Origin of the sequence: Tardiphaga sp. 768_D3_N2_1 (assembly GCF_052076105.1) — a bacterium.
Taxonomy (GTDB): Bacteria; Pseudomonadota; Alphaproteobacteria; order Rhizobiales; family Xanthobacteraceae; genus Tardiphaga.
The window spans coordinates 734,372-848,424 of sequence record NZ_CP197245.1 but is presented as its reverse complement, the minus strand read 5'-3'; the positions used below and the strand labels follow the sequence as shown (position 1 = coordinate 848,424).

At 61.3% G+C, this 114,053-nt stretch carries 108 protein-coding genes, 2 tRNA genes and 3 pseudogenes (2 of these 113 running past the window's edge); 38 read left to right on the top strand and 75 right to left on the bottom strand.

What is annotated here, in order from left to right; genetic code table 11:
• The 10 genes and pseudogenes from AB8A27_RS04045 to fdnG form a co-directional block, all read right to left on the bottom strand.
• Window positions 1-311, bottom strand: partial view of a hypothetical protein gene (locus AB8A27_RS04045; protein ID WP_441240794.1) — the 5' portion only. It extends 82 nt beyond the left edge of the window; 311 of the gene's 393 nt are visible here — the first part of the coding sequence; its start codon is at window positions 309-311; the stop codon falls past the left edge of the window.
• Window positions 298-759 carry a hypothetical protein gene (locus AB8A27_RS04040; RefSeq protein WP_441240793.1) on the bottom strand — a complete coding sequence of 154 codons (462 nt, stop codon included), beginning with the start codon at window positions 757-759 and terminating at the stop codon, window positions 298-300. The genes AB8A27_RS04045 and AB8A27_RS04040 overlap by 14 nt, the downstream gene beginning before the upstream one ends.
• A gap of 18 nt (window positions 760-777) precedes the next feature.
• Window positions 778-873: transfer RNA gene (locus AB8A27_RS04035), tRNA-Sec, on the bottom strand.
• Window positions 874-999: 126 nt separating this feature from the next.
• Window positions 1,000-2,832 (bottom strand): annotated as a pseudogene (gene selB, locus AB8A27_RS04030) (selenocysteine-specific translation elongation factor); the annotation flags it as partial.
• Entirely contained in the window at window positions 2,829-3,617 is a 789-nt protein-coding gene (locus AB8A27_RS04025) for a tetratricopeptide repeat protein (protein ID WP_441240792.1), read from the bottom strand. The pseudogene selB and the gene AB8A27_RS04025, both read right to left, overlap by 4 nt.
• Window positions 3,604-5,022, bottom strand: coding sequence for an L-seryl-tRNA(Sec) selenium transferase (selA, locus tag AB8A27_RS04020; RefSeq protein WP_441240791.1), 1,419 nt, complete (start codon window positions 5,020-5,022; stop codon window positions 3,604-3,606). Before selA ends, AB8A27_RS04025 begins: the two co-directional genes overlap by 14 nt.
• Before the next feature lie 8 nt (window positions 5,023-5,030).
• Window positions 5,031-5,948, bottom strand: a complete 918-nt coding sequence (fdhE, locus tag AB8A27_RS04015) for a formate dehydrogenase accessory protein FdhE (RefSeq protein WP_441240790.1) — start codon at window positions 5,946-5,948, stop codon at window positions 5,031-5,033.
• A gap of 72 nt (window positions 5,949-6,020) precedes the next feature.
• Window positions 6,021-6,698, bottom strand: a complete 678-nt coding sequence (locus AB8A27_RS04010) for a formate dehydrogenase subunit gamma (RefSeq protein WP_441240789.1) — start codon at window positions 6,696-6,698, stop codon at window positions 6,021-6,023.
• The gene (gene fdxH / locus AB8A27_RS04005; protein WP_441240788.1) at window positions 6,695-7,636 is read right to left on the bottom strand and encodes a formate dehydrogenase subunit beta; all 942 of its coding nucleotides are present in this window, start codon (window positions 7,634-7,636) and stop codon (window positions 6,695-6,697) included. Before fdxH ends, AB8A27_RS04010 begins: the two co-directional genes overlap by 4 nt.
• Before the next feature lie 12 nt (window positions 7,637-7,648).
• A complete protein-coding gene (fdnG, locus tag AB8A27_RS04000; protein WP_441240787.1) occupies window positions 7,649-10,729 on the bottom strand; it encodes a formate dehydrogenase-N subunit alpha in 3,081 nt (1,026 codons plus the stop codon).
• A 321-nt stretch (window positions 10,730-11,050) separates the two neighbouring features.
• On the opposite strand from fdnG, the gene AB8A27_RS03995 reads away from it, so the two are divergent.
• The 5 genes from AB8A27_RS03995 to AB8A27_RS03975 all read left to right on the top strand — a co-directional run bounded on the left by AB8A27_RS03995 (window position 11,051) and on the right by AB8A27_RS03975 (window position 15,332).
• Window positions 11,051-11,677: a TlpA family protein disulfide reductase gene (locus tag AB8A27_RS03995; protein ID WP_441240786.1), complete on the top strand. Its 627-nt coding sequence runs from the start codon at window positions 11,051-11,053 to the stop codon at window positions 11,675-11,677.
• Window positions 11,667-12,770: a transglutaminase-like domain-containing protein gene (locus tag AB8A27_RS03990; protein ID WP_441240785.1), complete on the top strand. Its 1,104-nt coding sequence runs from the start codon at window positions 11,667-11,669 to the stop codon at window positions 12,768-12,770. The genes AB8A27_RS03995 and AB8A27_RS03990 overlap by 11 nt, the downstream gene beginning before the upstream one ends.
• Before the next feature lie 129 nt (window positions 12,771-12,899).
• Window positions 12,900-13,223, top strand: a complete 324-nt coding sequence (locus AB8A27_RS03985; protein WP_441240784.1) for a hypothetical protein — start codon at window positions 12,900-12,902, stop codon at window positions 13,221-13,223.
• Window positions 13,224-13,511: 288 nt separating this feature from the next.
• Window positions 13,512-14,561 (top strand): selenide, water dikinase SelD, encoded by a 1,050-nt coding sequence (gene selD / locus AB8A27_RS03980; RefSeq protein WP_441240783.1) that lies wholly within the window; start codon window positions 13,512-13,514, stop codon window positions 14,559-14,561.
• Window positions 14,562-14,954: 393 nt separating this feature from the next.
• Window positions 14,955-15,332 carry a hypothetical protein gene (locus AB8A27_RS03975; protein WP_441240782.1) on the top strand — a complete coding sequence of 126 codons (378 nt, stop codon included), beginning with the start codon at window positions 14,955-14,957 and terminating at the stop codon, window positions 15,330-15,332.
• A 232-nt stretch (window positions 15,333-15,564) separates the two neighbouring features.
• Here AB8A27_RS03975 and AB8A27_RS03970 read toward each other — a convergent pair whose 3' ends face one another.
• Complete coding sequence (locus AB8A27_RS03970; RefSeq protein ID WP_441240781.1) at window positions 15,565-15,735, bottom strand: hypothetical protein; 171 nt, start codon at window positions 15,733-15,735, stop codon at window positions 15,565-15,567.
• Window positions 15,736-15,863: 128 nt separating this feature from the next.
• Here AB8A27_RS03970 and AB8A27_RS03965 point away from each other — a divergent pair, with 128 nt between their 5' ends.
• Window positions 15,864-17,297 (top strand): PAS domain S-box protein, encoded by a 1,434-nt coding sequence (locus tag AB8A27_RS03965; protein ID WP_441240780.1) that lies wholly within the window; start codon window positions 15,864-15,866, stop codon window positions 17,295-17,297.
• Window positions 17,294-17,899 (top strand): response regulator FixJ, encoded by a 606-nt coding sequence (gene fixJ, locus AB8A27_RS03960; RefSeq protein WP_441240779.1) that lies wholly within the window; start codon window positions 17,294-17,296, stop codon window positions 17,897-17,899. Before AB8A27_RS03965 ends, fixJ begins: the two co-directional genes overlap by 4 nt.
• Window positions 17,900-17,923: 24 nt before the next feature.
• Here the strand turns inward: fixJ and AB8A27_RS03955 are convergent, their stop codons facing one another.
• From AB8A27_RS03955 to AB8A27_RS03945, 3 genes are read right to left on the bottom strand one after another with little or no spacing between them, the layout of a single operon-like run.
• Window positions 17,924-19,030, bottom strand: coding sequence for an ABC-type transport auxiliary lipoprotein family protein (locus AB8A27_RS03955; protein WP_441240778.1), 1,107 nt, complete (start codon window positions 19,028-19,030; stop codon window positions 17,924-17,926).
• A 9-nt stretch (window positions 19,031-19,039) separates the two neighbouring features.
• Window positions 19,040-19,789 carry an ABC transporter ATP-binding protein gene (locus tag AB8A27_RS03950; RefSeq protein ID WP_441240777.1) on the bottom strand — a complete coding sequence of 250 codons (750 nt, stop codon included), beginning with the start codon at window positions 19,787-19,789 and terminating at the stop codon, window positions 19,040-19,042.
• A gap of 3 nt (window positions 19,790-19,792) precedes the next feature.
• Complete coding sequence (locus AB8A27_RS03945; RefSeq protein WP_441240776.1) at window positions 19,793-20,932, bottom strand: MlaE family ABC transporter permease; 1,140 nt, start codon at window positions 20,930-20,932, stop codon at window positions 19,793-19,795.
• A gap of 429 nt (window positions 20,933-21,361) precedes the next feature.
• Here AB8A27_RS03945 and AB8A27_RS03940 point away from each other — a divergent pair, with 429 nt between their 5' ends.
• Window positions 21,362-21,772, top strand: coding sequence for a hypothetical protein (locus AB8A27_RS03940; RefSeq protein WP_441240775.1), 411 nt, complete (start codon window positions 21,362-21,364; stop codon window positions 21,770-21,772).
• Between the two features lie 175 nt (window positions 21,773-21,947).
• On the opposite strand, the gene AB8A27_RS03935 is transcribed toward AB8A27_RS03940, so the two are convergent.
• The 4 genes from AB8A27_RS03935 to AB8A27_RS03920 form a co-directional block, all read right to left on the bottom strand.
• The gene (locus tag AB8A27_RS03935; RefSeq protein ID WP_441240774.1) at window positions 21,948-24,641 is read right to left on the bottom strand and encodes a bifunctional acetate--CoA ligase family protein/GNAT family N-acetyltransferase; all 2,694 of its coding nucleotides are present in this window, start codon (window positions 24,639-24,641) and stop codon (window positions 21,948-21,950) included.
• Window positions 24,623-25,099, bottom strand: a complete 477-nt coding sequence (locus AB8A27_RS03930) for a CBS domain-containing protein (protein ID WP_441240773.1) — start codon at window positions 25,097-25,099, stop codon at window positions 24,623-24,625. Before AB8A27_RS03930 ends, AB8A27_RS03935 begins: the two co-directional genes overlap by 19 nt.
• 62 nt (window positions 25,100-25,161) lie before the next feature.
• Window positions 25,162-25,638 carry an Hsp20/alpha crystallin family protein gene (locus AB8A27_RS03925; protein WP_441240772.1) on the bottom strand — a complete coding sequence of 159 codons (477 nt, stop codon included), beginning with the start codon at window positions 25,636-25,638 and terminating at the stop codon, window positions 25,162-25,164.
• 238 nt (window positions 25,639-25,876) lie between these two features.
• Window positions 25,877-26,077, bottom strand: a complete 201-nt coding sequence (locus AB8A27_RS03920) for a hypothetical protein (protein WP_441240771.1) — start codon at window positions 26,075-26,077, stop codon at window positions 25,877-25,879.
• Between the two features lie 217 nt (window positions 26,078-26,294).
• On the opposite strand from AB8A27_RS03920, the gene AB8A27_RS03915 reads away from it, so the two are divergent.
• From AB8A27_RS03915 to AB8A27_RS03870, 10 genes are all read left to right on the top strand, one after another.
• Complete coding sequence (locus AB8A27_RS03915) at window positions 26,295-26,981, top strand: CBS domain-containing protein (protein WP_441240770.1); 687 nt, start codon at window positions 26,295-26,297, stop codon at window positions 26,979-26,981.
• 38 nt (window positions 26,982-27,019) lie between these two features.
• On the top strand, window positions 27,020-28,003 hold the full coding sequence (locus AB8A27_RS03910; protein ID WP_441240769.1) for a zinc-dependent alcohol dehydrogenase family protein: 984 nt from the start codon (window positions 27,020-27,022) through the stop codon (window positions 28,001-28,003).
• The gene (locus AB8A27_RS03905) at window positions 28,000-29,556 is read left to right on the top strand and encodes an AAA family ATPase (protein ID WP_441240768.1); all 1,557 of its coding nucleotides are present in this window, start codon (window positions 28,000-28,002) and stop codon (window positions 29,554-29,556) included. The genes AB8A27_RS03910 and AB8A27_RS03905 overlap by 4 nt, the downstream gene beginning before the upstream one ends.
• Window positions 29,557-29,816: 260 nt before the next feature.
• Complete coding sequence (locus tag AB8A27_RS03900; protein ID WP_441240767.1) at window positions 29,817-30,092, top strand: hypothetical protein; 276 nt, start codon at window positions 29,817-29,819, stop codon at window positions 30,090-30,092.
• A gap of 250 nt (window positions 30,093-30,342) precedes the next feature.
• Entirely contained in the window at window positions 30,343-31,170 is an 828-nt protein-coding gene (locus AB8A27_RS03895) for a universal stress protein (RefSeq protein WP_441240766.1), read from the top strand.
• 56 nt (window positions 31,171-31,226) lie between these two features.
• Window positions 31,227-31,553: a c-type cytochrome gene (locus AB8A27_RS03890; protein ID WP_441240765.1), complete on the top strand. Its 327-nt coding sequence runs from the start codon at window positions 31,227-31,229 to the stop codon at window positions 31,551-31,553.
• A 79-nt stretch (window positions 31,554-31,632) separates the two neighbouring features.
• Complete coding sequence (locus AB8A27_RS03885) at window positions 31,633-32,355, top strand: CBS domain-containing protein (RefSeq protein ID WP_441240764.1); 723 nt, start codon at window positions 31,633-31,635, stop codon at window positions 32,353-32,355.
• An 18-nt stretch (window positions 32,356-32,373) separates the two neighbouring features.
• A complete protein-coding gene (locus tag AB8A27_RS03880) occupies window positions 32,374-32,541 on the top strand; it encodes a hypothetical protein (RefSeq protein ID WP_441240763.1) in 168 nt (55 codons plus the stop codon).
• A 96-nt stretch (window positions 32,542-32,637) separates the two neighbouring features.
• Window positions 32,638-32,955 (top strand): hypothetical protein, encoded by a 318-nt coding sequence (locus AB8A27_RS03875; RefSeq protein WP_441240762.1) that lies wholly within the window; start codon window positions 32,638-32,640, stop codon window positions 32,953-32,955.
• 107 nt (window positions 32,956-33,062) lie between these two features.
• Window positions 33,063-33,731 (top strand): helix-turn-helix domain-containing protein, encoded by a 669-nt coding sequence (locus tag AB8A27_RS03870; protein WP_441240761.1) that lies wholly within the window; start codon window positions 33,063-33,065, stop codon window positions 33,729-33,731.
• On the opposite strand, the gene AB8A27_RS03865 is transcribed toward AB8A27_RS03870, so the two are convergent.
• A complete protein-coding gene (locus tag AB8A27_RS03865) occupies window positions 33,721-35,451 on the bottom strand; it encodes a heavy metal translocating P-type ATPase (RefSeq protein WP_441240760.1) in 1,731 nt (576 codons plus the stop codon). The genes AB8A27_RS03870 and AB8A27_RS03865 overlap by 11 nt on opposite strands.
• 345 nt (window positions 35,452-35,796) lie before the next feature.
• Between AB8A27_RS03865 and AB8A27_RS03860 the strand changes: the two genes are divergently transcribed.
• The 3 genes from AB8A27_RS03860 to AB8A27_RS03850 are packed head-to-tail and all read left to right on the top strand — an operon-like array spanning window position 35,797 to window position 38,409.
• A complete protein-coding gene (locus tag AB8A27_RS03860) occupies window positions 35,797-35,916 on the top strand; it encodes a hypothetical protein (RefSeq protein WP_441240759.1) in 120 nt (39 codons plus the stop codon).
• A 26-nt stretch (window positions 35,917-35,942) separates the two neighbouring features.
• Entirely contained in the window at window positions 35,943-38,303 is a 2,361-nt protein-coding gene (locus tag AB8A27_RS03855; RefSeq protein WP_441240758.1) for a phosphoketolase family protein, read from the top strand.
• A complete protein-coding gene (locus AB8A27_RS03850; protein ID WP_441240757.1) occupies window positions 38,251-38,409 on the top strand; it encodes an SDR family oxidoreductase in 159 nt (52 codons plus the stop codon). The genes AB8A27_RS03855 and AB8A27_RS03850 overlap by 53 nt, the downstream gene beginning before the upstream one ends.
• A gap of 96 nt (window positions 38,410-38,505) precedes the next feature.
• Here the strand turns inward: AB8A27_RS03850 and AB8A27_RS03845 are convergent, their stop codons facing one another.
• The 7 genes from AB8A27_RS03845 to AB8A27_RS03815 are packed head-to-tail and all read right to left on the bottom strand — an operon-like array spanning window position 38,506 to window position 46,536.
• Window positions 38,506-39,435 carry a DMT family transporter gene (locus AB8A27_RS03845; RefSeq protein ID WP_441240756.1) on the bottom strand — a complete coding sequence of 310 codons (930 nt, stop codon included), beginning with the start codon at window positions 39,433-39,435 and terminating at the stop codon, window positions 38,506-38,508.
• A complete protein-coding gene (locus tag AB8A27_RS03840; RefSeq protein WP_441240755.1) occupies window positions 39,432-40,241 on the bottom strand; it encodes an ABC transporter permease in 810 nt (269 codons plus the stop codon). The genes AB8A27_RS03845 and AB8A27_RS03840 overlap by 4 nt, the downstream gene beginning before the upstream one ends.
• Window positions 40,238-41,035 carry an ABC transporter ATP-binding protein gene (locus AB8A27_RS03835; protein ID WP_441240754.1) on the bottom strand — a complete coding sequence of 266 codons (798 nt, stop codon included), beginning with the start codon at window positions 41,033-41,035 and terminating at the stop codon, window positions 40,238-40,240. Before AB8A27_RS03835 ends, AB8A27_RS03840 begins: the two co-directional genes overlap by 4 nt.
• 1 nt (window position 41,036) lies before the next feature.
• On the bottom strand, window positions 41,037-42,017 hold the full coding sequence (locus AB8A27_RS03830) for an ABC transporter substrate-binding protein (protein ID WP_441240753.1): 981 nt from the start codon (window positions 42,015-42,017) through the stop codon (window positions 41,037-41,039).
• 19 nt (window positions 42,018-42,036) lie between these two features.
• Window positions 42,037-42,717: a TetR/AcrR family transcriptional regulator gene (locus tag AB8A27_RS03825; RefSeq protein WP_441240752.1), complete on the bottom strand. Its 681-nt coding sequence runs from the start codon at window positions 42,715-42,717 to the stop codon at window positions 42,037-42,039.
• Complete coding sequence (locus tag AB8A27_RS03820; RefSeq protein ID WP_441240751.1) at window positions 42,707-44,455, bottom strand: hydantoinase B/oxoprolinase family protein; 1,749 nt, start codon at window positions 44,453-44,455, stop codon at window positions 42,707-42,709. Before AB8A27_RS03820 ends, AB8A27_RS03825 begins: the two co-directional genes overlap by 11 nt.
• Window positions 44,452-46,536 (bottom strand): hydantoinase/oxoprolinase family protein, encoded by a 2,085-nt coding sequence (locus tag AB8A27_RS03815; RefSeq protein ID WP_441244820.1) that lies wholly within the window; start codon window positions 46,534-46,536, stop codon window positions 44,452-44,454. Before AB8A27_RS03815 ends, AB8A27_RS03820 begins: the two co-directional genes overlap by 4 nt.
• A 373-nt stretch (window positions 46,537-46,909) precedes the next feature.
• Here AB8A27_RS03815 and AB8A27_RS03810 point away from each other — a divergent pair, with 373 nt between their 5' ends.
• Window positions 46,910-47,905 carry an isopenicillin N synthase family dioxygenase gene (locus AB8A27_RS03810; RefSeq protein WP_441240750.1) on the top strand — a complete coding sequence of 332 codons (996 nt, stop codon included), beginning with the start codon at window positions 46,910-46,912 and terminating at the stop codon, window positions 47,903-47,905.
• 70 nt (window positions 47,906-47,975) lie between these two features.
• Here AB8A27_RS03810 and AB8A27_RS03805 read toward each other — a convergent pair whose 3' ends face one another.
• The 7 genes from AB8A27_RS03805 to AB8A27_RS03775 form a co-directional block, all read right to left on the bottom strand.
• Entirely contained in the window at window positions 47,976-49,385 is a 1,410-nt protein-coding gene (locus tag AB8A27_RS03805; protein ID WP_441240749.1) for an amidase, read from the bottom strand.
• Window positions 49,386-49,445: 60 nt separating this feature from the next.
• A complete protein-coding gene (locus AB8A27_RS03800; RefSeq protein WP_441240748.1) occupies window positions 49,446-50,204 on the bottom strand; it encodes an ABC transporter permease in 759 nt (252 codons plus the stop codon).
• 4 nt (window positions 50,205-50,208) lie between these two features.
• On the bottom strand, window positions 50,209-51,024 hold the full coding sequence (locus AB8A27_RS03795) for an ABC transporter ATP-binding protein (RefSeq protein ID WP_441240747.1): 816 nt from the start codon (window positions 51,022-51,024) through the stop codon (window positions 50,209-50,211).
• 15 nt (window positions 51,025-51,039) lie between these two features.
• Complete coding sequence (locus AB8A27_RS03790; RefSeq protein WP_441240746.1) at window positions 51,040-52,017, bottom strand: ABC transporter substrate-binding protein; 978 nt, start codon at window positions 52,015-52,017, stop codon at window positions 51,040-51,042.
• Between the two features lie 128 nt (window positions 52,018-52,145).
• Window positions 52,146-54,029 (bottom strand): hydantoinase B/oxoprolinase family protein, encoded by a 1,884-nt coding sequence (locus AB8A27_RS03785; RefSeq protein WP_441240745.1) that lies wholly within the window; start codon window positions 54,027-54,029, stop codon window positions 52,146-52,148.
• Window positions 54,029-56,113 carry a hydantoinase/oxoprolinase family protein gene (locus AB8A27_RS03780; RefSeq protein ID WP_441240744.1) on the bottom strand — a complete coding sequence of 695 codons (2,085 nt, stop codon included), beginning with the start codon at window positions 56,111-56,113 and terminating at the stop codon, window positions 54,029-54,031. The genes AB8A27_RS03785 and AB8A27_RS03780 overlap by 1 nt, the downstream gene beginning before the upstream one ends.
• 107 nt (window positions 56,114-56,220) lie before the next feature.
• Window positions 56,221-57,189, bottom strand: a complete 969-nt coding sequence (locus AB8A27_RS03775) for a LysR family transcriptional regulator (RefSeq protein ID WP_441240743.1) — start codon at window positions 57,187-57,189, stop codon at window positions 56,221-56,223.
• 318 nt (window positions 57,190-57,507) lie between these two features.
• Here AB8A27_RS03775 and AB8A27_RS03770 point away from each other — a divergent pair, with 318 nt between their 5' ends.
• From AB8A27_RS03770 to AB8A27_RS03730, 9 genes are all read left to right on the top strand, one after another.
• Window positions 57,508-58,128 (top strand): GntR family transcriptional regulator, encoded by a 621-nt coding sequence (locus tag AB8A27_RS03770; protein WP_441240742.1) that lies wholly within the window; start codon window positions 57,508-57,510, stop codon window positions 58,126-58,128.
• Window positions 58,129-58,327: 199 nt separating this feature from the next.
• Window positions 58,328-58,837: an ureidoglycolate lyase gene (locus tag AB8A27_RS03765; protein WP_441240741.1), complete on the top strand. Its 510-nt coding sequence runs from the start codon at window positions 58,328-58,330 to the stop codon at window positions 58,835-58,837.
• Between the two features lie 11 nt (window positions 58,838-58,848).
• Entirely contained in the window at window positions 58,849-59,760 is a 912-nt protein-coding gene (locus AB8A27_RS03760) for an allantoinase PuuE (protein ID WP_441240740.1), read from the top strand.
• A gap of 34 nt (window positions 59,761-59,794) precedes the next feature.
• Window positions 59,795-60,658 carry a substrate-binding periplasmic protein gene (locus AB8A27_RS03755; RefSeq protein WP_441240739.1) on the top strand — a complete coding sequence of 288 codons (864 nt, stop codon included), beginning with the start codon at window positions 59,795-59,797 and terminating at the stop codon, window positions 60,656-60,658.
• Window positions 60,659-60,733: 75 nt separating this feature from the next.
• On the top strand, window positions 60,734-61,405 hold the full coding sequence (locus AB8A27_RS03750) for an amino acid ABC transporter permease (RefSeq protein WP_441240738.1): 672 nt from the start codon (window positions 60,734-60,736) through the stop codon (window positions 61,403-61,405).
• A gap of 9 nt (window positions 61,406-61,414) precedes the next feature.
• The gene (locus tag AB8A27_RS03745) at window positions 61,415-62,086 is read left to right on the top strand and encodes an amino acid ABC transporter permease (protein WP_441240737.1); all 672 of its coding nucleotides are present in this window, start codon (window positions 61,415-61,417) and stop codon (window positions 62,084-62,086) included.
• Between the two features lies 1 nt (window position 62,087).
• Window positions 62,088-63,071 (top strand): NAD-dependent epimerase/dehydratase family protein, encoded by a 984-nt coding sequence (locus AB8A27_RS03740; RefSeq protein ID WP_441240736.1) that lies wholly within the window; start codon window positions 62,088-62,090, stop codon window positions 63,069-63,071.
• Window positions 63,068-63,844: an SDR family NAD(P)-dependent oxidoreductase gene (locus tag AB8A27_RS03735; RefSeq protein WP_441240735.1), complete on the top strand. Its 777-nt coding sequence runs from the start codon at window positions 63,068-63,070 to the stop codon at window positions 63,842-63,844. The genes AB8A27_RS03740 and AB8A27_RS03735 overlap by 4 nt, the downstream gene beginning before the upstream one ends.
• Window positions 63,841-64,626, top strand: a complete 786-nt coding sequence (locus tag AB8A27_RS03730; RefSeq protein WP_441240734.1) for an amino acid ABC transporter ATP-binding protein — start codon at window positions 63,841-63,843, stop codon at window positions 64,624-64,626. The genes AB8A27_RS03735 and AB8A27_RS03730 overlap by 4 nt, the downstream gene beginning before the upstream one ends.
• An 89-nt stretch (window positions 64,627-64,715) precedes the next feature.
• Here AB8A27_RS03730 and AB8A27_RS03725 read toward each other — a convergent pair.
• A pseudogene (locus AB8A27_RS03725) lies at window positions 64,716-64,892 on the bottom strand (ABC transporter ATP-binding protein); the annotation flags it as partial.
• Between AB8A27_RS03725 and AB8A27_RS03720 the strand changes: the two are divergent.
• Window positions 64,893-65,030 (top strand): annotated as a pseudogene (locus AB8A27_RS03720) (MarR family winged helix-turn-helix transcriptional regulator); the annotation flags it as partial.
• Window positions 65,031-65,055: 25 nt separating this feature from the next.
• Here the strand turns inward: AB8A27_RS03720 and AB8A27_RS03715 are convergent.
• From AB8A27_RS03715 to AB8A27_RS03670, 10 genes are all read right to left on the bottom strand, one after another.
• Window positions 65,056-65,442: a RidA family protein gene (locus tag AB8A27_RS03715; RefSeq protein WP_441240733.1), complete on the bottom strand. Its 387-nt coding sequence runs from the start codon at window positions 65,440-65,442 to the stop codon at window positions 65,056-65,058.
• A gap of 18 nt (window positions 65,443-65,460) precedes the next feature.
• Window positions 65,461-67,821, bottom strand: coding sequence for an acetamidase/formamidase family protein (locus AB8A27_RS03710; protein ID WP_441240732.1), 2,361 nt, complete (start codon window positions 67,819-67,821; stop codon window positions 65,461-65,463).
• 128 nt (window positions 67,822-67,949) lie between these two features.
• Window positions 67,950-69,191 (bottom strand): acetamidase/formamidase family protein, encoded by a 1,242-nt coding sequence (locus AB8A27_RS03705; protein ID WP_441240731.1) that lies wholly within the window; start codon window positions 69,189-69,191, stop codon window positions 67,950-67,952.
• 45 nt (window positions 69,192-69,236) lie between these two features.
• Window positions 69,237-70,847: an amino acid ABC transporter permease/ATP-binding protein gene (locus tag AB8A27_RS03700; RefSeq protein ID WP_441240730.1), complete on the bottom strand. Its 1,611-nt coding sequence runs from the start codon at window positions 70,845-70,847 to the stop codon at window positions 69,237-69,239.
• 33 nt (window positions 70,848-70,880) lie between these two features.
• Complete coding sequence (locus AB8A27_RS03695) at window positions 70,881-71,801, bottom strand: ABC transporter substrate-binding protein (RefSeq protein ID WP_441240729.1); 921 nt, start codon at window positions 71,799-71,801, stop codon at window positions 70,881-70,883.
• 290 nt (window positions 71,802-72,091) lie between these two features.
• On the bottom strand, window positions 72,092-72,991 hold the full coding sequence (locus AB8A27_RS03690; protein WP_441244819.1) for an alpha/beta hydrolase: 900 nt from the start codon (window positions 72,989-72,991) through the stop codon (window positions 72,092-72,094).
• Between the two features lie 249 nt (window positions 72,992-73,240).
• A complete protein-coding gene (locus AB8A27_RS03685; RefSeq protein WP_441240728.1) occupies window positions 73,241-74,227 on the bottom strand; it encodes a Bug family tripartite tricarboxylate transporter substrate binding protein in 987 nt (328 codons plus the stop codon).
• Window positions 74,228-74,257: 30 nt separating this feature from the next.
• The gene (locus AB8A27_RS03680; protein ID WP_441240727.1) at window positions 74,258-75,856 is read right to left on the bottom strand and encodes a hydantoinase B/oxoprolinase family protein; all 1,599 of its coding nucleotides are present in this window, start codon (window positions 75,854-75,856) and stop codon (window positions 74,258-74,260) included.
• On the bottom strand, window positions 75,856-77,484 hold the full coding sequence (locus tag AB8A27_RS03675; RefSeq protein WP_441240726.1) for a hydantoinase/oxoprolinase family protein: 1,629 nt from the start codon (window positions 77,482-77,484) through the stop codon (window positions 75,856-75,858). The genes AB8A27_RS03680 and AB8A27_RS03675 overlap by 1 nt, the downstream gene beginning before the upstream one ends.
• The gene (locus tag AB8A27_RS03670) at window positions 77,481-78,719 is read right to left on the bottom strand and encodes an NAD(P)/FAD-dependent oxidoreductase (RefSeq protein ID WP_441240725.1); all 1,239 of its coding nucleotides are present in this window, start codon (window positions 78,717-78,719) and stop codon (window positions 77,481-77,483) included. The genes AB8A27_RS03675 and AB8A27_RS03670 overlap by 4 nt, the downstream gene beginning before the upstream one ends.
• Window positions 78,720-78,820: 101 nt before the next feature.
• On the opposite strand from AB8A27_RS03670, the gene AB8A27_RS03665 reads away from it, so the two are divergent.
• Window positions 78,821-79,735, top strand: a complete 915-nt coding sequence (locus AB8A27_RS03665) for a LysR family transcriptional regulator (RefSeq protein ID WP_441240724.1) — start codon at window positions 78,821-78,823, stop codon at window positions 79,733-79,735.
• Between the two features lie 791 nt (window positions 79,736-80,526).
• Here the strand turns inward: AB8A27_RS03665 and AB8A27_RS03660 are convergent.
• The 11 genes from AB8A27_RS03660 to AB8A27_RS03610 all read right to left on the bottom strand — a co-directional run bounded on the left by AB8A27_RS03660 (window position 80,527) and on the right by AB8A27_RS03610 (window position 90,522).
• On the bottom strand, window positions 80,527-81,438 hold the full coding sequence (locus AB8A27_RS03660) for a flagellin (RefSeq protein WP_441240723.1): 912 nt from the start codon (window positions 81,436-81,438) through the stop codon (window positions 80,527-80,529).
• A gap of 14 nt (window positions 81,439-81,452) precedes the next feature.
• Window positions 81,453-83,222 (bottom strand): flagellar hook-associated protein FlgK, encoded by a 1,770-nt coding sequence (flgK, locus tag AB8A27_RS03655; RefSeq protein WP_441240722.1) that lies wholly within the window; start codon window positions 83,220-83,222, stop codon window positions 81,453-81,455.
• A gap of 27 nt (window positions 83,223-83,249) precedes the next feature.
• On the bottom strand, window positions 83,250-83,708 hold the full coding sequence (locus AB8A27_RS03650; RefSeq protein ID WP_441240721.1) for a flagellar protein FlgN: 459 nt from the start codon (window positions 83,706-83,708) through the stop codon (window positions 83,250-83,252).
• 4 nt (window positions 83,709-83,712) lie between these two features.
• Complete coding sequence (locus AB8A27_RS03645; protein WP_441240720.1) at window positions 83,713-83,997, bottom strand: hypothetical protein; 285 nt, start codon at window positions 83,995-83,997, stop codon at window positions 83,713-83,715.
• Window positions 83,994-85,262: a flagellar hook protein FlgE gene (flgE, locus tag AB8A27_RS03640; protein WP_441240719.1), complete on the bottom strand. Its 1,269-nt coding sequence runs from the start codon at window positions 85,260-85,262 to the stop codon at window positions 83,994-83,996. The genes AB8A27_RS03645 and flgE overlap by 4 nt, the downstream gene beginning before the upstream one ends.
• A 21-nt stretch (window positions 85,263-85,283) precedes the next feature.
• Window positions 85,284-85,946: a flagellar hook assembly protein FlgD gene (locus tag AB8A27_RS03635; protein ID WP_441240718.1), complete on the bottom strand. Its 663-nt coding sequence runs from the start codon at window positions 85,944-85,946 to the stop codon at window positions 85,284-85,286.
• 344 nt (window positions 85,947-86,290) lie between these two features.
• Window positions 86,291-86,557: a hypothetical protein gene (locus tag AB8A27_RS03630; protein ID WP_441240717.1), complete on the bottom strand. Its 267-nt coding sequence runs from the start codon at window positions 86,555-86,557 to the stop codon at window positions 86,291-86,293.
• A 193-nt stretch (window positions 86,558-86,750) separates the two neighbouring features.
• Window positions 86,751-87,146: a flagellar export chaperone FliS gene (locus tag AB8A27_RS03625; protein ID WP_441240716.1), complete on the bottom strand. Its 396-nt coding sequence runs from the start codon at window positions 87,144-87,146 to the stop codon at window positions 86,751-86,753.
• Window positions 87,147-87,148: 2 nt separating this feature from the next.
• Window positions 87,149-88,834, bottom strand: coding sequence for a flagellar filament capping protein FliD (fliD, locus tag AB8A27_RS03620; protein WP_441240715.1), 1,686 nt, complete (start codon window positions 88,832-88,834; stop codon window positions 87,149-87,151).
• 63 nt (window positions 88,835-88,897) lie between these two features.
• A complete protein-coding gene (locus AB8A27_RS03615) occupies window positions 88,898-89,722 on the bottom strand; it encodes a flagellin (RefSeq protein ID WP_441240714.1) in 825 nt (274 codons plus the stop codon).
• A gap of 137 nt (window positions 89,723-89,859) precedes the next feature.
• Window positions 89,860-90,522, bottom strand: a complete 663-nt coding sequence (locus AB8A27_RS03610) for an RNA polymerase sigma factor (RefSeq protein WP_441244818.1) — start codon at window positions 90,520-90,522, stop codon at window positions 89,860-89,862.
• Window positions 90,523-91,171: 649 nt separating this feature from the next.
• On the opposite strand from AB8A27_RS03610, the gene AB8A27_RS03605 reads away from it, so the two are divergent.
• Window positions 91,172-92,575: a hypothetical protein gene (locus AB8A27_RS03605; protein ID WP_441240713.1), complete on the top strand. Its 1,404-nt coding sequence runs from the start codon at window positions 91,172-91,174 to the stop codon at window positions 92,573-92,575.
• Window positions 92,576-92,724: 149 nt separating this feature from the next.
• Here the strand turns inward: AB8A27_RS03605 and AB8A27_RS03600 are convergent, their stop codons facing one another.
• The 6 genes from AB8A27_RS03600 to AB8A27_RS03575 all read right to left on the bottom strand — a co-directional run bounded on the left by AB8A27_RS03600 (window position 92,725) and on the right by AB8A27_RS03575 (window position 99,948).
• Window positions 92,725-94,164: an NAD-dependent succinate-semialdehyde dehydrogenase gene (locus AB8A27_RS03600; RefSeq protein WP_441240712.1), complete on the bottom strand. Its 1,440-nt coding sequence runs from the start codon at window positions 94,162-94,164 to the stop codon at window positions 92,725-92,727.
• Window positions 94,165-94,244: 80 nt separating this feature from the next.
• Window positions 94,245-95,426, bottom strand: a complete 1,182-nt coding sequence (locus AB8A27_RS03595; RefSeq protein WP_441244817.1) for an ABC transporter substrate-binding protein — start codon at window positions 95,424-95,426, stop codon at window positions 94,245-94,247.
• A 68-nt stretch (window positions 95,427-95,494) separates the two neighbouring features.
• Window positions 95,495-96,337, bottom strand: a complete 843-nt coding sequence (locus AB8A27_RS03590; RefSeq protein WP_441240711.1) for an alpha/beta fold hydrolase — start codon at window positions 96,335-96,337, stop codon at window positions 95,495-95,497.
• A complete protein-coding gene (locus tag AB8A27_RS03585; protein WP_441240710.1) occupies window positions 96,334-96,699 on the bottom strand; it encodes a hypothetical protein in 366 nt (121 codons plus the stop codon). Before AB8A27_RS03585 ends, AB8A27_RS03590 begins: the two co-directional genes overlap by 4 nt.
• Window positions 96,700-96,710: 11 nt before the next feature.
• Window positions 96,711-98,798, bottom strand: a complete 2,088-nt coding sequence (locus tag AB8A27_RS03580; protein ID WP_441240709.1) for an acetate--CoA ligase family protein — start codon at window positions 98,796-98,798, stop codon at window positions 96,711-96,713.
• Window positions 98,788-99,948: an acyl-CoA dehydrogenase family protein gene (locus tag AB8A27_RS03575; protein ID WP_441240708.1), complete on the bottom strand. Its 1,161-nt coding sequence runs from the start codon at window positions 99,946-99,948 to the stop codon at window positions 98,788-98,790. The genes AB8A27_RS03580 and AB8A27_RS03575 overlap by 11 nt, the downstream gene beginning before the upstream one ends.
• 120 nt (window positions 99,949-100,068) lie before the next feature.
• Here AB8A27_RS03575 and gcvA point away from each other — a divergent pair, with 120 nt between their 5' ends.
• Complete coding sequence (gene gcvA, locus AB8A27_RS03570; RefSeq protein WP_441240707.1) at window positions 100,069-100,962, top strand: transcriptional regulator GcvA; 894 nt, start codon at window positions 100,069-100,071, stop codon at window positions 100,960-100,962.
• Window positions 100,963-101,278: 316 nt separating this feature from the next.
• Here the strand turns inward: gcvA and AB8A27_RS03565 are convergent.
• Window positions 101,279-101,353, bottom strand: a tRNA-Glu gene (locus AB8A27_RS03565).
• 91 nt (window positions 101,354-101,444) lie between these two features.
• Window positions 101,445-101,786: a hypothetical protein gene (locus AB8A27_RS03560; protein ID WP_089261503.1), complete on the bottom strand. Its 342-nt coding sequence runs from the start codon at window positions 101,784-101,786 to the stop codon at window positions 101,445-101,447.
• Between the two features lie 67 nt (window positions 101,787-101,853).
• On the opposite strand from AB8A27_RS03560, the gene AB8A27_RS03555 reads away from it, so the two are divergent.
• On the top strand, window positions 101,854-102,864 hold the full coding sequence (locus AB8A27_RS03555; protein ID WP_441240706.1) for an RluA family pseudouridine synthase: 1,011 nt from the start codon (window positions 101,854-101,856) through the stop codon (window positions 102,862-102,864).
• A gap of 213 nt (window positions 102,865-103,077) precedes the next feature.
• Window positions 103,078-103,977: an RNA polymerase sigma factor RpoH gene (gene rpoH, locus AB8A27_RS03550; protein ID WP_441240705.1), complete on the top strand. Its 900-nt coding sequence runs from the start codon at window positions 103,078-103,080 to the stop codon at window positions 103,975-103,977.
• A 115-nt stretch (window positions 103,978-104,092) separates the two neighbouring features.
• Here rpoH and AB8A27_RS03545 read toward each other — a convergent pair whose 3' ends face one another.
• From AB8A27_RS03545 to AB8A27_RS03515, 7 genes are all read right to left on the bottom strand, one after another.
• Window positions 104,093-105,742, bottom strand: coding sequence for a CHASE domain-containing protein (locus AB8A27_RS03545; protein ID WP_441240704.1), 1,650 nt, complete (start codon window positions 105,740-105,742; stop codon window positions 104,093-104,095).
• 257 nt (window positions 105,743-105,999) lie between these two features.
• Window positions 106,000-106,629: an urease accessory protein UreG gene (gene ureG, locus AB8A27_RS03540; protein ID WP_439094331.1), complete on the bottom strand. Its 630-nt coding sequence runs from the start codon at window positions 106,627-106,629 to the stop codon at window positions 106,000-106,002.
• 36 nt (window positions 106,630-106,665) lie between these two features.
• On the bottom strand, window positions 106,666-107,412 hold the full coding sequence (locus AB8A27_RS03535; protein ID WP_441244816.1) for an urease accessory protein UreF: 747 nt from the start codon (window positions 107,410-107,412) through the stop codon (window positions 106,666-106,668).
• On the bottom strand, window positions 107,393-108,082 hold the full coding sequence (locus tag AB8A27_RS03530; protein ID WP_441240703.1) for an urease accessory protein UreE: 690 nt from the start codon (window positions 108,080-108,082) through the stop codon (window positions 107,393-107,395). The genes AB8A27_RS03535 and AB8A27_RS03530 overlap by 20 nt, the downstream gene beginning before the upstream one ends.
• Window positions 108,083-108,164: 82 nt before the next feature.
• The gene (locus AB8A27_RS03525) at window positions 108,165-108,464 is read right to left on the bottom strand and encodes a putative quinol monooxygenase (protein ID WP_068733944.1); all 300 of its coding nucleotides are present in this window, start codon (window positions 108,462-108,464) and stop codon (window positions 108,165-108,167) included.
• A 90-nt stretch (window positions 108,465-108,554) separates the two neighbouring features.
• Window positions 108,555-110,267 carry an urease subunit alpha gene (ureC, locus tag AB8A27_RS03520; protein ID WP_441240702.1) on the bottom strand — a complete coding sequence of 571 codons (1,713 nt, stop codon included), beginning with the start codon at window positions 110,265-110,267 and terminating at the stop codon, window positions 108,555-108,557.
• On the bottom strand, window positions 110,258-110,692 hold the full coding sequence (locus AB8A27_RS03515) for an endonuclease domain-containing protein (protein ID WP_441240701.1): 435 nt from the start codon (window positions 110,690-110,692) through the stop codon (window positions 110,258-110,260). Before AB8A27_RS03515 ends, ureC begins: the two co-directional genes overlap by 10 nt.
• 214 nt (window positions 110,693-110,906) lie before the next feature.
• On the opposite strand from AB8A27_RS03515, the gene AB8A27_RS03510 reads away from it, so the two are divergent.
• Window positions 110,907-111,236, top strand: coding sequence for a hypothetical protein (locus AB8A27_RS03510; protein ID WP_441240700.1), 330 nt, complete (start codon window positions 110,907-110,909; stop codon window positions 111,234-111,236).
• Window positions 111,237-111,240: 4 nt separating this feature from the next.
• Here the strand turns inward: AB8A27_RS03510 and AB8A27_RS03505 are convergent, their stop codons facing one another.
• The 5 genes in view from AB8A27_RS03505 to urtD are tightly spaced (at most 24 nt apart) and all read right to left on the bottom strand, a layout consistent with a single transcriptional unit that may run on beyond the window.
• Window positions 111,241-111,546: an urease subunit beta gene (locus tag AB8A27_RS03505; RefSeq protein WP_441240699.1), complete on the bottom strand. Its 306-nt coding sequence runs from the start codon at window positions 111,544-111,546 to the stop codon at window positions 111,241-111,243.
• A gap of 8 nt (window positions 111,547-111,554) precedes the next feature.
• Entirely contained in the window at window positions 111,555-111,857 is a 303-nt protein-coding gene (locus AB8A27_RS03500; protein WP_068733936.1) for an urease subunit gamma, read from the bottom strand.
• A gap of 20 nt (window positions 111,858-111,877) precedes the next feature.
• A complete protein-coding gene (locus tag AB8A27_RS03495; RefSeq protein ID WP_441240698.1) occupies window positions 111,878-112,714 on the bottom strand; it encodes an urease accessory protein UreD in 837 nt (278 codons plus the stop codon).
• 24 nt (window positions 112,715-112,738) lie between these two features.
• Complete coding sequence (gene urtE, locus AB8A27_RS03490) at window positions 112,739-113,434, bottom strand: urea ABC transporter ATP-binding subunit UrtE (protein WP_092149854.1); 696 nt, start codon at window positions 113,432-113,434, stop codon at window positions 112,739-112,741.
• Window positions 113,435-113,437: 3 nt separating this feature from the next.
• Window positions 113,438-114,053, bottom strand: partial view of an urea ABC transporter ATP-binding protein UrtD gene (urtD, locus tag AB8A27_RS03485; protein WP_441240697.1) — the 3' portion only. The gene runs 233 nt beyond the window's last position; 616 of the gene's 849 nt are visible here — the last part of the coding sequence; the start codon falls outside the window, past its right edge — the gene reads right to left on this strand; it ends in the stop codon at window positions 113,438-113,440.

The window sequence follows — 114,053 nt, the reverse complement described above, 5'->3', positions numbered from 1 at the left end:
TCATCAAGCCGCTCCTCAAGTCCACGTAACTGCAGGCGCGCGGCAGAATTGTCCAACGGCCCACCAAAAGGAGCCACGTTCGGAAAGAATGCAGCTCCATCCCATTCCCGCCCCGCACCAGCGAACAGAACCGTGATTCCACTCCAGTCGACGTCATCGCCGATCACGTTAAAATAAGTTGAGCACAGCGGAGTGACTTTATCGTCGGCGATCTCAATCAGAACCACGAGCGCAGTGAAGGCCCCCGTCTTCGAAAATTCCGTAACGATCCAGCGATCGAAATCGGTGAGAATTGCGTCAGAAATCGACAACTGGCGTCTCCGGCATGTAATTCTCAAACAGTACCCAGAACGGATTGGGATGCGTTGCCGCGTACCAGGCTTCGAATTCGCCCAGAGCCTCGATCACATCGGGCTTCTCTTCGTTCTCATCTGCGCTGGGCACGAGACTCGCAAACATGGCCTGAGCGACCGGCGCAAAGCGTGACAGAACCTCGCTCCGGGCTTCACTATCATTCACCCATCCCAGTTTTGCGCGCAGAACGACCGTCGCGCCCGCGACCGCAATTTCTTCGCTTTCAGCCTGGGTAATGACGCCGGCGACCTCCTTCATAAGATGAAGCCTACGAAATGCGAAGGAACGCTGTTTCTCCAGCTCTTTCATCCGCTCAGCGATACCGCGGCGAAACTCGTCCTCCGCCACAGAGCTTTGGTCCGCTGATCGTTTCAGCACGTCAATGAAGGATGCTGCGGGATCCATCGCATTTTCTTTCTAACGTGGCGGAAGAGAGAGGGAGTCGAACCCACCAAGGACCGGCTCGCGGCCCCTCCCGGATTTGAAGTCCGGACGCCCCACCGGGGACGATTCCCTTCCAGGATTCGAAGCGTTGTCAGGAACGGCTTCTATCGTTCTGCTGAACAAATCGAGCCGATACCTGTTAACGCGGCGAAGATCGCCCCGGCGAAGCGTTACGCCGTGGCGATCGAAGAATTCGAGGATCTGGATTGCGACTTTGCGGCCATTGTCCACCCGGTCGCGAAACTGCGAGGCTGTGAACTGTCCAAGCGGCTGGCTCTGGCTCAGGCCGACGACGATCCGGACCATTTCGGCAACCGTCTCTCGCAAAAAGAAATGATCGTGTGCGACCTCATCGACTCTGCCCATACGACCAAGCAGCTTCAACAAGCGCCGTATGTCGGTTTCATGCGCCCCCAGAACGCCTGCAATGTCACGCACCCTTGGTGGACGAAAACGCTCCGAACCAGAAAGCAACATCGCGATCCTCGGCCAGAGCTTTTCATCCTCGACGGTCAGGCGCACTTCATGCCCAGCCAGGCGCACCCACGCCCCATCCAGAGCGATCTCCTTGCTGCGGACAAGCCCGCCGAGAATCGAAAGCAGCACCGGTGCCGGCAGACGCGGCTCAAGCTGCATCCTCAAGCGCTCGAGACCCATACCCTGTAAATCGGGGTTATCCGCGTGAAATACCTGCAGCGTCGCGAGCAAACTTCGCTTGAACTCGAGCCATACCGGCGCGGACATGGCGAATACGCCGCCGGCTGTGCGCGAAGTGACAGCGGACAAATGATCGACGATCTTCTGAACGTGGCTCTCCGGAAAAACGTGGTCTCGCGCAAACGCCGACAGTTCGACAAACCACGGCGGAATCTCAAGCAAGGCCGCCAGCGCCACCTCGGGATCATCGATGCGGTAAGCACGCAATTGAGCCATCCGCTCCGGCGATCGCCGTTTGCGGGCCGGTGCGCGCAGATCCAGAAATTTCCCGCCGCCGATTGTTCGCTGGCTGGTAGTGTCGCGCACAACGAATCTATCCCCGACCGCTGCAGCTATGGGCCGATTCAGCACGAACTGCACCACGCCGGTTTGACCGGGCATTAACGGCGTATCTTCCAGCAAAACCAGACGCGCCCCGGCGTCCGCCGACGCATGAAAGAGATGGACGGGCATCCATTGCGTGACTGGTTTAGACTCTGAAGCGAGCAGCTGTAACTCCACATCAATTCGGCTTGTCGGCGCGTGCAGCCTCTGGTCAAGAACCATGTCACCGCGGGAAATCGCATCCTTGCTGATACCCTCCCCCGCCAAATTGAGAGCACACCGCTGACCGGCGACACCGCGCGCGCATGGACGGTTCTGCGCATGAACGGAGCGCACGCGAGCTGCCACACCGGGGGGAGAAATCATGACGTGATCGCCGTTCGATACGGCTCCGGACAGAACCGTGCCGGTGACGACGGTTCCTGTGCCGGGAAGCGTGAAGGATCGATCGACAGCAAGGCGAAAAAGGTCCGAAGACGCTCGCGTGCCAATTGTCTTGGCGAGACCGAACAAATAATCCCGCAACTCGGCTATGCCTTCGCCGCGAACGGTCGAAACCCGAAAGATGTCAGAGCCGGCCAGCTTCGATTGCTGCAGCAGTTGCGTGATATCCTTCGACACGTCGTCCTGCCGCGACCGGGAAACAATGTCCGTTTTTGTCAACGCGACAACGCCTCTCTCGATTCCCAGAAGATCGACAATCGCCAGATGCTCCAGCGTCTGAGGCTTGATCCCGTCATCGGCCGCGACGACCAGAATCACAAAATCGATTCCGGTGGCTCCTGCGAGCATGTTATGAATAAATTTCTCGTGGCCCGGGACGTCGACAAACCCAAGAACCGTTCCATCCGGCGCCGGAAGGTAGGCAAAACCAAGATCGATGGAAATGCCGCGGGCCTTTTCCTCCTTCAGGCGATCCGTTTCCACACCGGTCAGCGCACGCACCAATGACGTTTTTCCGTGATCGATATGGCCCGCGGTTCCGATAATCATGATGATGGTTCGGGTAGCGGCAGCGCCGCGCATTGTTCAGCCTCCGCGACTTCGGAGTCCGAAAGGACCGAACGTGCCGCAGTGAGAAATCGCGGTGCAAGCGGGCTTGCACCGGCATGAGCCCGCAACAGCCAGATCAGAGCCTGGCGCGGATGTCGTTCGACGCCTGCTCCGAGATAATATGCGGCTCCGAGCATGGCCTGACCGTCCGCATCTCCACGCTCTGCACCCCGACGCCACCAGTAAACCGCCAGCGCAGGATCGCGCTCAACGCCAATGGCGTTATGATAGAGCATTCCCAGACGGGTCATGGATGAGGCGATGTTCTGTTCGGCGGCCGCCAATGCCCATTTCCGCGCATCAGCGTAATCGTGAACAATCACCTCTCCTTCGAGCAGCATCCAGCTCAACATGTCCTGCGCTGGCCCATCGCCAGCCTCTGCGGCGGAGCGATAGAGCGCGGCCGCGCGCCTGAAATCCTCCTTGACGCCGTCTCCCCTGAAATAGAGGGCAGCCAGATTTCGTTGCCCCGCCGGATCACCTGCATCTGCCGACAATGTCAGCCAGTTCACTGCGAGCACGAAATCCGGCTCGACACCCCAACCTTCGGCAAAGCATGTTCCGATATGGGCCTGCGCCCGGGCTATTCCCGCGTGAGCGAGCGGTCCCCATATTTCGAGGGCTCTCTGATAATCTCCGCGGTCCGCGGCTTCAGAGGCGGCATCCATCTGAGCCGAAACCGATTGTGCATCGATCGTCCGGGCAACGGCGTCAGGCGCTCTCATTGCTTTTCTCCGAAAGGTCGAGCGATTCGAGATTCCTTGCGAAGGCGCGTTCGTCATCGAGGCATCGCAGATCGAGAACCAGCGCCTGCTCCTCGATTCTTCCGATCACAGGAATATCGAGATCGCGCAATCCTTCTGCCAGGCGTTTCAGGAGACGCCCGGCACCACGCGCCGACAACGAGCGGATGGCAAGGCCGGCGCTTGGCATGGTGACCAGCGGCAAAGCTCCCGAACCGATCTGGCTTTCGCAGGCCGTAACCTCAACGGAAAATAACGGGCCGACCGCGGCCTGCACATCTGGCAGCAGCCGACGCGAACACGCTTCAATAGCCGATCGGGAAAGCGACAACAGCCGGACAGTGGGAAGCCGCTGAGCAAGCCTGTCCGGATCGCGATAGAGTTTCAGCGTTGCTTCAATCGCGGCAATCCGCATCTTGTCCAGACGCAAGGCCCGCTTCATCGGATTGCGATTGATGGCGGCGATCAGATCCTTACGGCCCACGATGAATCCGGCCTGTGGACCGCCCAGCAATTTGTCGCCGGAGAAGGTGACGACATCGGCGCCATCCACAATCGCCTCAGCGACTGTCGGCTCATGGGCAAGGCCAAACTGCGCAAGATCGACCAGCGTTCCCGAACCCAGATCGTGGACCATCGGGATACTCCGTTCGACGGCCAACGCCGCCAGTTCGCGAGCGCCTACTTCCTTGGTGAAACCTTCGATCCGATAATTCGAGGTGTGAACCTTGAAGATAATCCCCGTCTTCGCGCCGATCGCTCCAACATAATCTTTCTTGTGTGTGCGGTTGGTCGTCCCGACCTCGACGAGTTTCGTGCCCGCACGGGACATGATCTCGGGCATCCGAAACGCCCCGCCGATTTCGATCAACTCCCCGCGCGAAACAATTGTTTCGCGCCGATGCGCAAGCGTGTTGAGCACGATCAGAACTGCCGCGGCATTGTTGTTGACGACAGTCGCATCCTCGGCGCCGGTGAGTTCGCACAAGAGGTCACGCAGGTGATCGTCGCGCTCCCCGCGGCGCCCTCCTTCAAGATCGAATTCGAGCGCCATCGCCGAGCGCATCGCGGTAACCGCGGCCTCGATCGCAGATTCGGCGAGAACAGCGCGGCCAAGATTGGTGTGCAGGACAGTTCCGGTCAGATTGAACACGGGCCGGAGCTTCGGCCGCTCCTGCGCTTCGAGCAGCGAAACAGCCGCTGCGGTCACCTCCTCCGGCCGGTCCGGCACAGCCCCGTTTCCGCGGGATTGAGAGATCACATGACGGACTGCGCTGACGACGGCCGGCCTGCCGAAGCGCCTGATCGCATCAGCCGCAACGGCAGTCTTGAGCACCCCGTCCACCGAAGGAAGCCTGCGCAGGTTAGCGGTTACGATTTTCTCCATGACCTGCCTCAATAGCCAAGCAAGAAGAGGTTGAGGCCACCGCGCCAGTAATCGTCATCCCGCAACAATAAATCCAGGCCAAGACTGGCGACATCGTCGGCCATCGGGTCGAGCTCTGGCTTTTTGTGCTGGTGCAGAATCTTGACGTAGCCGCGGCACGACTCGCAGGTTTCCGCCAGGACGGTCCCGTCCCCTCCTTCGATCTCGCGATAGGCGATGCCTTTGGTCGAGCTGCACAGCGTGCATTTGATCCGGACATAATGCCACTGCGTCGCGCATAACGAACACATGCAGTATCTCGCGCCGTGGGCACCCCGCCATCCCACCACCATTGAGGCCACCGGGGCGTCGCCGCAGGAGGGACACACGCCATCGCCAACCGGGACCAACTTTTTGGCATCGAGTTTTGAAGCCAGGCGCGCGAAGTGGACCTGCAGTGCCGCGGCCACAAAGACATGCTCAGCAAATTCCTCGACGGGGATTTCGTTCGCAAGCACAGCCTGCGCCATGGCGATCCGCGCCTCAGAGTCCGTGCCGGTAACACGCGCCAGTGCAGTCCTCGCAGTGTCCGGCATTTCGACCAGCGACACCGCCTGCAGCAGGCGACCGAGCGTTGCATCAAAAGCGGCATCCACCGTGAAGCGATTGCGATCAAGCGGCGGCATCCCATAGGCGCGGGCCCGCTCGCGATCCTCGGAGGTTGGGAGGTCGACGTCAGGCAGATCGTCCTGCAACCGGTGCTGACAGGACGAAAGGTCCGCTAAGAAATAGAGAAAAGGCGCCAGTCCATTTCCGGCAGCCAGATCGCGGAAACGCTCTGCTCTGAGTTGAAATAATGTCGACGGATCGGGGAGACGCGCAAACGGCGGCTCGGCGATCTCGCCGATCGGCACAGGATCGCGCCCAGGCGTGTCGACCTTATCCATCAATGACCTCACGAACCCGCCGGGCCACGTGCACCTCGACAACTCCCTAAGCCGACATGATATAACCCGCGATCAAGAACGACGTTCCTTCCCTCCGACCAATTCCCGGAGCCATTTGCGATGGTGCCGCCATGCCCACCCGCCGGTGACGCGGCCTCGCGTCATCGCGCTGATCGTGCCGCGCACCCAGATGGCGGCATAGACGTGCACGATCCAGACGCAGATGATCGTCACCGCGGCGACCGCATGGATGAGAACCGCGATACGCTTCTGGTCAATCGTCGAATACGCAGCGAAGTACTGGTCCCAGATCACAAAACCGCTCGCGATCAGAACCAGGATGAGAAGTGACATCCCCCAGAAAACCGCCTTCTGACCGGCATTGTACTTGCCAACCTCCGGCAAGCGTTCTTCGTGACCGGTCAGCACGTCCTTGAGCCGCGCGAGCCAGGTGCCATCCTCAGCCTTCCACAGGTTCGCCCGCCAGAACCGAATGAACAGGCCGGTGAAGCTGAAAAACAGCACAACGCCAATCCAGGGATGGATCGCACGCGTCCACTGTCCTCCACCGAACAGCCCGGTCAGGAAAAACAGGCTCGGATGAAACAATGCGAGTCCGGACAAGGCCAACAGGACCAGGCAAGTCGCCGTGATCCAGTGGTTGATACGCGCACCGCCGGTATAGCGATCGACAGTGACGGGCTTTCCCGGATGGACGGCATCACCGCGTTCAACGTCATAAGCGGTCATGACACGTCACTCCCGGTCAGTTGCTCGGCTTTCTTTTCATCCTCTTCGGAAACTTTGTTGGGACCCGAAATCAGGTAGTGAAGGAAACCGAACGCCGCGAAGCCACCCATCGCGGCAAGGCCTGCATACTTCGTCACACCCTTCCACAATTCAACGATCGGACTGATCCTCGGGTCCCTTGCGAGATTCGCGTAGATCTCCGGTTTGTCGGCGTGATGCAGCACGTACATGACATGGGTCCCGCCCACGCCCGGTGGATCGTAAAGACCGGCATTCTTGAAGCCGCGCGACTTAAGATCCTTGATGCGGCCCTCGGCGTGCTGCTTCATCTCCTCCTTGGTGCCGAACACGATCGCTTGGGTCGGACAGGCCTTCGCACAGGCCGGGCCTTGTCCGACGGCGACGCGATCCGAACAGAGCGTGCACTTGTACGCCTTGTGGTCTACCTGCGAGATGCGCGGAATGTTGAAGGGGCATCCCTTGATGCAATATCCGCAACCAATGCATCTATCGTGGTCGAAATCGACGATGCCATTGGAATACTGCACGATCGCGCCGGGCGCCGGACACGCCTTGAGGCAGCCAGGATCCGCGCAATGCATGCAGCCGTCCTTGCGGATCAGCCATTCGAGATTCTGTGTCTCGGGATTGATCCACTCGCTGAACCGCATGACGGTCAGACTGTTTGGCGTGAGATCGAGCGGATTGTCCAGGACACCGGAATTGACTCCGACCTTTTCGCGCAGATCATTCCACTCAAGGCACGCAGCCTGACATGCCTTGCAGCCGATGCACTTGGATGTATCGATCAATTTGGCAACAGCCGTGAGTTGGCGCGCCGGCGGCGCTACATTCGATGCCGAACGCCGGATCAGATCCTGCTCGCCAAATTGAGCAGGCGTCGGCTTCACAGTCGGGTTGGGAAGCGGAGGAAACATGTGCGTGCCTCCCTATGCCACCGGCCCGGCGATGGGCTCGATATTGACCAGAAATGCCTTGTATTCAGGCGTCTCGATATTGGCGTCGCCGACAAAGGGCGAGAGCGAATTCGGCCCCCATCCCTTCTTTGCCGCGCCGATAAAACCCCAGTGGAGGGGAATGCCGACCACATGGACCGTTTTGCCGTCACAGATCAGCGGCGCGATCCGCTTGGTCACCACGGCCTTCGCCTTCACCGATCCGCGCTTGGACCAGACCCGGACCCAGCCGCCCAGTTTGATGTTCTTCTCCCTGGCCAGTTGCTCGGATATCTCGACGAAGAATTCAGGCTGCAGCGACGCGTTGATATGGGCGTTCTTGGTCCAGTAATGGAAGTGCTCGGTGAGCCGATAGGAGGTCGCCGCGTATGGAAACTCGCTGGCTTCGCCGAACTGCTCCATATCGGCCTTGAATACGCGGGCGACAGGATTGCCACGAATCTTCGGGGCGATGACGTTGACGACCGGCGATTCAAACGGCTCGTAATGCGTCGGGAACGGCCCGTCGCGCATCATGCCCCGCGTAAACAGGCGCGCGGTGCCTTCGGGGTTCATGATGTAGGGCCCCACCACACCCGGCTTGGCGTTGGGTGCGATGTCCGGCACGTCATAGCCGGTCCACTTCGCGCCGTCCCACCACAGTAGCTTGCGGCTCGGATCCCAGGGGTTACCGTTGGTGTCCGCCGACGCACGATTGTAAATAATGCGGCGGTTGACAGGCCAGGACCACGCCCACTTCGAGAACGCACCAGTTTCATCCGGATCGCTGTTATCGCGGCGGGCCATGTTATTGCCTGCCTCGTTGTAGCAGCCAGAATAGATCCAGCAGCCGGAGGCTGTTTTTCCATCGTCGCGCAGGGCGGCAAAACTGACCACCTGCTTGCCCTTCTCAAGCAGGACCTTGGTTGGATCGTTCGGGTCCATGACCGTTTCGAGCACCGAACCGTTCAACTCCTTCGCCAGCTCTTCCGGACTTGGCTCTTCCGGATCTTTGTAATCCCAAGCCAGATTGAGCATGGCATCCGGGAATGCACCGCCCTCTTTCCTGTACAGCTCGTTCAGACGCAGATGGAGCTGCGCCATGATCCATGTGTCATGCTTGGCTTCGCCCGGCGGCGTGCCGGCCGCCCAGTGCCAATGCAACTGCCGCCCCGAATTCGTGAGCGAACCGGTATCTTCGGCAAAGCAGGTCGTGGGAAGCTGGATCACCTCGGTCTGGATACTCGCCGAGTTGACGTCGTTATGTTCGCCGTGATTTTCCCAGAACCGCGCCGTCTCGGTCTGCAGAGGATCCATGACGACGAGGAACTTGAGTTTGGACAGCGCGTCCGTGACCTTCTTGCGGTTCGGGAACGCCAACAGGGGATTGAACCCCTGGCAGAAGTACCCGGTCATCTTGCCCTCGTTCATTAATTCGAAGGCGCGCAAGATGTCGTAGCCCGGAAGATCGAGCTTCGGCAGGTAGTCATAAGCGAAGTTGTTTTCCGGCGTCGCCGCCGGGCCCCACATCGACTTCAAGAAGCTGACGAAGAACTTCTTGTAGTTCTGCCAGTAGCTCATCTGATCCGGGCGCAACGGCTTGAAGCCGCGCGTCGACATATAGGTGTCGAAGGTCGGCTCTTTCTCCGTCGGGATGGTCAGATAGCCCGGGATCAGGTTCGACATCAGCCCGATATCGGTCAATCCCTGAATGTTGGAGTGACCGCGCAGAGCATTCATGCCCCCGCCGCGCACGCCGATATTGCCCAGAATGAGCTGCAACATCGCCATGGCTCTAATGTTCTGCGAACCCTTCGAATGCTGGGTCCAGCCGAGCGCATACATCGATGTCATCGTCTTGGTCGGCGACGAGCACTCCGAGATCATCTGCGCCACCTTCAGGAACTTGTCCTTCGGTGTTCCACAGATCCGCTCGACCATTTCCGGCGTGTAGATCGCAATATGCTGCTTCAGCAGGTTCCACACGCAACGCGGATTCTGCAGCGTATCGTCGGAGACCACATAGCCATCCGGGCCAAGCTCATAATCCCAGCTCGACCTGTTGTAATCGCGCTTGGCCTCGTCATAGCCGGTGAACAGGCCATCCTGATAGCCGAAGCCCTCTTTCACGATATACGGCGCGTTGGTGAATGCCTTGGTGTACTCCCACTGCACCTTGTCGTTGTCGATGCAGTACTTGATCACGCCGAGCAGGAACGCGATGTCCGTTCCCTGGCGGATCGGCGCATACAAATCAGCGACCGACGCCGAACGGGTAAAGCGCGGATCGACGACAATCAGCTTCGCGCCACGGTTGGCTTTCGCCTCCGTAACCCATTTGAATCCACAAGGATGCGCTTCGGCTGCGTTGCCGCCCATAATGATCACGAGATCCGTGTTCTTGATATCAGTCCACGAATTCGTCATCGCGCCGCGGCCAAATGTTGGAGCCAGACTGGCTACCGTGGGGCCGTGTCAAACGCGCGCTTGATTATCGAATACCAGCATCCCGGTGCTGCGAACGACCTTGTAGGTCGTCCACGCGGTTTCATTGGTCGTTGCAGAAGCAGCGAGGAAACCGGTGCTCAGCCAGCGGTTGACCGTAACGCCATCGCGGTTTCTGGCGACAAAGTTCTTGTCACGGTCATCCTTCATCAGCCGCGCGATGCGGTCGAGCGCCACGTCCCAGGTGATCTGCTCGAACTTGTCCGAGCCGGGTTTGCGAAGCATCGGATGTGTCAGGCGGGTCTCCGCATGCACCATGTCGAGAAGTGCTGCACCCTTGGGGCAGAGCGTGCCTCTGTTGGTGGGGTGATCGGCATCGCCTTCGACGTGGAAGATGTCGGCCCTCTCACCCTTCGCCAGGCTGCCCTTGGAGTAAATGATGATGCCGCAGCCGACGGCGCAGTAGGTGCAGGTGTTGCGGGTTTCCGTGACCCCGGTCAGTTTAAAAGGACGGATCGACGATGCCAGAGCCGCCTCAATTCCGCCGAAACCAAGAGCGCCGAGTGTAGTACCCGCTACCCCACCACCGGCGCTTTTCATAAATTGACGTCGCGAGATTTCCATATTCATGGCTGGTTCTCCTTCGAGATCACGGCCCCTTCGGGGGACGCCATGTCGGACGCGCCATGAGCGCGCTGGAAGTAGAATCCATCTAAGCATCGATAACGTAATGTTCAGAGATAGTTAAAGTCAACGTATACAAATGTCGCGCCTGGAAGAATGTCTGCCGCGCCGCAACATTCAAGCTGATCGGGAAACAGGGGCCGATGGCGTCGTAGCAGGTAGTCGCCGCAGTACGGCGATCGCTCGTGTCGTCAACTGCGCTGAATCGCCTCTGTAAACACATCGAATTGCGTTGACGCCAGCGCACGTTGATCCCCAGAATGTGGCGTGACCTATCCATCGGCTCCCGAGTTTCGGGGCGCGCAGTTTGGAGACATAGGGCTCTCGTTCAGAATCACGATTCTGGCGACACTTTTTCTATTGGCATTCTCGTCGGACTCGCGCGCGACTGATTTGAAGCGCATCGACGAACCTGCAAAGCCTGATTTTTCCTTGCCGGGTTTGGACGGGAGACTTGTTCCTCTCACGTCCTTTAAAGGCCGCACCGTGCTCGTCCATTTCTTTGCGACGTGGTGCGCGCCATGCCGCGAAGAATTGCCCGCCCTCACCCGCTTTTTCGACCGCTCGGCAGCTAACGTATCAGTCATCGCCATATCCGTTGCCGATGCCGATCAACGGATCAAACGTTTCCTCGAACAGACGCCGGTCAATTTTCCCGTGCTGCTGGATCGCGAGCGGACCGTGGCGAAGTCCTGGAATGTCAGCGCACTCCCCACGACCTACCTCCTCGACGCGAATCTGAAGCCCATCCTCGTGGTCGAATCCGACTTCGCATGGGACACGATCGAGATCGCGCCGGCGACTGGAAAGCTTATCGGCAACGACGCTCATGCGATCAAAACCACATCCGATCATTCAAAACAGAACCAGGGCGGAGGCGATCATGGATTTTAATCGACGCGATCTCTTGAAGGCCGGCGCCGCGATTTCATTTGTGGCGGGATTTCCCCGGCACGCGACGGCTCAGGCAGCATTTGCTCCACGTCCGGGCGCATGGCGCGAATTTCAGATCGTCACGCGTCTGGAAATAGCGAATGCCAAGGGCAAGACACAGGCCTGGATTCCCGTTCCGTCCGTCAACGAAAAGGACTGGTTCACATCCTCTCCAAGTCAATGGACGACCAACGGCAAGGCCGCGCTCAGGCATGATCCGAAATACGGGGCCGGTATGGTTCATGCGCAGTGGGGCGACGATCAGACTGCGCCTGTGATCGAGGTCATCAGTGTCATCAAGGTTCAGGACAGGGCGATTGATCTGTCCAAACCCGGCGGGGTGGCGGCGTTATCCGCCGCTGAACGAAAGCTCTACACGGGCTCAACCGAATTGATCCCGACCGATGGCATCGTCAAGGAAACTGCGGACAAGATTGTAAAGGACGCCCAAACCGATCTCGAGAAAGCGCGCGCAATCTACGAATGGGTAGTCGAGAATACATTCCGCGACGCCAAGGTCCGCGGTTGCGGCATCGGCGATATCGCATCGATGCTCAAGAGCGGAAACCTTGGCGGAAAATGTGCGGACATCAACGCGCTCTATGTCGGTCTTGCGCGAGCAGCGGATCTTCCCGCCCGCGATGTCTACGGCTTGCGCATCGCTCCGTCGAAATTCGGCTACAAGAGTCTCGGCGCCGGGTCCGCGGTGGTCTCCAAGGCACAACATTGCCGTTCGGAAGTCTATCTCGCCGGCTTCGGCTGGGTCCCGGTCGATCCGGCCGACGTGCGCAAGGTCGCACTCGAGGAACCGCCGGCCAATCTCCAACTCGATGATCCCAAGGTCGTGGCAGCCCGCCAGGCCCTGTTTGGATCATGGGAGACGAACTGGCTGGCTTATAATTTCGCACACGACATCGCCTTGCCGGGAACGAATGGTCCGAAGCTTGGCTTCTTGATGTATCCGCAGGCCGAGACCGCCAGCATGCGCCTCGATTGCCTCGATCCTGATACCTTCAAATACACGATCACGTCCAAGGAACTGACGGCGACGTGATGCGCAGTTGCCACCATATTCAGCGGGCGCCACGCTTACGGCACCCGGTTTATTTCGTCGGCTCTTCTCCGAGTCCTGGAACCTTTTGTTCCGGCCATCCGTTTTTCATCCCATCCCGCATCGGAGGCGATGATGAAAAACATTGGTCTTATTCTGTTGGCCGCCGTTGTCATGGTGTCGGCGACGTATTCGTTTGCCCAGACCAACGATCCGTCGGCCAATGCGAGGGAACAGCCCGCAGCAGCTCCGCACTCCAGCGGCTCCGGCACCGCGCCAGATGGCAAGGGCTCGACGGGCTGGACTGGCGGAGCCCGCGACCAGAACTCTCAAACGATCGGTCAAACAACAGGTCCGCAAGACGCCGAAGCAGCGAAGGATCAGCCTGCGATGGCAACGGGCAAAGACCTGCAAGGGCCACCGAAGCAGTTTTCTCCCCGTCAAACGCCGGAATAGCATCCAAGAACAGACTTGCACGGTCTTGTCGTGGAATGTGCCGGCCTGATCGTAGCGGCCTAAATCGTGACAACGGTGCAGGTGCGCGCCGGAGGTCTCCGCTTGAAGATCGCGAACCGACAACGATCACCATGAAGCCCATCTACCTGGACTACAGCGCCACATCGATCCTGCTGTACCCAGCGCGATGCTGCCCTGCCTGCGCGAAGAATTCGGCAATTCGTCGCCCGCACATGCGCGTCGTCCGATCCGCAGGAGCGCCACATCCACACCGCACGAGTTGAACACATGAATATCCACGACATACGCCTCACCAGCCTTGCGCATGGCGGCGGCTGCGGCTGCAAACTGGCGCCCTCGGTTCTGCAACAGTTGCTCGCGCGTCAATCCGCAGCGCAGCCTTTTGCGCAGCTGCTGGTCGGCACCGAGACCGGTGACGATGCTGCGGTGTGGCGGCTTGAAGATGGAACCTGCGTTATTGCAACGACGGACTTCTTCATGCCGATGGTAGACGATCCCTACGACTTCGGGCGTATCGCCGCGACAAACGCGATATCGGACATTTACGCCATGGGCGGAACCCCGATCATGGCTCTGGCAATCCTCGGAATTCCCATCGACAAGTTGCCCACAGAGATGACGGCAAAGATTCTCGCGGGCGGGGCAGCAGTTTGCGCGACCGCCGGCATTCCAATCGCGGGTGGCCACTCCATCGATTCTCCCGAACCGATCTACGGACTTGCCGTCATCGGCACCTGCAAGAAAAAAGATATCCGCCGCAATTCCGAAGCACAGGCCGAAGACGCCGTCATTTTGACCAAGCCGCTCGGCGTCGGCGTCTATGCGGCTGCTTTCAAGAAAGGCGCGCTATCGGACGTCGCCTATGCCGATATGATTGGATCGATGACACGGCTCAATCGCGTCGGAACGAAGCTCGCTGCAGATGCGTCGGTGCATGCCATGACGGATGTGACCGGGTTCGGCCTGCTCGGGCATAGTCTGGAAATGGCTCGCGGGTCGGACCTCAGCGTCATATTGAACGCAGCGGATATTCCCGTGCTCCCCGAAGCTCGACAATTGATTGAACAGGGTTTCCTGACCGGAGCCTCCGGCCGCAACTGGGCAAGTTACGGACACGAGGTTCGCCTCGATCCTGGTCGTCCCGAATGGCAACGCCAACTCCTCACTGACCCGCAAACGTCCGGCGGATTGCTGATTGCCTGCCGTGCAGATCGCGCGGAGGCGATCACGCGCCAGATCGTCGAGGATGGTCATCCATACGCGCGTGTTATCGGACGGGCAGAGAGCGGCCAACCTGTCGTTACGGTGATCGGGTGATCCGACGGGGCACCATTCGTGCGAAGAAAATCAGCTTGCGCAGATTGCCGGTTTTGCCCTCGGCATCAAAGATCATCGGCAATGCATCCGCGCAGCCGCGCGAGTTTATCGTTCGCGAGCGTTCGCCAAAATTTGCCGCCTTGCAGACATCATGCGGAGAATAATCCCCAAAACGTCCCAACTGGCCACCTCAAAATGGCCGGTCGTCACTTAGAGACCCGAAGATAGTTGAGCTTGCTGCGTTGGGACACGTCCGTGAAGCCGCCGCATGCGCAGCGGTCCGTTCGGCCGGCAATTTCATGAGATTTTTGACCCACGTCAAAGTCTCAGGCTCCGCGCGGATCAACATGGCGCAGAAGCTCATGATTAAACCAGGCCGCCATGGAGGCATCAATGTCTGAAAACAACGGCGTTCCGCATAGCGTCCTCGCAACCGCGCTGCGCCAGCGCGCCGCGCAGGCGGCTGCAGTTCAATCGGAGCTCGCCAAGAAGGTGGGCGAGATTAACCAGCATTGGCTTGAGCGGATTCAGAAAGATTCGACCGAAGCCTGGCAGTTGCTGTTCAAGCTCGGTGGAACACCCGCAATCGGCGAAAAGATCAAGCTTTGCGAACAATGGATCGAGAGCGCGATGAAGAACGCCGCCGACGATGCCAGCTACTCGTTGGACAGTGCGAGGGCTCTCGGCGAGCTTGAAATGCGCTTCTTCTCGCCGGTCGGCGCTGTGGAAACGAAAGCGTCGGAAAATGCTACCGAATTCGGTACCCCGTAAACGCGGACGGCCTGCGGGTACGACGGGAGGCGGACATGCCGATCGAACAGCAGTGGCAAGGCATCCAATCCGCTCCCGATAACTGCGATCTTGAGCTCGCAGTCATCGAGCGCGACGTCGTTCATGCACTCGTCTTTCCCTGCCGTCGCCGACCGGGAGGTTGGATACACTCGGAAACCCAAGCCGTCATCAAGGTTGATCCGACCCATTGGCGATCTTGGCGGAGATCCGATTAACCGCCGGAAGCCTTGCCGGCAGGTGGTCCGGTGTCCGGTGATGCGGCAAGCTTGGCTTCTTCCAAGGCCAGCAATCGCGTGAGCAGGTCCCGCTTGTCGGCGTCCGTTTCGGCCTCGAGCAGGCGCTTGAAGTGCGCGATGTTCAGATCGGCTACGGTCCTATCCATTAGTGATCGCCCGCGGTGACGAAAGCATTTTACCTTGGCACAAAACCAGTAGATGTGGAAGGATTTCCGCGCGGTGAGCCGTTTCCCATTAAATGGCCTGACTGCAAGCTGATCTGGGGGACTACGACTTGAACGGACGAGCGGCGCACTTGATATCGTATGGCGTCGCGGCGGCGGCGGCGGCCACCGCGATTTTGTTGCGAATGCTGCTCGAACCGTATCTGGAGGGGCGCACCTTTACGGTCATATACGTCCCAGTCGTACTCTTCGCCGCCTTCGTGGGAGGTCGAGGTCCCGCCATCTTTGCCACAGTATTATGTATCATTGGTGGTGCGGCCATCATTGGTAGGGAATTGCTGGTGCATCCCGCCAACCTCATTGACCTTTCATTTTTTGCCGTAGTAGGACCGGTCTTAGGCTTCATGGGTGATCGGCTGGTCAAGGAGTCCAATCGCGCACGGGAAGGCGAGGCTCACCTTCAGTCAATTTTAGACACCGTACCAGAAGCGATGATTGTCATCGATACAAAGGGGATCATGCGTTCGTTCAGCGCAACGGCGGCGCGGTTGTTCGGATGGAGCGCCGCTGAGGCGATAGGCAGGAACGTATCCATGTTGATGCCACCGCCATACCGGACCGAGCATGATGGCTATCTTGACCGCTATTCACAAACGGGCGAGCGCCGCATTATCGGAATCGGACGCATCGTCGTCGGGCAACGTAAGGACGGCTCTACGTTTCCGATGGAGCTGGCTGTCGGCGAAGCGAACATCGGCAGCGAACGGTTCTTCACCGGCTTCATTCGCGATCTCACCGAGCGACGCGTCCAAGAACGACGGGTTCAGGAGTTGCAGTCGGAGCTTGTTCACGTCTCCCGGCTGACCGCGATGGGAGAGATGGCATCCTCCTTAGCGCATGAACTCAATCAGCCCCTGTCCGCCATTACGAACTATGTGCGCGGCGCAAAGACACTGCTCAAGCAGACGGATCCCGACCGATCGCGGATAGCAGATGCGCTCGACCGGACAGCCGAACAAGCGTTGCGCGCGGGAGAGATCATTACCAGGCTACGGGAGTTCGTGGCCAAGGGCGAGACGCAGTCAGCGCTGGAGAATCCTGGCACTTTGCTGGAAGAGGCGGCGGCGCTGGCCCTTTTCGGAGCCCGGGATCTCGGCATTCACGTGACTCTGCGTGCCGAACCGGACATGCCGACTATTCTCGTCGACAAGATCCAGATCCAGCAAGTCGCTCTGAATTTGATCCGCAACGCCATCGAAGCGGTAGCTAATCAGGATCGACGGGATCTCACCATCACCGTCTGCCGCGACGGTGATGCCGCGTTATTCGAGATCTCGGACACGGGGCGCGGCATCGGCGAGGAGATCCGAAGCCGCCTGTTCCAGCCTTTTGTCAGCACCAAGTCGGACGGCATGGGCGTCGGCCTCTCGATCTGCCGCACAATCGTCGAAGCCCATGGCGGCCGCATCTGGGCGGAGCCGGTGCCAGAGGGCGGCACCCGCTTCCAATTCACTTTGCCCTTTGCAGAGCAGGTCCCGCGATGAACGATAGACCCACCATCGATATCATCGATGACGATCCGGCCATGCGCGATTCCCTGACCTTCCTGCTGGATGTCAACGGCTTCAACGCGCGTGCGCACGCGACCGCCGCGGCGTTCCTCGACCAAGTCCGGACGGCTGTGCCCGATTGCGTCGTCTCCGACATCCGCATGCCTGGCATGAGCGGACTGGATCTGGTCCGCAAACTCAAGGCGGCCGGCATGCCCTGTCCCGTCATCGCCATCACCGGCCACGGCGATGTCGCGCTGGCCGTCGAGGCCATGAAGGCCGGTGCGGTCGATTTTATCGAGAAGCCGTTCGACGACGATGCGCTACTTTCGGCCGTGCGATCCGCCATGGCAGCAAAACCGAGCACTGGCTCGGACGCCGGACGTGACGGCGCGATGGCGCGTCTTGCGGACCTGTCGCCGCGCGAGCGCGACGTGCTGCAGGGCTTGGTATCCGGGAAGATCAACAAGGTGATCGCACATGATCTCGGGATCAGTCCGCGCACCGTCGAGGTTTACCGGGCCAACCTGATGGCGAAGACCGGCGCGCGGAGCATGTCGGAGCTCATGCGACTGGCGCTCGCGGCAGGACTGTAAGATCCCGGCGCGGCTCTTGCCGTCCTATTGCGATTCCCGCGCCGTCCATCGCACCAGATCGCGCGCGAGAGACTGAAAGGCCTTGTTGAAGGCGGCCGCAGCTTCGGCCGGATCCATAGCACCGATCGGCTGCGATACGCTGAAGATCCGAGCCGCCGCCACCTTGTTCGACTCATCCAGAATTTTCGCCGACATCACGATGACGGCCTTGGCATCGGGCAACGGTTCGATCTCGAATCTGCGAAGATCCAGCAAGATCCGCACTCCCCCCTGCCCTGCATTGTCGGGACGCAGCGGGGGATGATCGACGTCGTAGTTCTCGAAGCTCTGAAGCAGCTTCGCCTGCAGGAGGGCCGGCAGGCTGTCGCTCCATTGCGCAGCCGCGAAGCCGGGTCGGTCCTCACCCGATGGAAACAGGAAGCGTTGCGTCTGCAGCCGCGCGATCGCTGTGGGTTCGCCGATGGTGATCTGCCCCTTCATGCGGGGCTGTCCCGGCTCGAATGGAGGAGCTTCGAGGTCGTAGGTCGTCTTGGCCTGCGGCGTCTGGCCGCCACCCATTGTCCGATCCAGCCCGGCCAGGATGCTGTCCACGCGCGGCGTATTGCGCGCCAGCCCCTCCGCGAAGATCTTCAGGTTGGCGACCGTATCGCGGAGCGGGTCCGCGTTCTCTGACAGGACGGCGTCCACGCGCCGCAGCGCATCCCGCGCCGCCTGCGTCATGCTCTGGCCCGCGCCCGGGCCGGCCTGCAGGACGTCGCCGGGATTTAGACCCGCGGTGTCGCTACCACCTTCCAGCGCAACGACCGGCACGCCGGTGAGCCCCTGGAAGTCCAGTCCGATCCTTGTGTCCTTGCGGACGGGGGTCTCGATGGACACCGCTACGGTCGCGGCCACGGCCCGCGGACGCGCAGGGTCGAGACGCAGCGACGTGACTTCTCCGACGCGGATTCCGTTGAACAGGACCGCCGCTCCGGTCAACAGCCCGGGAACGGGACCGTCGAAGGCGATCTGATAGGTCGCTCGGCGTCCGACGGCGCCGGCGTTTTTCAGCCAATAGACGAAACCGAACACGCCGACGATCACGGCGAGGACGAACGCTCCGACGATGACGAATGGCGCGCGCGTTTCCATGTTCTTCTCCTAGGCGGCGGGGCTGTGGATCATCTTGGCGCGTACGCCGTGGAAGTAGCTCCTGACCCACGGATGATCCGAGGCCCGGACGTCGTCGAGGGAGCCCAGCGCGACGATCTTTCCGCCAGCGAGTGCGGCGACGCGGTCACAGATCGATGCGAGACTACTGAGGTCGTGGGTAACCATGAACACCGTCAGATCGAGCGTCTTCTGCAGCACGGTGATAAGGGAGTCGAACTCACCCGCAGCGATGGGATCGAGCCCCGACGTGGGTTCGTCGAGAAACAGGATCGCCGGGTCCAGCGCGAGCGCGCGCGCAAGCGCGACGCGCTTGGTCATTCCGCCCGATAGTTCCGAGGGAAATTTCTCACCGTCCGCAGCCGTCAAGCCGACCATCTCAAGCTTGGCATTGGCGATCTCGTCCAACAACTCGTCGGAGATGTTGACGTTCTCGCGCAACGGAAACTGCACGTTCTGGCGGGCGTTTAACGACGAGAATAGCGCTCCCTGCTGGAAAAGTACGCCTAGGCGGCTGACCGCGCGGCGTTCGATTTGCGGGTCGATGCGTATCTCGCCGCTTCGCTTTGGCAGCAACCCGATCATCGCGCGCATGAGGACGGACTTGCCGCCTCCGGAGGCGCCGACCAGTCCCATCGTCTCGCCCCGGCGGACGGTGAGTGACAGGTGATCAATGACCACGTGGCGGCCAAAGCCGACCACCAGATCGTCGATTTGGATGGCTGCATCGGGCTCGGACATGGCCTACATTCCGATCGAGGCGAAGAACACGGCGAAGATGCCGTCGATGACGATGACGAGAAAGATCGATTTGACGACCGACGCAGTAGTCTGACGGCCAAGCGACTCGGCACTTCCCTTCACGCGCAAGCCTTCCACCGCTGCGACAATGCCGATGACCAGGGCCATGAACGGTGCCTTGATGAGGCCGACCTCAAAATGGGTCACGGAAACCGCCTCGCGGAGTCGCGCGATGAAGATCGCAGGGCTCATTCCGCCGTAGAGCCATGCGACGAGACCGCCGCCATAGAGCGCTGCCAGCGAGCCGAGGAAGGCAAGGATCGGCAATGCGATGATCAGCGCCAGTACGCGTGGAACGATTAGCACTTCGATGGGATCACGCTCCATGGTGATCAAGGCGTCGATCTCCTCGCGCATCTTCATTGAGCCGATCTCGGCAGTGTAGGCGCTGCCGGAGCGGCCAGCGACCATGATGGCGACGATCAGAACTCCGATCTCGCGCAGCACCAAAATGCCGACCATATCGACCACATAGGATTCCGCGCCGAAGCGCCTGAAGTGGAAGATACCCTGCTGGGCGATGATCGCGCCGATCAGGAAGGTGATGAGCAGCATGATCGGAATCGCCTGCCAACCGACCCGAAACAACTGATAGACGGTCGAGGTCAGGCGCAGCCGCGCAGGCCGCAGCATGATGAGTCCGAGGCTGGCACTGACCGCTCCGAGCAGATGCAGAAACGCCACGACATCACGAGACATGCTTGCCATGTAGTCCGTTGCGCGCTCGATCTGTACCTGCGGCCAGGCCTTTCGCGGTTCGATGTCCGGCGGCCGCCTGTTGAGTCCATGTGCCTGCGCGAGCAGCCCTGACAGGGATGTCGTAAGGCCGTGGGCTTCCACGGCGCCGCCACCTGCGGACGCACGGGTCAACTTCTCGAGAACCCAGGCACCGGACGTATCCAGGGCCGTCACGGCCGTCAGATCGAGTTCGCCGCCAGACGCCGGGTGGAGACGCAATTCCGCCTCGCGGAGCAGCCGTTCCATCAACTCGGCATGCTCCACTGTCCAAGAGCCACCAGCGACGAAGGCGAGCGGCCGCCCAGGCTGTGCTGTCAGCGTCGGAAGTAGATCAAGCTGGCTCATGGCGTCTTGCATGAGCGCAGATAGAAGGATCGCTCCCTGCCGCGCCTTGATCAAACGCAATGTAGTCGCTCTATCGATGTGAGCGAGTTTGACGTGGGTCAATTGGCAGAACGGAAATCGGCATACTCTGCGGATGGTGAGGGAGCAGGATGCCAGGACACGTCGGACAGCAGGATCGATACACGGCTCCGCAATGCGAGCTTGCCTCGAACGTCGCCCGAAGTTGGTCGGCCATACAGAAGATTCTGACCGATCGTCGGCGTCCTCTCGAGAGAAGGGTGATTGAGCAATCCGCCTCCGCTGTCGTCTCCGCCCTCATGATAGGCATTCTGGTCGGCGCGGCACTGCGTGCGCCCCACCGAACGGGAGGTCGGGATCGGCCTCGCCGACCGGCATGACCATTACCGATCCTGACCGAAGGGACATCCCATGCAGCAGCACTCCTTCCAGCCCATCCGCAACAGCAGTCTCCCCGCGACCTTCCGCAGAATCCGCCTTGAACTTGCGCGCAGTGCCAGGCATCCGGAGGGGAACCCCGAGATCGGCTACGTGATCGCCGCGCCGCTCGACAGAAACGATCGAATCGATGCTGCGTCGTGGAAGTCGCACCGCGAGGCCTGCCGCGTCACGCGCCTGCGCCCAGGCGGAGATGACATCCGCGGCCATCTCGTTCATCGGCCCGGCGGAAGCTGGGCGTTCCACTACGACGTGGCCGGAGCCGCGGAGGACGAGGCGGGATTCCATTTCGAGGAGGAGGCGTTCCGGCAGGGCGAATACGTTTCGCTCCGCGAGGCCGACGCGATCCATACCTATCGGGTGGCGTCTGTCACCCCGCTTTAACTGACCGCGCTTCAAGCTGCTCTGATGTTTTCGGAATAGAAACTGAGCCATGCGTCAGAGATCGGTCGCGTCGGGCAGGTTTGGCAGCGAAGGCATGGCCCGTAATCTTGTCCGATCCATATAGCGGACGTTTCCGAGCGATTGTCTCAGACACATCGGGAGGCAAAAAGGTCGATCATTGCGTCCGCAGATCCAGCGAAACCAGTGCGATGGCTGGATCCTCTGGATCGCTCCCGACTTGGAAGCCCAAAGCCCGGCACATCTGCAGCATGCCGTCGTTCGATTGCAGCACGTCGCCATGCAGTTCGATGAGACCTTCGCTCTTCGCGTAGCGGATCAGTTCGGTCATCAGCGCCCAGCCGAGGCCCTGCCCCTTCCGGTCAGAGCGTACCAGAATGGCATATTCCGCCGTCCTGTATTGGGAATCCGAGTGCAGGCGCGATACCCCGATTATCTCACCGCTGTCGGGAGCCACGGCGGCGAATGCCATGGCTCGCGCGTAGTCGAGCTGCGTCAGCCGCGCGACGAACGGGTGCGGAAATTCCTTGATCGCTCCGAGAAACCTTGAATGCAGATCGCCGGCATCGGTGTGGTCAAGCAGATGCTTGATGGCGGCCTCGTCCTCCGGCACGACAGGACGCAGATGGACGGTCTCGCCGTCCTGCAGAACGACGTCGCGCTGCCATACTGCGGGAAACGGCCGGATGGCCAGCCGCGTCTGTCCTGCGAAAAGGCGCTCCGGTACGGCCACCGCGATCCGCGCATCCAGCGCCAGAACTCCGGCTTCGTCCGCAAGCAACGGATTGATGTCGAGTTCGCGGATCAGCGGAAGGTCGATCGCCATCTGCGATAATTTCAGCAGCGTCATTTGAACGGCGTCTTCCTTGACGGCGGGCACATCGCGGTAGCCAGCCAATTGCCGCGCGACTGCGGTGCGCTTCACCAGATCGTCCGCCAGCTTCATGTCGAGCGGCGGTAATGCGAGCGCCTTGTCGTCGATGATTTCGACGGCAGTTCCGCCACGACCAAAAGCGACCACCGGTCCAAACGTCAGATCGTCGGCAAGGCCGGCGATCAATTCACGCGCGCGCGGCCGTATGATCATCGGCTGGATAATGACGCCGGTAATGCGAGCGTCCGGACACTTGGCTGTCACTGCCTCCATCATCGTACTGTGGGCAAGGCGAACAGCGTCGACGTCCTGCAAGCCAAGCACCACGCCTCCGACATCGGACTTATGCACGATGTCACGCGACAGAATCTTCATGGCTACCGGATGGCCCTTCCGGAAGAAGCCTTCCGATAGCGATATAGCTTCGTCCACATTCGCCGCCATTCGCGTCGGAACGATCGGAATGTCGTAGGCGTCGAACACGGCCGCAATCTCCAAAGGATCGAGCCAAGCCCGTCCCTCCCGCATTGCTTGGTCCAGAACGCGCTCCGCAGCGGGACGATCGACCTTGCTCGCCATGACTCCGGGAGGCGTTGCCATCAACGCTTGCATCGCCTCGCGATGATGCACGCCGTACATAAATGCGCGTATGGCATCGTCCTCCGTCGGAAAATTCGGAATGCCGGCGGAGTCGAAGGGCGCCGACACCGCCGCATCGGCACCGACGAAGGCGGCCAACACCGGTTTCGGCAGTGATCCGGAGCCGTTGCCCCCGTGCTCCGACACAGTATCGGCCACTGCATGGGCAATAGCGACGGGGTCCGCCACGGCCGTCTGGACATTCATCACCAGGACGGCATCGTTGTCGGCGTCGCCAAGCAGGGCATCCAGCGCCGCCCGGTATACGTCCGCACCTGCATCGCCACCGACGTCCACCGGGTTAGCTCCTGACCATCCGCCAAGTGCATCATCCAGCCGCGATCTGACGGCATCGCCAAGGTCCGCCGGAACGCCACCGAGTTCGACCAACCGATCGACCGCTAGGATGCCCAGGCCCCCGCCGTTGGTGAGGATGGCGAGACGCCGTCCGCGAGGCTCGACACCCCCTGCCAGCACCTCGGCGCAGTCGAACAACTCCCCGAGGTTGAACACGCGCAGTAGGCCTGCGCGCCGAAAGGCGGCATCGTAGACAGCGTCGGCGCCCGCCAGCGCGCCGGTATGCGTCGCAGCCGCCTGCGCGCCCTGCGCCATGCGGCCCGCCTTGACCACGACTACGGGCTTCACGCGCGCCGCAGCACGCGCCGCCGACATAAACTTTCGCGCATCCGGGATCGCCTCCAGATAGAGTAAGATGGCCCGGGTGCCCGGATCCGACGCGAAGTAGTCAAGACAATCGGCAAGATCGACGTCGAGTTGATCCCCGATCGAGACGATTCCTGAGAAGCCAACGGGCCGCCGCGCCGCCCAGTCGACCATGGCGGCTACAATCGCACCTGACTGTGAAATCAGAGCCAATGATCCTTCGCTCGGCATGTGCGCCGCGAAGCTCGCGTTCAGGCGATGCTGCGGCACAAGTAGACCCAGGCAGTTCGGCCCGATCAACCGTAGTCCGCCCTTCTTCGCCGCATCGAGTGCAGCTGCGGCGAAAGAATTCGCGCCGTGACCCAGACCGGCACTAAGGATGACGGCTCCTGCCGCGCCCTTGATGGCAGCTGCGGCAATGATCCCCGGTACGGCCGCCGCCGGCGCCGTGACGACGACGAGATCCGGCGTGAAAGGCAGAGCGTCGAGGGACGCGAACGTCTTGTGGCCCTCGATGTCCGAGTGCACGGGATTGACGACCCCGAATTTGCCAGCGTATTCGGCTGCGCGGATGTTGCGCAGAACAGCTGCTCCCAATGACCCTGGACGGGGACTCGCACCGACGAGGGCGAGTGCCTTGGGAGCCAGCAGCTTCTCTAACCTGTACGTCGACATGCCGCAGCATCCGGCCCGGGGGTGGGCGCGCCCGCGGGGAGCGTGCATTTTCGCAAGGCCCGGAATATGTCTCCGCGCCCCACGATACCAATGAGCTTGTTCTCGTGATCGAGTATCGGCACGCTCTTGATCCGGTGCTGCACCATGGTCTGCAGGACGCGGGCCAGACGTGTATCGCTATTCGCAGAGATCACGTCGCGCGACATGATTTCCTCGACCACGGTTCCCATGATCTCTTCATAATGCGGAAGGATCTGATCCGTACCAAAGGCGAAAGGCCGCAGAGAATCGAACTTCGAAACGATTCCGATGACCTCGCCATTGCGGACCACGGGATAGGACTCGACGTTATCCATCGCGAACAACCGGTGCAGGTCGCCGACGGTCGTCTCTGGAGAGACCTCCCTGCAAGGCCTGGTCATTACATCGCCAGCAGTCTCTTCAAGAAACTCATACATGGTTCGCTCCCAGGTGGCCGGAAGGACGAGCCGCGGATCAGCGCGGCACGTCCCGTGTCGGATCAGGCTGCGCTCTTGATCTCGATCTGCTTCGAGACCTTGGGTACCGGCTTCTGAACCGTCACCTTCAGGATTCCCTTGGCTATCTCGGCCGAGATGTCTTCCGACTTCACGCCTGCAGGCAGTTCGATGGACCGGGAGAACGAACCGTAGCTACGTTCGACGAGATGGTAGTCCTTTTCCTTCTCCTCGCGCTCGTTCCTCTTTTCTCCGCGAATGGTCAGGATGTTGTCGGCGACGTTGAGCGTGACGTCCTTCTTTTCAAGACCGGGGAGTTCAGCTGTGATCTCGATCACCTTGTCGGTCTCGCTCACATCCATGTTCGGGACCACACCCGCATGGGTGACGAAGCCGGGGAAACCGCGCGTGAAACCGTCGAACAGTCGGTCGATCTCCTGCTGCAGGAAAGACAACGGATTAGACTCACGGCGCAGGATCTGACGCTCGGCGCCGACGGGAACAACAGATTGCTTGGACATGTACTTGCCTCCTGTTTGAGCCTTGATACCGACAGAACGATATTCCACGGGAGATTGTCGGCTTTGCGCAAAATCAAAAAGGCCGCTCGTTGATGGGGCAAAATGCATATGACCGGAAATCCGGTAACCATTGCGGCGCAGACCGGTCAGGAGCGCGCACTTCGTCGAGATAATCGATACGTCCTATTCTCGCACATCGAAGAGCGAACGACCAGATCGCCAAGCGCGGTCGATATCATCAAATGGAATTCGCGGCGATCCGTTCTGTCCAGATGCGATCGCGAACGGGAGGCGGCAGGCCTTTTTCGAGCGCCGCGATACGGCACTCCAGCGCTGAAGCCTCCATGCACTCCGTGGTCGTTACCGTGTTGTCCTTCAGTTGATCACTGATCCGCTGGCCGCGAGGAAATTCCAAGGGTTTTCTTTTCGCTGTCTTCACTGCATCCCCCTGATTGCTGTCGAATGCGTCTCGTGTGAATTATCGACCAGTTCCCGCAAAGCTAATGCGCGAAAAGCTCGTCACCTTTGAGGAAGATCAAAGCAAGCTTGTCGCGCCATGCGATCTTTTCGTCGCCACTGGATATGGCGGTGCAATCCTACTTCATCGTACCGCTGGAACATCGGACGATCGTCGGAAGCACTCAGGAGGACATTCCATGAAAGCACGCGATCTAATGACTTCACCGGTCATCTGCGTCGGGCTCGATGCAACGGTTCGAGATGTCGCAAAACTGATGGTTGAAAAGTGCATCAGCGCGGTACCCGTCTTGGACGGCACGGGCAAGCTGGCCGGAATCGTGACCGAAGGCGATCTGCTGCGCCGGGTCGAGTCCGGGACCGAGAATCGCTATTCCTGGTGGGTGCACATGCTTGCGGGAAATCACGCTGTGGCGGCGGACTACATCAAATCGCACAGCGTCAAGGTCAGTGACGTAATGACCCGCGACGTGGTGACCGCGGCACCTGAAACGTCCGTTTACGACATCGCCGGCCTGATCGAAGAGAAGCACGTCAAACGCATCCCGATCCTGGATGCGGACGGGGCCACTGTCGGGATAATCAGCCGATCGAACATTGTGCAGCTCGTCGCGGGCGCGCGGCCAAGGATCGAAGTCACCCTTGCCGACGAGACAATCAGGAGCAATCTCATGAGTAAACTCAAGACACTGCCCTGGGCGCATCCTCACCACCTGAGCATCACTGTCAGTAACGGCATCGTCGACATCTGGGGCAGCGTGGAATCGAATGACGAGCGAAACGCCATCCGCGTCGCTGCTGAGTCGCAGCCCGGTGTCTCATCGGTCAACGATCATCTGCTGGAGATGCCCATTTTCGGTACCTGACCACGCTCCAGTGCGATCTTTCGGAAGGAGAAGCAGCAGTGTATGCGATGGTGCTCGAAGCTCCGGGGACGCCGCTGGTCTGGCGGGAGCGGCCCGACCCCGTTCCAAAAGCGGGACAGGTCCGGATCGCGGTCGATGCTTGCGGCGTCTGCCGCACCGACCTCCACGTAGTTGACGGAGATCTGCCGAGCATCCGTTATCCTATCGTCCCCGGCCATGAGATCGTCGGCCGTATCGACGAGGTCGGCATCGGCATCGAAGACCTGAAGCCGGGGGACCGCGTTGGCGTTCCGTGGCTAGGATCGACCTGCGGTACGTGTCCCTATTGCCGCCGGCATACCGAGAACCTCTGCGATCATCCGGAGTTCACCGGCTATACGCGGGATGGCGGCTTCGCGACCCACGTCATTGCCGAAGGACATTATTGCTTCGAACTCGGAGAAGCCGGCGATAACGACAAGCTCGCGCCGTTGATGTGCGCCGGTCTGATCGGCTGGCGCGCTCTAAAAATGGCGGGGGCACCAAAGGTTCTGGGACTTTACGGATTCGGCGCCGCCGCACATATCATCGCTCAGGTCGCGGTGAGGCAGCGGTGCCGCGTATATGCGTTCACGCGCAGCGGCGATGCCGCAGCACAGGAGCTCGCCCTGTCTCTCGGCGTTGCCTGGGCAGGCGCTGCAGCCGCAACGCCACCAGAGGAACTCGACGCGGCGATCATCTTCGCTCCCGCAGGCGAGTTGGTACCTATCGCGCTGCGCGCTGTGCGAAAGGGCGGCCGCGTCGTCTGTGCCGGAATCCATATGTCAAACATTCCATCATTTCCCTATCGCGATCTCTGGGAGGAGAGACAGATCGTTTCGGTTGCCAATTTAACCAGGGCGGATGGAGATGAATTCCTTGAGCTGGTTCGCCAGATCCCGGTCGAGACCCATACGACCACCTATCCGCTTGGTGAGGCGAACGCCGCGTTAAACGCCCTGCGCAGCGGGACGCTCATCGGCGCCGCGGTATTGTTGCCATGACCAACGATCAGGATAGGAGCTCCCAGGCTTCCGCACATGACGTGATCGTCGCATTTTTGAGTTCGATCGAACCGGGCATCAAACGCATCGACACTCATGCGTCGATCGTCTTTCTCGGCGCTGAGCGTGTCTGGAAGATCAAGCGTCCCATCCGCCTTCCATTTCTCGACTATTCAAGCCTTGAGAAACGGCGGGCCGCCTGCGAGGCGGAGCTCAATGTCAACAAGCCCTTCGCGCCAGACCTCTATCGGCGCATCGTTCCGATCACAGAGGGGGCGGACGGGCTCGCCCTCGACGGACAGGGAACACCGGTGGAATGGGCGGTGGAGATGAAGCGGTTCGACGAAAACGCTGGCCTGGACCGTATTGCCGCAGCGATCGGCATCGCGCCTGCGCTGGCTGAAGAGATCGCGGACGCAATACTGGCCTCGCATCATCGTGCGAAGCCGGTCGATGGGAGCGCTTGGCTGGCCTCGATCGGGACGTTGATCGCCCGCAACACCGCCAGATTTCGGGAAGTCAGCGGACTGGAGCGGCAGGCCGTCGAAAACCTTCACAATTCCAGCCTGGCCGTGCTCGACGCCCAGAGACCTTGCCTCGAGCGCCGCGCCGCAGAGGGCTTCGTGCGCCGATGCCACGGCGACCTGCATCTCGGGAACATCACGATGATCGACGGGAAGCCCGTTCTGTTCGACGCCATCGAGTTCGATCCCGCAATAGCTACGACCGATGTTCTGTACGACCTGAGCTTCGTACTTATGGACATGCTTCATCACGAGCAGCGGACAGCGGCAAATGTGTCGTTCAATCGGTACCTCGCGCGCAGCGCTCCTGTGCATCTCGACGCCCTCGCCTTGTTTCCACTTTTCCTGTCGATCCGTGCCGCGATCAGGGCGCATGTCCTTTTCACGAAAGCGGAACAGAATGACAGCGATCGACAGGTCGTTGACAAAGCCGGAAAGTATTTCGGTCTCGCAGTTCAACTCATCAATCCGCCGCCAAGCGGTTTAGTCGCGGTTGGTGGAATGTCCGGCACGGGCAAGAGTGTCCTCGCACGCGCCGTAGCCCCCTTTCTCGGGCCGGCTCCGGGCGCCGTCGTCATCCGGTCGGATGCCGTCCGGAAGGCGATGTTCGATGTCCCCGAGCATCACCGTCTCCCCGCGTCCGCCTATACCGCGGAGGTAACGCAGCAGGTCTACGACGCGCTCATGACGAAGGCTCGCCGTATCGCGTCGCAAGGCCATTGCGCTATCATTGATGCCGCTTTCCTGCGCCCCGAGGAGCGACGCGCGTTCGCCGGGATAGAGCCGGTTTCGTCGACCCACCTCGGTCTGTTCTTGCGGGCGGATCTCAATGTGCGGCTCACGCGGATCGCGGGGCGGCACAATGACGCCTCGGATGCGACAGCAACTGTCGCTCTCATGCAGGAAGGTCACGATTCCGGCAATATGGATTGGCCTGTCATCGATGCCGGCGGCACACCAGAGGAAACGCGCACGAAGGTCATGCCGTATCTGGCGCCGCTCATCGCACAACGTGCGTATGAACCGTGACGAAGGCTCTCTCCAAGAAACGCCCCCTGGTCGCGCGGGCGTTGGCGTCGAAGCGATACCAGGCCCCGCTCACGAAGATTCGGCGCTGGATCGACATGGGCTCTGGACGACTATTTCGGATAGGACGAACGGCAAGTTGCGTGAGACCCGCTCGAACGGTTCGCCCCGCATCGGTTCGCCCGGTGCAAAGACCGTCCGAGACGCCGACCTACGTGTTTTCCCCGAATGGACCCGGCATCGGGAAATACACATGATGGGCCATGAAGCAGACTTCGATCATATCTCGCCTTACCCTGCTGACGGTGACGGCCACCGCTCTGGCGTTGCTGCTGTTGTGGATATTCCAGACTTATTTTTCCGACATCCTGCCGCTTGCCGCCGCTGAAACATTGCCACCAAGCTGGCGTTTCCAGGGCGCCTACCTGCTCACCATTCTCATCTACCTGTTGATTGCCATCGCATTCATGTCTGTCCTCGGATTGATCGCGCTGATCGGCAGGCGCTATCTACCCGAACATCGGCGGAACTCCCGATAGCGAGATCGTCATTCAATCTTGATGAACGTAGCTCCCCGACGCTTCCGGAAGCGGATCGGCTGTCGCCGGATAGGCTGGGGCGCGTACCGCCCGATACCAACGCCACTCTTGCCATCGTCATCTCCCGATCAAACGCAGTCGGGAACTCGCTCGCCTGCACCACTTCTTGCGTTAGATCAAAACAGCCCGCCGCGAACTGCTGTTTGCTGGGACATCAGAGGCGCACCGCCAAGGGGTTAGGAGTACGGCCATGAAGAGCATTCTCGCGAGCATTCCGACCGAACGAGGCTTCCAAGGTCTCATCGACGCAGCGGCCTCACTAGCCAAGATGTTCGACACGCGGCTCGACGCCGTCGCCATCGGCTATGACACGACGAGCATCGGCCTAGCGGTCGAAGGCGGCACGGCCGTCGCGGCCATCTACGAAATCGAGCGCGAACGCGCCCAGGCGAGGGCCGAGGCCGCGCTGTCGATTGTCGTGGCAGAGGCACAGCGCAGGTCCTTTCAATGCAAATGCATCCCGATGACGGCGACGCCGTTCGAAGCCGCTTCCATGATTGGCGCGCGTGCGCGGCTCTACGACCTGACGGTCGTGCTTCAGCCGGAGGTCGAGTTCGACTCGTACGACAACACGCTGCCGCAGGAGATCCTCTTCGAGGCGGGAGGCCCGGTCCTCTTTGTGCCCTACACTTTTCGCGGCCCGCTCAAGATTTCCAACATCGGCATTGCCTGGGATGGCAGCCGCCTGGCGGCGCGCGCCGTGCGGGACGCGATGCCGTTCCTGAAGAATGCAGAAAACATTACCCTGATCACCATGAACGATACGGTTCATCCCGAAGTATCCGCCCAGGCGCTCCAGGCGCGCCTGACGCACCAGGGATTACGAGTAACCATCAGCCGTAGCGTCGCCGCGCCGGCTGACATCCAGCCGATGCTACTGTCGATCGCCGCGGACACTGGTCTCGATCTCATCGTGATGGGCGGTTATGGCCATTCACGACTGAAGGAACGCATCCTCGGAGGCGTGACGCGCGGCATGCTCGAGTCGATGACGGTCCCGACCTTGATGTCACACTAACGCCAAGGCGGTCGGAAACATGGCAAAACAGGATCGGGGTGAGGAAAGAAGAGATCATGCGTCCATCGATCATCGCGCGCTCCACAGTCATCGCGCTCACTCTCGTTATGATGGGATCGTCCGCGGCATCCGCGGCGAGCGTTGAGCAAGGCAGGCGCCTCGCGACCGTCTATTGCATGAAGTGTCATGCGATCGACAAGGTCAGCCCGAGCCCTCTGCGGATCGCGCCCCCCTTCCGGACCCTCCACGAGCGATACCCGGTCGAGACGCTCCAGGAAGCATTAGCTGAGGGGATCGTGACGGGGCATCCGACCATGCCGGAATTTAGATTCGACCCGGATCAGATCAGCGATTTCCTCACATATCTGAAATCCCTCGAGTGAATCTGGTCAGTTTGCGCAAAATCAAAGGCAAGCGTCAGCGCAGCGCTATGTTTCAGGATCGGTAAAAGGGAGAACTGAGATGCGCGCCCATCAGATCATGACCAAGAACGTCCTGACCGTATCGCCGGTCACGTCAGTGGAGACGGCGGCCAAGACGATGCTGGACCACCATATCAGCGGGCTTCCGGTGCTCAACATGTCCGGCGACCTTGTCGGCATCGTGTCCGAGCGCGACTTCCTTCGCCGCGCCGAGATCGGCACTCAGCGCAAGCGACCTCGCTGGCTTCAGTTCTTCATGAGCCCCGGCGCGATCGCGGAGGATTTCGTCCGCGAGCGCGGGCGCTCGGTCTCCGATGTTATGACACCGGATCCAGTGACGGTCAGCGAAGACGACGCGCTGGATGACATCGTGACCTTGATGGAAAAAAAGAACATCAAGCGTCTGCCCGTCACACGCGGGCGCCAATTGGTTGGGATTATCACCCGCGCCAACCTAATGCGGGCTGTCGCGAGCATGGCCCGCGACGTCCCGGATCCGACGGCCGACGACGATCACATGCGGGAACGGATCATCCGAACGATCGAATCTCAGGACTGGCGCCCCACCGGTCTACAGGTCACCGTCCGCCATGGCATCGCTCATCTGCACGGATTGATCGTGGACGACCGCGCGCGGGAGGCTTCACTCGTCGCAGCTCGGAATGTCGCCGGTGTCAAGGAAGTTCATGATCACCTCTGCTTCGTGGACACCTGGTCCGGCTTCTATCTGGAATCCGCCGAGGACAGGAAGGCGGCGGGTTGACGCCGTCGGAGGGCTTACATGGCCTGGATTTTGCGCATTCTATCAGTAGCAGCAGCAACGATCACTTCGCTTTTCGTCGCGAAGGACGCCCTGAATTTCAGCGTCGTCCAGACGTTTGTAACCATTACCTTGATCGTCGGTTTCGGCATCGCGGCCGTTGGGTGGAGCATGAGGCGCGACATCTAGACCTGATTCCAGCGCTCTTCGGATCGGGACATTCTTCCCGTCGCACGACATCGCGGTATCCACCGCGACGATGGGCGACCTGCATCGGAGGTCACCATGACCCGTTTTCATATTCGATTTCTGAAGAAAATCTGCAATGACACAGGGCACGAATGCGTGACCTGCCAAGGCGAGTTCCTCGTCGATAGCGCGTCGGCTGGCCAAGCGCTAGAAGAAGCCGAAGCCGCATTCTGCGAAGCGCGCAAGACGGATCGTTGGGAGCTGTTCGCAGACACCGCCGAATTGCGGATCATAGGCGGGCGCGAGATCTTTGCGCCCCGTCTTGCCAGAGCAGGGCATTCCCCCCGCGGGCAGTCCAAGGTCGGGCGGCGTGATCCCGGCCGAAATCCAGCTGCCATTGCACAATGCTGGTGACGATCGTCGCGACTACGTAACAATACCTAGGGGAAACATCCCAATATCCGGGCGGCACGAGCCGGCGCACAGTCTGACCGACAAAATCGGACACAGAGGAGCCGTCCATGCTGAGCCAGACCACGCACGCAGCCGCACTCCCCTCAATGCCTTTCGGGGCCATACCACAACAGCTGCGGGAGGGTCGGCCGCATCTCGGTGCCACAAAATGCTTCGCGCGCAATGCCGAGATCTTCGGAGAAGACGAGCCTGCGACGCACATCTATCGTGTCGTCTCCGGCGCAGTACGGGCCTATAGAATTCTGCACGACGGCCGTCGGCAGATCACGGCCTTTTATCTGCCGGGGGATTTGTTCGGATTCGAAGGCGGTAGCAACCACCTCAATTCTTGCGAAGCGATCTGCGAAAGTCAGATATCCGTCATCAGACTGAACGCCGCCTCGGGGCCCATGACAGGACCGGTCGATACGACGCGCGATCTCTGGCCTATGGTGAAGGAAGAACTCCGCCGCATGCAGGATCATATGGTCCTGCTCGTTCGCAGCGCCGAAGAACGGGTCGCCCACTTTTTACTAGAGATGTCACGCCGTGGCGACAATCCAGGCAGTGTAAACCTACAGATGTCGCGTCAGGATATCGCCGACTACCTGGGCATTACAATCGAGACGGTGTCACGCACCTTGACCCACTTCGAGCAGGCCGGCCTCATCTCGCTGCGCACGTCGAGGCAGATCGATCTTTGCAGGCGCTCCGCCCTCGCCCGACTTAATGCGTGACGGGGACAGCTGAAACTTCGGCGACGGGCAGCGCGTTCGGTGCCGGCCCGCGAAGCGCCCGCAGCGCGTTTGCGATGGCGGCGACGTCAATCGCCTCCTGTAAGAGGGCGCCCTGCACCGGGGCCAGATACCCAAAAGCAGCCGCGATCATCCCAATGAGGGATAGGCCGGTCCCCAACAGAACGCTCTGATAGGCGATCGCCCTGGATCGCTTCGCGATGTCGATCGACACCAAAACGCGATTGAGACGATCAACGAGAAGCACGACGTCCGCGGCCTCCGAAGAGGCGGCGGCACCTCTCGCTCCCATAGCGACACCTATGTCCGCAGCCGCCAGGGCTGGCGCGTCGTTAATCCCGTCGCCGACCATCATGACGCGCCCGCCCTTAAGTTCAGCCCGGACGATCTCCGTCTTCTGGTCCGGGCTCAGCTCGGCGTGGACCGCATCGAAACCCAATCCGCTCACTGTCGCCTCGGCGATATCCCTGCGATCTCCCGTCGCGAGGACGATGCGTTGGATTCCCCTGCGTCTAAGATCGTCCAGCAGGCCCGACATGCCACGGCGAATCCGATCTCCAAGAACGATCTCGCCGACCGCCCTACCGTCCAGCCCGACCATCACCACCAGCGATCCGGCATCCGGATGGGCGCTCATCGGAGAGACGCCGCAGATCGTATTCCGCGAGACGAAGCCCGATCCCCCGACTACGACGCGCCTGCCATCCACCCGCCCGATGATGCCATCACCCGGTGTCTCGACCACCTCTGCAGGCAAGGATAACTCCAATCCGCGCCGGCGCGCCTCTTCAACGATGGTGCCGGCGACGACATGTTTCGACACCTGGTCGAGCGATGCCGCGAGACGCAATACTTCGAGGTCTGAAACCCCATTGGCATGAATCGCAAGGACGTTCGGACGCCCGTCGGTGAGAGTTCCAGTCTTGTCCAAAACCAATCGCTGGATTCTAGCTAGACCTTCAATGGCGCTTCCCCCCTTGATCAGGATGCCATGCCGGGCCGCGCGCGACAGTCCCGCGATGAATGCGATCGGGACGGCGAGGATCAACGGGCACGGTGTCGCCACGACAAGAACCGCGACGACGCGAATAACGTCACCGCTGAAGTACCAGGCAAGACCGGCGATGCCGGCTGTCAGCAACAGGAATGCCATCGCGAAGCGGTCGGCGAGCCTCGACATCGGCGCTTTCGATTGCTGCGCCGCCTCGACCAAGCGAACGATCCCGGCGAACGTGCTTTCGGCGGCCGGACGCGAAGTCACCATGGTGAATGCGTCACCTGCATTGTAGACGCCGCTCGACACGCTTTCCCCTGCGCTTCGCCGCACCGGCATCGCTTCGCCGGTCAACGCGGATTCGTCCAGGATGGCAACTCCGTCCGTTACGGTCCCGTCGGTCGGGACCGGATCGCCCTGACGGATCAGCAGGTGATCGCCGGACGCGAGCGCGTCGACGGGAACCTCCTCCAGACGACCGTCGTGCAGCCGCATCGCGACCAGCGGTACGCGGGACAGCAGCGCTGTCATTTCGCGCCGTGCGCTGCGGTCGGCGTAGGCTTCAAGGAATTGCCCGCCGGCATACATGAGCGCCACGACCACCGCAGCAAGCTGCTCGCCGGTGCTCAGGGCGGCAATCATCGAAAATGCTGCCACGATGTCGAGCCCGAACTCGCCGCGTCGCAGGCCTGTCGCGATCTGCGCCAAGAGCGCAACCAGAACCGGAAACGCACTTACTGTCCAGATGGTTGCGCGCCATGCAGATAGCCCCATCCAAGGCGAGGCGAGCCCTGCACAAAGCCCCAAAGCTGCGGCTCCAATGAGAGCGCCGCGCATCCAGAAGATTGGGTTTTTCAAAAGACGCCTCCGGCACGGTCCGCCCCGCTCGATGCACGGCATCTTCCGCTCAAATCGGCCTCAGTCGGTTGATACGGATCAATACACCAGCCAAGGACCCGACCCATGATGGACGTCGCCGCTCGACGGGGGTCCGAGATTGCGAGCGGCGATCAGCAAGGCCAACTCAGCGAGGGCCGGTCCTGAGAGGACGTTATGAAATTGATGAAGCGTCATCGGATCAAACGTATCCTCATCGCCCGGGATCTTAGGCGCATCGGGATCGTGCCGCGTCGCGACCTGCTCCATGCCGCCGTCGATGCGTCTTCTGTTTGAAGACACGCACATAGGGAAGATATCCAATGTTGAACGCACACGATATCGAGCTTGTCGACCGCTACTGGCGGGCCGCAAATTATCTTTCGGTGGGGCAAATCTATCTGCTCGACAATGTCCTTCTTCGAGAGCCGCTGCGCGCCGATCATATCAAGCCGAGACTGCTCGGACATTGGGGGACTACGCCAGGCCTGAATTTCATCTACGCACACCTAAACAGGGCCATCCGCGAGCGCGATCTCGACATGATCTACGTCTGCGGTCCCGGTCACGGCGGCCCCGGCATGGTTGCCAACACCTATCTCGAGGGCAGCTACAGCGAGGTTTATCCGGAGATCACGCGGGATGCCGACGGGCTTCAAAAGCTATTCCGGCAATTTTCCTTTCCCGGAGGCATTCCAAGCCACGCTGCGCCGGAGACGCCCGGGTCCATTCACGAAGGTGGCGAACTCGGCTACGCGTTGGTTCATGCCTTCGGCGCTGCGTTCGACAATCCCGATCTGATCGTCGCCTGCGTTGTCGGAGACGGTGAAGCGGAGACGGGTCCGCTGGCGGCTTCGTGGCATTCGAACAAATTTCTCGATCCTGCCCATGACGGCGCCGTGCTGCCGATCCTGCACCTCAATGGCTACAAGATCGCCAATCCCACGGTGCTCGGTCGTCTCGAAGTCAGCGAGCTTCGGAGCTTGTTTGTAGGCTACGGCTACGACCCGATCTTCGTCGAAGGCAGCGTTCCGAACGAGATGCATCGCGAAATGGCAGCGGCGCTGGACGACGCTTTCGATCGTATCCGCGCCATTCAGGAGCGTTCCCGCGGCGGCTCCGCTAGCGGGCGCCCGAAATGGCCGATGATTGTCCTGCGAAGCCCGAAGGGCTGGACCGGGCCGAAGGAAATCGACGGGAAAAAGGTCGAGGACTTCTGGCGTTCGCACCAGGTTCCGATCGCAGACCCGCGAACCGACGCTGGCCACTTTGCCTTGCTCGAAGAATGGATGCGCAGTTATCAGCTCGACACGCTGTTCGACGAAGCAGGCCGATTGCTCCCCGATCTTCAGGCTTTAGCACCTGAAAACGAGCGCCGCATGGGATCTAACCCGCACGCTAACGGCGGCCTTCTGAAGCGCGAACTGAAACTGCCGGACTTCCGGTCACATGCGGTAGACGTTCCCGAGCCGGGTGCGATCGACGGCGAAGCGACACGAGTCATGGGAGCATATCTGCGCGACGTCATTATCCTGAATTCCGAGGCCAGGAACTTCCGCATCATGGGCCCCGACGAAACCGCGTCCAACCGACTCGACGCCGTCTTCGACGTCACGGAGCGGGTCTGGATGGAGGACATCAAGCCCTACGACGTTCATCTTGCGCGTGACGGCCGCGTAATGGAGATATTGAGCGAACACCTCTGCCAAGGCTGGCTCGAAGGCTATCTGTTGACCGGCCGTCACGGGCTGATGTCCTGCTATGAAGCCTTCATCCACATCGTCGACTCGATGTTCAATCAGCACGCGAAATGGCTCAAGGTCTCGCGGGCGTTGCCCTGGCGTCGGCCGATAGCGTCACTGACCTATCTGCTGACATCCCACGTCTGGCGGCAGGATCACAATGGCTTCAGCCATCAGGATCCCGGCTTCGTTGATATGGTCGCCAATAAGAAGGCAGACGTTGTTCGCATCTATTACCCGCCGGATGCCAATACGCTGCTATGGGTCACCGACCATTGCCTGCGCACCTACGACCGGATTAACGTCATCGTTGCCGGTAAGCAGCCCGCACCGCAGTGGCTCACAATGCGCGAAGCCATCACCCATTGTGAGGCTGGCGTCGGCATCTGGCCATGGGCAGGAACAGAGGAGGCCGGCTGCGAGCCAGATATCGTAATGGCCTGCTGCGGAGATGTTCCGACATTGGAGACGCTCGCCGCGGTGGATCTTCTGCAACAAGACTTCCCGGACTTGCGGATTCGGGTCGTCAACGTCGTCGATTTGATGACGCTCCAAGACCAGACGCAGCATCCACACGGACTTGGCAGCCGGGATTACGAGAGCATCTTCACCCGCGACCGTCCGGTGGTCTTCGCCTATCACGGCTATCCAAGTCTGATCCACCGCCTCGCCTATCGCCGCAGCAATCATCACAATCTGCACGTCCATGGCTTTCAGGAAGAAGGCACGACCACAACCCCGTTCGACATGGTAGTTCTGAACCACCTGGATCGCTTCCATCTGGCCATCAAAGCGATCGATTCGCTCCCCGCACTGGCAACCGCTGGCTCGCTGGCCAAGCAGCGACATCGCGATCGCCTGATCCAACATAGTCGCTACATCCGCGAGCATGGAGAAGACATGGCTGAAATCCTCGAATGGCGAGCGTGTCGGCGATCTTGATCTTGAGATCAAAGGCCTCGTGCTCCTGCTCGCATCGAATGCATCCAGCTACATCACCGGCGCGATCATCCCGATCGACGGCGGCAAAACCGCAGGCGGCGAATAGGTGCAAGGAAGATTAGTAAAGACCTTCCTGCATTCGATACTTACCCGGGAATCTGTTTCGGATTTCCGGCCAACCGCCATCCGCCATCATTGACGGCTACGGCATCGCTTTCGCGTCTTGCTCCGGGCGGCTCAATAGTACCAATCCGGTCAAGATCGCGGCAATCCCACCAGCTTGATACCAGGTCAGCTGCTCTCCCAGCCAGACGATGGAAAACATCGCTGTGCATAGCGGGCTGAGATACAGGAATCCTGCAGCGCGCGTCGGGCCATTCGTGGCGACACCGTACAGATAGAACACGTTGCCAAGCATGGTTGGCCCAACTCCGGTATAAGCAATCGCACCCAGAGCGATGGGCATGTCGGCATCGGTCCAGGCGAACCAAGGGCCACCGCGGACGATCCAGATCACATAGACCGGAAACAACACGACGACGAGGCCCGCCCAGGCGGTCACCACCGTGAGGGGCAAGGTCTCGATTGCGCGCGACCATTCGCGCACCCGAATTGAGAACCAGGCGAAGAAGATCGCGGCCAGGAGTGACCAGAGATTTCCGAGGCTAAGCTGCAGCCCGGCCACTCGTACCGGATCACCTTTGCTGATGATCAGGATCGTCCCGATAAAAGCCAGAGCCAGCCCGCCGTAGCCCGCGCGTGTGATCTGCCCTCCCCCCATCATCACGCCCAGCAATACAACCCATACCGGCGTCGTAGCATTGATGAAGCCGACTTCGATGGCTGGGCTCTGATAGGCACCGCCGATCAGGAGATATGAGAACAAGCCCACCCCGAACACGCCACCGATCGTCAATTCCCATAGTCGCGGGCGAATATCAGGCCAGCCGCGCTGCAGCGCCGGCCATGCGATGACGGTGAGAATGATGACAGCGGGAAGCCAACGCCAGAACACCAGCGCAGGCAAAGGCGCTGCGTCGCGTGCGGCGCGGGCGACCACGTGGTTGCTGCCCCAGAGTGCTGCCGTCGCGATCAGCGCGAGCGTGCCGAGCGATCGCGAGCCACCGGTCATGCCCGATCAGGAGACGCCTGGTGACGTCCCCGCTGCGAAACGTGCCACGGCAGGGAGAGCCGCTCGGCATAGTCGACCAGAAAGAAGAGAACGGTTCCAACGACGCCCAGCAACAGCAGCGACACGAACACGCGCACGGTATCGAACTGTCCTTGCGCCACGAGAATCTGAAAGCCGATGCCACGGCTGCCCGCCACGAACTCACCGACGATGGCACCCACCAGAGCAAACGAAATCGCGACCTTCATGCCTGCGAACAAGCTCGATAGTGCACAGGGAAAGCGGATTTTGATCAATACAGCCCAAGGCGGCGCCTTCGATACCTTGGCCAGCGCCAGCATGTCGGGATCCACCGACCGCAATCCTAGAACCATGTCGATGACGATCGGAAAGATCGCAAGCATCAGTGCAATCGCTACCTTGGGCTCGGGACCGGTGCCCATCCAGATCACGAACAGCGGCGCCAGCGCTACCTTAGGAATCGAGTTGAGCGCCACGAGAAGCGTATAGATGGTTCGTTCAAGAAACTTGGAATAGACGATACCGACCGCCAGCGCGACGCCGATGACGACCGCCAATACAAAGCCGAGACATGTCATCCAGAGCGTAAAGCCGAGATGACGCAGGAACAGACCCGGTGTCTCCAGAAATGCAGCCAAGATCGCGGAGGGCGCTGGCAGGATGAGCGGCGACGGCTGAAACACACGAACGCCGACCTCCCACAGAACAAGAGCCGCAACCAACACGACGATGACATCGCGTGTTTCATTGTCACCCAGAAACAGGCGCTTTGCGAAACGCATCATTCCTTGACGATCCCCAACTCGGCGAAGTGATGGCGTATCCGGTGCACATAGGCCGCAAATTCCGGCGTGTCGCGCACGGCGAGCAGGCGCGGCCGCGGCAGATCGATGGTGATGATATCGACCACCATGCCCGGTGCCTTGCTCATCATGACGACACGGTCCGACAGAAAGACAGCTTCCGCGATCGAATGCGTGATGAACAACAACGTCTTGCGCGTATCCTGCCAGATCTGCGCAAGCTCGATATTGAGGTCATCGCGGGTCATGGCATCGAGCGCGCCAAATGGCTCGTCCATCAGCAGCAGATCGGGATCGGCCAGCAATGCACGGCAGATCGATGCGCGCTGGCGCATGCCACCCGATAGCTCCCAGGGATATCGATGTTCGAAACCGCCAAGACCGAAACGATTCAGCAACGCGACCGCGCGTGCGCACTCATCGGCTGTCGGCTTGCGCGTAAATTCGATCGACAGCAGGACATTGTCGAGAATGGTGCGCCAGTCCAGCAGAACATCGCGCTGGAATACGACGCCGAGCCGGTCCGGCGTGCCATCGAGCGGCTTGCCGCCGATGTCGATCATCCCGGATGTCGCGCCCTCGAGGCCGGCCACCAGCTTCAGCAACGTGCTCTTTCCGCAGCCGGACGGACCGACCACGCTGACGAATTCCTGCGGCCGGATATCAAGATTGATATCCACCAGGGCTGCGACCGGCCCGCGCGGAGAGGCGTAAGTCTTCCCCACGCGGCCGAGCGCGACATAGGCCGCCGTTTCCAATGAAGCAGGAGCAGTCATGTTACTCGACGAGGCTGTTGGTGTAGAAGTCAGTCGCCTTCCAGCCTGCCGACAATACGCCTGCAGCTTCCATCGATTTCCCTGCCGCTTCCCAATCTGCCTGCGCCTGCCAGCCGATCGGCTTGCCCTGCGAGGCCGGCGTGTCGAAGTAGTCCAACGTCAGCTTGATCTGTCCCAGCAAAACAACGGGATCGAGTTTTGCATCTGGACGCTCCGCGATCATCGCCTTCACGCCGTCTTCGGGATTGGTGCGCAGATGCTGCCAGGCGCGTTGCTGCACCTCGATCAGACGCTTCAACGCAGGCCCCTTGCTGGCGATCACTTCGTCACGGGCAACCAGGCCGTAACTAGGGAAAGCGATCCCGGCATCAGATGCCAACAGACATTTCGACGGGCGGGTCGCTTCTGCAAGCGGGAGCGCAGAACCAACGGTCGACATCAGGCCGTCGGACCGCTTGGCAATATAGGTCCCCCACAATGCAGCAGGATCGACAACCTCCACCTTGAGATCATCGCGCGTGAGCCCGCCTGACTTCAGATAGACATCGATGAAGGGAGCCCATGGGCTCGCGGCAAAGACGACGACGCTCTTGCCGCGCAGATCCGCGACTTTCTGCATGGGTGAGGTCTTGTCGACCAGAATGCAGAGATCGGTCTTGCGCTGAAAGGTCGCGATCGAACGGATGGTCGCGCCCTTGGCCCGCGCGGAGCCGACCAGCCCGACCTGAACCTGGCCGACGTCGGCCTGACCGGCATTCACCAGCTGGATCGTGTTGCCGGAGCCGCGACCGTCCTGAATATCGACGTCGAGCTTGGCTTCCTTGAACCAGCCGCGGTTCTGCGCCAGATGCATGGCCGCCTGCACGCCCCATGGCGAGAAATCCAGCCGCACCGACAATTTATCCTGGGCCAGCGCGGGAGAAACACCCGCACCGGCCGCAACACCTAGAAGCATCAGGGTCGATAGAAAAAGTCTTCTCATATCCCAATCTCCGGTTTGACTATTCTGTGTCGGCGCCATCCGCTTCTGCCGGCGAATTCTGCGTCAAATAGCTCAGCACCATCTCGACGACGTGCTGGCGTCGCTTGAGCACGCGCCGGCGCGCCGCGAGATCGCGGTCAAGCAGCCAGGACAATGTGTGCTGATTGGACAGGAAGAAGTAAGCAAGGCCGGAGATCGACATATAGAGATCGACCGCATCGACATTGGCGCGGAATACGCCTTCGGTCTGGCCGCGCTTGAGCAGGATCTGGATCGTATCGAGCAGCCCGCGATAGAGCGGCTTGATGGTACTCGATCTTTTCAGGTTCTGTGCGTAGTGGATGTTCTCGATGCTCATCAGCCGGATCAGATCCGGCGTGTCCACGAAGTGGTCGAACGTGCTGCTGACGAGCCGCTTCATGCCTTCGACCGGCGGCAGATCGCGCAGATCCTCGTCCTGCTGCTTGGCGCGCAGGTCGGAATAGATGCGTTCCAGCACCGCCAGATAGAGCTCATCCTTGGAGCCGAAATAATGATAGATCAGGTTCTTGTTGACGCCGGATTGCTCGGCGATGCGATCGACCCGCGCGCCGTTGAGCCCGTTCGACACGAATTCAATCCGCGCCGCATCAAGGATCTTGGCGCGGCTCGCTTCCGGATTGCGGGTGATCTTGCTGGGTGCCGCCACACTAAGCTCCATGGCGCCTTTCCGGTGTTGGCGAGGCGGCACGCTCGGATCGTAGAGCCGCAGTCGCCTCGACGTCCAGCACGCCATGCGGGCCGAATGTCACGGCATAGTGCTTTCGCGCGAACTCCGCCGTGATCTTGCCGTCCAGAAAGTCTTCACGCACATCAAGGGGATCGCGTAGCAACGGATTGCCAAAGCCACCAGCTCCGGCCTGTTCGTGGATCAGTAGCGCGCCCTCGCTCACATTGCGCGTGATCTTGCCGGGAATGGCCGTACGCTCGTTGCCGATCTCGATATAGTTGTTCGATCGGCCGCCGGGCTCTCCGTCATTGAGGCCGTAGGGGGGAAACTTGACCCTGTCGGTGCGCAGTTGCAGCAGCGCTTCTGGCGCCAAAATGCGATAGCTGCGGCGAATACCGACACCCCCGCGATATTGTCCTGCACCGCAACTGTCGGGCACGAACGAATAATCCTCGATCCGAACCGGATGTTCGGCCTCCATCACCTCGACCGGCATGTTCGAGAGATTCTGCGAGGCATTGGTGACGGCTTCGAGCCCGTCCTTGTCGGGGCGACCACCCCAGGCTCCGCAGATCATATCGACGATAATAAAGGGCTGGCGGTTGGGGCGCAGCCCGCTAATGCAAATGACACTATTGCCGCCCTCGCCCGCCGCCGGCACCTTGTCCGGCACGATTTGCGCGAGCGCGCCCAGCATGGTGTCGAACACACGATAGCCGGTCAGCGCACGGGCTGCGCAAGGCCCCGGCATGACGGGATTCAGCACAGAGGCTTCCGGCGCCTTCACCTTGATGCAACGGAAGAGGCCGACATTGTTCGGCACGTCCTTGGCCAAGACACAGCGGACGCTGAGATAGGTCAACGAATGCGTGAAGCTGAGCGTTGAGTTCAGCGCTCCCTTCACCTGCGGTGACGATCCCGCATAGTCGACATCAAGCGTGCCATCGCCATTGACGGTGATTGCGACCTTGATGGGGATCGGCGTATCGGAAAAACCATCGCTGTCGATATGGTCGGTGAAGTGATAGGTGCCTTTCGGCCAGGTCTTGATCTCCTGCCGCGTCAGCCGCTCCGCATAATCGAGCAGCTCCTGCATATAAGCATCGACATCGTCGGCGCCGTAGCGCTGCATCAGCTTCTCGAGGCCGCGCTTGCCGACCTGAGCAGCCGCAAATTGCGCCGACAGATCGCCCCATACCCGATCGGGCACGCGAACGTTGATCTTGATCAAGGTCTCCAGCGTGGTGTTCAGCACACCGCGGTCATAGAGCTTGAGCGGCGGGATCCGCAGGCCTTCCTGATAGATCTCTGTCGAGTCCGATGCGTTGGAGCCCGGTACGCGGCCGCCGACGTCGGTGTGATGGCAGATCACCACCGCGAAAGCGCGCCGCTTGCCGCTGTGGAAGATCGGCACGAACATGAAGATGTCCGGCAGATGCATGCCGCCATGATAGGGATCGTTCATGATCACGACGTCGCCGTCATGCAGATCGCCTTCGTACTTCTCCAGCACCGAAGCCATGGCTTCCGGGATCGCGCCGAGGTGCTGGGCAATGGTCTTGGCCTGCGCCACCATCTGACCGTCGCCTGCGCAGATCGCCGCAGAGAAGTCCATCACGTCCTTGACGATTTCCGAACGCGCGATGCGCACGACCGTATAGGCCATGTCGTCGGCGATGGAATCCAGGCCGCTCTTGATGACTGCGAAGGTGATCGGGTCGATTTTCATGCCTCAAACTCCAGCACGATGCAGCCGATGGGATCCTTGTGCACCCTGGCATCGGGCGGCACGATGATGGTGGCATCGAACTCCTCAATGATCAGCGGTCCCTGCCGCGGCGACGATCCCACAGCGTTGCGATCGACGATATCAACGGCGACGGCAGCCTCGCCACGCGCGAAGGACACGTCACGCGTTCCGGAGCGCGATGCGCCCTGTCGCGCCGCGATCTTCATGGCCGAAAAATCCAGACGGTTCTCCCGCAGGCCCCGGCCGGCGACGCGGACTTTCATCAGCTCGATCGGCGTGGCATCGCGATAGCCATAGGTCTTGAAATACTCGGCGACGAAACGCTCGCGGATTTGCTCGAAATCTTCCCCTTCAAAGGGGACCGTCAATTCGGTCGCCTGGCCTTCGTGGCGCAGATCCGCTTCCCAGAGGAACATCGTGCGCTCGGCCTGATAGCCGTCACCGGCGAGTTGCCCGGCGACCTGTTGCTGCAGCTCGGACTTGATGGCCTTGAGATCGCTGACCTGCATCCTGTCGAGATACAGACTGACGGTCTTGAGCGCAGTGTGTTCGATATCGGAGGCCAGCATCCCCAGCGCACTGAAGATGCCCGACATCGGCGGCACCACCACGCGCGGAATGCCGAGCTGGCGTGCGAGATCGGGCGCATGCACGCCGCCGTTGCCGCCGAACGCCATCAGCGTGAGATCGCGCGGATCGCGGCCTCGCTCGACCGTAACGGCGCGCACTGCACGCGCCATCGCCGCATTGGCGACGGCACGAATGCCATGGGCGGCGTCCAGCAGCGACAGTTCAAGCGGATCGCCCACATGGGTGCGAATGGCGGCCTCGCTCAGCTTGCGATCGATATTCAGATTGCCGCCGGCCAGCGAGGTCGCATTGATGAAGCCGAGCGCGACATTGGCGTCCGTCACTGTCGGTTTGTCGTTGCCGAGCCCATAACAGGCAGGCCCCGGGACAGCGCCCGCGGATTGCGGGCCGACGACGAGCAGGCCACCTTTGTCGATGCCTGCGATGGAGCCGCCACCAGCGCCGACTTCGGCGATATCGATGGCGGGCACCTTGAGCATATAGCCGCCGGCCTTGATGAATCGGCTCGATGTCGAGATGCCGTCGCGGAATTCGTATTCCGACGTCATGGTCGGGCGACCGTCCTCGATGATGACAGCTTTGGCCGTGGTGCCACCCATGTCGAACACGATGACATCGCGATCGTCGCGCGCAATACCGAGTCGCGCCGCGCCGATGACGCCGCCAGCCGGACCGGATGCCACCACCAGTACCGGCTTCTCGCAGGTGACATTGGCGGCCAGCATGCCGCCATTGGACGTCATGACCAGAATGGGCGCGGCCACACCGATCGAGCGCAGACCCGTCTCAAGCTTCTGCAGATAGGTGCGCATCGCCGACAGCAGATAGGCGTTCACCACCGTCGTGCTGGTCCGTTCATATTCCTTCATCTCGGGCAGCACCGCGCAGGATGTCGTTACCAGCAATTGCGGGAAGTTCGCCCGCAGGATCGCTTCAGCCTGCAATTCGTGAGCCGGGTTGCGGTAGCTGTTGATGAACGCGATGGCGACGGCTTCGATATCCTCGGCGACCAGGGCCTTTCCGGCTGCGATCACGCTGGCTTCGGACAGCGGCTCGACCGTCGTACCATCGGCCGCCATGCGTTCGGTGACTTCCATCCGATAGCGACGCGGCACCAATGGCTGCGGCTTCACCCATGTCAGATCGAACATGTCGGGCATCCGGATGCGCCCGATCTCGAGTACATCCCGGAAGCCACGTGTGGTGATCAGCCCGGTCTTGGCACCAGATCTCTGCAGGATGGTGTTGGAGCCAACGGTGGTGCCGTGCAGCACTTCGGCCACGGCGGAGGGCTCAATCGACAGCTCCGCCAGCAAGCTGCCCACGCCATCGACAACCGCCCGGCTGGGATCCTCAGGAGTCGAGGAGATCTTGCTCTGATGGATCAGGCCAGACTCAAGGAACAATGCGATGTCGGTGAATGTTCCACCGATATCGACCGCAACCCGGATTTTTCCGCCTGACGCCATAGCCACGACCGCCCATCCCGTCATTACTAACTAGTTAGTCAATAATCTTGACGAGAAGATGCGGAGTGTCAAGCTGCTGTTTTCAGCGCACTGCCCAACCTATAGGCTTGCCGCCTTGAACGCGTCTTGGTGAACTGTCCTCAGAGTAGAAGCGGTCAGAACCAGTGCGGTTCGGGACATTGCTCGGCAAAGATCGTTGTTTCGTTCTGGCGCCGGCAAGATGCAATTCTATCGTTCATTTTCCAGTCCGTCAGATCTGCAGCGATCCTGTTCAACGGGAGGAGCAGCGATAATCACACGGCATCATCATGCCGTTTAGGTTATCGCGCCTCGCTCGTGCAGTTTCGCACCTTGGCCGATGATGGAGTGTGACATGACGACAAAGAGCAATGCCGGGTACGCCCTCGACGAATTGAACCAGGAAACTAATTTTGGCGGTGTTGGTGGTCTCAAGCACCGGGACATCCCGCGTATTGACCTTGCCAGTTTCGAAGTTCGAAAGCAGGAGATTGCTGATCAGCTCTGGACTGCGTCGACTGAGATCGGCTTTTTCCAGCTGATCAATCACGGCATTCCGCAAGAGCAGGTCGACGAGGCCTTCGATATGACCGCGAAGTTTTTCGCGCTCGCTCCAAGCGTAAAGGCACAGTACCCCCTCGGCAAAGGCACCAATGCCGGTTGGGAGTACAAAAGCCAAGTTCGCCCATCCACGGGAACGGCGGACAATAAAGAGTCCTACCAAATCACTCTGCCCCGGATGGCTCACCTGTGGCCGACAGGTGACGAAATCCCTGGTTTCAAGGCTGCGATGCTGGCCTTTGAGCGCGCCAATTGGGCAGTCGGCATGAAGGTGCTGTCGTGCTTCGCACTTAAACTCGGCTTCAAGCCAGACTTCTTCACCGAAGCGCACGATCCGCAATCCGCGGAATATCAGAGCACCCTACGACTGCTGCATTACCTGCCGATGACGAACGCCAAGCCCGAGGATTACACCGGCTGGCGGGCCGGAGCCCATACTGATTTTGATTGCCTGACGCTCCTGCACCAACGCCCTGGTCAGGGCGGCCTACAGCTGTGCCCAGGCAAGGAAGCCGCCGAATTGGAATGGACCGATGTTGAACCGGCGTCGGGCGTCATCACCTGCAACATTGGCGACATGTTACGCCGCTGGAGCGACGACCGGCTCCTCTCGACTCTGCATCGCGTACGGATGCCGAGGGCCGACGAATATCTTGGCTCGCGCTATTCTCTCCCGTTCTTTTGCCAGGCGAACAAGGATGCGATGATTCAGGGTCCAGGCAAGATCTACGACCCGATCTCCGCGCACGATTACCTCCAGCAGCGTATCGCAGCGAACTTCGCACGATAGACTAAGACGCAGATCTGCGGAGCAACATGGGCATTCGTATCGCCGCATCGTGATAAAGCGGGCGATCCAACTATCGGTGCGGTGGCCAGCCGATCGGATGGGCCAGCTGCAGGAACTTCATCGCCGACAGAATGAGTGGCTCTTCGAAACGTGGGCCAACGACTTGAATGCCGGTCGGCAGGCCTTCGCTCGTGAGCCCTGCAGGCGCCGAGCCAGCTGGCAGGCTCATGAGGGTGACGAGGAATGATCCTGCGATCCAGTCGGTATAGTTGTCGAGCGTTCTACCGTTGACCTCGGTCGGAAAGTTCATATTCACCGGGAATTGCTTGACCGGCGATTGTGGCGTCATCAGGAGATCAAAACTCTCGAACAACCTGGCAAATTCGAGGAACAATTCCATGCGTTTGTGCTCGGACGCGGCAAAATCCAGCGGCGTAATCTTCAGCCCGGCCTTTACATTGTGCTTCAGGTTGATGCCGAACTCCTCGAGTTGATCGAGATTTTCATATTGCTGACCAACCATCCAAAGCCCTCGCCACGCCTGATACGGAGCCTTGCCATCCGACATATCAAAATGGATTTCCTCGACCGTCGCACCGACATCCCGCAACGACATTGTGGCGGCGCGGCAGATCACATCGATCTCGTTATCCACGCCGATCCCGGAAATATCCGAGACATAAGCGATGCGGAGCCCCTTCAAGTCCCGAACGCTGTCGACGATCGTGAACGCACTCGACCATGGCGGCGCCACTGAAATCGGCGAGCGTCGACTGAAGCCAATCATTGCATCCAGCATCAGCGCGGCGTCTTCCGCCGTGCGCGTCAAAGGGCCATGCACCTGGCCAGGATCCCAAGCCAATGGCATCGGATAGTTCGGGGTCAGCCCTGGTGTCGGACGAATACCTACGATGCCATTGAACGACGCCGGCATCCGGATCGAACATCCAAAGTCAGTGCCCTGCGCCAGCGATGCCATCCCGGTGGCAACTGCGACTGCCGAACCACCGGATGAGCCGGATGGACTCAGCGCTGAATTCCATGGATTGCGCGTGACCCCAAATACATCATTGAAGGTGTTGGCCCCGGCAGCGAATTCAGGCGTGTTGGTCTTGCCTAGAATGATGGCGCCCGCGGCTTTCAGCCGCCGCACGACTTCAGCGTCCTCCGTAGGGACGTGGTCTCTAAACCGCGGCGAACCATATGTGGTGCGAATGCCGGCCGTTGGCGTGATATCCTTGATCACCACGGGCAGTCCATGCAGCGCGCCAAGGCGATCGCCGCGCATCACCGCTGCTTCGGCATTTTCTGCCGCGGCCCGTGCGCTTGCATCGGCCAAAGTGACGATGGCATTGAGCTTCGGGTTGACGCGCGCGATGACATCCAGATGCGCATCCAGCACTTCGACGGGACTGACCGACCTGCTCGCAATCAGCGACGCGAGTTCGACGGCGGATTTACGCGTGAAGTCATCAGTCATGCGGTTTCTCATTCGTCATCGCGGGTCAGCGACCACTGGCGATGACAACGGTTAAGCTGGCTATTTTCCCGACCAGTGCACGAAGCGGCGTTCGATGGTCAGGAACAGCAGATTGAGGCCATAGCCGAGCGCGCCCGCAGCGAAGATGGCGGCATACATGTCCGGCATCTCGATCAGCTGCTGTGCCTCGAACACGCGCTGGCCCAGGCCGTCGGTGGAGCCGATGAACATTTCGGCCACCACCACGATGACCAGGGCCAACGACACGCCATTGCGGAGGCCAACAAAGGTCTGCGGCAGTGATTCCAGCAACATCACGTCCCACAGCACGCGAACACGCGACGCGCCCATCACGCGCGCGGCCAAGATCCGCGTCTTGCGCGCATTCATCACACCATAGGCAACGTTAAAGAGGATGACGAGCGCCGCGCCGAACGCGGCGACGGCGATCTTGGTACGGTCGCCGACGCCGAACAAGACGAGGAATAGCGGAAACATGGCCGAGGCCGGCGTGGAGCGGAAGAAGTCGATGACGAATTCCACCGAGCGATAGAGCCGCTCGGACGAGCCGAGCAGGATGCCGAGCGGGATGGCGACAATGGCGGCGATAACCGTCGAATAGATCGTCCGTTGCACTGTCTTGACGAAATCGATGCCGAGCTTGCCATTGCTCATCCCGTTCCACAGCGCCTTAAAGGTTGCCGATGGCGACGGCAGCAGAACCGGGTCGACGATTTTCAGCCAGGCCACCAGCGACCAGACTAGCAGGAGGCCAACGACACCGATCAGCGGCAGCAGGAATTCGAGACGTTTTATCATCGCATCAGCCCTTCCGCACTTCGCGCTGGAAGATTTCGAGGCAATGCGCCTTGGTGGTGATGAAATCGGGCTCGGTCATGGTCCTGTCGCTGCGCGGACGCGGCGCTTCATAAGGAACGAATTCGACCACCCGCGCCGGATGGCGCGACAGCAACAGGATGCGATCGGAGAGGTAGACGGCCTCTTCGAGGTCGTGCGAGACCAGCACCGTGGTGGTCGCGGTCTCCATGAAGACGCGCTGCAACTGCTCGCGCATGAACAACGTCATCTCGTAATCCAGCGCCGAGAACGGTTCGTCGAGGAACAGGATTTCCGGATCGACCACCAGCGCCCGCATGATCGAGACGAGCTGCTGCTGCCCGCCGGACATGTAATAGGGGTAGAGGTTGAGATCGATCTTGACGTTGAGGTTGGCGACGATCTTCTCGACCCGGCGGATGCGTTCCCCCTTCGGCACGCCGCGCACCTTCAGCGGATAGGCGATGTTGTCGAAGGCCCGCAGCCAGGGAAACATCGCCTCGCGATAGTTCTGGAACACATAGCCGAAATTGATCTTGTTCAGCGGCTGGCCGTCAAACAGTATCTCGCCGGAGTCCATGGGGTAGAGCCCGGCGATCATGTTGATCAGCGTACTCTTGCCACAGCCATTGGGACCGAACACCGACATCAGCTTGCCGCGCGGGATGTCGAAATCGAAATTTTCGTAGATCACCGCATCGGGAAAACGCTTGCTCAGCCCACGAATGGTGACATGGGGAGCGGTGCGCCGCGATGCCTCGATTGCGTTTGCCGACAATGGAGCCGTCACGATGCTTTGCATTCCGCCCACCGACGCTCAGTACTTGTAGAGATATTTGGTGACGTCGACCTTTTCTGGCACTACTCCAATGGAGACGCCGAAATCCGCCAGTTTTTGCAGGTCGCTGAGCTGGTTTGGCGACATGTCCTTGGTCATGGTGTAGCCGACCATCGGCACCATATCGACGACATTGTCAGGCGTGAACGTGTTTTTGGCGAGATATTTACGGGCATCGTCCGGGTTCTTGTTGATGTAGTCGACTGCCTTGGCCCAAGCCATCGCGAAGCGCTTGGCGACTTCGGGGCGCTTTTGGATGAAATCGCTGGTGATGGCGCAGCCGGCCGCATAGGCGTCACCCTTCTCGTCGCCGAGAATGTATTTCGAGATGACGCCAGCCTCGATGGTGCGCGCGACGCCGGCCTTGATCATCATCGAGGCCTGCGGCTCTAACGTATAGCCGCCGTCGAAGGTACCGGCCTGCAGCGCATTGACGTGTTGGGCCATGTCGAGCTGGTCGATGGTGTAGTCGCCATCCTTGAGGCCGATCTTGGCGAGCACGCCCTTGGCGGTGTTGAGATTGGCCGGCCCCGGCGCCGACATCAGCTTCATGCCCTTGAGATCGGCAATGGTGTCGGCCTTGACACCGGTCCGCACCACAAACTGCTCCATCTTGAAGGTCTTGTTCTGGCTGTGCATGCCGATATACATCGCCACGCCGGGCTTCTTGATATTGGCATTGAGGCCTTCGAGCGTGATCAGCACCGCCGAGACCTCGATCTGGCCGGTAATCATCGCCGCGACATTGGCCGGACCGCCCATCAGCTTGGTCATTTCCGGCTCGATATTCTGCTCCTTAAAGAATCCCTTCTCCAGCGCCACAAAGTACGGCAGGGACGAGCTCAGCGGGAACACGCCTACCGCAACCTTGTCCTGCGCCGACGCGCTTCCGTTGCAAAAACCAGTCAGGGTTGCTGCGACGGCCAAGGCAAATGTCAAACGAACCAGCGACTTCATACGTGCAACTCCTGTTACCAGCATGGCGAGCCCCCTCGCCTTGAACGTTCACGCCCCATGCGGCGGCTGCCTCATTTCAGAGCAAGACTCGTGCCGCATGAACTGATTCAGCGGCTGCCTTGTCGCCGCTACATCCGGGACCGAAATTCTCCACGCAGCATCTTTTCGTAACCCTCGCCGCGATCGATCATGGGCAGATCGCTTGGCCGCGCCTTGGCCAGCGTCGCACGCTTTGCCTCAGTCGCGGCTTCGTCGATCACCGGTTCGTCCGCCGTGCTGGCTGCCGTGAAAACCACGCCATAGTCCCGCCCCGCCGCGGCGATCGAGACCCGCCCTTCGATGACGTCGCGCAGCACCAGCGGCAGTTCCCGCGTTAACGGGTCGCCCCAGCCGCCGCCGCCTGTGGTGACCACCTGCACGACCTGGCCCTTCTTCACCTCGGCGCCATCGACCAGGCCTCCGAGCTTGCGAGCTTCGCCTTCGGCGTCCATCGTGACGCAGAACGGCTCGCCCGCCTTGCCACCCTTCAGCCCGTAGCAGCCCAGGCGGACGCGATCTGCGGTGACGATGGTGCGGCAATCCACCAGCGCGCGATAGTGTTTCTCATAGCCCTGCCCGCCGCGCCGCAAGCCGGCACCACCTGAATCAGTCGACAGCGCCAGTTTCTCCACCATTACCGGAAACCGGGTCTCGGTGAATTCGGCTGGTTGGTTACGGGAGTCCGGCACGATATGGATCGCGTCGTTGCCGTCGGCATAATAGCGGCCCCCGGACCCGCCACCGAGCACCTCGCGCGACAAGAACGGCTTGCCATCCGCATCGTTGCCGTAGAAGCCGGTATAGCGGATGGTTTCCTGATCCGCCGGCATCCGCCCGTCCACCGCCTTTGCCACCACGCCGGCCAGTAGCCCGAGGCTACGTAGCAGCACGAATGAGCGCGCATTGGTCGCCGCCGGCCATTCCGGCGTGATCAGCGTGCCCTTCGGCGGAAAGACGATCTCGAACACGTCGCACACGCCCTCATTGACGTGAATTTCAGCGGCACGCTCCGGCGTGTCGGCGAGATTCCGCAGGATCGGCGCGATCCATTTGATCAGGAAGGCACCGTCGGCGTAGTCAGTCGGCCAGTTGATCGGGCCGGTGGATTGCGGATCGGTGCCATTGAAATCCAGCACAATCTTGCCGGCCTTCTTGGTCATCTTGATCGCGATCTTGTGCAGCTTGGGATCAGTCAGACCATCGTGTTCGACATAGTCCTCCCACGCATATTCGCCATCCGCGATCTTGCTCAGCAACTCGTTGCGGTAGATGTCGCGGCACTTGTCCAGGATGGCCTGAAAACAGGCCTCGACCTGGTCCTTGCCGAAACGCTCGAACAATCCCTGCATACGGCGCGCGCCCATCAGGCAGGCCTGCACCTCGCTGTCGAGATCCGCGGAGAGCATTTCCGGCACGCGGGTGTTGCGCTTGATGATGGTGAAAACAGCATCGTTCTTGACGCCCTCGCTGTAGATCTTCACCGGCGGAATCGCCATGCCTTCCTCGAACACCGTGGCAGCCGTGCCGGGCATCGAGCCAGGTACCTTGCCGCCGACGTCGTCGTGATGGCCGAATGCCTGGATATAGGCGACCACGATGCCTTCGTGGAACACCGGCACCGTACTGCAGAGATCTGGCAGATGGCCGATCGAGCCCTCGGTCAGATAGGTGTCGTTCATCAGGAACACGTCGCCGGGCTTCATGGTTTCCGGCGGGAAGTCACGAACGACTGCATTCGGCATCGCCGAATAGGAACGCCCGGTCAGCTTGCGGCAATAGCGATCGAACAGGCCGACGCGATAGTCGTGCGCTTCGCGGATCATCGGCGAGCGTGCGGTACGCTCGATGGCGTATTCGATTTCCGCCTCGATGGAATTCAGCGTGCCTTCGACGATCTGCAACACGATCGGGTCGACATGGACGACGTCACGCGCGGGCGCAGTGGGCCAGGGATGCCTGCTATGCTGGTTCATCACATCGCCTCCTTCGACGACAGCGGACGGATCACGAGAATGCCGTGCGGATCGACCTCGACATACTGTTTGGGAAAGACCATCGTTGTGGAGCCGAACTCCTCGACGACGGCGGGACCGGCAATCTTTGCGCCGGGCGGCAGCGTCGCACGGTCATAGAGCGGCGTATCGACGAAGCCGGATTCGAAATAAACCGGACGCGTACCTTTCGCTGCAAACGTGCCGTCGCCTGCGGCGAGCTTCGGCATCTGCGGCCGATCGATCACGCCGAAACCGGAGACGCAGAGGTTGACGAGTTCGATCTTCTGCTGGCTCGCATAGTCGTAGCCGAAGGTCTTCCTATGCGCGGTGTGGAATGCGCCGGTGAGACCCGCAAGGAACGCCGCGTCCGTGGGTCCTGCAGGCGCGGTGACCCGCACCTCCATCGACTGCCCGGCGTAGCGAAGGTCTGCCTCGCGCACCAACCGTATCTGCGAGGCAGGAATGCCATCGCGCTCGAGATTGGCAACGGCTTCTTTTTCCAGTGCCGCATAGCGCTGCGCGATATCGGCAAGGTCGATGGCGTCCTCATGCATCACCTTGGTGACCATGTGGTCGGTGCGCCAGTCCACTGCAAGCAGGCCAAAGGCGGAGAGATTGCCGGGATTCGGCGGCACGATACAGGCCTTCATCCCGAGCAGATCCATCACCGCCGGCGACTGTACCGGGCCTGCACCACCGAATGACAGCAGCGCGAAGGTGCGCGGATCGATGCCCCGCTGGATGGTCATCTGACGGATCGCATTGGCCTGCGCCCAGTTGGCGATCTCGATGATACCCAGAGCGAGTTGTTCCGCGGTCATGTTACCCGGCAGCCTTGAAGCCAGCGCGGCGATGCCGGCGCGAGCGCGCGCGACATCGAGCGCGATGCCGCCGCCGATCAACGCCGGGGGCAGTCGCCCCAGTACCAGATTGGCGTCGGTGATCGCGGGCTCATTGCCGCCGTTCGGATAGCACATCGGCCCCGGCACCGCGCCGGCGCTGCGCGGCCCTACCTTGAGGTGCCCTTCGCGACTGATCCAGGCGATCGAACCACCACCAATGCCGATGGTGGAGATGTCGATCATCGGGATGCGAACCGGAAACTGCCCAACCGAACCGCCGTTGGTGAGTTGCGGCTTGGCGTTTTCGATCAGGCAAAAGTCGGTCGAAGTCCCGCCTGCATCCAGCGTCACCAGATCGGGAAAGCCGGCGATATCGGCAATGACCGCGCTCCCGAGAGCGCCTGCCGCGGGGCCGGAAAGCGCTGTCGTGATCGGCTTGCGCAGGATCTGTTCGGAACTGGCAACGCCGCCGCTCGACTGCATGACCAGGAACGGCACGCTCTGCAGCGGACCCAACTCGTCATGCACGCGCTTCAGATAACGGTCGAGATAGGGCTTTACGAACGCATCGACCAGGGTTGTGACCGCGCGCTCGTATTCGCGATATTCCGGCAACACGACACAGGACAGCGACAACGTCGCTTCGGGATATTCCTCGGCGACGATCTCGGCGACGCGACGCTCGTGGCTATCGTTAGCGTAGGAGTGCATCAGGCAAATGCCGATCGCCTGGACCTTATGCTTGCGATAGAAGCGTGCGGCCTCCCGCACCATGGCTTCATCGAGGGGACGCAACTCATTGCCTTTGAAGTCAAAGCGACCGCCGACCTCGCGTACGAATTGCAGCGGCACCAGCCGCTCCGGCTTCACCCAGAAATAGGAATTGCCGTAACCATCAGGCACAGACTGTCGCGCAATTTCGAGCAAATGGCGGAAGCCCGAGGTGACGATCAGCCCCAGCGATTCGATGCCGCCCTGCAGCAGTGCGTTGGTGGCGACAGTCGTCCCGTGAGCCAGCCCGGCAACATCTGCCGGCCCGGCACCCGCCCGCGCGAGAATGTCGTTGACGCCGCGCACCAGACCGATCGCTGGATTGGACGGCGTGCTCGACACCTTGGTGACCGCCATCGCACCGGTGGCAGCATCCACCGACACGATGTCGGTAAAGGTCCCTCCGGTATCGATTCCGATACGAAAACGAGGAGCGCCGGTTTGAGACATGCTGACAACTTCCGATGTGAAGATGTGCCAGCATGGGTCCGCGGCCGCTGCGGAGTCAAAATCCGATTATCGATGGAGCCATCGGAAAAACAGATAGCTCCCTTCTTTCAGCCTTTCAGCATCTCGAGCATCTTCTGGAGCGCAGTTTCCTTGCGCCGGGACATTGGCTGACGCCTACGAAACAGGCTGAATGCAACATTTCGCGCCGGCGCGATCGGCATCGCCTTCAACAGACCGAGTGCAACTTCATTGGCGACGCAGGCACGCGGCACGATGGCGATGCCCCCGCCGGACTGCACGATGATCTTGATGGTCTCGATGTTATCGACGACAGCGATCACGTTCGGACGCATGCCGAGGTCCGTGAACAGCGACATCACCACCTGACCGTAGCCGACGGTGAGTTCGCTCATGATCAACGGCTCGGCCAGAAGACGACCGATATCGACCGGCTGCTTGCCGCGCCCGAGCGGATGTTTGACCGGAACGATCAGCGCCATTTCGGCATCGACCAGCCGGTCAACCACCAGCCCGGAAGGCAACCGGTCCGGATCCGACTCGATGGCCAGGCCGGCATCGATCCGTTCCTCATGCAGTTCCGTGAAGATGTTGCGCGTTGGAGCCGTGATGATTTCGAGCCGCGCCCCCGGGAGCTGGCCTTTGAGGTCGGCGAAAAGACGCGGCATGAAGATCTGCGCCATGCCCGAGCCCATCCCAATTGTCAGCGTGTCGAGCACCGCTCCGCGCAGTCGCCGCGCGGTATCGGACAGGCTCAGGAGATCGCCGACCACGCGTTCGGATTCATAGAGAAAGGTACGCCCGCGATCAGTCGCTTCGATGCCCCGCGAGGTCCGCGTGAATAGATCGAAACCCACTTCCTCCTCGAGCAGCCTGACTTGTTCGCTGACGGCCGACTGCGAGATGTTCAGCCGCTTCGCGGCTCGGGTAAAGCTGCGTTCCTTCGACACCGAAAGAGCATAGCGTAACTGCCGGAAATCCAACGTGTTATGCCCCTCGCCTGCGCATCGACGCCTGTCGGATCGAGCGTCACCTGCATCGCAAACAACATAGCACATTTGACGTGCGCAGCTCTTCTGTATGCAATTTATATCAGAGAGTGCACAATCCGCTTGATCTGGCACGCAGCAGTTCGACAAGGACGTCTCGATGTTGCGCGACGAAGTCTTGCATAAAAGGGGCCGCCAATTGAGAATGGGTGGCTCATCCAGAGCTTCGGCTTGGCCAGCGGCGAGAACGTAGCGTACGTCTACCGATATGGCGGCATTTCCATCCAATCGTCGAAAGCAATGTCCGTGCCTTCTGTCAGCAAAGCAAAGAAATCAACCAGCAAACGCCCGGCACGGACCAATGGCAGCATAACAGACGCAACCTATTTGAAGCTGCACAACCTGATCGAGTCGCGACAGCTGCAGCCCGGTGAGGTGATCGAAGAGCGCCGGCTTGCACTGCGGCTGAAAGTCTCGCGGACACCGCTGCGGGCAGGCATCAGCCGGTTGCTGGGCGAAGGCCGGCTCGAGCAATTGTCCAACGGCACCGTAGTGGTCCGCACAATCGAGATGGCGGAATTGCTCGAATTGGTCCATCTCCGCATGGTACTGGAGAGCGAAGCGACGTTCATTGCGGCGACCCGCATCGCACTGGATATCCTTGCACCGATCAGGGCCTCGCTGGAGAAGATCATTGCTGCGTCGACAGTGTCCGGGACGGCTCACTGGACCCTCGACGATGAAATTCATGACCAGATCGCGCGGCATTGCGGCAATCGCTCGCTTGAGAAGCTGATTGGAGAAATCCGGCAGAAGATCCGGATGTGCAATGTGGAGCGCAACCCCGGCCGGCTGCTGCCCGCCACCCGCGAGCATCTGGCGATTATCGATGCCATCATCGATCGAGATGCCGCCGCAGCCCGTCAGGCGATGATCCTGCATCTCACTAATGTGCGGCAGGGATTGCTCGAACGGTTCGGGATCTTCCTGCCCGAGCCTCACGGCTAGGCCACGATCAGGCAGAATCCCTGCGGCTGCATGTCCGAAAATTCTGCAGCTGCCCGCAATTTTGTCGGACTCCGTCCAAATTTAACGCAGCTTCCCGGGCTTCGCAGCTTGACTGAAATCAGCATGGGCGGTTCACTGGTATACCATTGGAATATCGGGCCGCTTCGCAGCAGGCCGACGAACCAGATGTACCGCCTGAATGACGCCGAACCACACTGCTTCCCATACCGTCGCGGCCGAATCGCTCTCCCCGGCCGCCTTTGCCGCCTTCGGCGATGTAGCCGAGCGACCGATCGACGTGCGCCGGCGCTATCTTCCGACATCGGACGATCGCGCCGAGGACGCCGCCATCTTTTCCTTCTGGATCAGCAGCGCCGCCAGGCTCGGCAGTCTGCCCCTGCCAATCACGACGCTGGAGCGTCATCCGTTCTCCGCCCAGACCTTCATACCGCTCGGCAGCAGCCAATATCTGGCGATCGTGTGCCATGCCGGCCCGGATGGCCTGCCTGATGTGGCCACCCTGCGTTGCTTCATCGCCGGAGCGCATCAAAGCGTCACCTTCGCCCGCAATGTCTGGCATCATCCCATGACCGTCCTCGGCGCGGCCATGGAATTCGCTGTCGCCATGGGCATGACAGGCCGGCAGGACGACGACGTGTTCGTCGATATCGCTGGCGACGTTCGCGCCGTGATGCCGCAGAGCGCATAGGGATCACAACGATGCCGCATGATGATCACCTCACCCGCGACTTCGTCGGCTACGGCCGCACCCCGCCGCATCCGCAGTGGCCGGGCGCAGCAAGAATCGCACTCAACTTCTGCATCAACTACGAAGAAGGCTCCGAGCCGTCGTTCGCCGATGGCGACGGCGTCACCGAAACGGCCCTGACCGAAGGTGGCGGCGGCGGCGTCGAGGGCCGCGACCTCGCTGCCGAGTCGATGTTCGAATATGGCAGCCGCATAGGCTTCTGGCGCGTACTGCGCCTTCTGTCCGAGCGCGGCATGACCGCCACCGTTATGGGCTGCGCGCTGGCGCTGGAACGCAACGACGAGGCCTGCGCTGCCATTCGCGAATATGGCTATGACGTCTGCGCCCATGGCTGGCGCTGGGAGCGACATCCGTTGCTGTCCGAGGCCGACGAACGCGAGCGCATTCGCAAGACCGTCGAGAGCCTCACGCGCACCACCGGCGAGCGTCCGCTTGGCTGGTATTGCCGCTATGGGCCGAGCGTGAACACGCGGCGCCTCGTGGTCGAGGAAGGCGGTTTCCTCTACGACTCCGACGCCTATAACGACGAATTGCCGTACTGGACACGCGTGCTCGGCAAGCCGCATCTCGTGGTGCCTTACGGTCTTGCCAACAACGACGCAAAGTTCAGCCGCGGCGCGATGGCAACGGCGGATGATTTCTTCGTCTATCTGCGCGACGCCTTCGACATGCTCTATGCGGAAGGCGCCACCGCGCCGAAGATGATGTCAGTCGGACTGCACACCCGCCTGATCGGCCATCCCGGCCGGGCCGCTGGCCTGCAGCGCTTCCTCGATCACGTCGCCAAGCATGACAACACCTGGGTCTGCCGGCGCGGCGACATCGCCCGTCACTGGCAGGCCACTCATCCCCCCACGCCCTGAGCCCCACCACATCCGCACCCGAAAGGACATCCCCATGAGACTGAAACCAACGCATTGGCTGTTCACGTTAATGCTGTCGGCTGCGACATTCGCCGGCGGCGCCAGCGCGCAGGAAGCCGATCATCCGTCCGACAAGCCGATGGTGGTCGCGTCCGACTTCGGCGTCGCGCCGTGGATGGTGCGCGGCCCCAACGGCCCCGAGGGTTTCGGTGCAGATTTGATCAACGAGATCGGTAAAGATCTCGGCCGCCCGAAGGTCGAGATCGTCGACATCAATTTCTCCGGCCTGTTCGCGGCGCTGTTCGCCAAGCGCGCCGAATTCCTGGTCAACCCGCTGAACCTCACCGCCGAGCGTTCCGAGCGCATGCTCTATACCGAACCGCTGTTCTCCACCGGCAACGGCTTCATCGTCCGCGCTGCGGATGAGATGAAAGGCTTCGAGGATCTCAAGGGCAAGGCCGTCGCCGTCAACCGCGGCACCATCTCGGATACCTGGGCCACCGCCAATGCCGAGAAATACGGCTTCGAAGTGCAGCGCTACGATGTATTCCCCGACACGGTGCAGGCCGTGCTGACGCGCCGCGCCTTCACAGCGCTAAATGAGATCCCGACGACCGTCTATGCTGCCAGCCAGAACAAGGCGATCAAGGTCGGCTTCAAGGATTTCAACGGCCGCAACTTCGCTTATGCATTCCGCCTGGAAGATACTGAGTATCGCAACAAGGTCGAGGCGGTCATCGAATGCATGAAGTTGGACGGCCGCCTGCGCAAGCTGCACGAGAAATGGTATGGCGCAGCGCCCGATGCCGGCTCGGCCATCGACACTGTGTATTTCGGCTATGGCCCTCCCGGCTTCAAGGGTTTCGAGCCCACTTCGCACGTTCCGGCGTGCAAGTAGTACGCTGGTTCTGACAAGATAGCTGTGAACACCGGACCGGCCCGAGCCGGTCCGACTGCGGTTGGCGGACACCCGATGGACCGGATCGTCGAATACTACTTCAATGCAGAAGTCATCGCGGGCGCCTTCCCTCAGGTGCTCGCGGGCTTTCGCACGACGGTCATCGTATCGCTTTTGATTATTGTCTGCGGCACGCTGTTCGGCCTGTCGCTGGCGCTGCTACGCTGCGCCAACCTGCGCCCGATCAATTTCATCATCACCGCCTATGTCGACGTGCTGCGCACGCTGCCGCAGCTCGTCGTGATCGTCTTCATCTATTTCGGCCTGCCTTATATGGGCCCGGCGCTGTCCCCCTTCGCGACCACCGTGCTGGCGCTCGGCATGGTGTTGTCGGCCTTTTCCACCGAGATATTCTGGTCCGCAATCATGGCGCTGCCGCGGGGACAATGGGACGCCGCAAGCGCACTCGGTTTCAGCCGGCTGCGGACACTGATCACCATCATCCTGCCGCAGGCCATTCGCCTCGCGATCCCGCTTCTGACCAACCGCGCCATCTCCATCAGCAAGGGCACCGCGCTCGGCACCGCCGTATCGCTCCCGGAAACGCTTGGACAGGCGCAGAGCGTGATGGCGCTGGTCGCCAATCCCTCGCCGCTGACGCTGGCCGCAGCGTTCTACCTCACCTTCTTCCTGCCGCTGGTGATCGCCAGCCGGTGGATCGAATATCGCTACAGCACGGGGCGTTGAGCGGATCGCATGCAGGATTTCCTGGACAATTTCGCCAACTGGGAGTCGCTGTTGCGGGTCTATCCGCTGCTGCTGCAGGGACTGATCTATACGGTCTGGCTCGCGGTGGTGGCGCTGCCGCTCGGCATTCTCGCCGGCCTCGCCATCGGCGTGTTGTACAGCTTCAAGAACCGCTGGGTGAATATCGCGCTGCTGATCTATATTGACCTGTTCAGGTCGTTTCCCGTGGTGGTGCTGCTGATCCTGATCTTCTACGGCATGCCGTTTCTCGGCCTGACGCTCGGCAGCTTCACCGCGGCGGTGCTGGCCATCGTGCTCAACAATTCCGGCTATTATGGCGAGATCTTCCGCGCCGGCATCCTGTCCGTGCCCCATGGCCAGACCGAGGCTGCGCGCGCGCTCGGTTTCAAGCCGCTGCATGTGGTGTTCTCCATCGTGCTGCCGCAGGCGATCCGCAACGTGCTGGCGCCGCTCGCCAGCAATTCGCTGGAACTCGTCAAGGCGACACCAATTGCCGCCCTGGTCGCGCTGCCTGAACTGCTGCGCTCAGCTCGCGTCGCCCAGGAGCAGACCTACAATCCGACACCGTTGATGGCCGCCGCCGTCATCTTCTTCGTCATCCTGTATCCGTTCGCGCGCTGGGTGGCGCGGCTGGAACGGCAAGCACTGAAAGCCCGCTGACATGGCCACACTGATCACCGGCGGCAGCGGTTTCATCGGGCTCGCGCTCGCCGAACGCCTGATCGCCGAGGGCGAGACCGCTATCCTGTTCGACCTCTCAGCTCCCGGCCACGACATGCTGGCGCGTCCCGAGCTCGCCGGCGCTACGCTGGTCACCGGCGATGTCACAAGCGCCGACGACGTCGACCGCGCGTTGAACACGGCCGGCGTCGACCGCGTGATCCACACCGCCGCGATGACGCCGAATGCGCAGCGCGAGCATGACGCTGCGCGCCAGATCGTCGACGTCAATATCGGCGGCACCGTCAATCTGCTCGAACGCGTCACATTGCGGCCCGCCATCAAGCGCGTCACCGTGCTCAGTTCAGTCGCAGTGTACGGCTTCTCGCAACCGGCCGCGTCGGGCCTGTTCGAGGAGGATTTGTCGCCGCCGGCGCCAGCCGCGCTCTATGGCATCACAAAGCTTGCATCGGAACAGGCGGCGCTGCGGATCGCCGACCTTCACAAGCTCGACGTGCGCGTGGTCCGGCTCGGGCCGGTCTTTGGCCCATGGGAATTGCAGACCGGTGTCCGCGACGCGCTCAGCCCGCATTATCAGGTGCTTCGCATGGCCCTCGACGGCCGTGAAGCGATTCTCCCGCGCAGCATGACCGGCGATTGGATCTATTCCCGCGACGCTGCCCTCGGCATCGCGAATGTGAGCGCCTCCGACGCGCTGAAGCACCGCACCTATCACGTCAGCGGCGGTGTGTTGTCCGATCTGCCACGATGGTGCGAGATCATCGCGACGCACATGCCCGGTTTCCGCTGGCGGATGGCGGAGATCGAGGCAGAGGGCAACGTGATCTATGGCCTGCCGAAGGACCGCGCGCCGCTGAACATTGCGCGACTCGCCGCGGATGCCGGCTTCAAGCCTCAATTTCATCTGGAAGATGCGGCGCGCGACTATCTCGGCTGGTTGCCGCAGGCAGGAGAACCCGCATGAGCAAGCGTCTGGCTGGAAAATCCGTTCTGATCACCGGCGCTTCCTCAGGCATCGGCCGCGCCATCGCCCGCCGGTTTGCTGCCGAGGGTGCGAGACTCATGCTCGCGGATCTCACCATGGACGTACGCGAGGGCGGCACTCCGACATTGGAGCTGCTGCGTGCAGACGGTTATGAGGTCGATTTCATCCAGATCGACGTCGTCTCGGAGAACGACACCATCCGCGCCGTCCAACAGACCGTTGCGCGCTACGGCCGCCTCGACGTGCTCGTCAACGACGCCGCCATCGGCACCGGCAAGCGTCTGACCGACACCAGCCTCGCCGAATGGGACAGGACGCTGGCGGTCAATCTTACCGGCGTATTTCTCATGTCGCGCGCCGCCGTCAACCAGATGCTGACCCAGGATATCCGCAACGAGGCCCGCGGCCGCCTCGTCAACATCTCCTCGCAACATGGCATGATCGCCTGCCCGGAAGACATCGCCTATGGCACCTCCAAATCCGGCGTCGTCTACATGACGCGGCAGATCGCGGCGGACTACGCGAAGGATCACATCATCTGCAACGCAGTCGCTCCCGGCAAGATTGTCACTGGCAAGCCGGGCCGCGCTGCGGAGCCGCGCTGGATGGACTACTCCACCAGCCGCACGCCGATGCCGCGGCTGGGCCGTCCCGACGACGTCGCCAATGCAGCGCTGTTTCTCGCCTCCGACGAGGCAACTTTCATGACGGGCGAAAACATCCTCGTCGATGGCGGCTGGATGGCATCATGAGCAACGTTTCGGAGAACACCATGGTGCAAGCGCCTGCAGAGATGTCCGCGCCGATCATTCAGATGTCCGGTGTCACCAAATGGTATGGCGACGTCCAAGTGCTCAAGGGCATCGACTTCACGGTGGCGCGCGGCGAGCGCGTCGTGGTCTGCGGGCCTTCGGGGTCCGGCAAATCGACCATGATCCGTTGCATTAACCGGCTGGAAGAACATCGCGACGGCCGCATCATGGTGAATGGCGTCGAGTTGGATCACTCGACGCGCAATGTCGACGTGGTTCGCCGCGATGTCGGCATGGTATTCCAACAGTTCAACCTGTTTCCGCATCTGACCGTGCTGCAGAACCTCACCATCGCGCCACGCAAGATCCGCGGTGCAACGAAGCAGGAAGCCGACGAGGTCGCGCGCTATTTTCTTGAGCGCGTACGGATCTCAGAACAGGCCGATAAGTATCCGAGCCAGCTTTCCGGCGGCCAGCAGCAGCGCGTCGCCATCGCGCGTGCGCTGTGCATGAAGCCGCAGATCATGCTATTCGACGAGCCTACCTCGGCGCTTGATCCGGAAATGATCCAGGAGGTGCTCGACGTCATGGTCGGCCTAGCCCGCGAAGGGATGACCATGGTCTGCGTCACCCACGAGATGGGCTTCGCGCGCACGGTCGCCGACCGCGTGGTGTTCATGGACGCAGGCCGGATCATCGAAGAAGGCGCGCCGGCCAGCTTTTTTTCGGATCCGAAACAGGATCGAACCCGTGCATTCCTCAAGCAAATTATGCATCGATGACCGAAGCGTCCGCTTAACGCCAGAAGTGGCTGTTGTTCACCTTGAAGCGACGGCTGCAAGGAGGTACGTGCCAACGATTTCTCTTGGTTCTAAGGCGCCAGATACTGCAACAATCTCGGATCGTCGCGAATCTCACCGGCCGAACCTGTCAGCGCAACCCGGCCGCGGTCCAGAACATAGGCCCGGCTGGCGACATGCAGCGCCAGATCGAGATGCTGCTCAACGATGACCACGGCGATCTCCTTGGCCAGCACGATCAGGCGCTCGACCGGGGCAAGACGCTGACCCAGCGGCTGAACTCGCTGGCGCTGAGCCAGGAAGCGCACATCGCGGAGAACTACGGCAACAAGGCAACTGCCGACCTGAAGCGCCTGCTGGAAAGCCTGATCGAAAAGGCGAACTAGGTTTTCCATCTCTTCGCACCGACCATTATGTGGGCCGTCGACAAACCAAGTCGATTTCGATCAAGGCATCATAGGCTAGCCCAGTGACGCCAACACAGGTCCGCGCCGGTAGCCGATCCGGCGGAAAGTAGCTGCGATAGGTCTCGTTCATCGCGGCATAGTCCCGCTTGAACTCGGTCAGGTAGATTCGCGTCATGGTAATATGCTCTAAGCCGAGATCGAGCCCCTTGAGCACGACGCGCAGATTCTCCATCACCGCTTTGGTCTGAGCCACGATACCATCGGGCAGCACGCCTGGCATTGCCGGTGTATCCGGCATCTGCCCGGTGACGAACACGAAGCCGTCGGTCTCCACAGCATGGCTGAACGGCGCGACCGGCTTCGGGCCGCCGGAGATCATGTGAAATTGCAACAGCGCGTCTCCTGGATCTTATGATTTTGACGTGTGGTCGAACACACGCTTGCTCAAAATGGCATGGACGCCCCAATTGCCATCGACCACCTGCGTCACGCCAAAGTCGACCGCGACCGACATCAGCGCGATCGCTTCGTCCTCGGTGAGACCTTTGATGTTCATCAGGAAGCGCCGCATCTTGCGAAAGGCGTCCTTCATCGCGAGATCGAGCGACGAGGTCGCATAGACTTCGCTCTGCCCCTTGGCGCCGAATTCAGCGAGATAGTTGGGATGGCTGAAGCCCATCAGCACCCAGTCGGTCTCGGTCTCGATCAGCGGATAAGTGAGATCGGCGAATGCCTGGCCGGCGAGATTGCCCTTCTTGTGCAAGACCACCTGGAACGTTCCAGTCATCGAACATTCGATCGCTGTGCCGCCCAATTCGCCGTCGCCCTGCGCAGCATGGGGATCGCCGACCGACAGCAATGCGCCGGGCACCGAGACCGGTAGATAGACCGTCGATCCCTTGCCGAGCCGCCAATTGTCGAGATTACCGCCAAAATAGGCTGGCGGCACTGAATCGACGAGATCGGCTTCGCGCGGCGCCACGGCAATGACACCAAAATGCGGGCGCAGCGGAATGCGAATGCCGTCGAGCACATCATGCCGACGCCGCACGGAGGCCGGCGTGATCGGAATGCCAGGATAGTCGTAGGTGTTGTGCACGGTGCCGAACGGATCGGTCTGCGGCTCCCAACGATATGAATAGAGCGCACGCGCATATGGCTCGTCGTCGTGATCGAGAATTTCGTAGATCGTCACCGCCTCGCGCGCATTCTGCTCGGCAAGAAACTCCTTGTAATGATAGCCCCACCACGCCGCGACGCTGCTGCCGAAAATCTGACCTTCGAAATCCGGATTGCGACTGGCGCGCGGCACGATGTCGAGAATGCGGATTTCCAGTACGTCGCCGGGCTGCGCGTCCCTGATCGCCACCGGCCCGGTGCAGATGTGGACGCCAAACCCCTCGCCGGCACCGCGGCCATAGACCGAGGCGTCCATCGGTCCGGCGCCGCGGCGGTCCACCTTCTTCTGATCGCGCGTCCAGTGGAACACGCTCTCAGCGCCGCTATCGCCCTTGATCATCCGCTCGGGATCGTCGGACGCATGCTGCGTCAGTGTTTCGATGGTGATCGTTTCGCCGGAATTGATCTCGATCTGTGGCGGCAACGAGCGGCTGAAATAGCCCCAGTGCACGCGGGACGCATCGGCCACGAGATGATGATGCTGCTGGTTCTTCGACGCATCCGCGATGTCGTGTGTGATCGTCGCGGCCGGCTCCGGCTGTGCAATCTTCCCCGCGGTCGACGGCGCGTGCTGACCGCGCAACTGCGCCAGCGCTTCCTGCGGCCAGCCGCGTTGTCCCGCTGCCGTCGCAGACGCTGTCAGGCGCTCGGCCTCGTTCTGGCGAAACTCGCGCGGCGACAGGCCGAAACGGTGACGGAACGTGCGACTGAAATGCGCGGAGTCGTTGAAGCCGGCGCGGAATGCGATTTCGGAAATTGAATGATGCGCCTCGGACGGATTCGACAGATCGGCCCAGGTGCGCTGCAGCCGGCGTTCGCGCAGATAGTGCGTAAAGCTGCTGCCGGTGCCTTCGAACAGTTTCTGCAGATAACGTTCGGAAATGCCTTCGGCCTGCGCCACCTTGGCCGGCGTCAGATCCGCATCGTCCAGCCGGCGTTCGATGGTCTGGCAGAGCCGATGCAGGATCGCCGCCTTGGTGGCCGTACCGCTACTCAGGTCCCCGGTCGGTTCGCCCGATTGGCGCGTAAAAGTCGGGAGCAGGTCTGCAAGGCTTTGCGCGACCGCGGTCCATTCGATATCGGACAATGCCTCGATATTCCGCGCTGTCAGTTCGATCATGTGCGCGAACACACCGCCGAAGCCACCGGGCGCCACGACCCGAACATCGGCGATAGCCCATGCGCCGGCGCGCCGGCCATGCAGCGGATCGGAGATCACCGACAGCACCACCGCGCGCATGTCGCGCTGGAACGACACGCTCCAACCGCCCTTGCGTGGCAACAGCAGCAGATGTCCGGCGGCGACAATCTGATGTCCCGCTGCGGTCTTCAGTGCAACGCCGTCCTCGAGCGGCAGCAATACGAGGGGATGATCGCTGGCCAGATCTGACAATGGCGAGATCGCCTGTGCGCCGGCAGACAATTTGGCCAGCGCAATGCCTTCGAAGGTCCGACGAACTGCAGTCGCATGGCCATGATGCGTGGTTGTCGCAGCCGTCGGCTGCAGGCCAATCGAAGTCAGGACGTCGCGCCATGCTTCGGGGCGGTCGTCTTCGGAGTAGGATTCACTGGTGAACGGACGGAGGCTCATGCATCGACCTTCATAGCCAAAGCGAAGCAACCTCCGTGCCATCCCGAAGGACACAGCGCCCTGCCCCGCAACTTCTCCGGTCACCGCGCCATCCTCCTCACAACCGAATTCAGTGCGATTTCATCCGCTTAGTCGCAGCGGAAGACGTTCTTGCGGATCGTGCCATGGACGCCCCAATTGGCATCGACCACCTGCGTCACCCCGAAATCCGCACCGACCGACATCAGCGAGATCGCCTCGTCTTCGCTCATCTTGTGCACCGTCATCAGGAAACGCCTGAGCTTGCGGAATGCATCGCGCATGGCCCGATCGAGGCTGGAATAGTTGGCGACGTCGAGCTGGGCATTGGCGCCGAGTTCGGCGAGATAGTTCGGAAAGGTAAAGCCATAGACCGACCAGGCGTCGGGTGTTTCCAGCATCGGATGCGTCAGGCCTTCGAGCGGCGTGCCGCCGAGGTCGCGATGCTTGTGCAGGATGAACTCGAAATCGCCGGTCAGCGAAGTCTCGATCGCGGTACCGCCAAGCTCGCTGTCGCCCTGCGCGGCATGGGGATCGCCCACCGAGAAGAACGCGCCGGGCACCGCGACGGGATAGAACATCTTGGCGCCCTTGCCGACGCGCCAGTCGTCGATATTGCCGCCAGTGTAGCTCGGCGGAATCGACGACACGAAGTCCTCCTCGGATGGCGCGAGGCCCATAGTGCCGAAATGCAATCGGGCCGGAACCCTGACATTGGGCAGGATGTTATCGCGCTTCTTGATCGTCGCGTGATCGACGCGGACGCCGGGATAATCGATGGTTGAATGCAGGATGCCATCGGGATCGGTCTGCGGCGTCCAGACATAATTATAAACTGCCTTGGCAAACGGCTCGCCCGACGTATCCAGCTCGAAGATCGTCACGACCTCGCGCGGCTTCGGTTCCTCGATCAGGTCGTGATAGTGGAAGCCCCAATTGGCCGCGACGTTGGAACCGAAGCACTTGCCAGCATAACAGGCCTTGCAGGCCGGCCGCGGGCGCACGTCGAGAATACGCACTTCCAGCACATCGCCCGGCTCGGCGCCTTCGATCGCCACCGGCCCGGTGAGCAGATGCACGCCGACGCCTTCGCCGGAGCCGCGGATGAACGGACCTTCGGTCGGGCCCGAGCCGCGCCGCACCACCGCCTTGTGCTCGCGGCTCCATTTGAACACGCTTTCAGCGCCGGGATCGCCTTCGATCATGCGCTCGTAATCATCATTGGCGTGATGCGTCAGCGTCTCGATGGTGGCGCGGTCGCCTGATTTCAGTGTCAGTGCGGGCGCCACGACCTTGCTGAAATAGCCCCAGTGAACGGTCTTCGGCGACACCGGAAGAAGATGATGCTTCATACTGAGGCCCTCATAGAAACTGAACGAACTTGCGACGCGTAACGATCACGAGACTTCCGCCTCCATCGCATTGAGGAAACGCTGAGCGACGGGATTGCGCGGATTGGTCAGGACTTCGCTGGCCGGCCCCTCCTCGATGATCGCGCCACCGGCGAGCAGCACCACACGGTCTGCGACCTCGCTCGCGAAGCGCAACTGATGCGTGGAAATGATCATGGTGAGGCCGTCCTCGACCGCGAGACGGCGGATCACTTCGAGCACTTCATTGACCAGTTCGGGATCGAGTGCCGATGTCGGCTCGTCCAGAAGCAGCACGCTCGGATTGGGCGCGATCGCGCGAGCGATGGCGACGCGCTGTTGCTGGCCACCGGACAGATGCCTGGGCAGCGCATCGGCGCGATGGCTGAGACCGACGCGCGCCAGGAGTTCATCGGCACGGCGCTCGGCATCGGCGCGCGCGACGCCGTGCACCCAGCGCAGCGGACCAGCGATGTTTTCCCTGGCCGTGAGGTGGCCGAACAGGTTGAACTGCTGGAACACCATGCCGACGCCAACCTCGGCGCGGGCATTAGCGAGCAAACGCGGCGACAGCGGCCTGCCATGCGCGTTGAAGCCAAGCTGGCGGCCGGCGACCTTGATGGCGCCGTCGTCCCACAGTTCGAGATTGTTGATGCAGCGGAGCAGCGTGCTCTTGCCGGAGCCGCTTGGTCCGAGCAGCGCGATCACTTCACCGATCCTGACCGTGATGTCGACGCCGTCGAGCACCACGTTCCTGTCGTAGCTCTTGCGGAGATCCGAGACCTCGACGGCGATATTATTGCGCGCCAGGATCTCCGCGCGCTTGGCGCGGTCGGCGCGTTCCGGCCGCAGCCGCGGCGGAGGCAGTTCGGCAACGCCACCATCGGACAAAATCTCCGGCAGCGCGGCAGCCTGCGGCGCCAGCGCATCGTCGATACCAGGCGCGCGATACCACGGCAGGAGACGCATGAGTTCGGTCCGCTTCGACGTGCGATCGAGGTCGAACCGCCATTCCAGAAGCAGCTGGATGCCCGCAATTGCCGCGGTCAGCAGCAGATAGATCAAGCCCGATGCGAAGAAGATCGAGAAGAAGTCGAAGGTCGAGGATGCCAGTTGCGTCGAACGCAGCGTCAGTTCCTGCACCGCAATGACGGAGGCCAGCGATGAGTTCTTCAGCGCGCTGACGGCCTCGTTGCCGAAAGCGGGGATCATGGACCGGATCGCCTGCGGCGCGATAATCCGGCGCATCAGGACACCCGGCGTCATGCCGAGCGCCTGGCCGGCCACCACCTGGCCGCGGTCGACTCCGAGCACGCCGGAGCGCAGCATTTCGGCAATGAATGGCGCCTCGTTACAAGCCAGCGCCAGACCGGCAGCGAGAATGGCGGGAAGCTTGATGCCAATCTGCGGCAGGGCGTTATAGGCAAACACCATCTGCAGGATCAGCGGCGTGCCGCGAAAGATCACGGCATAGACCCGGGCGAAGGACGCCAGCGGCTTGAATCTGCTGAGCTGCATCCATGCCAGGATCAGGCCGAGGATCAGCCCGCCACCAAGACCGAGGGCGGTGACCTGCAAGGTCGCCTGGATGCCCTCGATCATATACGGCATGCTGAGATAGTGGAGGAACAGCTCCATTGAGCAGATCGTCCCTTACGTAAGAAGTGGCATTTACTTGACTGTCAGCAGGCCGGGCTCCATCAGGTTTTCCGGATCGAGCTTCCACTTCTTCAGCAACGCGAGCTGATCACCGGACTTGTAGATTTCGGTGAGTGCGGCCTTCACAGCATCCCGGAACTTGGGCTTGTCCTTCGGCACGGCAATGCCGACCTGATAGGGGATCGTCACCGCGATCGCCTTCTCGAGCTTGTCGGGATAGGCCTTCACCGCGTTATCGACGGTGTTGACGTCGTTGATATAGGTGTCAGCGCGACCGGCAAGAATCGCCTGGATGCAGTTGGCATTGTTGTCATAGAGCTGGATGGTCGGCTCCGCCTTGCCTTCCTTCTTGCACTCCGGCCCCAGCGCCTGGATCAGCGGCACTTCCACATAGCCAGTGTTTTCCGCCGCAGCCGTGCCACACAGCGAGGTGTTGATGCCGGTAATCTTCTTTGGGTTGCCCTTTGCGACCAGCACGCCGTCGAACACCTTGGAATAGGTGATGAAGTCGGCGGCCTTGGCGCGCTCCTCAGTGGCATAGATATCGGAGATCACGATATCCGCCTGGCCCGATGCCAGCGTGGTCAGCAAGGCGGCGAAGGTCACAGCCTTGTAGGTTAGCTTGAAGCCAAGGCATTCCCCGATCTGCTCACCGAGATCGATATCGAAGCCGATATATTTGCTGGGATCCTTGGGATCGATCGACTCATAGCCGGGCGTATGCGGGTTGATCGCATTGACGAGTGTCTTGCCTTTCCAGTCCGGATATTTCGCCTGCAACTCGGCGCAAGCCGCCGGCACGGCCGCCTGTGCCGACATCGGAACAAAGGTGCCGACCGCCAATAGCGCGCCCACTGCCGCCGCGCGCCATCCACTCATCGCGCCGGGTTCAGGCCAAGGCCTACGGATGCCGGCAAAATGCAACTTGACCATTCGATCGCTCCTTCGACGTTGTCATGGCTCCGGCCATGTTCCAAACCTCAAAAGAGCCTACGGGCGTGCCTCCGTGGAAAGCTTGTCCCTGAGCGCACAATAATTTGGATCGTCCGCTCCCACGATTTAGGCAGAGCTGCCAAATTAATGGGCGACGGCGGGGCTCCTACCAGACAGATCGTACTTACTGAATGTCGACTTCGCGCCAGAAGCGGGCGACTTTGTGCGGTCGTTATCGCACCCCGATATTCACGAGCGCAGACGACTGGCTCGCAATCCTCTCGCAGCCCCTACGGAACTAGATCTGACAATCGATGCTTGATGAATTGTCCAGCTGACCTGAGCGCCAATCTTGCGTCTGTAAGACCAGCATTCCAAAGAGGCCATGCATGGATCATGTCGGGCCACACCTCCAACGTCGTCGCGACGTCGGCTATCGCGGCAGCCTCCGCGAAACGCGTCGAGTCTGCGAGCAAAGTTTCGGCAGACCCGACCTGAATGAGTGTTGGTGGAAATCCTCTGAGGTTCGAGAACAGCGGAGACAGAAACGGGCTCCTGCGGTCGAGCGATGCTGGAGCATAAGCGTCAGCTAATTCCTCGAGGTAGCCACGGTGGATGATCGGATCGATCTGGTCCTTGCTCTGTAGAGTCGTCCCAGACATTGAAAGATCGGTCCAGGGCGAAATCAGCCAAGCACATGCCGGCGGCTCCTCATTGGCGCTGCGCAAGGCATTGATCAGCGTAATTGTGAGATTGCCGCCAGCGCTGTCACCGCCAACTACGATATTGCTTGGATCTATGCCCTGCTGGCGTAGATATCGCCAAGCACTCATCGCGTCATCGTGGGCGGCGGGAAACGGGTTTTCCGGCGCTAGCCGATAGTCAATCGCAAGGGTGCTTACGCCAGCAGCCCGCCCCGCCTCTGTCACAAGGCGTCGATGGCTGGTGATTGATCCCGAACAAAAACCGCCGCCATGAAAATACAGAAGTACGCGCGTCTTATCTGCCCCCGGCGAGAACGACCATTCCCCCGCGACATTCCCGCAATCGACAGTCCGCAACTCCACATCGTCGGCCACGGGCCAGATCGACCCGACTTCATCAAGTCGCTGCCGGCGCTGCTCCCACCCGACCGGGCGGGGCTTTGAGAGCAGTACTCCGCGAATACTCGCAATCTCACTTTCGGCCAAAGGTGAGCCCCCCAAAAATTGGTGAAAATTGAGCGGCAACGTCAAAACTCGCAAAAGCAAGTCTAGAAGCAACGCGGATATTGCGCCATTAGGGGGCAGTAATAAAGTTTTCCGGCGCGATGCCTAAAAACGAAAGTTATCGATTGCGTATTGTCCTGCTCACCGTAATAACCGCAAACGCCCTTTCAACTCTGACACGCTTCGAGGTCGTTCGGGTGCAACTGCGCTACAGAGTTGGGACGTGCCAGCTCAATTGGCCTGCACGCCGGAATTCTTCACGATCGGCGTCCACTTTTGCACCTCGCTTGCGACAAAGGCCTTGAATGCCGCTGGCGTCGATCCCTGAACGACGAACCCCTGCGACGCGAAGAAATCCTTGATGTCGGGAGACTGCATGTACTTGATCACCGCCGCGCCCAGCTTCTCGACGATGTCGGGCGGCGTGCCGGCCGGAGCGAACAGGCCCTGCCATGATGACGCCTCGAAACCCGGAAGCCCCGCTTCATCCAGGGTCGGCACATCCGGCAGCATGGGATGCCGCGTCTTCGAAGTGACGGCGAGTGGACGTACCGTTCCGGCCTGGATCTGCGGCATCAGCACCAGGACGTCACCAAATGACGACTGGATCTGACCGCTCATCAGGTCGGTGAGCATGGCCGCGCTGCCGCGATAGGGAACGTGCACCATCGAGACGCCGGCAACCTGCTTGTACATTTCGCCGGTGAGATGCATCGAAGTGCCGTTGCCGGGCGAGCCGAACGTCAGCGCATCCGGTTTCGACCTGGCCAGAGCGAGAAACTCGGCCGCCGTCTTCGCCTTGACGTCGGGGTTGACGGCAAGCACGAGCGGCGCGCTCACCATGACCGACAATGGCGCGAAATCCTTGATCACGTCGTAGGACAGTTTGGGGTACAGCGCCTGCGCGATGGCGTTGCTGCCGGTCACACCCGCCAGCAAAGTATAGCCGTCAGGTGCAGACTTGGCCACGAAGTCGGCCCCGAGGGTGCCGCCGGCACCGGGACGATTGTCGACTACGACGGGCTGGCCCCAGTCGGCGGCGAGTTTATCTGCGAGACGCCGCGCAAGCACGTCGGTGCTGCCGCCGGGCGCGAAGGGCACAACGATGCGGATCGGCTTGTTCGGATAGGTTGCTTGCGCATGACCCGACGCGGGCATGAACATCGCGAGACTAGCCAGCGCCAGCATCGTGCGGCGTGACATCGGGAAGCGGATCATGGGCAACTCCTTGCGAGTAGATCGTCGGCGTCAGTTGAAGCGAGAGCCCCAGCCACCACCACCAGCGGTTTCGATGATCAGCACATCGCCTGCGGACCACGCGATGCGGGCGCGTGCAGGCAAGAACTCGATCGCTCCGCCCACACGCAAAACCCGGGCCACCGAATTTGCGCCGGCGTCGCCGCCTTGCGCACCGCGGGCGCGGCCGACATGACGCTCGCCGCGATAGGCGATCCAGCCTTCACCTTCGAGCAGGCGATAGGCGCGTCTGACGCCGTCACCGCCGCGTTGCATGCCGTCGCCCCCGCTACCGCGGCGGATCTCGTAGCAGTCCACGCGCAGCGGCGCTTCGGTCTCGATGACCTCCAGCGGCGTATTCCGGGCGTTGCCGACGTCGGTGGAAACGCCGGCGCGGCCAGACGCGTTGACGCTGGCGCCGGCGCCGCTCGCGATGATCTCGGTGAACATCCAGCGTTGCCCGTCCATCCGCGTGCCGCTGAGCGCGAGGACAGTGGCCACACCGGCGTGTGGCGCCACGCCCGTCCCGCTTGCCGACTGCGACCAGGCACCGAGGATCGCGTTGCAGGCCAGCTTTACGGTTGCCGTGCGCGCATTGACTGCCGCCGGCAACATCGGATTGACCAGGCTTCCGGGCGGGAGCTTCAGCGTCAGCGGCGCCAGGCAGCCCGCATTGTTGGGAGCATCAGGTGCCAGCGTGCGCATGAAGAACAAGGCTGCAGACAGCATGGCCGCCGGCGACGCGTTCAGCGGTCCACGGACCTGCGGCGCACTTCCTTCGAAGTCGATAACCAGCGCATCGTCCTGTTTGCGCAACGTCACGGCAATCGTCACCGGTGCGGTGTCGATGTCGCTGCCGTCGAGCTGGTCGCGCCAGCTCCACGCGCCATCGGGCGCTGCTGCGAGAGCTGCACGGGTCATGCGTTCGGTCTGCACGAGCAAGGCATCGCAGACCTCCATGAAACGAGGTCCGGTGTGTCGCACGATCTGCCGCAGTTCACGCGCGCCCTGTGTCAGCGCAATCCATTGCGCCTCGAGGTCACCGCGCAAATTATCCGGCATGCGCGAATTGGCCACCAGGATGGCGTCAATGTCGGGCTGCACACCATCGACGCTGCGCCAGCGCACCGGAGGAATGCGCAAGCCTTCCTGGTACACCTCGGTGGCGTCAGGCGGGATGGAGCCAGCGGCCATGCCGCCCACATCCTGATGGTGCAAATTGGCTGCAGCCAGGGCAATCACCTCGCCATCGAGGAAGATCGGGTGCACCAGCGCGAGATCGGGCAAATGCGTGCCGCCGGACCAGGGATCATTGAGCAGATAGGCGTCTCCCTCGGACATCGCTGCCAGCGGGAAGCGCGCGAGCACACCGGCCACGGCCGGAATCAAAGACCCCAGCAACAGCGGTAGCGAGCGGGCCTGTGCCAACAGACGTCCGTCCGGCAGGAATAGCGCTGCGGCGCAGTCGCCGCCCTCGCGAGCGATGGACGATACGGCAGCGCGCATCATGCCGGCCTGCATGCGATCGGCCGTGCCTTGCAGCGCCAGTCGCAGCGGCTCCATGCGCAGGGCGATCTCTGGATCGGGTGCGTGCTGGTGCGCGGGCGGCATCAGGCCTTCGCCTCCAGCGCCAGTGTTTGGTCCGGCATGAGCCACCAAGACCAGCCTGCGGGCACCCATACGGTGGTCATCGACGCGAACAGGGCATGCGGCCCTTCGCCTTGCGGCGGCAGCGAATCCCAGAGGTGATCGCTCGCCGCCAAATGGACTGGACCCTCGTCCGGATCGGACAGCATGCCCAGCGCCGCGATCACGCTGGCGTGCGGCATCACCAGCACACGGCGGATGCCGGCTATTTCGGCCACTTCGGCCGCGTGTTGTGCGCCGCCGCCGCCGATGGCGACGAACACCGCGTTGGCAGGATCGAGGTTGCGCTGGAAGGCGTGGGTCTTGAGCGCTTCTGCCATTTCCGCAGCGGCCGCGCTCACGATGGCCTCGGCTGTTCGACGTACCGACAGACCGAGCGCACCGGCGACATCGCCGAGCGCGGTCTCGGCCGCCGCACGGTCAAGCACGATCCCGCCTGCCAATCGCGGCGGCAGACGATCCAGCACGCATAATGCATCGCTTAGTGTCGGCAAATCACCACCCAGACCGAAGGCGGCTGGCCCTGGCCAGGCGCCTTGCGAGCGCGGCCCCAAGCGCAGTGCGCCGCCCGGCAGCACCGACACTACGCTGCCGCCGCCGATGCCGATGGAGGTGATGTCCACGCAACGCTGGCGGATCGGCAAGCCACCACATTCCAGCGCATCGGTGAATGTCGGCCTGCCCTCCAGGAGCAGACTGATGTCGGCGCTGGTGCCTCCGACATCCATGACGATCGCGGGACCGGACGCGCATGTGCTGATGCTGGCGGCCACGCCTTGCAGCGCCGCGCAGGGACCGGACATCGCGAGCCCGATCGGTTGTTCCGCGAGGTCGCGCCAGGGCGCGGTGCCGCCGGACGATCGCATCACGCGCGGTGCCGGCAGGCCGCGCGCCGTCAACGCGTCGGCCAATGCATGCAGGTAATCTCCCGCCAGCGGCTTGGCATAGGCATCCAGCGCGGTCGTCAGCCATCGCTCGAACTCCCGCGGTTGCGGATCGACCTCGCTCGACAGTGAGACATACAGGCTCGGAAGACGCGCATGCAGCGCAGCGCGCACGGCACGCTCGTGGTTCGGATTGAGGTGCGAGAACAACAGGCCGACAGCCACGGCGCGCACACCGGCTGCGCTCACCGCATCCGCGATCGCGTCCAGCGCCGACAAGTCAAGCGGTTCGACCTCGCGCCCGGCGGCATCGATCCGTCCGCCAATTTCGAAACGCAGCGCCCCCGGAAATAGTTTTGCGTCGGGCAAGGCTGGCGCGATGACGGGTTCGTAGAGCTCCTTGCGGTCCTGCCGCGCCAGTACGGGCACGTCGCGCATGCCACGCGTGAGCACAAGGGCTACCGGCGGCTCGTTCAACTCCAGCAACAGGTTGGTGATGACGGTCGAGCCGTGCACGACCCGTCCGACATCGCCTGCCGCGATGCCCGCCTGCGCGCGCAATAGATCGAGCGCCTCGACGACCGTCTCCGCGAGCGGGCCTCCGGCGCGCGGATGTTTGAGTGAGGTGATCTGTCCGTCGCTTCGCAAGGCCACTGCATCGATGAACGTGCCGCCCATGTCCGCCGCAAGCGACCAGGACGGGCTCAACGGAATCGCTCCGGCGAAAACGGCGTGAGATCCACCTGCGTCGGACGTCCCGCCACCAGATGCGCAATCTCGCGGCCGGTTGCCGCGCCCATGCACATGCCCATATGGCCGTGGCCGAAGGCGAGCCAGGCGTTATCGACCGCGCGGACCGGACCAACCACGGGCAGACTATCGGGATGACAGGGACGATGACCCATCCAGCGCGTGTAGGACGACGTGTCGAGGTGCGGGAACAGCTGCTGCCCCTGACGCAAAAGCGCATCGGCGCGCGCCATATTGGGCGCAGCTTTCAGGCCGGCGAATTCCACCGTGCCGGCCAGCCGAAGGCCCATGGCCATCGGGTTGACCATCAGATTGTGCTCCACCGCCATCACGGTGTGGCGCAAAGTCAGGTTCGAGCTCTGCACGGTGACGTGGTAACCGCGCTGGGTCTCCAGCATCACCGGGCTGTCGAGCGATGCGGCCAACGCGCCCGACCATGCACCGGCCGCCACCACCACGCCATCCGCCGCCAGCGGCTCGCCGCGCTCGAGCAGCACAGCCGTGACGCGCTTGCCCTGACGCTCGAAGCCGCGGACGCGGTCGCGGACGTGGCGCGCGCCGTCGGTGATGCAGCGATTGTAAAGTACCTTGACGAGGGCAGACGGATCGGACGTGGAGCCGTTCTCGGGCGCCAGGATACCGAAGCGGAAACGTCCCTTGAGGTCTGGCTCAAGAGCTTCAAGCTCATCCTGACCGACGTCCTGCATCTTCACGCCCAGCGATCGCCGCAGGTTCATGCCCCATGACCACTGCGTTGCGGTCTCCCGCGACGAAAAGACGTAGAGGCAACCGCTGCGCCGCACGAGCTCCTGCGCGTCGGCATGGGCGAGTAGCGGATCGTAGCAATCGAAGATCGGCTCCAGCAGTGTACGCAGCGCGGTGGCGATACGCGTCACCTCTTCGCGCGACGAATGATGCAGCAGGCGCAGGAGCCACGGTGCCACCTGCGGCGCATAGGCCCAGCGCACCGTCAGCGGCCCCAATGGATCCAGCAGCCAGCGCGGGACCTTCTTCCACATCCCCGGCATCCCCACCGGCAAGCAAGCGCTGGGCGATAGCGAGCCCGCATTGCCGAACGAGCAGGCTTCGCCTGCCTCCAGTGGATCGACGAAGGTCACCGTGTGTCCGTCGCGCTGCAGCCATGCGGCCGTGCAGGCGCCAACGATTCCAGTCCCTATGACGACAATGTGCATGGGACGAATTCTGGAAAATAATTCCCCCATCACACAAGCGAATTCTTCTAATACTCTCATCAGGCTTTCTGATACCCGAACCACGCCAGCGGGAGACTCCTATGCGGCCCGACGTTCTCTCCAATCTCAGCCTGCGCCAGATGCGCGCCTTCGCCGCGGTCGCGCGGGCCGGCAGCTTCACGATGGCCGCGCGGCAGATCAACCTGACGCAATCGGCTGTCAGCATGCTGGTCCAGCAGCTCGAGGAGACCCTCCACCTGAAGCTGTTTGACCGTGGCGCGGTCGTGCTGCTAACCGCCGCCGGCCAGCAATTGCTGCCTTTTGCGCGCCGCATCCTGGATGACGTTCAGCAGATCGCCGAGGGCGCCTCGGACCTTCGCCTGCTGCGTACCGGTCTGCTACGCGTGGCCGCCCCGCAGATGCTGGCATGTACGTGGGTCGCGGCGGCGCTGGGCGAATTCGAACAGGCTCATCCCGATGTCGGCCTGCGCGTGACCGACGCGATGGCGGATGAGGTGGTGAGCATCGTGCGCCGGGGCGAGGCGGAACTGGGTGTCGGCCCCGAGCGCGCCACCGGCGATGATGTCACCAGTTCGTTCCTGATGGATGTGCCGATCCGTCTGGTCTGCGCGGCGCGCCATCCGCTGGCGCGCCAACAGGCAGTCTCCTGGAAAAAACTGCGCGACGCGCGCTGGGTGATTTACTCCAGCGAGTTCAATCGGCATCTGGAACGCCTGCTGCACGAGCACGATCGCTCACTGTCGATGCAGACCGCCGTCGAGGTGCAATATCTCACCACCGCGCTGGCGCTGGTGGGTGTTGGCACCGGCCTTGCCGCCGTTCCGGACTACGGGCAGATCTTCGCAGCGAATTTCGACGTGCGCTTCATCAAGCTCCGCGCCCCGGAAGTCAACCGTCGCTACTACATCTACCAGCGACGCGGTCTCGTGCTCTCACCGCCTGCGGAAGCCTTCGTCAAGCTGCTGCGCCAGCGCGCGGCATCCAACGGCGGATGAGGCTGGGCGAACGGATCTACCGGATGTCCGCGACAACAGCTACTCGCAATGACGGAGTCTGAGGCATCGGCCTGCTCTTTGTCTGCTCCGATACCTCAAAATGGACCGGGCGCCCCGTTTTCTTTTGAATAACCGTTGCCCGACTCCACAATAAGCCGGAGATCATCAGGTCTCGAACTCTTATGCATGTCAGATCGCACGCGCGGAGCTTACTGTCGATTGCGAGATTAAAGAGGGCAAGCTCTCGGAGATTGGAGGCAACTTCCAATCTCGTTCTTATCCCCCAAACCTCTCTCGGTTTGAGCGGCAGTTTCTGGCCAACAATTTGACCTTTGTTCCAGACAGGCATCGAGTCGGCTCCGATGCCAACCCGTCCCCCCACGTCGCTCCCTACGAGCGACCAACGAATAGACACTTACGCTAAATGTCGACTTCGCGCCAAAAGCAGACATCAGTCCAAGACCCACCGTAGAAGGCCACTGCCCGTCGCCGACTTTATCGACTTGCTCTCTCCCGAGCCCAACCTGTTGGGCATGCGCTTCTCGCTGTTGAACTTGAGGATCGCGGCAGAGCGGAAAATACCATCAGCGACTTTCCCGTAAGGCAGCGTCGAGAACTCTGCCCTCACCGTGCCGAGACGTATCAACAGCCACGGCGCCACAAAGCGGATGTCGCGCACAGCAGTAGCGCGGTGGCGCTCACCGGCAGTGGAATAATGAAGTCGCGATCCATCCCGGACTCCTGACGTCGGCACACAACTTGACGCACTTAGGGTCCCGCTCGTGTCCAGATCATCGCAGATAGCTCGCTAGGTTCAGACTCTGAAGCTTGGCAATTGCGGCGTAGGATGCCGTGAGTTGCGCCTGATAGGTCGACAGTTTGGCGGTGACCGCTGCAACATCGACACTGGTAAGATCGCTGCCGAGCGTCTGGGCATAGGATTGATACTCGGTCTGGTAGGCGCTGGCCCGCTCGATCGAGGCCGATGCATTGGATATTCGCGTCTGCACCACGCCAAGCTTGTCGATCGAATCGACCGCCAGATCGAGCGCCTCATTGAGCGTGTCGGTCGGGAGTGGCGAATTGTTCGCCACCAGATTCATCGCGCGCATAATCTGCTCGAAAGCGGTATTGCCCGCCGTGACGCCGTAAGAGACCGTCTGGTTGTCCGAGACGCGTACAGCGCCGAGTTGGCTGTCGCCCTGATAATAGCTGGTGTCTGCGGTGGACGGCGACGATGCCGCGGCATAGGTCGCACTCGATATATCCACCGGCTCGGTTTTGGTGGCAGAACCGCCGAACAGATAGCCGCCATTATATTGCGTGTTGAGCAGTGATGCCATCTGTTCCAACATATTCTTGGCGGTCTCTGTCACGCTGGCCGCATCCGTGCTCGAAGCGCTCGATGCGCTGGTCAACAAGGTCCGGAACTGCGTCACCAGATCGGACATCGAATTGACGGCCGAATACATCACCTGGATTTTGCTGTTGGTCTGCGTGGCGGCATCGATATAGGACTGCGCCCGGGTCACCGAAACCTGCAGGTTGAGCACCTGCTGCGCCGAAGACCCCAACCCGCCAAAATCCGACGAGATCAGCCCTGAAGCCTCCTGGATCTGCTGATTGGCCATCGTGCTTTGCGTGCGCAGAGCGGATGCGATCATCTGGTCATTGATCGCAAAGGTGGCAACTCGCATCTGCATCAATCCGGCTCCCGTCAGCTCGCGCTCTGCACGGCGGTCATCAGCGACGAGAACATCTCGTTGATGACCTGCATGAGCTGCGACGCGGCCGTATACTGATTCTGCAATGTGCTGATCTTCGCGGTTTCTTCGTCGAGATTGACCCCCGACTGCGACGCCAGCGCACTGGCAAATGACGACTGTGCCGTCGACTTGGAGGTATAGGTCGTGGTCGCGAGCGTCGCCTTCGACGCAACATTGGCGATGACCGTGGCTGCGTAATCCGCAAACGAACCGGTCGACGACCCGAGCCCGCCAGACGCGCCAAAGGTACGGGAATCCGTGAGTGCCGAGTAAATCGCATCGACCACGTCGGTTACGCCGGCCGTCAGGACCTTGGTGCCCGTGGTCAGCGTGGCCGATGCGTCAAGCACCGACACGGCGAACAAACCCGAATTTGCCAGGATGTCACTACGCACGGCAATGTTGGACGCACCGGTTCCGGTCACGAGGTCATTGAGGCCCAGATAATCAGACAAGCCGATTCCGCTGCTGCCGACAGCGCTTGTCATCTCGTTGATCGCGACCCCGTTACTACTGCTGGAGCTGGTGATCACCACCTTCCCGCTGGCATTGATCGATGCGCTCAAACCGGAAATGCCGTTGATGGCCGAGACCAGGTCGCCCACCGTCGCATAAGTCGACAGATCGAGATCGGCATAGGACACCAGACCTCCCGACTGGTCGGCAACCGCAATGCGGACCGTGCCGGTCGCATCCAGCGCAGTCGCCGCTGTGACCGTCGTGGTGCCGGTCAGCGACGTTGACGGCGGCAACGACGTGCCCTGATTGCTTGCGGCATTCAGCGTGTCTGCCAGCGTATTGGCAAGCTGGTCGAGCTGCGACTGCGCTGCAGGCAAGATGCTATCGCGCAGGCTGAGCAACGAGCCGACTTCGCCAGATGTGATTTGCGCGGTGACGTCGACGCCGTTGACCGAAATGCCGCTGAGCCCGCTGGACGAACCGGCTGAGTAGCCGGCATTGGCCGTAACGGATGCCGCCGCCGTGAAGCTGAGCAGATGCGCGCTGCTGTCCACCAGCGTCTGGCCTGACGCCGTATAAACCTGCATATCCCCCGTCGATGAAATGAAATAGCTGACATTCATCTTCGATGCGACGGCCTGCAGCGCGACATTGCGCTGATCCTCGAGGTCACCCGTCGATTGCCCCGCAGCCGCTGCCTGCTTGATCTGGGCATTCAGACTGGCGATGGCCTGCAGGCTAGCATTGACCTGATCCACATCGGAGGAAATCGCGGCGTCTGCGGTCCCGCGCAACTGCTGAATTCCAGACGATGTCTCGCGCAGTTGCGATGCGAGGTTATCAAGCGCACTCACCACATTCGCTTGCAGCGAGGCGCTGCTGGTTGTTCCGACGAGCGACGATATGGCGGATTCCAGCGATGCCAGCGTGTTCGCGATCGAAGTTCCGGTGTCCTCCGCCCCGGTCGTGCTGCCATAGAGCGCCTGGAGCCGGTTGAGATAGTCGTTGTTGGTGTCAGCCGCGCCGAGTTCCGAGGTTGCAGAGATCAGGGACTTGAATAGCAATTTGTCGACGCTACTGGTGATCCCGGTGATCGACACGCCGGTCCCGGCGCCGCCACTGGTGGTCGCTACCTGATTGGCGGTCTTGACCGTGTAACCGGTGGTGTCCGCATTCGAAATATTCGACGAGGCGACGCTGATCTGGACCTGACTGGCCATCAGGCTACTGACGGCGATGCTGCGGGCTATCTCCAGCGACACGGCGGCGACCTCATATTACGGCTTGGTTCAGATCCGCACGTTGCGTGCGTAGGATGCCGACTGCGCACTGATGCGACCGTTGGCGCCGTAGGGCGCGCTGTCGGATATCTGCTCCCGAATCGCGGCCATCACGGCGTCGATGCGGCGCTGGCTGGCCTCGATCGCGGCGCGCAGGCGGATAACATTCTCGTCCATCGCGACGCTGAGCTGTTCGAGCCGGGTGAGTACCCGCCCCTGCAACTGGCGATCGGAAGTACCAAGCAACATGTTCTTGCGACCGACTTCCTTGACCCAGGCCTCGAACAGCTCCGAAAGCTCCAGCTTGATCGCTGTGTGCTGCGACTGCGAGGCCGGCAGCCCCATCGCCAGAGCGATATTCTCTTCGGTCACGACGTCGATCAGGCGTTCGATCAGTTCGACCAGATCCTCGAGGCGGGATCCGTCATCGGCGCTCGCAGGCTGCAGCGGCGGGCTTCGGGTCATCATGTGGCTACTCCGTGATCGATGGATGGGGCGCGGCTGCCGTGGCGTGCCGCCCGAGCGAGGCTATCCGTGAATATGCCGTCGCCGCTTTGCTGCGCGCGCCAGCGATGTTGAGTTTCTGCGCCAATGCGTCACGGCGCTGCTGCAAAGTGGTACGCAACGTACTGAGATCGCCTTGCAGCGCCAGGATCATGCGCCGATCGCTGCGATTGATCCGCTGCGCGGCAGCTAGCAACCGGTCAAGTCGCCGCATTAGCGCGTCGTCGTCGGCCTCGGCCACCATCGCGGTCATCTCATGCTGGAGATCAGGGTATCGAACATCTTGTTGACGGCAGTGATCACCTGCGACGCGGCCGAATAGGCCTGCTGCGCGGAGATCATGCTGCTGAACTGCTCGTTGGTATCGGTGGTACTGGATTCCAGCTCACTGCCAAAAATGGTGCCGGCGCCATTGGTGCCGGATTCCTGCAACGCAGCCGTTCCCGATTCTGCCGTCGCCGAATAGAGCCCGTTGCTCTGGGCTTCCAACTGATCGGCAGCGGCAAAGGTCGCCACCGGGATCTTGTAGATCGCGATGGTCTGGCCGTTCGAATATGTGGCGTTGACGATGCCGCTGTCGCCGACCGAGATGTTGCTCAGCTTTCCGAACGCCAGACCATCGGACTCGATGCGGGTAATATTGACCGCAGGCGTGGATAGGCCGGAGGCATATTGAGTCAGCCCATCGGTGCCACCTACGGTGCCGAGGTTGAGCGTAATGTTGCTGTCCGCCGCCCCTGTGGTCCAGCCAGTGATCGCCAGCGTTGCCGGACTGGGATTGGTACTGGCCAGCGAACCGTCGGTATTGAAAGAAACCGACACAGTGCTGGTCGGTGTCGCCGCGGTTGTCGTCGTCGAATCCGACGACAATGTCGGCTGGCCGAAGCTGGCGCTCCAGGTATTGTCCGCGGTCTTTGCCCAGGTGACCTGGATCGAGCTCGAGGTTCCCAGCGAGTCATAGGCCGACATTGACGTCGTAAACGTATCGCCGACCGCGGCATCCGCCGGCAGATTGGCCGAGAAGGTGGTCGTCGCCGTCGCGCTGCCGCTGGTTTGCGCCACGCTCGTGTCGATTGCCGTGAGATTTCCGCTGCTGGCGCTGCCAAGCACATTGCCGGCCGCATCAGTGCGCCAACCCAGAAGATAGGCACCGTTATTGACGAGATAGCCATCGGAGTCCGTCGTGAACCCGCCGTTGCGCGTGTAGAGCGTCGAGCCGCCGGTCAGCGACGTCGTTACCGGAAAGAAGCCGTTGCCCTGGATCGCGATGTTGGTAGAGGTCGATGTTGTCGTCAGCAGGCCCTGCGTCGTGATATTGGACTTCGAGAGCGTCGTCACGCCGCCGGACGAATAGGCCGATGCGCTCGACGACCCCGTCACCAGAGACTCGAACGATGCCGACGTCGTCTTGTAGCCGACCGTCGATGAGTTTGCGATGTTGTCGGAAATCATCGCCAGAGCCGAGCTCTGAGCGTTAAGAGCGGAGATGGCTGAAGACAGCGCGCCGGAAAGACTCATAATCAGTACTCCAGAGTGAACTTAAGAAGTGACGCCGATGACGTTGCTGGTGCTCACGGACGTGCTCCCGATATTGAGCATCGGAGTGCCCGACGAGTTGTCGATCGAGGTCACCTTTCCGGTGACGGTCGTGTAGCCGTAGACAGACTGCCCAGTGCTATCGGTGGCCGAGACGTTGAGCGTGTACTGGCCACCGTCGGTCAGCTGGGTGCCGTCCGTCGTCGTACCGTCCCAGATGAAGCTGTTGGTGCCGGAGGTCGTCGTTCCGCTGCCGGTCCACACCGTGTTGCCGGATGAATCCTTGACGCTCAGCGTGACGTCGGAGGCGGCGGACTCTAGCGAATAACCGAACGAGATCTGGCCATCCTTCAACGTGCCGGTGTCGGTTTTGGCGGTAACGGTCTGGCCGATATAGTTCGACGAATTCAACGTGAGCAGGCTGTTGAGAGACGACACCAGCGTGCTCATATTGCTGTTCAGCGTCTGCTGCTGATCGAAGTTGGCGTAGGACGTCAGCTGATTGATGAAGTCGGTCGAATTGGTTGGGTCGAGCGGATTCTGGTTCTGCAACTCGGTCACGAGCAGGCTCAGGAACTGTTGCGACGAGATGGCCGAGGTCACCGACGAAGACGACGCCGTCGAGGCTGTCGTGGTCGTGGTTGACGTCGTTGCAGCTACAGTCATGGCGCGCTCCGGCGATATCCGCGCGCGCGGCGCTGCGGGATTGCGTGGATAGGAAAAGTGCTCGTGAAGTCCGTTCCCTATTGAAACGGGTCGTCTCGGCCGTTCAGGCAAAGATTCTTTGCAGGCCGCTCCCACCCGTGAGCCATCGCGCCCCATTGCAAGAAAGCGCTGTGCCGCAGGTGTTTTTCAAAGCTCTAGACGTGGGTCACCGAGGCCAATGCACGGCAAAAATTGCCCGCCGGGGCAACCGCCAGAATTTTACGGAGGCTGAAACGGGAAGCAGTCGCACACGGGATTGTCCGCGGGCACTGGCGGGATTAGAGCGACCGTAACGGAAGCGTCAGCTACTTGCTGTCAGGCTTGGTTGTCGGCTTCGCGGGAACCACATCAGATTGCCTGGCTTTCTGCATGATCCGGTCTACCAGACCCTCCGGAGCGCGAACGGCGCCCGACGGCAGGGAACGACGCAGCAATTCCACCTCGGCCATCGCCGCGCGCGCCTGCTCCGACGTCCGCAGCAATGCGAGCGCTGCGTCCCGCCGGTTATCTGGCCAGGTTGACACGTCTTCACCGTGCCGACCCAGCAGGTCTTCAAACTCGGGAATATCCATTCTGGAAACTCGCCCGGCACGCACTTGATCGTACGTTGCATGTCAGCCCTCGTTCGGACTGGCACGCCAGCGTCCTAAGACAGACCGAGTTGCGAGGCAATGCTGCCCCGACTTTTCAACCACAAAAAGACGTCGAAAAATCCTAAACTCTGCAGGTGTAATGAATTCACCCTGCCCGCCGGTATCGGTCCGGTCAGACGGGCTTCGCGACACCCCGGGCGACGACAATCCAGGCGTCACGAAGCTCGGTCAGGCTCGCAATGATCCGGCCATAGCACTGCGCCGCGTTCGGCTGCCCGAACGACCGCAGGCAGGCCATGATCAGCGTATGATAGGTGGCGTGCAGGCCCACCGCGACCTCGCCTCCCCGATCGAAATTCAGATTGTGGCTCAGCCCGCGCAGGATGGCGGTCGCCCGAATCATCAGATCGTGGCTCTCCTCGAATTTCTTCTCCTCGGACGCCGTCACCGATTTCTGCAATGCGATAATCGCCCCATCGATCATCATGACCACCGCCCGCAACGGCGGCACCGCGACCGCCGCCTGTCGATAGGCCTGGGCGGCCTGAAAATTCGCTTGATGCTGCATGACTAATCACTCGACGCGTTGAGAAGGGCTGACAGATAATCCAGTGTGGAATTGGCCGACGAGATCGCCGACTGATATTTGGCGTATTGGGTGGTCAGCATTGTACGATAGATCGCGGCGCGCTCATTGATGTCATCGATCTGCTGCTGCATCCGGTCATCCTGGAATTGCAAATTAGTGATCAGATCCTGCAGTGAACCGCTGGTCTTGTTCGATGCGGCACTCGCGATCGCGTTGATCTGCGCCGCAATCCCGATGGTCGACGTGACGGTCACCGATGCCGATGACGTACTGCTGTAGCTGAAGGCCATGCCGGAATAGATCGTGCCGGCCTTGCCGATGATCGTCCGGCCGGACACGGTAAACAGCGAACTGTCTCCCCCCACCGAGACCGACAATGCACCGGAACTATCGACCGCAATATCCATCACGAAGGACGATGGCGGCGATGAACTTGTATTGACAACCGCGAGCGCCGCCGACGAACTCGTGGTCCTGGTGGCGAGGAGTGCGATGACACCGTCAAGATTGTCGGCCAGGGTTGTGGCGAGCGCGCTCGTATCGAGCACAAGATCGTTCGTGTCTGAGAACGACAGGCCGAGATCGCTCATCGACAGATTCCCGACGATGGAGTTCAGGACCTGCTCCATCTGCGTCATGACGCTGCGCATAGTGCCATCGCCGAACAACACTGCGCTCGAATCTGCGGTTCCGCTCGACGACAAAGTCTGCTGCGAGGTTACGTAGTCCCGTACAGCATTATAGGATGTTACGAATTGCTCCAGCGTGGTCTGGATCGAACTCGTGTCGACATCGACGCTGATCTTGACCGTCGATCCCGATGGCGTGCTTTGCAGCAGACTAAAGGAGACGCCGCTCAGTACGTCAGTGATGTTGTTGGTGTCGCGCGTCAGGGTAATGCCGTCGACGCTGAAAATTGTGGGTTGCGATTCCTGCAGCACGTCGGTGAACGCGCCGGAACCATCTGTCACACCTAGGGTCGTAAGCACATCGTCGCCCGACACGACACCGGTGGTGATATCCGCATTGTCCTTGGTTGCAGACAGGATCATCTCGTACTGATTGCTCGAGATCTGGATGATCGAGGCCTGGACGTTCGTCGTGGACGTCTGTGCGTTGATCGTATCGACGAGATCTTCCAGCGTCATCCCGCTGGTGACCGAGATATCGGCACTGGTGCCGCCTTCCAGGCCGATCGAAAAAGTGCCGGTCAGACCGAGATCTGCGCTCTTGTCGGCGACGGCGGTGCCAATCACTTTGTGCGCGGTGGCGATCTGGGTCACCGTGAGCGTGTGATCGCCGGTCGCCGCCCCGTTGCTGATGGCCATCGAGACGGCGGAGCTGGCGCTGACGTCGCCAGTGGACGTAATGGTCGCCGATCTTGCCCCATAGGCGCTCGACGACAATGAATTGACGATCGATTTGGAGAGCGAGGTCGTGTCGGTCGTCAGCGTCGTCAGCAGCGTCTGCAACTGCTGATAGGCCGAGATCTTGGCTTCGTTGGCGGTGATACTGGTCTGGATAGTGGTCGCCGCTGCGATCTTGGTCGCAACCTGCGCCTCGATCAAGGCATCCCAATCGACGCTGGTCGTTGTCTTCGTGCCGGACGTGGTCGTCGCCAAGGCCGCGGTTGCCGCCGCGGAAGTCGAGCTCGTCACCGTCGCCATGCCACCTTACTCTCCTGCACGAGGGGCGGGGCCAGCGCTGCCGCCGGCCCGCGTTTCTACGCCTTAACCGAGCAGCTTCAGCAGATACTGCGGCATCTGGTTCGCGGAGGATTCCGCAGCGACCGCGGCCTGAACCTTGACCTGCGACGACGACAGCTTGGCCTGCTCGGCTGCAATATCGACGTCCGTGATCGCAGAATTGGCGGCCTGCAGGTTCTGGGACTGCGTCGAGATCGAGCTGGCGCTGAAGTTGAAGCGCGATTCCTGCGCACCGATCGTCGCGCGAGCGGCCGAGACCGTATCGATCGCAGTGTCGAGCGCGTCGATGGCCGCAGTGGCGCCGGCCTGCGTACTGACGTCGAGCGTATCGACACCCAGCGTCGCTGACTTCAGATCGCTGAGCTTCACGGTGATCGTATCGGCCGACGTCGAGCCAACCAGGACGGACGCGCCCGCAGCGAATGCGCTGGTGCCATCCAGCAGGCTCTGCCCGCTATAGCGCGTGCCAGTCGCAATGCTGTCGATCTGATCGCTCAATGCGGTAAATTCCGAATTGAGATAGGCGCGGCTGCTGTCAGTCACCGTTGCCGAGGAGGACTGAGACGCCAGCGACTTCATACGCGAGAGAATGTCGCTGATATTCGAGGCGCCGCCGTCGGCTGTCTGCAGGATCGAGGTCGCCTGCGAGGCGTTGGTTGCAGCCTGCTGCAGCGTGGTGACGTCGGATGAAATGCGCGTCGAAATCGCGAGGCCAGCGGCGTCGTCGGATGCCTGGGTGATCTTCGAGCCGCTCGACAGCTTGGAGAGTGAGCTCGACATCTGCGACGAATTGATATTCAGGTAACGAACTGCAGAATTGGCCGCGGTGTTGGTTGAAATAACGGGCATTAAATTGCTCCTTTGAATGTGGCCGCGGATGCGGACCGATCGGGGACCTCTGGACGCAGGCCAGCCCCCGTCCATTCGCTAAACGGAATTGCCCTCACAATTCAGGCGCGGTTTATTTCGAGACAGGAGATTTATAGTTAGCAATCGCTTAACGAGTGCAGGATGTCTGGCTCGTGGCGGCGCAGGATTTCACGCAGCTGCTGCCGCCCGCGCTTGAGCAGCGACTCGACCGCGGACACCGTCGTGTTCATGACTTCGGCGATGTCGCCATTGCTCATGTTCTCATGGTAGGACAGGATCACCGCGACACGCTGCTGCTCAGGCAGGCGCTGCATCGCCGTCTCCAGCAATTTAGCCACCTCATCACGCTGCATCGTGCTAAACGCATCGGGCTTGATGTCGGCTGGCTCTGGTACGGAATCGACATTATCGGTGCGTGGCCGACGATGCAGATCGATGCAGCGATTGGTGACAACGCGGTAGAGCCATGTCGAGAATTTTGCGCGGCCGTGCTCCCATTGCCCGCGATGCGTCCAGACCTTCAGCATCGTGTCCTGCACCACATCCTCGGCATCGGCACGACTACCCAGGAGCCGAAGCGCAATGCCAAACGCACGATCGATATGACGTTCGACAAGACATCTGAATGCCATCTCGTCATTTGCGGCTAGTCTATCCAGAAGCTCGTCGTCACTATCGCCCGCGGGCTCGCACGCGTCGAGCATCTGAGAATCCTCCGCAGCTTCGATCTGCGCCGGCATTGTTTCGACAGCGTCTGCAATCTGGAGCGCGTACGTCATGCCCTTCTCCCATTTCTCCGCCGACAAGCGGCCGTTCTGGTCAACCTCTCACTCTTGAACGGGAGACGCGCGACGATCAGGCGATGAATTTTGCTTATTTTACAAATACTTGATGGGAAGAAGCTGCCTAGAACTAGGCAGAAATTTCTACACTGGCTGTTGCGGCCACGTCGGGTCTGATGGGAAAGAGTCATCAAAGCATCTCGAGAAATCGCATCGACTGCAGCGAGTGATGCAAAGAATTCTTACGCACTCAACGACAACATCTGCGGCGAGACGACATCACTCAGCAATCGAACACCGATGCCGGCAACTTTGCAGTGATGGCTTCGACAGCGGACAACGTCACGCCTTCACTGGGAAATTCTTGCCGAATCGAAATTTGAAAATAGCGGACTGCGTCGTCGGAAAAAGAAAAAACGTTTACACGCAGCGCTCATCTACGACGCATCGCGATCTTTTTTGTTTCAGAACATTGATCGCGTGCATTCAATGCGCACGCGCAATGACGATACACACAGCAGAAACAAATCGTACCGACCTGAAACACATAGAAGCATATTGTGCCGACGCATCGCAGAGATATCCGCCTGACGACGGCCGCTCGTTCGTATCAGTCAAAGCATCCAAACGAACGAGACAGGCGGCGATGAACAACAGCTTGGACGATATCCTCCGGCAGCATGCACGCGCGCCGCGACTGGGCGCGCTTCAACTTGCACGCTTGCGTCAGGTAGCGAGCCGGTGCCATGACATTGTCGACTGGGATGGCGTTAGTGCCGTATCTCAGCCTGGCGCTGCGGTGATTGTGTTCGAAGCGACCCACGCTGTGCGCGTTCAGGCGCTGATCGAATCCCTGCACGAGAATGCAATCGTCATTTTGCCAGTTGGTGAGAGCCCAGCCTTCGACGGCCTGAAGTCGAAACTACACGCACACGGGTCACTCGGCGCCGAGGGTGCGGATGCGCCGCACCAGGTGTGGTGGGGTGGCGTCAAGCCGCTCGCGGTACCGACGGGATTATATCGAAAGCAGGATGCGCTTTTCATCTCGTCATTCGAGAGTTCAGACATTCAAGGCAAGGATGCCGGCCTTACCGCAGATCTGAAGCGGTTGGGCCTCGATCACGTCATAACGCAGATATCACCGAGCTGCAGCACCGCCCGGCAAGGCACGTCGAAAGTCGATTTCATCATCGAGCAGTGGAGTCAGGCATGTCGACCGGTGTTCTGGATCGACGCTCGGGCGCAGCTCGCCAATCATCCACTGCTTCCGCAGGCGCTGGGCTGTGACTTCGCGGTCAACCGCCGCCCGAATGGGGTGATGAATACTGGCGCGCTGTTCTTCCATCAGACCGAGCGCGCCCAAGCGCTGCTCGACATCTGGCGGCGCCTCACCTGCAGCCACTCCAATCTGCCGGAGTCCTTTCTGCTGGATCAGGCATGGGCGCTCACAAATGCGCAGCGGGAGATCGAAACCGCCTGGCTGCCGAACACCTACTGGCAAAAGGATGACGTGAAGCCACGCGCCGACAGCACGATCCTCGCTCATGCCTGTAACAATGACGATCATCCATTGGAAAAATTCGCTGAGCAAATGCAGTTGGGGCGCAGGTTCGAACGCCATCAGGCTCCGGAAGCTCACCTCGTCATGAAAGGCGCCGCCAGCGGCCGCGGGCTGATCACAGTCGTGGTCAGGGACATCTTTGCAGGCAGCACGAGTGACATCGCCGAGTCAGTGGAAGCAGCAGCAACGGCGTTTGCCGCCGACAATGGCGGGTTTTCGCAGATGGAGATTGTGCTCTGCGGTTGGGACGACGAAGTCAGGTCCGTTCTCCAGATCGAGGACTACGCATGGACACTGATGACCGACGTATCTGAGCGTCTGCGGCCGAACTGCTTCAGCTCGCTCAAGCGTCGACGTACCAAGCATGATTTGTATGCGCCAGAATCAAACCAGTCATCGGGCTCGTTCCCGATTGGTCTCGCGCCGAACAGCGACGACCAGCCAGATTCGAGCCTTCCTGACCGAACAAGGCATTGCCGTACGAACTAGCTCGGGCGCCTTGCGCGCCTCACTATTTGGGATTCTGAAGAACCGAGAGGAGGAGATATCGTCGCGCATCTTGCGCTAGACCAAGCATGTCCGCTTTGCGCCAGAAGCGGACATTTGAACCTGCTGCGCGATAACAGCGATCTCTTTCGTCATTCCGCACGCTGGCTCACATATTTGATTGTCTGGAATTCCTGCAGCCCCTCAATGCCGCCTTCCGAGCCGATACCGCTATCCTTGTAACCACCGAATGGCGTCTCCGGCAGCGAGGCCTGCCAGTGATTGACGATGACATTGCCGCTCTGGATCGCCTCGGTGATCGCTGACGCATTGCGCATGTCGTGGGTCATCACATAGGAGGCGAGACCGAACGGCAAACGGTTAGCGAGACGGATGGCATCATCCATGGTCCGGAACGGCGCGGTTGCCGCGAGCGGCCCGAACGGTTCGACATTCGAAGCCATGCAGTCGTCGTCCACATGAGACAGCACGGTCGGGCGATAGAAGAAGCCCTGATTGCCACAGCGTTCACCGCCGGCGGACACAGCGATGTTGCGCGCGCGCGCGTCATCGACGAAACGTTCCATGCTCTCGATGCGGCGCGCATGCGCGAGGGGACCCATCTTGGTCGTCGCCGCGAAACCGTCGCCAACGGCGATGGCATTGGCGAGTTCGGCAAGTTTGGCGGCAAAGCGATCATGGATCGATTCATGCACGAAGAACCGCGTCGGCGAGGTGCAGACCTGTCCGGAGTTGCGGAACTTGGCCGTCACGGCGGAGATCGCAGCGGCTTCCGGATCGACATCGCCAAAGATCACGACCGGCGCGTGGCCACCGAGCTCCAGCGTCATCTTCTTCATGGTCTGCACAGCCAGCGCACCTAGCTGCTTGCCGACCTCGGTCGAACCCGTGAAGGTCAGACCGCGGGTGACCGGCGACGCGAGCAGCTTCTGTGAAATCAGCGCGGGATTGCCGAACACCACATTGAGCACGCCCGCAGGCAGGCCGGCGTCTTCCAGCGCGGCGGCGATGGCGAGCGCCGTGGCTGGCGTTTCCTCGGCCGGCTTGATGATGACCGAACAGCCTGCCGCCAGTGCGCTCGAGATCTTGCGTGCCGGCGTGATGGCCGGTGCATTCCATGGCGCGAAGGCGGCGATGGGACCGAGCGGCTCCCGTATCGCGATCTGCTGAATGGCGCGGCTGCGCGACGGGATCACGCGGCCATAGGCGCGGCGGCCCTCCTCCGCATTCCACGCGAAAATGCCGGCGGCGGTGTCCAGCTCGACGCGCGACTCCGCGATCGGTTTGCCGAGTTCGAGCGTGATCAGGCTGGCGATCGCCTCCTTGCGCTCCACGATCAGTGCCGCAGCGCGCTGCAGGATCGTCCCGCGGTCGACCGCCGACATCCTGCGCCATTGCTCGAAGCCACGCGCTGATGACGCCAGCGCCTCGTCAAGATCCGCCGCGCTCGCATGCGGCAACTCGCCGAGCACGCTGCCAGTCGCTGGATTGAGCACCGGCTCGCTCGCGCGGCCCTCGCCGCTTCGCCATTGGCCATCGATGAAAAGTCTGAGCGCTGGATAGTCGATCATCACAAGATCCCTTGGTAAGCAAAACGGGCACGGCAACGCCGTGCCCGCGAGTTGGGGACAGGTTTATTGAAGCTCGGCTCTTACTTGGCCGCGCTGACCAGCGGGCAGTTGCCGTCCTTGAGCGGGCGGAACGCCTTGTCACCGGGGACGGTGTCGAGGATCTTGTAGTAGTCCCACGGATACTTCGATTCCTTGGGATCCTTGACCTGCAGCAGATACATGTCACGGATCACGCGGCCGTCTTCGCGGATCGAGGCATTGGTGGTGTAGAAGTCGTTGATCGGCAGTTTCTTCATCTCTGGCACGACCACCGAGCCGACATCGCTCTTGGTCGCCTCGACCGCCTTGAGATAATGCGTCACCGCGCCATAGACAGCGGCCTGCAGGCTGCCCGGCGCCTTGCCGTTGAAACGCTCCATGAAGCGCTTGCTCCATGCACGGGTCTTGTCATTGGCATCCCAGTAGAAGCTGTCGGCGAAGATCAGATCCTTGGCGCTGGCAAGGCCGAGCGCGTGGATATCCGGCAGATTGACCAGAAGCGCCGCCATGCTCTGGCCACCCGAGGTGAGACCGAATTCGTTGGCCTGCTTCAGCGCCGTCATCATGTCCGAACCGGCATTGGCGAGACCGACGACCTGCGCCTTCGAGGCCTGCGCCTGCAGCAGGAAGGACGAGAAGTCCGACGAATTCAGCGGATGCTTGCTCGAGCCCAGTACCTTGCCGCCATTGGCGAGAACGACCTTGGAGGCTTCCGCCTCCAGCGCCTGACCGAAACTGTAATCCGCGGTCAGGAAGTACCAGGTCTTCAGGCCCTTCTGCACCAACGGCGCAGTGGCAACATTCGCAAGGGCGTAATTGTCATAGGCCCAGTGCACGCCGTTCGGCGAACAGGCCTTGCCGGTGAGATCAGGCGTGCCAGGGCCGGTGGCCAGGAACACCTTGTCCTTCTCGCGCGACAGCTGCTGCACGGCGAGCGCCACCCCCGACGACACCACTTCGGTGATCGTATCGACGCCTTCGGTGTCGTACCACTTGCGCGCCAGCGCGAGACCGATATCGGCCTTGTTCTGGTGGTCGGCCGAGATCACCTCGATCGGCATGCCTGCAACCTTGCCGCCGAAATCCTCCACCGCCATCTTCGCGGCAAGCACCGAACCGGCGCCGACATTGTCGGCATAGGGGCCGGACATGTCGGTGAGCACGCCGATCTTGACGGTGCCGTTGGAGATTTCAGCAGACGCAGATGTGACGAATGACAGCATCGCAGCCGTCACGAGCAGCTTGTTGATCTTCACGCGTTTCCCCTCTCGAGTTTATTGTCAGGCTTGGTTCACTTGATCTGTTCGAGCACCGGCAGCAGATAGCCGAGGAATTTTTCGGGATCCTCGCTCATTGGGAAATGGCCGAGACCCTTCATGATGGTGACGTGGCTGCCCTTGACGCTATTGGCGACGGCCATCGTCTCTTCCGGCGTGCAGGAGTAGTCGTATTCGCCGGACAGCAGGAACAGCGGGCATTTCGATGTATCGATCTGCGCGACGCGTGCGCGGATATCGCCGTCGAGCTTGTAGAAATACAGATCTCCCTTGAATACGCCGGGGCCGCCCTGCATGTAGTGCCACAGCGTCTCCCAGCGATCGGCATCCGGCGCATCAGGACCGACGAGGCCCGATACGATGGCCGCGCAGACCTCGCCGCCATGCACGTCCGGGCGATGCAGGAAGTTGAGATCGTAATAGGGATCGACATGCGCGCCGGCCTGCAGGCCGATAATGGCGCGGAAGCGCTCCGGATGTTCGAGCGCCAGATGCAGCACGATGCGGCCGCCGATCGAGCAGCCCATCACGATGGGCTTGTCGAGGTCGAGCGCAACCGACACCGCGAGGATCATCTCGGTATATTGCGCCGAAGTGAGCTGATATTCTTCATTGTGCCATCCCGCCGGCGGCGACGACTTGCCGTGCCAGGGCATGTCGAAAGCGATGACGCGATGCTTTGCCGTGACGCGCTCGTCATTCATCAGAGCGCGATATTGGCGGCCATCTGCTCCTGCAGTGTGCAGGCACAACAGCGGCGTGCCCTCGCCGGCTTCCTCGACATAGATGCGGTGCTTGCGACCGAACAGGTCGAGATGCATGTAGCGGCCGACGGTGTTTTCAAAGCGAACGGTCATGCGGCGGCTCCTGCGCGCAGTTTCACCAGCGCTTCCTTGAAGTAACGCAGATTGGCCATGAAGACCTGCAGATTGCCTTCGGCCTTCAGGGTGCGACGCTTGATCAGCGCCATCAGGTCGTGCGAACCCGGCTGCGGCCTCGCGCTCCAGAACTTGTTCCATTCGTCGTCGGATGCGCGCAGCGCGAACGACCATGACGGCATCACGAACGGGCCTTTGGTGACCGAGACGACCTTGCCTTCTGCAATGGCGATCAACCATGCGGTCGTGCCGACTTCGAGCAGGAAGGTGGTGGTGAGGAAGCGCCCGCGCTTCACCAGCATCTCGTCCGCATTGACCTTGTTTTTCAGGTCTTCAATCATGTTGCCTCCCTTCAGGCGAGCGCGACCAGCGCGTCCACGGCGACGACGCCCTCGCCCACCCGGTTGATGATCAGCGGATTGATTTCGGCATCCACCACGACCGCACTTTCATTCACCGCAAGCTGCGACATCGCCACGATTGCCCGCGCCAGCGCTTCCATATCGCCGTGTGGCTTGTTGCGGAACCCCTGGAAGACACGGCTGATTGACAGCTCCATGATCATGCTCCGCGCGTTGTCGAGCGTGACCGGTGCGAGACGAATGCTGCGATCGCGATAGATTTCCGTATAGATGCCGCCAGCCGCGAGCAGCACCAACGGGCCTGCTTCAGGATCGACGCGATAGCCGAGCAGCATCTCGCCAAGACCGGAGGTCATCGGCTGCACCAGCACCTGCGATATGTTCGCGCCCGGCCGATGCGTGCGGACATTGTCGGCAATCTTGCGCATCGCCGCCTTGAGTTGAGACTCATCGGCGACATTGAGCACGACCCCGCCGACCTCGGTCTTGTGGGCAACCTCCGCCGACAGCAGCTTCACCGCAACGGGATAGGCGAACGGGAGAGTGATCGACGCGGCGTCGATATCGAGGGCCACGGCGGGTGCATGCGGTACGCCGATCGTCTCGAACAATTTGTACGCGGCCATTTCGTCAAGCGGTCTCGTGGCGACAGCCCTGGTGTCATGCAACGGCTTCGCCAGCGCCGCCGGCTGCCGTCGCAACAAGGCAGCCGCGACCGCATCGGCGCAGGATTCGGGCGTACGGAAGTTCGGCACGCCTGCGGTCGTCAGCATGTCCAGCGCATCCGGCGCATCGGGCACCAGGAATGTCACCAGCGGTTTGGCCGAGGATGCACTGTCGATCACTGGCTTGACCGCGAGCTCCGGCTTGAACCGCGCTGATGAGCCGATCACAGCGACCACCACATCGAATTCCGGCGCCGACAGCATGGTGTCGAGCGCAGCTTTCATCACGTCATAGCGCGTACCGGCCAAAGTCAGATCGGTGATGCGCTCGTGATTGGCCCGGACACCGGCTTGCCCGAGACGCGCGAAAGTCTCGTCGCTGGGCTTCACCACATCGATGCCGCGCATCGAGAGTTCGTCAACCACCATTGCCGCGCCGCCGCCGGTCGTCGTCACCACGCCGACGCGCTTGCTGCCCGCTGCGGCCGGACGCGCCGGCATCCGTTGCAGCAGCGGCAGGCTTTCCAGCAAGGTCTCGAAATTAAACACGCGCGCGATGCCGCAGTCGGCGAGGAACGCTGCGGCGACATCGTCCTCGCCGGCCAGCGCGCCCGTATGCGACAGCGCGAGTTCGGCAGCAGCAGCGGAACGTCCGAGCTTATAGGCGACCACCGGCTTGCCGCGTTCGGCCGCGGCAAGCGCGAAGCTGCGCAGATCCTGCGCGTGACGAATGCTTTCGAGGAACAGCATGTAGCCGGTCACGTCGGGATCATCGAGCGTCGCCGAGCAGACCTCACCGAGACTGAGATCGATCTCGTTGCCCACCGAGACAAGGCCGGCAAAGCCGACATTGCGGCTCTTGCCGCGCGAGATCAGACCACCAAGCAGGCTGCCGCTATGCGACGCCACGAAGATGCCGCCAGTCGGCAGGTCCGGCTCGGCGAAGGCCGCATTGGCGGTGATGATGGTCTTGCGACGCAGATTAATGGCGCCGAGGCTCGAGGGGCCCAGAATACGCAAGCCGGTGTCGGCGCAGATTCTCTGCAGGCGCGCCACGAGCTTTTGACCTTCTTCGCCGCCCTCCGAAAAGCCCGAGGCAAGAATGGTGGCCACAGGGACACCGAGCCGCGCGCATTCGGCGGCAGCATCCACAGCGTCTTCGGTGGGCGTCAGGATAAAGGCGTGATCCGGCACCGCCGGAAGTTCGGCGAGCGACGGCCACGCAGTCTCACCGAGGACTGTCGGTCGGCGCGGATTGATCGGATAGACTGTGCCCTGATAGCCGGCACGTCGCAGATATTGCAGCGGCCGTGCCGACGTCTTCGACACGTCATCGGACGCACCGACCAGCGCGATGCTGCGCGGCGCGAGCAGCGCCTGTCCGAGCGACGGCTTTGTCGTCCTAGCTTGCACGTGCGGCCTGTCCACGCTGATCGAAGCGGCGGTCGAACACGTCTTCTGCGATCCGGTTCTTGAGAATTTCCGTCGAGCCGCCGGCAATCATCCAGCCGCGGGTGCGACGCATGCAATATTCAGCGAGCGATTCCTGGCTGTAACCGAGACCGCCCATCACCTGCACCGCCTCATTGGCGACCTCGAAACCGGCCTGATTGCAGGCGAGCTTGGCGATCGCCGTCTGATAGGGCGACGGCAGACCTTCGGTGACACTGGCGGCGCGATAGAGCAGCATTTGCGCGGATTCCAGCTTCAGCGCCATGTCGGCGAATTTCCACTGCAAACCCTGAAACTCACAGAGCGGGCGACCGAACTGTTTGCGGATCAACGCATGCTCGCGTGCGAGATTGAAGGCGTAGCGGCCGAGGGCGAGTGAGCGCGACGAATTGCCGAGACGCTCCACGTTGAAGCCGGCGATCTGCTTCTTGAAGCCGCCGACACCGAGCAGCACGTTGCGCGCGGGAATGCGGCAATTCTCGAAATAGAGCTGGCTCCACTGCTCGCCGCTCATGAAGGGCGTCGGCTTGCCGATGGTGAAGCCGGGTGTGTCGCGCTCGATGATCACCGAGCCGATGCCGTTCACGCCGGGCCCGAAACGCACATAAACGAGATAGATCGCTGCATCCGGGCTGTGGGTGCCGAATACCTTGCTGCCATTGATGACGAAGTCGTCACCGTCCTGCGTCGCCGTTGTTTTGAGTTCGGTCACCGCGGAACCGGCATCGGGTTCGCTCATGCCGAGGCTGATGCAGATATTGCCGGCCAAGAGATCCGGCAGCCAGCGCGCCTTCTGCTCCGGCGTCGCATATTCGACAAAGGTGCGGATCGGGCCAAAATTACCAGCCTGCACCACATCGGCGCTGCGCGGGCACACCGAGGCGATTTGCTCAATGGCGATCACACTGTCGAACAGCGTGCCGCCCTGGCCGCCATCAGCCGGATCGAACGAGATGCCCATCAGCCCCTGCTTGCCGAGCATCTGCGCGACCTCGCGGGGAAAATGCGGATCATGCGCACGCTCCAGCGCGCCGTCCTTCAGGTTCGCCTCGGCGAAACGACGCACGGAATCTGCGAATGCCTGCTGCTCTTCGTTGAGTTCGAAATTCATCTGTCTGGCGCACCTGCTGGATTACAGACTCTGTTTCCCAGCGCAGGCTTTGACGGACAACTGCAGATCAGTTATATGGTCATTACATAATGTAATGATCAGAATTGCCCGACTGAACCCGTGATCCCGCCGCTCAACCCGCTGCACGTATTCGACGTCGCTGCGCGCCATCTCAGTTTTACACGCGCGGCAGCGGAGCTGCGCGTGACGCAGCCGGCGATCTCACGGCAGATCAACACGCTGGAAGGTTTTCTAGGCGTCAGGTTGTTCGAGCGCGACAAGCATGGATTGCGGCTGACATCAGAAGGCGAGGAATTCCAGCGCCAGATCGCGCCGGCCTTCCGCATCATCGCCAATGCCACCGCGAGCCTCACCGCCACCGGGAAGGCCGAGCCGCTGAAGATCCGGGTCTACACGACCTTCGCCGCAAAATGGCTGATCCCTCGCCTGCCGTCCTTCTATGTCGCCTATCCGCAGATCAAGCTGAACATCAGCAATGTCGTAGCCCCGATCGATTTCGAGAAGGACAAGGTCGATCTGGCAGTACAATTCGGAGATGGTAACTGGCCCGGTGTGGAAACCGAATTGCTTTTCAAGGATCTGATCCAGCCGGTCTGCAGCCCCAAACTGCTGAAGCGAACGCGTCTCGTCGAACTCGACGATCTCCGCAAGGTGCAACTGCTGCATTCGCATTATCGTCGCGCCGACTGGCCGGACTGGCTGATGGCGGTGAAGCGGCCGGACCTACTCACCGATGTCGGGATCAGTTTCCCGAGTTCGGTGCTGACCTATCAGGCCGCCGTCGAGGGCGTCGGTGTTGCGGTGGGGCAGCTTTTCCTGCTGCGCAACGAGATCCAGGACGGCACGCTCGTCCCATTGTTCAATGCGCCGTTCGAGCGTCCGATGGCCCACTATGTCGCTTGGCCGAAGAACCGCCCGCTCGGCCGCAAGGCGCGCAGTTTTGTCCATTGGCTGAAGGCGCAGATCGCGGAATTTCTGCAGGGGCAAGGCTGAGAACCGTCGCTGTCCGCTTAACGCCAGAAGCGGCCCGCCGAAGCTAAGCCAAGGACTCGTTAATTCGCCGATCACCTGTGGCTGACGTATCATCAGCCCTGCTGCCGCGAGTTATGGCGAGCATTGACCTGTGTTTTCGGGAAGAGTTCGGTCGCCGGCCTGGGCTTAGCTTGCGGGGCCGATAAATTATTGGACCACTTACTGGTTGAAAAGAAGACTAAATCGGTCGCCCGCGATCGCCTACGTGGTCCGTAGTTCACAAGCGTTTATTCGACCCATATTCGATCGATCGAATACCATAAGTCATTGAAATAGCTGGCGCTCCCTAGGGGAATCGAACCCCTGTTTCAGCCTTGAGAGGGCCGCGTCCTAACCGCTAGACGAAGGGAGCGTGTGGGCAGGGAATAGCCGTGAATGGCCGCGGCTGCAAGGTGCAGACGTCATTCCGGTCCCCATATGTTGAAGACTGGTCCGGGGCGGGCCTAGGGCTCGCTGGCGAATTTCAGCGTTCCCGCGGGTTTCAGGCTCTTGGCGTCGAAAGTGCGGATTTCGGTGCTGCCGCCGACGTCCAGGGTCAGCACGATCCGGTCGCCGGCCACCCCCGTGGAAAGGATTTTGGCGCCTTTCGGCAGGGTCGCCGTGGTGGCCGACGTCACGGTGCTTCCATCCGTGCGGAAAAGGCGGTAGCCGATCACGACGAGCAGCGCGCCGACGCCCAGAGCGGTCGTCAGGCCGGCGATCAGCATCATGCGGCGGACGCGCGCGATCATGGCGGCCTGCTCAAGGGTCGGTTCGGGCGCGCTATCGGCGGCGGGCTGTGTCATGCAAATACTCGTCTCTTAATTCACGGCTCTCGAAGCAACACGCTTCTGTCAGGTAAGGCGCTTTGGAATGAACGATCAACGGCTGGATGTCACGGTGCAGGGCGACGAAGGCTCGACCCGGCTCGATCGCGTGCTCGCCGTGCGCAGCCCGGCTCTGTCGCGGTCGCGGCTGAAGGCGCTGATCCTTGCCGGCCAGGTGACGATCACCCGGTCGTCGCAGGACCCCACCCCCGTGCGCGACCCCGCTTATCATGTCGCTGCCGGCGATACGATCACAATCGACGTGCCGCCGGCCGTGGCGCCGGAGCCCGAAGGCGAGGATATCGCCCTCGATATCGTGTTCGAGGACGAGGACATCATCGTCATCAACAAGCCGAAGGGCCTCGTCGTGCATCCCGCCGCCGGCCACGAGACCGGCACGCTGGTGAATGCGCTGATTGCCCATTGCGGGGCGTCGCTGTCGGGGATCGGCGGCGTCAAGCGGCCGGGCATCGTCCACCGTCTGGACAAGGACACCACCGGATTGATGGTGGTCGCCAAGAACGACGCCGCGCATGCGTCGCTGACCGCGCAATTCGCCGATCACGGCCGCACCAACGAGATGCGGCGCGGCTATATGGCCTTTGCCTGGGGCGTTCCGAACCGACCGCGCGGCACCATCGAGGCGCCGATCGACCGGCACCCGCATGCCCGCGAGAAAATGGCGGTCCGCGAAGGCGGCCGCGATGCCGTGACCCACTGGGAAGTGCTGCAGGAATTCCCGGATCGCCACGGCAAGCCGATCGCCACCCTCTTGGCCTGCCAGCTCGAGACCGGCCGGACCCACCAGATCCGCGTGCATCTGGCCCATATCCAGCATCCGCTGATGGGGGATTCGGTCTATGGCTCGCATTTCAAGACCAAGGCATCGTCACTCGGCGTCAAGAGCCGCGCCGCGCTGGACGCCCTCGACCGGCAGGCGCTTCACGCTTATTTGCTGGCTCTGGAGCACCCTCGCACGGGCGAGATTCTGGAATGGACCAGCGAGCTTCCTCACGATTTGGCGGTTTTGCGGGCCCATATGGCCGTGCCAGAATGACGCAGATGCATATAAAAAAGTAAGCTTTTCCAAACGCTTATATGGGGCCCACGGGAACGTGACAGGGAATTCACTTTCAATACGCTTGTAGTAGGGTGTATGTTGCACCTGCGTCAAATGAGACGCGGAACATCGCAGCCAGGGCGGCTTTAACAAAGCGCTCGCTGCCTGGCCCGCCGCTATCGGGGGTCTGAACCACTGGAGGGCATCATAATGGCCCGCACAGCTACCCTTCCGGTTCTCAATGGAGAATCCGGCCTCTCGCATTACCTCGCCGAGATCCGCAAGTTTCCGATGCTGGAGCCTCAGCAGGAATATATGTTTGCCAAGCGTTGGCGCGAGCACGACGATCGCGACGCTGCACATCACCTTGTGACCAGCCATCTGCGGCTCGTTGCCAAGATTGCCATGGGCTATCGCGGCTACGGTCTGCCGATCTCCGAAGTTGTCTCGGAAGGCAACGTCGGTCTGATGCAGGCTGTGAAGCGCTTCGAGCCGGAGAAAGGCTTCCGCCTGGCCACCTACGCCATGTGGTGGATCAAGGCGTCGATTCAAGAGTACATCCTGCGTTCGTGGTCGCTCGTGAAGATGGGCACCACCGCGAACCAGAAGAAGCTGTTCTTCAACCTGCGCAAGGCGAAGAGCAAGATTTCCGCCCTGGACGAAGGCGATCTTCGCCCCGACCAGGTGAAGCTGATCGCCACGCGCCTCGGCGTGACGGAACAGGACGTTGTCGACATGAACCGCCGCCTCGGTGGCGACGCGTCGCTCAACGCACCGATCCGTGACGACGGCGAAGCCGGCGAATGGCAGGACTGGCTGGTCGACAACTCGCCCAACCAGGAAGCCATCATGGCGGAACACGAGGAGTTCGATCATCGCCGTCAGGCGCTGAACGGCGCCATCGGTGTGCTCAACCCGCGCGAACGGCGCATCTTCGAGGCACGTCGCCTCGCCGATGAACCGATGACGCTGGAAGATCTCGCCTCGGAGTTCGGCGTCTCGCGCGAGCGTGTCCGTCAGATCGAAGTCCGTGCCTTTGAAAAGGTGCAGACCGCGGTCAAGGGCACCATCGCCAAGCAGGAAGCTGCTGCTCTGGAAGCTGCGCACTAACGAGCGCGGTCGAGCCTACAAGAAATACGAAAGCCGGCGGAAACGCCGGCTTTTTTGTTGGGTGAAGCAAGCCAGTTGCCCTGACGCCCCGGCTTCGACCGGCGGAGGGGATCGATTATCTGATCGGCTTCGCCAGCGCTTCCGTCCGGTCGCGCTCGGTCATGTCGATCACGGTCTCGACCGGTGCCGTCAGTTCATAGACGTAGGATACGTCGGTGAAGTAACGCTTCGCCGTACCACCCAGCGCTTCCGGCGCTACGCGATCGAGCAGCACCAGACCGAAATCGCTATCCGGCCGCCGCGTTGCCTGGCTGGTGTTGAACTCTTCCCAGCGGAAATTGAACTGCCCGTCCGGCTCGCTGCCCGTAATCTCCCAATGCGCAACGATATGCGGATGCTTGCCCACCAGCGACAGGCCCTCGTCCGAATGCGAGGCCAGTTCAAAGAACAGCAGCGACAGGCTCTGCGCGGCGCGCGCGCTGACAATGATGTCCGGACCTTCCAGTGCGATACGGTCGGCATGCGGGATCGCACGCGCCTCGAACAGGCCCTTGAGCTGCACGCCCTGCCACTGGCTCTCGCTCAGCAGCGACACGACATTCGACATCGCATGAATGCGGCCGATCAGGAGATCGCGCGCACTGTCCACATCGGAGCCGTGACGCAGCGTGCGCGTCACGATGGACTGGATCACCGCCAGGATGTTCTTCACGCGATGATTGAGCTCGTCGATAACGGCGGTCAGGCGACGTTCGAAACCGATACGGGTCTCGACCTCACGCCGCAGCCGCAGATTGGCGTAGGAGACATAGCCGAACAGTCCGCAAACGATGGCCGTCAGCGCGAGGCCGAACCCGCCAACGATGATCGCGGTGCGCTGCGCGCGCAGCTCGGTATTGACCTTCGGATAGTAACCCAGCGACCAGTCACGCCCGCCGAACGAAACCGTGCGCAGGACTGCCAGCGCAGGACCATTCCCCACCAACGGGCGGGCCGTCACCCTGCCCTCGTCGTCGGCGACGATTTCGCCATCGGCAACACGCGGATCTTTCAGCGCCACCGAGAACAATGACATCTCGTCATTGGCCAGCATCAGCGGCCCGAGTTCATAGGAGAACGACACGAAGCCGGCCGGCGCAGGATTGCCCTCGGACACAACCGGCGTCACCAGTACCAATCCCAATTGTCCATCAGGCTGCTGCAGCGGCGTGGGATTGGAGGCGACCGGCTTGCCCTCGTTCAGGGCGCGCGCCAGCGTTGGCCCTGTGACGGGGGAGAAATTCAGGACGCGACCGACAAAGCCTTCGGTGACGGAATTGCGCGGCTCGACGTCCATCAGCACGTCCAGCGGCTGCTCCAGTGCCTTGGTATCGAGGCGATCGTCATTGTAGTTGCGGATCGTGGGATTGCGGTAGCCGGCACTGGCGAGCTCCGTGCTGGCGGCCGGCAATTCGTTCGGTTGCAGGCGAGCGATCCAGCCGGCGATGGCGAAATCGGTCTTGAAGGCGTAGATCGAGGCCCGCAACGGCTGCAGCATATTGGCCCGCATGACCGTGGGGGAGCGAAACAGGCCGGCTGCAACGCGGGCCAGCAATTCGCGTTCGGTCAGACGCTCCTGAACCAGGCTGGCATGGATATCCACGGCCCGACCCAGCGCGATATTCTCGATCGCCAGTTCCTGATCATGCACGCGAAACGCGGCGAGGCCGGAGAGCAGAACTCCGACCAGTGCCAGTAGTGCGATGATGAAGCCAAGCCGGACCACGCGGTTACTCGGAATAAGAGACGTTGCTGCCGGTTCAGCGGCTCGGGAGTATGCCAATCACGCCGGAAGGAATTGGTTCCAGCCCGCTGGAAAAAACTCTGGACCGGGACAAATCTAGAGAAACAGGCTTAACGAAATGGCTGAACGCGCAATGCCCATCGGGGTACCGGGCCGTTCGCCGTTATAGACAACGAGATATGAAGAGCTCAAGTCCAGGCCTTAGATCAGGCTTCGAACTCAAGTCCTCCTCTCAAGTATTAAGCCACCGCTTTCGCCTTGAGCCCGCCCTTTGTCTCAATGAATGAGATAATCCGGTCGAGGCCGTCCTGGGTCTTCATATTCGTCATTACAAATGGCCGGGTGCCGCGCATTCGCCTGGCATCCACGTCCATCTTTTCAAGCGAGGCTCCGACATAGGGCGCAAGGTCGATCTTGTTGATCACCAGCAGGTCGGAGCGCGTGATGCCCGGCCCGCCCTTGGAAGGGATCTTGTCGCCGGCCGCAACGTCGATGACGTAGATGGTGATATCGGCCAGTTCAGGCGAAAAGGTCGCCGCGAGGTTGTCGCCGCCGGATTCGATCAGCACCATGTCGAGATCGGGAAACTTGACGCGCATGTCGGCGACGGCGGCAAGGTTCATTGAGGCGTCCTCGCGGATCGCCGTATGCGGACAGCCACCGGTTTCGACGCCGGCAATGCGATCTGCTGTCAGCGAGCCCGAGCGCACCAGATATTCGGCGTCCCACTTCGTGTAGATGTCGTTGGTGATCGCAGCGATGTCGTAGCGCTCGCGCATGGTCTTGCACAGCAGATCCATCAGCGCGGTCTTGCCGGAGCCGACGGGACCGCCAATGCCGACGCGGAGCGGACCGTGAAAACTGGACATGTCAAATGCTCTCTGGGTTGAGGATGTTGTTGCAAATCATGACCTGAACAACCGCGTATACTGCGTCTCGTGACGCATGCTGGCGATGTCAGAGCGGAATGTGGCGCCGCCGAGATCGTCGAGGGATGCCGCCATGGCGCGATGGCCTGTGGTCACGACGACGGGCTCCAGCGCTGCAAGCACGCGCTGGCTGTCGGTCTGACCGAGCGGCACCAGCCGCGCGCCCGCGGAAATCCAGTTCGAGACCACCGCATGGAAGAAGCCATGCATCGTTGCGGAGAGCGGCACGCCATGGGCGGCGCTCACAAGTCCGACGGCAACGGGATAGACAATCGGGCTGTCGCAACTCGCGATCAGCCGCTCCATCCCCTCATGCGGCCAGGCATTGCGCGCGATCTCGATGAAGGCCCTGCCCTGCGTGGTGGTTTCGAGCTGACGTTCCCTTGTGGGCACGAAGGCGCTGGCGAGTTCGGCAATCTCGCGCAGTGCCGTGTCGTCGCCGTCAGATGCCGCGCGGTGCACATGCGCGAGAAACACGCCATCGCAAAAGCCTGCGCCATCGGACAGCATCGCCGACAACCAGTCCTGCAGGCTGGCAGCATCGGTGATGTCGCCTGCTTCCACCGCCCATTCGATACCGCTGGAATAGGAAAACGCGCCGACCGGAAAAGCCGGCGACAGCCAGGTCATCAGCCGGTACAGCGCAGCGCCTTCGTCGGCAGACAAGGCGGGAGAATCGTTCAGCGAACTATCGTCCGCCGGTCTATTTGTGGTCATGAGCATGAGAGTGACGATGGTGGTCGTGCGTGCTGTCGTGATCATGATGATGGTGGTGATCGTGGTGATCGTGATCGTGACCGCAATGCTCGTCATGGACATGCTGGTCATGGCCATGACCGGCATGACCGTGCGCGTCATGGCTGTGGCCATGGTGGTCGTGCCCCTGGTGGTCGTGATTGTGTCCATGATCGCAATGGGCATGATCATGATGACCGTGATGCCCATGACCCGCCGGTTCATGCACAGCGGCATAGGCGCCGCCTTCGGGATCGAACGGGGCCTCGATCTCGATCACGCGCGCGCCGAGGCCCTTGACCATCTCTTCGATCACATGGTCGCTGCGGATACGTAGACCCCTGGCCATGATCTGCGTCGGCAGATGGCGATTGCCGAGATGCCAGGCGAGCCGCACCAGATGGCCGGGATCGGTGCCGCGGATCTCGATCAAGGGCTCCGGCGCCGCGACCACCTCGATCAGGCGGCCGTCTTCCAGCACCAGCGCATCGCCGCCGCGCAAGGCGACGGCGTTTTCGAGATCGAGCAGGAATTCCAGTCCGCGCGTCCCCGTCATCGCCATGCGGCGACGATGACGATCGTCGAAGTCGAGAACGACGGTGTCCACCGCCGCCTCTGTCCAGTTGTATTGGCCTTTGACCTCAGTCGCGCGGATCATGGAATCTCTCGTTCAGCTTTTTGTTTGAGCATGATCTTACCCGAAAACCGGTACCCACTTTTCGGGATCATGCTCTGGCGCTTTAGCGCACCACGACGTCAGCCGGGGTGATGATTTCGATTTTCGGAGGCGCGCTGAAGCATTTCACCGCGACGCGGCCGAAGGTCTTCATATGCTCCTGCGTCCGGTGCGGCACCAGCGCCTCGGCATTCTCCCACTGTTCGACGAACACCATGCGGGTGGGATCGGTGACGCTCTCGTGCAGATCATAGGCGATATTGCCCGCTTCCTTGCGGGTCTCGGCGATACAAGCCTTGGCAGCTTCGATCAGTTCGGCGCGGGCTTCGGGTTTCACGGACAGAGTGGCAACGACGTAGATCAAGGGGAGTCCTCCCGGTCTGTTGTTGTGGCTAAGGATGCCGGGACGGACATTAGGGGGGAATGGAAGGGGGAGGAAGGGGGCTGAGCCCCCTCAATACATGAAGTACCTCTGCGCCATCGGCAGGACTTCCGCCGGCTCGCAGGTCAGGAGTTCGCCGTCGGCGCGCACTTCGTACGTCTCCGAATCCACCTCGATCTTCGGCGTCGCGCCGTTATGGATCATGCTCTTCTTCGAGATGCCGTCGCGGACATTCTCAACCGCATAGAGCGATTTCTGGATGCCGAGCTTCTTGGCGAGACCGCCGGCCACCGCCGCACCCGATGTGAACACCACCGACGACTGCGTCAGCGCGCGACCGAAGGCGCCGAACATCGGCTGATAGTGCACGGGCTGCGGCGTGGGAATGGACGCGTTCGGATCACCCATCGGCGCCGCGACGATCGAGCCGCCCTTGATGACAAGATCCGGCTTGACGCCGAAGAAGGCCGGCGACCACAGCACGAGATCGGCCATCTTGCCCTTCTCCACCGAGCCGATCAGCTTCGAGACGCCATGAGCGATGGCGGGGTTGATCGTGTATTTCGCGATGTAGCGCTTGACGCGGAAATTGTCGTTGTTGCCCTTGTCTTCCTTCAGCGACCCGCGCTGCTTCTTCATCTTGTCGGCGGTCTGCCACGTCCGGATGATCACTTCGCCGAGCCGGCCCATGGCCTGACTGTCCGACGACATCATCGAGAGCGCGCCGAGATCGTGCAGGATGTCTTCGGCCGCGATGGTCTCCTTGCGGATGCGGCTTTCGGCAAAGGCAAGATCTTCCGCAATCGACGGATCGAGATGGTGGCACACCATCAGCATGTCCAGATGCTCATCGATGGTGTTGCGCGTGAACGGCCGGGTCGGATTGGTCGACGACGGCAGCACGTTCTTGAGGCCCGCGACTTTGATGATATCGGGCGCATGGCCGCCGCCCGCACCTTCGGTGTGGAAGGCATGGATGGTGCGGCCCTTGAAGGCCTTGATCGTGTCCTCGACGAAGCCGCTTTCGTTCAGCGTGTCGGAATGCAGCATCACCTGGATGTCGTGGTCGTCGGCGACGCTGAGGCAGTTATCGATCGCGGCGGGCGTGGTGCCCCAGTCCTCGTGCAGCTTCAGCGCACAGGCGCCGGCATTGATCATCTCCACCAGCGGCGCGGGCTTCGAGGCATTGCCCTTGCCGGAAATGCCGAGATTGACCGGAAACGCATCGAAGGACTGGATCATCCGCGCGATGTGCCACGGGCCGGGCGTGCAGGTCGTCGCGAAGGTGCCGTGCGACGGCCCGGTGCCGCCGCCAAGCATCGAGGTGACGCCCGACATCAGCGCGTGCTCGATCTGCTGCGGGCAGATGAAATGGATATGGCTGTCGAAGCCGCCGGCGGTGAGGATCTTGCCCTCCCCCGCGATCACGTCGGTGCCCGGACCGACATTGATGGTCACGCCCGGCTGGATGTCGGGATTACCGGCCTTGCCGATGGCGGTGATGTAACCGTCCTTGATGGCAACGTCGGCCTTCACGATGCCCCAGTGATCGACGATCAGCGCATTGGTGATGACGGTGTCGACCGCGCCCTGCTTGTTGGTCGCCTGCGACTGCCCCATGCCGTCACGGATCACCTTGCCGCCGCCGAACTTCACTTCCTCGCCGTAAGTCGTGAAGTCCTTCTCCACCTCGATGATCAGATCGGTATCGGCGAGCCGCACCCGATCGCCGGTGGTCGGGCCGAACATGTCGGCATAGACGGAGCGTTTGATTTTCACGGGCATGTTTTCGCTCCATTGGCCGGAGTGTTCCCTCCCCCCTTGCGAGGGAGGGTCAGGGAGGGGGGTGCGCCACAGGTGGCGGCCTCGCCGATCGCGAGGACAACACCTTCGAGATTCTTGATGACATCGTCATTGCTGAAACGAAGGACGCGATAGCCGCGCGCGGCAAACCAAGCGTCGCGGCGCGCATCGTGCGCGATGCGCTCTACAAAATCATGGCTCTCACCATCGACTTCGACAATGAGCTGGCTCGTATGGGAAACGAAATCAGCAATGTAAACACCCATCGGGGTCTGCCGACGAAAACCCAAATTTTCCAGACGGTGTGCTTTTAGCTGCCGCCATAGCAAGGTCTCGGCGCGAGTCATGACGCGCCTCAGTTCCTTGGCACGACCGCGCTGAAACTCGCCGACCTCGTTGTGTGGCATACCCCCCTCCCCGGCCCTCCCCCGCAAGGGGGGAGGGAGCACTACGGCCGTCACATTCCCAACAATCACAACTTCCCCATTACGTCGCTGCGGAATCCGTAGACGGTACGCTTGCCTGCGCCTTCGTTCATTGACGGCGTGACCCGCGACTTCCATAGCTTCGCGCACCCCAACGAGGCGCGCGGCGTCGGGATCTGAAACGGAGACCGATATCGTGAGATGGAAGAACGTCTATCCATTTGCTGCGGCGTGCCTGCTGTTCGCGCTGACGTTCTGGCTATACCTGACCCGCGTCATGTGGCTCGGATTTCCCGACGGCTTCATTGCCGAACTGGACGCCGCGGAAGCGATCCTCGTCACCTGGTTCAACTGGTTCAGCATCGCTCTCGGCATCTGGTTCGTGATCCTCGGCATCCGATCATTTCGTAACGATATCGGACGCTGGTCATTGTATAGTTGTCTTCTGTTCGTCTCGGTCGTCCTGATATCGCTGGCCATCGATCGATATTTCCGCTCGTTCATGATGGACAGCGCCGGCGGCTAGGCGTTCAGAGCTTCCCCATCACAGCGCCGCGGAAACCATAGATCGTGCGCTTGCCCGCGAGTTCGACCAGCTGCACGTCGCGGCTCTGGCCGGGCTCGAAGCGCACCGCCGTGCCGGCGGCGATGTCGAGGCGCATGCCGCGGGCCTTCTTGCGGTCGAATTTCAGCGCCGGATTGGTTTCAAAAAAGTGGTAGTGCGAGCCGACCTGGATCGGCCGGTCGCCGGAATTCGCCACGGTCAATGTCACGGTCTTGCGGCCGGCATTGAGCTCGATCTCGCCGTCCTGAATGAAGAACTCGCCGGGGATCATGTGGGGCCTCAACGAATGGGTTCGTGAACGGTGACGAGCTTGGTCCCGTCGGGGAACGTCGCTTCCACCTGAATGTCGTGGATCATCTCGGCAATCCCATCCATGCATTGCGCGCGGGTGATGACCTCAGCGCCGGATTTCATCAGCTCGGCGACGGTGCGGCCGTCGCGCGCGCCTTCGACGATGAAATCGGAGATGATGGCGATGGCCTCGGGATGGTTGAGCTTGACGCCCCGCTCCAGCCGGCGGCGCGCCACGATGGCGGCCATCGAGATCAGGAGCTTGTCTTTTTCGCGGGGGGAGAGATTCATCCGGACACTCTGAATAGTTGTTAGTTCAACCACATGCGCGGCAGCATCGCGCCCGATCGTCCAAGCACCGCCATCATGTCGGCGCGCAGCTTGGCCGCATCTTGTGCACAGAAGCGGGCCATTGCAAAGCCGTTCCAGCAGGAGATACCAACTTCGCCGCCAGAGCCATCCGTGGCTTCACGTAGCCGCTCGATGAGCGCCTCGTCGCCGGGCACGATCAGCGCCGTGCCAATGGCCACGGCGCCACGTCCGATTGCCGGCCGCGCCAGTTTGGCGGCGATATCGCCATCCAGCCGCACGTTTTCCGCGAACACCAGCCTGCCGCCGCGACGCAGGCGCCAGCGGTCGACGAAAGACCCCGTCTGCATCACCTCGCCCATGGCCGCACGACCGAACACAACGATCTCGCAAAGCAGCAGCGTCGCGCGATCGGCCAGATCGATATCGATGTGCCTGATGGTGCGGGCCTGATCGAACAGGATGGTTTCCTGGGGCAGCCAGGATAGATGCGCGCCGGCCTCAGCCTTCAGCGCGATGTTGATTTCGGCGGCGGGACCATGGGAGCGATAGATCTTCTCGGCGGCCGCCGTGGTCACTGTCAGGCTTGCGCCCTCACCGGCCGCGATATCGATATCGAAACGGTCGCCGCCTGCCGCACCGCCGGCGGTGTTGACGAACATCGCCGAGAGGCCGTCATCTTCGGGAGACGGGAAGCGCACGCGCAGCGAGCCGGATTCGTGGAGCTGGCGGCGGCGCGTCTTGCCATCCACCAGATGAACGTCGAACGTCACTGCGCCGCGGGCACGGTTGGCGGCAAAAATCGCCGAGGACGACAGCGTGGTGTTGTCAGCCTGCATGCACTCTCCGGCCTTGCGCCCGCGTTACAGCGCCATCTGGCGGCTGATCTCGGCGGGATCAAGCGTTGAGCGGTCGCAGGTGTATTTCACCGCGCCGCGATCCATCACGGCGAAGTTGTCGCCGAGTTCGCAGGCAAAGTCGAGATACTGCTCCACGAGGACGATGGCGATATTGCCGAGCGAGCGCAGATAGGAAATGGCGCGGCCGATATCCTTGATGATGGAGGGCTGGATGCCTTCGGTCGGCTCATCCAGCAGCAGGAGTTTTGGCCGCATCACCAGCGCGCGGCCGATGGCGAGCTGCTGCTGCTGGCCGCCGGAGAGATCGCCGCCGCGGCGGCCGAGCATCGAGTTCAGCACCGGAAACAGCGAGAACACGTCGTCGGGAATGTGCCGGTCGGCGCGCTTCAGCGGCGCGTAGCCGGTCTTGAGGTTCTCTTCCACCGTGAGCAGCGGAAAGATCTCGCGGCCCTGCGGCACGAAGGAAATGCCGCGCCGCGCCCGCTCGAACGGTTTCAGCGTCGAGATATCCTGACCGTCGAAGGTGATGGAGCCCGACGAGATCGCCTGCTGGCCGACCATGGCGCGCAGCAGCGAGGTCTTGCCGACGCCATTGCGGCCGAGGACGCAGGTGACCTTGCCGGGCTCCGCCGACACGGTAACTCCGCGCAGCGCCTGGGCTGCACCGTAATAGAGGCTGATATTGTCGACTTTGAGCATGCTCTATCGCCCCAGATACACTTCGACCACGCGGTCGTTGGTCGACACATCGTCGATGGTGCCTTCGGCCAGCACCGTGCCTTCGTGCAGACATGTCACCTTGACGCCGAGTTCGCGCACAAAGGTCATGTCGTGCTCGACCACCATCACGGTCTTGTTGTCGCGATTGATCGCTTTCAGCAGCTCGGCGGTCTGATGCGTTTCCACATCGGTCATCCCCGCGACAGGTTCGTCCACCAGCAGCAGCTTCGGATCCTGCGCCAGCAGCATGCCGATTTCGAGCCACTGTTTCTGGCCATGGGAGAGATTGCCGGCGAGACGATCGCGCGCGTCGGTGAGACGGATGGTCTCCAGCACCTTGTCGATACGTTCGGCCTCGCCGCGGCTGCCGCGCCAGAACAGGGTGCCGCGCACAGAGTGATCGACATTCAGCGCCAGCAGCAGGTTGTCATAGATGGTCTGGCTCTCGAACACTGTCGGCTTCTGGAATTTGCGGCCGATGCCGAGTTCGGCGATCTTGGTCTCGTCCAGCTGCGTGAGATCATGGGTGCCGTCGAAATAGACGTCGCCCTCGTCCGGCTTGGTCTTGCCGGTGATGATGTCCATCATCGTGGTCTTG

Excerpts from the sequence above, each read along its gene's own strand:
- AB8A27_RS04040 (WP_441240793.1), bottom strand. The coding sequence starts at position 759 with ATGGATCCCGCAGCATCCTTCATTGACGTGCTGAAACGATCAGCGGAC.
- AB8A27_RS04025 (WP_441240792.1), bottom strand. The coding sequence starts at position 3,617 with ATGAGAGCGCCTGACGCCGTTGCCCGGACGATCGATGCACAATCGGTT.
- selA (WP_441240791.1), bottom strand. The coding sequence starts at position 5,022 with ATGGAGAAAATCGTAACCGCTAACCTGCGCAGGCTTCCTTCGGTGGAC.
- fdhE (WP_441240790.1), bottom strand. The coding sequence starts at position 5,948 with ATGGATAAGGTCGACACGCCTGGGCGCGATCCTGTGCCGATCGGCGAG.
- AB8A27_RS04010 (WP_441240789.1), bottom strand. The coding sequence starts at position 6,698 with ATGACCGCTTATGACGTTGAACGCGGTGATGCCGTCCATCCGGGAAAG.
- fdxH (WP_441240788.1), bottom strand. The coding sequence starts at position 7,636 with ATGTTTCCTCCGCTTCCCAACCCGACTGTGAAGCCGACGCCTGCTCAA.
- AB8A27_RS03990 (WP_441240785.1), top strand. The coding sequence starts at position 11,667 with ATGGATTTTAATCGACGCGATCTCTTGAAGGCCGGCGCCGCGATTTCA.
- AB8A27_RS03985 (WP_441240784.1), top strand. The coding sequence starts at position 12,900 with ATGATGAAAAACATTGGTCTTATTCTGTTGGCCGCCGTTGTCATGGTG.
- selD (WP_441240783.1), top strand. The coding sequence starts at position 13,512 with ATGAATATCCACGACATACGCCTCACCAGCCTTGCGCATGGCGGCGGC.
- AB8A27_RS03975 (WP_441240782.1), top strand. The coding sequence starts at position 14,955 with ATGTCTGAAAACAACGGCGTTCCGCATAGCGTCCTCGCAACCGCGCTG.
- AB8A27_RS03970 (WP_441240781.1), bottom strand. The coding sequence starts at position 15,735 with ATGGATAGGACCGTAGCCGATCTGAACATCGCGCACTTCAAGCGCCTG.
- fixJ (WP_441240779.1), top strand. The coding sequence starts at position 17,294 with ATGAACGATAGACCCACCATCGATATCATCGATGACGATCCGGCCATG.
- AB8A27_RS03955 (WP_441240778.1), bottom strand. The coding sequence starts at position 19,030 with ATGGAAACGCGCGCGCCATTCGTCATCGTCGGAGCGTTCGTCCTCGCC.
- AB8A27_RS03950 (WP_441240777.1), bottom strand. The coding sequence starts at position 19,789 with ATGTCCGAGCCCGATGCAGCCATCCAAATCGACGATCTGGTGGTCGGC.
- AB8A27_RS03945 (WP_441240776.1), bottom strand. The coding sequence starts at position 20,932 with ATGAGCCAGCTTGATCTACTTCCGACGCTGACAGCACAGCCTGGGCGG.
- AB8A27_RS03940 (WP_441240775.1), top strand. The coding sequence starts at position 21,362 with ATGCAGCAGCACTCCTTCCAGCCCATCCGCAACAGCAGTCTCCCCGCG.
- AB8A27_RS03935 (WP_441240774.1), bottom strand. The coding sequence starts at position 24,641 with ATGTCGACGTACAGGTTAGAGAAGCTGCTGGCTCCCAAGGCACTCGCC.
- AB8A27_RS03930 (WP_441240773.1), bottom strand. The coding sequence starts at position 25,099 with ATGTATGAGTTTCTTGAAGAGACTGCTGGCGATGTAATGACCAGGCCT.
- AB8A27_RS03925 (WP_441240772.1), bottom strand. The coding sequence starts at position 25,638 with ATGTCCAAGCAATCTGTTGTTCCCGTCGGCGCCGAGCGTCAGATCCTG.
- AB8A27_RS03915 (WP_441240770.1), top strand. The coding sequence starts at position 26,295 with ATGAAAGCACGCGATCTAATGACTTCACCGGTCATCTGCGTCGGGCTC.
- AB8A27_RS03905 (WP_441240768.1), top strand. The coding sequence starts at position 28,000 with ATGACCAACGATCAGGATAGGAGCTCCCAGGCTTCCGCACATGACGTG.
- AB8A27_RS03900 (WP_441240767.1), top strand. The coding sequence starts at position 29,817 with ATGAAGCAGACTTCGATCATATCTCGCCTTACCCTGCTGACGGTGACG.
- AB8A27_RS03895 (WP_441240766.1), top strand. The coding sequence starts at position 30,343 with ATGAAGAGCATTCTCGCGAGCATTCCGACCGAACGAGGCTTCCAAGGT.
- AB8A27_RS03890 (WP_441240765.1), top strand. The coding sequence starts at position 31,227 with ATGCGTCCATCGATCATCGCGCGCTCCACAGTCATCGCGCTCACTCTC.
- AB8A27_RS03885 (WP_441240764.1), top strand. The coding sequence starts at position 31,633 with ATGCGCGCCCATCAGATCATGACCAAGAACGTCCTGACCGTATCGCCG.
- AB8A27_RS03880 (WP_441240763.1), top strand. The coding sequence starts at position 32,374 with ATGGCCTGGATTTTGCGCATTCTATCAGTAGCAGCAGCAACGATCACT.
- AB8A27_RS03875 (WP_441240762.1), top strand. The coding sequence starts at position 32,638 with ATGACCCGTTTTCATATTCGATTTCTGAAGAAAATCTGCAATGACACA.
- AB8A27_RS03870 (WP_441240761.1), top strand. The coding sequence starts at position 33,063 with ATGCTGAGCCAGACCACGCACGCAGCCGCACTCCCCTCAATGCCTTTC.
- AB8A27_RS03860 (WP_441240759.1), top strand. The coding sequence starts at position 35,797 with ATGAAATTGATGAAGCGTCATCGGATCAAACGTATCCTCATCGCCCGG.
- AB8A27_RS03855 (WP_441240758.1), top strand. The coding sequence starts at position 35,943 with ATGTTGAACGCACACGATATCGAGCTTGTCGACCGCTACTGGCGGGCC.
- AB8A27_RS03850 (WP_441240757.1), top strand. The coding sequence starts at position 38,251 with ATGGAGAAGACATGGCTGAAATCCTCGAATGGCGAGCGTGTCGGCGAT.
- AB8A27_RS03845 (WP_441240756.1), bottom strand. The coding sequence starts at position 39,435 with ATGACCGGTGGCTCGCGATCGCTCGGCACGCTCGCGCTGATCGCGACG.
- AB8A27_RS03840 (WP_441240755.1), bottom strand. The coding sequence starts at position 40,241 with ATGATGCGTTTCGCAAAGCGCCTGTTTCTGGGTGACAATGAAACACGC.
- AB8A27_RS03835 (WP_441240754.1), bottom strand. The coding sequence starts at position 41,035 with ATGACTGCTCCTGCTTCATTGGAAACGGCGGCCTATGTCGCGCTCGGC.
- AB8A27_RS03830 (WP_441240753.1), bottom strand. The coding sequence starts at position 42,017 with ATGAGAAGACTTTTTCTATCGACCCTGATGCTTCTAGGTGTTGCGGCC.
- AB8A27_RS03825 (WP_441240752.1), bottom strand. The coding sequence starts at position 42,717 with ATGGAGCTTAGTGTGGCGGCACCCAGCAAGATCACCCGCAATCCGGAA.
- AB8A27_RS03820 (WP_441240751.1), bottom strand. The coding sequence starts at position 44,455 with ATGAAAATCGACCCGATCACCTTCGCAGTCATCAAGAGCGGCCTGGAT.
- AB8A27_RS03815 (WP_441244820.1), bottom strand. The coding sequence starts at position 46,536 with ATGGCGTCAGGCGGAAAAATCCGGGTTGCGGTCGATATCGGTGGAACA.
- AB8A27_RS03810 (WP_441240750.1), top strand. The coding sequence starts at position 46,910 with ATGACGACAAAGAGCAATGCCGGGTACGCCCTCGACGAATTGAACCAG.
- AB8A27_RS03805 (WP_441240749.1), bottom strand. The coding sequence starts at position 49,385 with ATGACTGATGACTTCACGCGTAAATCCGCCGTCGAACTCGCGTCGCTG.
- AB8A27_RS03800 (WP_441240748.1), bottom strand. The coding sequence starts at position 50,204 with ATGATAAAACGTCTCGAATTCCTGCTGCCGCTGATCGGTGTCGTTGGC.
- AB8A27_RS03795 (WP_441240747.1), bottom strand. The coding sequence starts at position 51,024 with ATGCAAAGCATCGTGACGGCTCCATTGTCGGCAAACGCAATCGAGGCA.
- AB8A27_RS03790 (WP_441240746.1), bottom strand. The coding sequence starts at position 52,017 with ATGAAGTCGCTGGTTCGTTTGACATTTGCCTTGGCCGTCGCAGCAACC.
- AB8A27_RS03785 (WP_441240745.1), bottom strand. The coding sequence starts at position 54,029 with ATGAACCAGCATAGCAGGCATCCCTGGCCCACTGCGCCCGCGCGTGAC.
- AB8A27_RS03780 (WP_441240744.1), bottom strand. The coding sequence starts at position 56,113 with ATGTCTCAAACCGGCGCTCCTCGTTTTCGTATCGGAATCGATACCGGA.
- AB8A27_RS03775 (WP_441240743.1), bottom strand. The coding sequence starts at position 57,189 with ATGTGCTATGTTGTTTGCGATGCAGGTGACGCTCGATCCGACAGGCGT.
- AB8A27_RS03765 (WP_441240741.1), top strand. The coding sequence starts at position 58,328 with ATGACGCCGAACCACACTGCTTCCCATACCGTCGCGGCCGAATCGCTC.
- AB8A27_RS03760 (WP_441240740.1), top strand. The coding sequence starts at position 58,849 with ATGCCGCATGATGATCACCTCACCCGCGACTTCGTCGGCTACGGCCGC.
- AB8A27_RS03755 (WP_441240739.1), top strand. The coding sequence starts at position 59,795 with ATGAGACTGAAACCAACGCATTGGCTGTTCACGTTAATGCTGTCGGCT.
- AB8A27_RS03750 (WP_441240738.1), top strand. The coding sequence starts at position 60,734 with ATGGACCGGATCGTCGAATACTACTTCAATGCAGAAGTCATCGCGGGC.
- AB8A27_RS03745 (WP_441240737.1), top strand. The coding sequence starts at position 61,415 with ATGCAGGATTTCCTGGACAATTTCGCCAACTGGGAGTCGCTGTTGCGG.
- AB8A27_RS03740 (WP_441240736.1), top strand. The coding sequence starts at position 62,088 with ATGGCCACACTGATCACCGGCGGCAGCGGTTTCATCGGGCTCGCGCTC.
- AB8A27_RS03735 (WP_441240735.1), top strand. The coding sequence starts at position 63,068 with ATGAGCAAGCGTCTGGCTGGAAAATCCGTTCTGATCACCGGCGCTTCC.
- AB8A27_RS03730 (WP_441240734.1), top strand. The coding sequence starts at position 63,841 with ATGAGCAACGTTTCGGAGAACACCATGGTGCAAGCGCCTGCAGAGATG.
- AB8A27_RS03710 (WP_441240732.1), bottom strand. The coding sequence starts at position 67,821 with ATGAGCCTCCGTCCGTTCACCAGTGAATCCTACTCCGAAGACGACCGC.
- AB8A27_RS03705 (WP_441240731.1), bottom strand. The coding sequence starts at position 69,191 with ATGAAGCATCATCTTCTTCCGGTGTCGCCGAAGACCGTTCACTGGGGC.
- AB8A27_RS03700 (WP_441240730.1), bottom strand. The coding sequence starts at position 70,847 with ATGGAGCTGTTCCTCCACTATCTCAGCATGCCGTATATGATCGAGGGC.
- AB8A27_RS03695 (WP_441240729.1), bottom strand. The coding sequence starts at position 71,801 with ATGGTCAAGTTGCATTTTGCCGGCATCCGTAGGCCTTGGCCTGAACCC.
- AB8A27_RS03685 (WP_441240728.1), bottom strand. The coding sequence starts at position 74,227 with ATGATCCGCTTCCCGATGTCACGCCGCACGATGCTGGCGCTGGCTAGT.
- AB8A27_RS03680 (WP_441240727.1), bottom strand. The coding sequence starts at position 75,856 with ATGCCGCCCGCGCACCAGCACGCACCCGATCCAGAGATCGCCCTGCGC.
- AB8A27_RS03670 (WP_441240725.1), bottom strand. The coding sequence starts at position 78,719 with ATGCACATTGTCGTCATAGGGACTGGAATCGTTGGCGCCTGCACGGCC.
- AB8A27_RS03665 (WP_441240724.1), top strand. The coding sequence starts at position 78,821 with ATGCGGCCCGACGTTCTCTCCAATCTCAGCCTGCGCCAGATGCGCGCC.
- AB8A27_RS03660 (WP_441240723.1), bottom strand. The coding sequence starts at position 81,438 with ATGCAGATGCGAGTTGCCACCTTTGCGATCAATGACCAGATGATCGCA.
- AB8A27_RS03650 (WP_441240721.1), bottom strand. The coding sequence starts at position 83,708 with ATGATGACCCGAAGCCCGCCGCTGCAGCCTGCGAGCGCCGATGACGGA.
- AB8A27_RS03645 (WP_441240720.1), bottom strand. The coding sequence starts at position 83,997 with ATGACCGCGATGGTGGCCGAGGCCGACGACGACGCGCTAATGCGGCGA.
- flgE (WP_441240719.1), bottom strand. The coding sequence starts at position 85,262 with ATGAGTCTTTCCGGCGCGCTGTCTTCAGCCATCTCCGCTCTTAACGCT.
- AB8A27_RS03635 (WP_441240718.1), bottom strand. The coding sequence starts at position 85,946 with ATGACTGTAGCTGCAACGACGTCAACCACGACCACGACAGCCTCGACG.
- AB8A27_RS03630 (WP_441240717.1), bottom strand. The coding sequence starts at position 86,557 with ATGGATATTCCCGAGTTTGAAGACCTGCTGGGTCGGCACGGTGAAGAC.
- AB8A27_RS03625 (WP_441240716.1), bottom strand. The coding sequence starts at position 87,146 with ATGCAGCATCAAGCGAATTTTCAGGCCGCCCAGGCCTATCGACAGGCG.
- fliD (WP_441240715.1), bottom strand. The coding sequence starts at position 88,834 with ATGGCGACGGTGACGAGCTCGACTTCCGCGGCGGCAACCGCGGCCTTG.
- AB8A27_RS03615 (WP_441240714.1), bottom strand. The coding sequence starts at position 89,722 with ATGCCCGTTATTTCAACCAACACCGCGGCCAATTCTGCAGTTCGTTAC.
- AB8A27_RS03610 (WP_441244818.1), bottom strand. The coding sequence starts at position 90,522 with ATGACGTACGCGCTCCAGATTGCAGACGCTGTCGAAACAATGCCGGCG.
- AB8A27_RS03605 (WP_441240713.1), top strand. The coding sequence starts at position 91,172 with ATGAACAACAGCTTGGACGATATCCTCCGGCAGCATGCACGCGCGCCG.
- AB8A27_RS03600 (WP_441240712.1), bottom strand. The coding sequence starts at position 94,164 with ATGATCGACTATCCAGCGCTCAGACTTTTCATCGATGGCCAATGGCGA.
- AB8A27_RS03595 (WP_441244817.1), bottom strand. The coding sequence starts at position 95,426 with ATGCTGTCATTCGTCACATCTGCGTCTGCTGAAATCTCCAACGGCACC.
- AB8A27_RS03590 (WP_441240711.1), bottom strand. The coding sequence starts at position 96,337 with ATGACCGTTCGCTTTGAAAACACCGTCGGCCGCTACATGCATCTCGAC.
- AB8A27_RS03585 (WP_441240710.1), bottom strand. The coding sequence starts at position 96,699 with ATGATTGAAGACCTGAAAAACAAGGTCAATGCGGACGAGATGCTGGTG.
- AB8A27_RS03575 (WP_441240708.1), bottom strand. The coding sequence starts at position 99,948 with ATGAATTTCGAACTCAACGAAGAGCAGCAGGCATTCGCAGATTCCGTG.
- AB8A27_RS03560 (WP_089261503.1), bottom strand. The coding sequence starts at position 101,786 with ATGACACAGCCCGCCGCCGATAGCGCGCCCGAACCGACCCTTGAGCAG.
- AB8A27_RS03555 (WP_441240706.1), top strand. The coding sequence starts at position 101,854 with ATGAACGATCAACGGCTGGATGTCACGGTGCAGGGCGACGAAGGCTCG.
- rpoH (WP_441240705.1), top strand. The coding sequence starts at position 103,078 with ATGGCCCGCACAGCTACCCTTCCGGTTCTCAATGGAGAATCCGGCCTC.
- ureG (WP_439094331.1), bottom strand. The coding sequence starts at position 106,629 with ATGTCCAGTTTTCACGGTCCGCTCCGCGTCGGCATTGGCGGTCCCGTC.
- AB8A27_RS03535 (WP_441244816.1), bottom strand. The coding sequence starts at position 107,412 with ATGCTCATGACCACAAATAGACCGGCGGACGATAGTTCGCTGAACGAT.
- AB8A27_RS03530 (WP_441240703.1), bottom strand. The coding sequence starts at position 108,082 with ATGATCCGCGCGACTGAGGTCAAAGGCCAATACAACTGGACAGAGGCG.
- ureC (WP_441240702.1), bottom strand. The coding sequence starts at position 110,267 with ATGCCCGTGAAAATCAAACGCTCCGTCTATGCCGACATGTTCGGCCCG.
- AB8A27_RS03515 (WP_441240701.1), bottom strand. The coding sequence starts at position 110,692 with ATGCCACACAACGAGGTCGGCGAGTTTCAGCGCGGTCGTGCCAAGGAA.
- AB8A27_RS03505 (WP_441240699.1), bottom strand. The coding sequence starts at position 111,546 with ATGATCCCCGGCGAGTTCTTCATTCAGGACGGCGAGATCGAGCTCAAT.
- AB8A27_RS03500 (WP_068733936.1), bottom strand. The coding sequence starts at position 111,857 with ATGAATCTCTCCCCCCGCGAAAAAGACAAGCTCCTGATCTCGATGGCC.
- AB8A27_RS03495 (WP_441240698.1), bottom strand. The coding sequence starts at position 112,714 with ATGCAGGCTGACAACACCACGCTGTCGTCCTCGGCGATTTTTGCCGCC.
- urtE (WP_092149854.1), bottom strand. The coding sequence starts at position 113,434 with ATGCTCAAAGTCGACAATATCAGCCTCTATTACGGTGCAGCCCAGGCG.